The sequence below is a fragment of the Paenibacillus thailandensis genome (assembly GCF_042685365.1).
Classification (GTDB): domain Bacteria; phylum Bacillota; class Bacilli; order Paenibacillales; family Paenibacillaceae; genus Paenibacillus_AP; species Paenibacillus_AP thailandensis.
Genome location: NZ_JBHUMY010000043.1, coordinates 115,343 through 230,685, shown reverse-complemented (window position 1 = coordinate 230,685; position 115,343 = coordinate 115,343). Strand labels below are relative to the sequence as shown.

The window sequence follows — 115,343 nt, the reverse complement described above, 5'->3', positions numbered from 1 at the left end:
AAAACGGAGCTTCCTCCGGCAAGCCGGAGGCGGAAACGAAGCTGCCCGAGCAGCTGAAGCAGGCGATCGGCCAAGGCAGGCCGGACGAAGCCGCTTCGCTTGTCCGGTCGCTGCTCGAGACGTTGGAGCGGATGGGCTCGCCCGCCGAGATTCAGAGCGTCGTGCAGAACGCCATCGTGCTGCTCCACTCGGTAGGCATCGAAAGCTGCGGCCAAGCCTGCTTTTCCGTCGAGGAAGCGCTGGAAGCGGCGAAGCGGGCCGTCCGGCTTCAAGATTTGCGGGCGGTGCTGGAAGGGCTGATCGAAGCTTCGCTGCGCCAGATCGAGGCGAAGCGCGAGAAGAACAGCATGCTGCCGGTCGAGCAGGCCAAAGCTTTCATCGAAGAGCATCTGGCAGGAGACATTACGATTCGGCGTATCGCGGAGCATGTCTACATGAACCCGAATTATTTCTGCCAATATTTCAAGCTGCAGACCGGCGAGACGGTGCTCGATTACGTGACGCGCCGCCGCATGGAGCTCGCCGCGAAGCTGCTGGGCGACCCCGGAATCAAGCTGCAGGAGCTGAGCGAACGGGTCGGATACCAGAATCCGAAATATTTTGCCCGGCTGTTTAAAGCGTGGAGCGGCGTCACCCCGTCCAAGTTCCGGGAGCGTCTTCTGCAAGGAGAATGAACATTCTGAATATTGTGCCCCTCATCTGAGAATCGTAGCCTTTGTGGCGGTCCGGCGTTCCCTTATCATAAAGGTATGAAAGAGCTTACATTGGTTCTTTGACCAAGCGAGGGGGAAGCGCAAATGGCATTCGCACCAGGCAGCAAAAAGACGACCGGCATGAAAGCTACGGCGTCGGTCGCCATGTCGAACTATATCGAGGCCGGTTCCATCGTGGCCGGCGCAGGCGGATTGTCGTTATGGACGGAATATTTGAACTTAAACGATTTTTCGGTGGGACTGCTCGGCGCGGTCAGCGCCAACGCTCTCGGCGCCGCGATCGGCGCTTTGGTCGGCGGGCATCTGTGCGATAAATACGGGCGCAAATTCATCTACACGTACGATCTGCTCGTCTATATGCTCGGGATGCTGCTGATCGTCTTTTCCTTTAACTTCCCGATGCTGCTGATCGGCTACATTATCGTCGGTCTGGCGGTTGGCGCCGGGGTGCCGGCGTCCTGGACGTATATCGCCGAAGAAGCTCCCGCCGAGCAGCGGGCGAAGCATACGGGCGCGGCCCAGCTGGCATGGTCGATGGGTCCGGTTATCGCGCTGCTGCTGTCGGTGGCGCTCGCGCCGATGGGGCTGCTGGGCAGCCGGCTTATTTTCGCCCATCTGTTCGTCGTTGCGTTCATTACGTGGTACATTCGTCAAGGCTTGTCGGAGTCGAAGGCGTGGAAGGAAGACAAAGCGAAGCTTCAAGCGGGAAATGAGCAGGAGAGAGTCTCCCGCCAGTCGATCAAGGAGTTTTTCAAGCATAAGGCCAACCGGAGCTCGCTCCTTATATTGCTCGGCGTTTATCTGTTCTGGAACTTGACGGCGGGCGCGATGGGTTTTTTTATGCCGTACATTTACGAGACGGTCGGCGGCATTTCGGCCGATCACGCGAACCTGCTGCAGGCGGTGCTGTGGATCTTTACGGTATTGTCCAGCTACTTCGTCTTCATGAAGATGGGCGACAAGCATAACCGCCGGATGCTGTTCGCGGTGTCCGCCGTTATGGGCATCGTCGCGTGGCTGCTGCTTACCTATATCAACATGAGCATGCCGGTATTGTTCGCCTTCGTGCTGCTCTGGGGCCTTGCGGCCGGATTCGGGGCGCAGGCGTTCTACGGGCTGTGGGCCGGCGAGCTGTTCCCGACCCGGTATCGGGCCCGGGCGCAGGGCATCATGTTCTTTTTCGCCCGGCTTGCCGTGGCGGTCTGGAGCCTCATTATGCCGACGCTGATTACGAAGCTGGGCTTCGCGACGGCCGGCACGATCATGATCGTGTTCCTGCTCGTCTCCGCAGTCATCGGCATCGCGTTTGCGCCGAACACGCAAGGCAAAACGCTGGCGCAAATCGAACGCGAGCGTTACGGCGAGCTTGGGGCCGGAACGGGTTTCGGCGGAGCAGGCAAAGATACGGTTGCGACGGCGGCCGGACGGCCGGTTAACGGTTGAGGATAGCCGCCGGCCGCGTGCCGAACGAGAAGGCGCCCCGAATGGGGCGCTTTTTATTTTCGGGGCTTGTCCCGAGAGGTGCAGAAGTGCACCGCACGGCTGCGAATAAGGCGCCGAAGCGCCCCATGAGGTGCAGAAGTGCACCACACGGCCGCAGAAAAGGCGCCGAAGCGCCCCATGAGGTGCAGAAGTGCACCGCACGGCTGCGAAAAAGGCGCCGAAGCGCCCCATGAGGTGCAGAAGTGCACCACACGGCCGCAGAAAAGGCGCCGAAGCGCCCCATGAGGTGCAGAAGTGCACCACACGGCCGTGGAAAAGGCGCCGAAGCGCCTGATGAGGTGCAAAAGTGCACCTCATGTGCGCCTGCCCGCCGAGTGGCGGAAGCTAGGCGTTTTCCCGGTACTCGGTAGGCGTCATGCCCGTTATTTTTTTGAACACTTGCGTAAAATATTTCGGGTCCTGGTAGCCGACGAGAGGAGCCAGCTGATACACCTTAACGTCCGTATTTTTCAGGATATACTTGGCTTTCTCCATCCGGCAATGGGTGACGTATTCCAGAAACGTGTAGCCGGTTATCTGCTTAAACAGCGTGCAGAAATGGCCGGCGCTCAAGCCGACGAACTCCGACACCTCGTCGATGCCGAGGTCGTTATGGTACCGGTTGTCGATATAGTTGCGCGCTTTCTCGATTGCCGCGGCCGCGTCTTCATGCCGATTGCCCGCTACGACCTCTTCGATCCATCCGGCAAGCGCGCCGCCAAGCTCGCCAATGGCCATGCGGAATGTAGACGCATCCTCCAGGCGCTGCAGCAGGTCGTCGGCCGAATGCTCGATCTTCAAGTTCAGATGCTCGAATTCGCGGCGGGCGACGACCGCCATTTCGACGATAAACCGCCGGACCAGCTCTTTGGGGGCGGCCATCGCCTCCAGCTCGGTCCGCATCTCGTCCAGCACCGCATGCGTGCGCGGAATGTCCAGCGTCCGGATGCATTCGATCAGGCTTTGCTCGAACCGTTTCAGCCGCGGCCGGGAGCCGCCGTCTCCGTCTCCGTCATGTCCGGGCGTTGCCGGCCCTTCGTCCAGAAACGCGCCTTCCTGACCGGAATAAAACCGCTGATAAAACGCCGCGCATGCGCTCTGGTAGGCGTCGTTGAGCCGATCGATGCCTTGAACGCCGCGGCTGATGCCCACGGAGCAGGACAGCTTGGAGTACCGTTTAATCAAATAAACGATGTCTTCCCCCAGCTGCCGCTTGGCGGCCGCCGCCGCGTCCGGAAACAGGACGATCCACTCTCCGCTATGGAACGGGAAGGCGGCGAGGCCGTCGTGAGTGGCGGACCATTCCTCGAGAATGTTGCGGACGGCAAACAGCCACAACCGCTTCTCCTCCGGCGTCCATTGCTTGTTCATGGCGCTGTAGTGGTCGAGCCGCACGACCGCCATGTAATAGGGCTGCTCCAGCATGCCGCTTTCCAGCCAGCGCAAATGCTGCAGCGGCCGCTGGTTCCCTTCGATCAGCTCCGCGAACATCCGCTCGCGGGCGAGCAGCGACAGCGCCTGCACCGAATGCATCAGCTTCTCGGTTTCTTCCTTCGCTTGCCGATCCTTGTCCAGCCGCCGTACCGCCTTGCGGATCATCTCGGTCAGCTCGTCATGGTCGATCGGCTTGAGCAAATAATCGAACGCGCCCTGACGGATCGCCTCGCGGGCGTAATCGAATTCCCCGTACCCGCTTATGACGATAAAAATCAGGTTCGGCCGGGACTTCATCACTTCGCCCATGAGCGCTATCCCGTCAATAGACGGCATGCGGATATCGCTCACGACGATGTCCGGCTTCGCTTCGCGGAACAGCTTGAGCGCCTCCTCGCCGTTCCGCGCTTGGCCGGCGATGTCGATGCCCAGCTCCCGCCACGGAATGGCGGCCTCCAGGCTGCGGAGAATGATCGGCTCGTCGTCGACGAGGACCGCTTTATAGTTCGGACGGTTCATTCGTCCAATGCCTCCTTTAAGAGCTGCGCCTCAGCTTCCAATAAGCCTCCGAAGCTTTGTCGAGCTGCATTAACGCTTCCTCGCCGGATATTGCATTCGACAGCAGCTTGTCGAGCACGGACAGGAACGACTTTTTGACTTCCGGCGACAGCACGTTGTCGTAAGCGACGAAGCTTGATTCGCTTTCCTGCATGAACTTGGCGACTTGGTTGAAAACGGGGCCGGTCTTTACCGGATCGTAGTCGATCGTCATGGAAGGAATCCGCGCCGCTTCATAAACGAGGCGGGCTTGCGCTTCTTCCGTATAGACCGCCTTCAGAAACTCCAGCGCCGCCTCCCGCTGCGCTTCGGTCAGGTTGGAAGACAAGCCGATTCCGATGGTGTAGCCTCCGGCTATCGAACGGGCTTCTCCCGCCTCAAGCGACGGAAACGGCATGACCCCGATGTCGCGCTCGAAGCCGTCCGGCGCGCTGTCCGATCGGAACAGCGTAATGTCCCAGCTGCCGCCTACATACATCGCCGCTTCCCCGTGCGTAAACATCCGGATCGCTTCCTCCGTCGACGCGCTCCCCGGGCTGCCGCCGAGCGCGCCTTCCTTCGACCACTGCTGCAGCAGATCGAACGCTTTCAAATAGCCGCCGTTCCGGAAGGAGGCGCCTTCTTCGCCCCGGACGAGCTTCTCGATAAGCTCCGGTCCGGCAAAGCGGTCCATCAAATAATGGGCGTAAACGCCGGCGGGCCATTGCTCCTCGTTGCCGAGGGCAAACGGGGTATAGCCGCTTGCGCGCAGCTTGCGGACGGCCGCGTTCAGATCATCCAGCGTCTCCGGCGGCTCGATCCCAAGCTTGCCGAAGATGCGGCGGTTGTAATAGAGCGGCTCGGCATGTCCTTCGAACGGAAGCCCGTACACCCCCTGGCCGTCCTCGCCCTTCCACAGATGGAGATCCTGAAAGGACAGCTGATTCTGCTCGACGAAGCCGGACAGGTCCATCAGCCGGTTGGAGCGGATATACGGCTCCATCTCCGCTCCCGCGAACAGAACGAACATTTCGGGCGGCGTTCCCGTCACCATCTCGCTTTTCAGCTTCTGCTCGCGGTGCACCGTCTGGTCGATCCCTTCGAAATTTACCTTGACGTTCGGATGCGTCCGCTCATATTCGTTCACGATATCTTGAAAAATCCGCAATACGGGCAGGTCATGCTCCTTTGTCCAGAAATGCCGGAACGTCAGCGTTACCTTGTCCGGCTCCTGCGGCTTGACCGGCTCGCCCGTTCCTTTAAAGCTATAGATAATGACGGCCGACAAAGCGATGCCGTACAGGACGATCCATCCGTATCTTTTGTAATGGCCCATTGCGAGTGCTCCTTTCCGGCCTGTTAAGCAACATTGCGTTATGTGCGGGAGGTCGGCCGTCACGGGTCGATTCTGGGGACGCGGATCCGGATCGTCGAGCCGAGGCCGGGGGAGGAGCAGACCGTCATGCCGTACGGGCTGCCGAAGCGGATGCGCACCCGCTCGTGCACGTTGCGGAGCCCGACGCCGCTGTCCTTGTATTTCTTGCCGCTTGCGCCGCTTCTCGTCCACAGCTCCGCCAGGACGGCTTCGTCAAAGCCGGGGCCGTTGTCGGTGATGTCGATCCATATTTCCTGCACGCCGGCGGATGCCCGGACGTGAATCGTTCCTTGCCGCTGCATCGGCTCGATGGCATGGTAGAGCGCATTCTCGACGATCGGCTGGACGATCAGCTTCTGGGTCATGCAGCCGCGCAGCTCGTCCGGAAGCTCCAGCGAATATTCGAACTGATCCTCGAAGCGGAACTTTTGAATATTGAGGTAATGCTTGACGTGCTCGAATTCCATCCACAGCGGGATCAATTCCTGGTTTTCGCTGATGCTGATGCGCAGCAGCCGCCCGAGCGACACGACCATGCGGCTAATATCCTTGTTGCCCTGCAGTACCGCCATCGAATTGATCGATTCCAGCGAGTTGTATATAAAATGCGGATTGATCTGCGACACGAGCGCCTGCAGCTCGGCTTCCTTCTTCATCGCCTGCTCGGCTTCCACTTGCCGCAGCAAATCCTGGATCTGGCCGCTCATCCGGTTGAAGCCGTCCACCAGCATGCGGGATTCGTCGTTCGTGCGCTCGATTCCTTCCGGAATGCGCGTAAAGACGCGCCGCTCCACGCGCCGCATCCCGTTCACCGTGCTAATGATGCTGCGCACGAGCCGCGTGACGAAGAAACGGTCGAACAGCAGCGCGGAAATAAGGGAGAAAACCGCGAGCAGGACGGCCGTATTGCGCAGCGGGACGGATTCGGCCTGCAGCACGGTCGTCGGCGTAATCGCGGTTAAGTACCAGTCCGGATTATGCGACGGCAGGAAGGTGATAAGCGACTTCGCGCCGTTGTATTTGTCGATGTAGTAGCCTTTGTCGTTCCGGTAGTCCGGCGACAGAAACGGGAACGAAGCCTTCTCCCCGATATGCTCGCCCGACTTGCCGAACACGATCGAGCCTTCGCGGTTGACGAGCAGCATGTCGCCCTTCTCCAGCGTGGCGGCGTCCCAGAACACTTGATCGAGAATGTCGGGCTTGATGTAGAGCACGATGCAGCCGATGTCCTCCAGCGAGTAGTAATCTTTGACGACGCGGGCCTGGATCAGGACGGGGCGTCCCGCCGCGGCGGAGCCGTTCTCCCCCGGACCGGACCAGACGGGCCGGCCTTCGGCCGCGACCATATCGGCATACCAGGGCTGCGCCTTAAGCCCCGATGCCGGAATCGGGGAGTCGCCGCCGTAGATCAGTTTGTCTCTGGAATATAACGCGAACGAGACAATCATGGGATGGTTGACGAGCAGGTTGTTGAGTTCTTGCTTCGTATCGTAGCCGAGAACGGTGCTTGGCGGGTTTTTTAACGCTTGCTGAAGTACGGGCTGGGTAATGGCCGAATTGGAGATCGTCGTAATTTCGCCGAGCGCGAATTTCAGCTTCCGGTCGGTCTCGAGCAGGGAGATCCAGTAGAAGTTGCTGGATTTCGTCTCGATCGCGTTCGAGAAGCTGAAATAGGAGATTGCGCCCATCGCGATAACGGGTATAAAGACGAGCAGGACGTTGGCAAGCAAAATTTTGCGGCGCAGCTTCAGGCGGTTTCACCTCTTCTCGAAAGCGTCTTCTTAATCTGTTTACTCCAACGTCCGAAGGTTGTCAATAAGAAGTTCCGCGAAAGCTAAAAGCTAGCTTTTCACCGCGCCCGAAGTAAGCCCGGCGATGAACCAGCGGCTGAACAGCAGGAAGACGACGAGCAGCGGGATCGTCGCCATGCTCGTTGCGGACATGATCATGCCGTAGTCGAGGCCGTCGCGCGTCGTAAACAGCTGCTGCAGGGCGATTTGCACCGTATAGTGGCTTCGGTCCTTCAGCACGACGAACGGCCAGAAGAAGTCGTTCCATGTATTCATGAACGTAAAAATGCCGAGCGTGGCGATGGCCGGCGTAATGATCGGAACGACGATCGTCCCGAAAATGCGCAAATGGCCGGCGCCGTCGATCCGGCCCGCCTCGATCAGCTCCGCGTGGACCGCGCTCGCGATATATTGGCGCATCCAGAAGATGCCGAAGGCGTTCGCCATGGCGGGCACGATAAGCGCCTTGTACGAATCGATCCATTGCAGCTTCGCCATGATGACATACGTCGGCAGCACGCTCAGCTGCTGCGGGACGAACAGCGTGCACAGCACGAAGAAGAACAGAAAGTTTTTGTATTTGAATTCGTATTTCGCGAAAGCGTAGCCGGCCAGCGAGCAGAAGAACAGCACGGATACGGTCGTCATGGCCGAGACGAACAGCGAATTGCCGAGCGAGGTCCAGAATTCGGTTTTTTCCAGAGCGCGGTTAAAATTGGCCACGAACTGATCGCCGAACGTGACGAGAGGCGGAACGTGAAAGGCGCCGCCGCGGTCGTTCGTCGCCACGACGAACATCCAGTAGAACGGGAAGACGGAGACGAAAGCTCCGGCAATCAGAAAAATATAATAGATCGTCGTCGAAGCGAGGCCGGGACGATCGCCTTTGGCGAGGGTCGATCTCATACTGCACCTCCGTCCGTATCTCCGCCCATGCGGCGGGAAGCCCACATGTTGAACATCGAGAAAATGACGGTGAATAGAAGCAAAATAACGGCCGTCGCCGCGGCGGTTCCGAAGAAGCTGTTGCCGAACGCTTCGGAATAGAGGTAGTTCACCATCGTAATGCCCTCTTCGCGCAACGATCCGGTTCCGGTCTGGCCGAGGAAGACGTAAGGCTCGGTGAACAGCTGCAGCGAGCCGATCGTCGACATCAGCACCGTAAACACGATAAACGGCTGAAGGAGCGGGAGGGTGATTTGCGTCAGCTGCTGGAACCGGTTCGCCCCGTCGATGCGCGCGGCTTCGTAAATGTCCGTCGGAATGCTCTGCAGGCCGGACAAATAAATGATCGTGTTATAGCCCGTCCATCTCCACATGACCATAGTGGCGATAGCGATTTTGACGCCCCACCAGCCCGAGTTCCAGGCGACCGGATCGCCGCCGAACAGGCCGAGAAACCAGTTCGCCATGCCGTTATTGCCGAAGATCGCGCTGAATACGAGCGTCACGGCCACGATGGACGTAATGTTCGGCATGAAATAAAGGACGCGGAACGTCTTCTTGAACTTCGTGATGGACGAGTTCAGGAAGACGGCGATCAGCAGCGCCAGCATCAGCTGCGGCACGGTGCCGAGCACGCCGATCAGCAGCGTGTTCATGAACGAGGTCCAGAAGAGCGGGTCCTCGGTTACGAACTGAAAGTTCTCCATCCCGACGAATTCCATCGGGCCAAGCGCGTCCCATTTAAAGAACGACAGATAGAACGTGAACAGGATCGGGTATAGCCCGAATATGGCGAATAAAATAAAAAACGGCGATATAAACAGATAAGCCGTCAGGCTGCTCCGTCTGCGCTCCGTCAGCCAGCTTGCTTTGGTCCGGGCGCCGGCCGCCGTTTGCACGGTTTGCGGCATAATGCACCTCCATAAAAGTTCAATGCTTCGAGTTCGCTCAGGAAGCTCCCCGGCGAACTCGAAGGCTTGACGATTCGGTTGTAAGCGGCTGTTTAGCCCGTTAGCTGCGTTTCTCGAGCTGCTTCGTTTTCTCGATCGCCGCGTTCCACTCCGCCGTCGGGTCGGCGCCTTTCTCCTGCACGTTCTGCAGCGCTTCCTTCATGAAGGCGTCCGTCTGGTCGTGCAGCGGGCCGTAATAGACCGGCTTGACGCGTTCCGCCGATTTGCCGAATTCGACCGCGGACGCTTGCCCGCCGAGGAATTCGTCCTGGAAGCCGGTGAAAGCCGGATCCTCGTACAGCGCCGGAATGGAAGGCATAAGGCCGCTGACCTTGAACGATTCAAGCTGGTTCTCCTTGTTGACCAGCCATTTGGCGAATGCGAACGCTTCCTCCGGATGCTTGCCTTGCTTCGGCAGCGAAATGAACGAGCCGCCCCAGTTGCCGGCGCCTTCCGGAAGCTGCGCGATTTTCCACTTGCCGCTCGAATCCGGGCCGTTGCTCTTAATGTTGCCGAGCATCCATGCCGGGCCGAGCATAACGCCGAAGTCGCCGTTGTTCGTCGCTTGGCCCCACTCCGGAGACCACAAGGCGTAGTTGGCGACCCAGCCTTCCTGGATGCCCTTCACGGTGAAGTCGTACGCTTTTTTCACCTGCGGATTTTGGTCGCCGATGAACTTGCCGTCTTCCTTGTTGAAGTAGATTTGGCCGTCGGACTGGTCGCGCAGCGCGTTGTAGATCAAGTCGCGGGAGTCGACGAACGGCTTGCCGGTTTTTTCTTTGAACGCTTTAGCGACCTGCGCGAATTTGTCCCACGTGTCGATGGCCGCCGTGAAGCCTTCCGGATCGGTCGGCAGGCCGGCTTGCTCGGCAAGGTCGACGCGGTAATAAGCGACGGTAGGGCCGATGTCCGTCGGCAGGCCGATCTGGAACGAGCCGTCGACCGAGGAGGCTTGCTGCCATTTCCAGTCGAGGTAATCGCCTTTAACGTCCGCTGCGCCAAGGTCGTTCAAATTGTAGAACTTGTCTTGGGCATTGATGAACCGTTCCATGAAACCGATTTCCAATTGGAAAAGGTCGGGCGCCCCGGAGCCGGCGGATAACGCCGTCGTCAGGTTGTTATGGTGAGCGGTCTGGTCGCCGGTGTTTTGAATTTTGATCGAAATGTTCGGATGCTCGGCCATATATTGGTTGGCCAGATCCTCGTAGTTCAGGTTACCCAGCGTCCAGAAGGACAGCTCGATTTTTTCCCCGGTATCGGCCGAAGGCGCGGACGACTCCGTGCCGGTCCCGGCGCTTGGGCTCGGCGAATTGCCGCTCGTAGCGCCGTTGCCGCCCCCGCTGCAAGCCGACAGGGAGAACGCCGTAACTGCCGACAGCGCCAGCATGAGCAATGATTTCTTTTTAAACATGGATCTTAAAACCCCTCTCTTTCCTGGTATTGGTTGCTTCACGAATAACTGTAAAGGATTTCAAACGGAAAGATGAGGAGGCAATCTTGCGATTCATGGTTCAAATTCGTTCGGAGGGATGATAGGGGAAAGCGTTCGGGAACGCCGTGGCGGGGATAAACATCGGAAATCGATTTATGTGGCCGATGCAAGCAATAAGAAGATGAAACAAAAGGTCTTTTAAATCAAGGGGGGCCGGGATTGAAACCTAAGGATAAAGAAAAGCATAAGATCATGCAGGAAATAGAAAAAATAATCCAACCACTCCTCTCCAAGCGCTTGGTTCCCCCAGTAAGCCACCCGCAAAAAGCCCAATCGAACCGGCGCTTCTCGGTTCGATTGGGCTTTTTGCTTCGCGCCGTGGGCATCCGCAGCAGAGAGGAAGTATTCCCGCTCCCAGGCAACTCAGCCGCTGGACGGCATGCCTCAAGGTTCCCCCCGGCCGCCGGCTTCGCGGAACAGCTCGATGAAGCGCCTCGCGCCCCGGGACAAGTAGCGGTTCTTCAGCCATACGACGCCGACCTCCGACAGAAAGCTGGCATCGGATATTTCCAGCATCGCGATGGCCGACAGCGGGAACGAATCCATAACGGACTTCGGAAAGACGGTTACGCCGATCCCTTGCGCCACCATCGCCATGATGATGGCGACGCTGGAGCATTCGCATATAATGTGGGGAGTATGGCCGTGCTCGCGGAACTCTTTGACGACCCTTTCGTGCATGCCTGTCGTTTTGTCCGTCTTGAGCGTCAGAAACGGGAACGCCGCCAGCTCTCCCATCGTTATGGATTTTTGCTCCGCATCGGACTTCCACTGGCTTGGTATGACCGCCACGTACGGATCGGAGGGGAGTCGCAGCTCTTCGTACCGGCCTTCCTCGTCGGCGGCCTCGAACGGCAGCCGGGCGACGATCAGCTCGATGTTGCGCTTCTCCAGCTGGTCGCCGAGCAGGAAGTGGTCGCCTTCGGCGATCTTGAACGTCATGAGCGGATATTTCTCGCGGAAGCTTTTAATATGAGGAGGAAGCAGCGAGATGCAGGAGACGACGGAGCCGATCGCCAGCTCGCCCGTGATCCCTTCATTCACTTCTTTTACGGCTTGCACCGTTTCCCCGAGCTCGCGGAGCAGGCGCTCGGCGCGCTCCCGGAGCAGTTCTCCGGCGGACGTCAGCTGCAGCCGTTTGCCGTTGCGGTCGAACAGCGTGACGTTCAGCTCCTCCTCCATCAGCTTTAATTGACGGCTAAGAGGCGGCTGCTCCATGTTTAAATTTTTGGCGGCGCGCGTAATTTGCCCGGTTTGGGCGATCTCCAGAAAATACCTGAGCTGGCGAATGTCCATGCGGTATCTTCTCCTTATATAATAAAGGTATGATAATCTTATAAAACCGATATTTTAAATATATTACACGATATGATACGATTTAACTAGCAAATAAGCGGTGAAAAGATAAGCCCAATGCAGGCGTGAGGAGATGGATAGTCGATGTCGTTTGGAATCTCGATAGAAGCAAGCACGAACAAGAAACAGAAGCCGGATCCAAAAAATTTGGTTTTTGGCCATCATTTTACGGATCATATGTTCATTATGGATTACGATGCCGGCCAAGGCTGGCATAACCCGCGGATCGTGCCGTACCAGCCGATTGCGCTGGACCCGGCGGCCAAGGTGTTCCACTACGGGCAAACGATATTCGAAGGGCTGAAGGCGTTCAAAAAAGCCGACGGCACGGTCATTACCTTCCGCCCGGACAAAAACTTCGAGCGTCTCAACCGCTCCAACGAGCGTCTTAGCGTTCCGGCGATCGACGAGAAGCTTGGGCTGGAAGCGCTGCGTCAGCTGCTGCTGATCGATCAGGACTGGATTCCCGAGGAAGAAGGCACGTCGCTCTACATCCGCCCGTTCGTTATCGCGACGGAGGCGGCCCTGGGCGTCAACCCTTCGCAAAAATACTTGTTCATGATCATCATGTCGCCGGTCGGCTCCTATTACAAGGAAGGCATCAATCCGGTCAAAATTTTCGTGGAATCGCATTATGTACGCGCCGTAAGAGGCGGCGTGGGCGACGCAAAGACGGCGGGCAACTACGCGGCGAGCTTGAAAGCGCAGGAGGAAGCGCACGAACGGGGCTATTCGCAGGTGCTTTGGCTGGACGGCGTACACCGCAAATATATCGAGGAAGTCGGCAGCATGAACATCTTCTTCCGCATCGGCGGCAAAGTCGTGACGCCGGCGCTGAGCGGAAGCATTCTGGACGGCATTACCCGCCGTTCGATTATCGAGCTGCTGCGGCATTGGGGCGAGCCGGTCGAGGAGCGCCAAATCTCGATCGACGAGGTCATCGAGGCGCACCGGAACGGAACGCTGCAGGAGTGCTTCGGCACCGGCACCGCGGCCGTCATTTCGCCGGTCGGCGAGCTGTCGTTTAACGGGGAGAAATACACGATCCAGGACGGCAGCACGGGCGAATTGTCCAAAAAGCTGTACGACACGCTGACGGGCATTCAGCGCGGCATCGTCGAGGATTCGCTTGGCTGGATGATCGAAATCAAATAAGCGGACGGACTTTGGAAAATGCGGCTGAACAAGGCGAAAGCTTTTGTTCAGCCGTTTTTTTGTTTTCAATGACGGAAAGAACGGAGGAGCTCCGCGCTGCCGCTGAACAGCAGGAGGGCGATGACCGGGTGCAGCGCCGACAAAACCCCGATTCGTGAAGAAAGGATGGCGGTTAGAAACAGGCCGATGACCATCCCCAATAATCCGGCGCTTCTCCACAGCCATCTGGCCGGCAGCCGGCCGCTCCATGCCAGGATAAGCATGAGTAACGGCAACAACGCAACATATCTGGCAAAGCTGGCGTGGACCATCCAGCTGGCCGGATCGACAAACAAGGCTGCTCCCGCCAATAAAACCTGCAGCCCGACGAATAGGGTGAAGAGCCAAGCAAAGGCGATGAAAAAGATCCGCATTGTCCGATTGCAGGGCCGGTCATGCATAGCGACCGTACACTCCTCCGCCCGCCGGATTCATGTTTGGCGGATCGCCATGGACAATAGCATGGGAGATACGCAGCGGATCGGTTTCGTCAATGGCGTAGATTTGCGGCGGTTTAGGGAGGCGCAAGCGGGTATGGTCGTGAAAAATCCGGGTCACGAGCGTTCCGAGCGGCTTTTCGTTCGCCCCGTGAAGCACGCTCCAAAACCGCCGTTCCCGTTCTTCCCAAGGCCCCCAATGCTCTTCCGATTGCGGGAAGGTGCCCGGAAAAACAGGACGGGGAGTTAATCCTTCGCTGACCATTTCGGCCTCCAAAGGATGAAAAAGCTTCAGGCAAAAGAAGCCGTAAGCCGAATCCCCGCCTTTCTCGTAGATTCGCTCGATTTCCGGCAAGTTCTCTTCCCATACACGCTCCCATTCGCGATCGATATAATGTTGAGCGTAAGTTGTCAGTGCGTCCATCGTCGTTCTTCTGATCATTTCGTTTAATCCGCTCATTATCCGGCCTCCCATGACATGATTTTTATTAAACCCGTTCGTGATCGGCTCTCCATGACAAGATGGAGCGCTTGAGACTGTCGGGCGTTGCTTGTTCGTTCACCGCTTTCTCGCACAAAGACGGCAGCTCGTCATCCGAGGCGAATCGGAGCGCCGTAATTTGGCCCATGGTCAGACGGGGATCGAGCAGCCTGCCGGTTAATACGTAATGCCGCAAATTCTCCTCGGCGCGTATCGCGCGGTCTTGGACTTTGCATGCAAATCTTCTGACCATAAACAGGGTCATCGCGGAAATAAAGGACAAGGAAATAAATAGCGCCGAGGCCAATACGGATTCCGTCGTCCAATTGGCGACAAACAAATATACGATAGCGGCGCTTAACGCAATAAATCCGAGAGGCACCAGAAAAAAATGAAACGCGGGATTCCATCTTACGTGGTTCCTGTAATTTTGCTGCTTCAATAGGGAGCACCTCCTTTCCATTTTCTGAGTGAGTGCACACTCATATGACGGCATACACGCGACCCTGTTAAATGAATCGCTCCGCTCGACGATGACATGGCATTGTAAAGCTTGACATTGAGTGAGTGCACACTCATAATAAAAGCATAACGAGCCGATTCATTCATGTCAATAGGAGAGTGTGTAAAAAATTGGACTTAAAATCTAGAATCGCCGAAGCGGCTGAACGCGTGCTGTTGACGAACGGACTGGCGAAGACGACGACCAAGGAGATCGCCAAAGCCGCCGGCTGCTCTGAAGGATCGTTGTATAATCATTTCAAGAGCAAGGAAGATCTATTCCTTCACGTGCTGCGGAATCAATTGAAAAATTTAATGGCGGCTTTAACGTCGCTGCAGAGCCTTGCCGGCACAAGCCCGGTGCGGGACAACCTTAAGCGGGTAGCGCTTGCCGCGCTTGGGGATTTCAACGCGTCCATGTCTTTGATCTGCTCCATTTTTTCGGATCCGAATATATTGTACCGCCATCGGGAAGGATTTACGGAACGGAATGAAGGGCCGCACCGGGCGAACGAGGCGGTCGAGGCCTATTTGTTGAAGGAGAAGCAGCTCGGCCGAATCGGCGATCGGGTCGATGCAAGGGCGGCAGCCGATTTATTGCTGGGAAGCTGTTTTCAACATGCGTTTCAGCTGAATTTTTTGGGCCGAGAGGAGTCTTTGGAAGAACAGGCGCAATTTGCGGACCGTGTTTTGGACCTGTTATCGCCCGGACTCGAATAGCGCAGATCCGGCCGGCGAATAGGCTGAAGAGCGCTTTTCGACAAAAATCTTCGTTTTGAAAAAAATTCTTTTTTAATTTTGTGACCAAAAGGTGTACAATAGAACCAAAGGTTAGAAGAACGAATGAGTCATGTCCGCGAAACGGTGTCATTTCCTTGGAGGCGGGGAGCGTTCCGCTGCGGCTGCAGCAGCCTATTGACGACTCCTATGTGAAAAATGTTACAATGTCCGGGAAACGGCACGGTTTCGTGTGCTTGACTCGTTAGGGTTCAGGCAACCGAAACTACGCAAAGGAGGACTTTCTCTTATGTCACAAACATCTGCTCCTCAAGAAACGGCAGTTGTCGAGGAACAAAAAACGCTTGATGTGCTCGACCAGCTGATGAAGCCGGAAGTTCAACAATCTCTTACCGTATTGGTGGACGCGCTGCCCAAGCTCGCCGAAATCGTTACGCTGGCTACGAAAGCTTACGATTTCGCCCAGCTCGTTGCGACGGACAAAGTGCTGATTAACGATCTCTCGCACGGTCTCGCCGAGTTCGTTAAGCCTGTACAAGAGAAAGCCAAAGGAATCGCATCGGCGGCCATCGAAGCCGGCGAACGCGCGCAAGCGGACGCAGGCACGACGGTCGGCCTGTTCGGCCTGCTCAGAATGTTGAAAGATCCAGAAGTTCAAAAAACGCTTCGTTTCGCTCAAGCTTTCCTTGCCGTGATCGCAGAGCGCAAGCAACAACACTAGGACAGGAGGAGGACGGAAGATGACGAAACAAATTCTTATTCTCGGCGGCGGCTACGGCGGCGTTCTGTCGGCGCTGACCGCGCGCAAATATTTGTCGGCGGCGGAAGCCAACATCACCATCATTAACCGTTACCCGACGCACCAAATCATTACCGAGCTGCACCGTCTGGCGGGCGGCACGATCGACGAGAAAGCCGTTGCGCTTCCGCTCGGCAAGCTGGTCGGTTCGAAGGACGTCAACGTTGTCGTCGACACGGTTAAAGAAATCAAGCCGGACGACAAGCAGGTCGTGCTCGAAAGCGGCACGGTTTACAAATACGACGCGCTTGTCGTCGCCCTCGGCAGCGAAACGAACTACTTCGGCATCCCTGGTCTGGAAGAGAACAGCATGGTGCTGAAATCGGCGGCGGACGCGAACAAAATCCGCGCTCACGTCGAAGCTCGCCTGGACGCTTACAAGCAATCCGGCAACAAAGCCGACGCGACGATCGTCGTTGGCGGCGGCGGCCTGACCGGCGTCGAGCTGGTCGGCGAATTCGCGGACAAACTGCCTGAAATTTGCCGCGCGAAAGGCATCGACTTCAACGACATCACGATCTACTGCGTGGAAGCGGGTCCTTCGATCATCCCAATGTTCCCGAAAGTGCTGATCGAGCGCGCGGTCGAAAGCTTGACGAAACGCGGCGTTACGTTCCTGCAAGGCGTTGCCATCACGGAAGCGACCAAAAACACCGTTTCGCTCAAAAACGGCCAAACGATCGAATCGAACACGATCATCTGGACGGGCGGCGTCAAAGGCCATCCGATCGTCGGCTCGTGCGGCCTGGCCGAAGACCGCGGACGTTCGACGGTTACCCCGACGCTGCAATCGACTTCGCACCCGGACGTATTCGTGGCGGGCGACTGCGCCGTCGTATTCCCGGAAGGCGGCGAGCGTCCTTATCCTCCGACCGCTCAGCTCGCATGGCAAATGGGCGAAACGATCGGCTACAACCTGTCCGTGCTCGTTAAAGGCGGCGTCATGGACAAATTCACGCCGGTCTTCTCCGGTACGCTTGCAAGCCTTGGCCGCAAGGACGGCATCGGCTTCATCGGCGGCAACAACATCGAATTGAAAGGCTTGCCGGCATCGCTTATGAAGGAAGCGAGCAACATTCGCTACCTGTCGCATATTCAAGGCCTGTTCGCGCTGGCTTATTAATAGCCGCCAGCCGGCCCCGGCGAATAGCTTCAAGTCAAAGGACTGTCCCAATGGGACGGTCCTTTTTTTATGCCAATGGAAGCCGGTGCGGTTGTAGGTTTGCGTAGGTTGGCCATGCCTCCTTTACGCGATGTTAAAAATCGGCTTGTAGGATGGCATAGGATTTCGTAGGAGAGGTGGAAAATCGGCTTATCCGGATTTTTTAAAAATTCTGAAAACAGACGGGGTGATCCATTGATTGAGTTCCGGCAGGTGGAGAAGCACTACGGTGACTTTCACGTCCTCCAAGGCATCAATCTTCGCGTAGAGCAGGGAGAGGTCGTCGTGGTCGTCGGACCGTCCGGCTCGGGCAAAAGCACGCTTCTTCGCTGCATTAACCGGCTGGAGTCGATCACGAGCGGCGAACTGGTTGTAGGCGGGGCCAAAATTCACGATTCCCGGACGGACATCAACAAGGTCCGGCGCAAAATCGGCATGGTGTTCCAGCATTTCAATCTGTATCCGCACAAGAAAGTGATCGAAAACATTACCCTCGCGCCCATTAAAGCGCTTGGCGTATCCAAGCGGGAAGCCGAGGAGACGGCCATGTTGTATCTGGAGAAGGTCGGCATTGCCGACAAGGCGCACAGCTACCCGTCTCAGCTGTCCGGAGGCCAGCAGCAGCGCGTGGCGATCGCCCGAGGGCTCGCCATGAAGCCCGATATTATGCTGTTCGACGAGCCGACCTCCGCGCTTGACCCGGAGATGGTCGGCGAGGTGCTTGACGTCATGCGGGCGCTCGCGCGGGAAGGAATGACGATGGTCGTCGTGACGCATGAGATGGGTTTCGCCCGCGACGTGGCGGACCGCGTCGTCTTTATGGACAAAGGGCGGATCGTCGAGGAAAGCGTGCCGGAAGCGTTTTTTACCGAGCCGCGCGAGGAGAGGGCGAAGCTGTTTTTGCAGCGCGTCTTGAATCATTAAGAACGAATATACGGGGGAGGAACAAAGATGAGAAAGTGGACGAGTTTAAGCGTTGCGCTTGTATGTATGTTGATGCTGGTGCTGGCGGGCTGCGGAGCCGGCGGAAGCAATGGGGAGAGCGGGGCCAATGGCGGCGGAGCCAGCGGGACGCCAAGCGAAAGCCCTTCGGCCGAAGCGCCGGCGTCGGGGCTCGATAAGATCAAAAGCCGCGATAAGCTGATCGTGGGCGTCAAATACGATACGAAGCTGTTCGGGCTCAAAAACCCGACCACCGGCGAAGTCGAAGGCTTCGACGTCGACATCGCGAAGGCGCTCGCCAAGCATATTCTCGGCGACGAAACGAAGGTGGAGCTGGTCGAGGTGACGTCGAAGACGCGGATTCAAATGCTGGACAACGGCGATATCGACATGATCGTGGCTACGATGACGATAACCGAAGAGCGGAAGAACCAGGTGGAGTTTTCCGACGTGTATTTCAAGGCGGGCCAATCGCTTCTCGTGAAGAAAGGAAGCCCGATCAAAGGGCTTGAGGACGTGAAGAAGGGGACGAAGGTATTGGCCGTCAAAGGCTCGACCTCGGTCAACAACATTAAGGAGAAAGCGCCGGACGCGACCGTGCTCGAATTCGACAACTATCAGGATGCGTTCAGCGCCCTGAAGGCGGGCCAAGGCGATACATTGACGACGGACAACGCGATTTTGTACGGCATGGCGGCTCAGGACAGCAACTATGAGGTCGTGGGCGAGCCGTTCACCGACGAGCCTTACGGCATCGCCGTCAAGAAAGGCGACACGACGCTGGCCGCCGCCGTCAACGAAGGCTTGAAGGCGATGAAGGAAGACGGCAGCTACAATAAAATTTACGAGCAGTGGATCGGAGAACCGCCGGCTGAATAACGGACGGGGGCAGGGCCGTTGCCGTTCCTCCCCGGAACGGCAACGGCGCTATCGCCGGGAAAGGAGACAGCGTCATGGGGGATTGGGACATCGTCATCCGTTATTTCGACAGTTATATGCGCGGCTTGGGCTATACGGTTCTCGCCAGCGTCTTGGCGCTAGTCGGCAGCTTTGTCCTCGGCACGGTCATCGCGGTCTTCCGCATTACGCCAAGCCGGGCGCTGCGGGCGGCCGGCACCGCTTATGTCGAGTTTATCCGCAATATTCCGGTGCTGCTTGTCGTGTACGCGTTTTATTGGGGGCTGCCGCTGCTTGGCGTTACGCTGGACGGATTTACGTGCGGCACGATCGGACTAACGGTCTATACTGCGGCTTTTATCGCGGAGGCGATTCGCGCCGGCATCCTCTCCGTCCCGAAAGGGCAGCGGGAGGCGGCGGAAGCTTCCGGGCTGACCTACGTCCAGACGATGCGTTACGTCATCCTGCCGCAAGCGGTCCGCATCGTGATCCCGCCGCTAAGCAACCAATTTATCAACCTGGTCAAAAATTCGTCCATCCTTAGCGTCTTTGCCGGATTTGACCTGATGTATTTCGGCGATCAGATCGCATACGAGACGTATGCCACTGTAGAAACCTATATTTATGTCGCCGTGTTTTACCTGCTGCTGACGCTTCCGCTAAGCTATATGTCGAATCGGCTTGAGCGCAGGCTAAGCAAAGCGGGTTGACGCCGATGAAGGAGGGATGCCGTTTTGGACATCTGGGGCGCGTTCTCGGAGGCTAACGTCCGATTTATATTCGAAGGATTTTACGTCACTCTTCGAGTGGCGTTCTTCTCCATTATTTTCAGTTTTCTGATCGGCACGGTCGTAGGGGCCGTCCGTTACATGAAGCTTCCGGTCATCAAGCCGATTTTGGCTTCTTTAGTTGAACTCATTCGCAATTTGCCGCTATTATTAATTATACTTTTTACTTTCCTGGCGATGCCGGAACTGGGAATGAAGCTGGGAGCGGAGCGTTCGGCCATCTTGGCGCTCAGCCTGTTCGAGGGCGCCATGATCTCGGAAGTGGTGCGCGGCGGTCTTCTGTCCGTGGACAAAGGGCAGATCGAAGCGGCCCGCTCTTCGGGGCTTGGATACCTGCAGACTTTGTGGCATATCGTGCTGCCGCAAGGACTGCGCCGGATGGTGCCGCCGATCGTCAGCCAATTTATTTCGCTGTTGAAGGATACGTCGCTCGCGACCGTCATTACGCTGCCGGAGCTGATGCACCATGCCAAAATCGTCGTCGCCCAGAACCTGGGCTATACGATTCCGGTGCTCGTCTTCGTGGCGCTGCTCTACTTCTGCACGAATTATTTGCTGTCCCTGCTTTCGCGCCGCCTGGAACACAAATGGGTTTAACTAAAGGGGAATGTCGCCATTGGAGCAGCTTAGCCTGGAAATGTTAATGTTTGTATTGGCGGGGGGATTCTTCGCCGCGTACGTGGATGCGGTTGTCGGCGGAGGCGGCTTGATCGCCGTCCCGGTGCTGCTCGCGACGGGGATGCCGCCGGCGCTTGTGCTCGGCACGAACAAGCTGGCGGGCACGATGGGATCTTTGACCAGCACGATATCGTTTATCCGTTCGGGGCATGTGGAGCTGAAGACGGGACTCCGGCTGTTTCCGCTGTCGCTGATCGGAGCGGTAGCCGGAACGTTCGTGCTGCAGCAGATCCCTTCCGATTTTTTGCGGCCGCTTGTCGTTTTTATGCTGATCGGGATCACCGTCTATACGATATTCCGCCGCAGCTGGGGGAGCCGTTCCTCCTTTGCGGGCTTTACCCGCAAGTCCGCCGTTTTGATCGGCGCAGCCGCGCTGGCGCTTGGCTTTTACGACGGCTTTTTCGGTCCGGGAACGGGATCGTTCCTGCTGTTCGCCTTTTTGCTGCTCGGCTTTGATTTCGTCCGGGCGGCGGGCAATGCGAAGGTGCTGAACTTCGGCAGCAATCTGGCGAGCCTCGCCACGTTCATCGCGCTGGGCTCCGTTCATTACGGCATCGGCCTTTCGATGGGGGCGGCTATGATCCTGGGCTCGTGGCTTGGCTCGCGCATGGCGATCCGGAAGGGATCCGTTTATGTCCGGCCGCTCTTCTTGACGGTGTGCGCGCTGCTCATCGGCAAGCAGCTGTGGGAGCTGTTTCAATCGTTCGTGGGACCGTAAAAAATCGGGCAAGCTTTGCATATGATTTAACGGATAAGGTTATTCCGGCACTTCTATCTTAAGATCTTACAGCGCGGGAAACGGCGGCTGTAGGCACCGATTCCGCAGGCTAACGACAACGGAGGGGTGCGAAGATGGACAAATGGATGAGGGGGCAGCCGGCGCAGCTGCTGCTCTGCGCCCTTATTACGGCTTTAGCCGGACAGCTGCGGATCACGCCGTTCAGCGGAGAAGGCTTCCGCATCGGGCTTGGCACAAGCGCCTTTCTGCTCTGTCTGCTGCTGTTCCGGAAGCTTCCCTTTGTGCGGGCCGGCCTTGTGACCGGCCTGACCGTTTTATTGTTCCGTACCGCGCTTGATCTGGCCTTGGCGATGAGCTTGGAGAATGCGGGAGATCGTCTGCTTGCCCATTGCCCGGCCGGAGTGTACTATGTCGCGTTTGCTTTTATGATGAGCCGTATCCGGCATCGCTGGCGGGATTTCCCTCCGCTGCTCCTGGGCGCTTATATCGCCGGCGTCGATTTTATATCCAACGAAGCGGAGCTGCTCGCCCGCAGTTTCATTTACCGGATGCCGGTTATGTCCTGGCAGAAGGAGTGGCTGCTGCTTGCCGGTACGGCCGTCATCCGCAGCTATTTCGTCATCGGCGTATACAGCAGCATGACGATCAGCCGGATGAAGGTGCTTCACCAGGAGCAGCAGAAGCGGATGGAGCAGATGCTGAACATCGGGAGCGGGCTTTACGGGGAAGTTTTTTATTTGCGCAAGTCGATGAATACGATCGAATCGATCACCGCGAGAAGCCATGAGCTGTACACCCGGCTGACCGAAGCGGGCTTGCGCGACGTTAGCCGATCCGTGCTGGAGCTGACGCAGCAAATCCACGAGGTCAAGAAAGATTCGCAGCGCATCCTCGCCGGGCTGCTTAAGCTGTTCGACCGGGAGACGGCTTCGGAGATGCGGATGGACGAAATCGTCGATTTCGTCATCAAATCGAACTACGAATACATGATGATGCTGGGCAAAGCGATCGTCCTCGAGAAAGAAGTATGGGTGCATTACATAACGGAACGCTATATTCCTCTTATTACGGTGTTGAACAATCTGGTGTCCAATGCGGTGGAAGCGATTGAAGCGGCAGGCGTGATCAAGGTCGAAGTCGAGACCCGGGGAGGCCGTACGGTGTTGACCGTAACCGATAACGGGCCGGGCATTATGGATCAGGACCGGGAGATGATCTTCGAGCCGGGCTTTACGACCAAGTTCAGCCAGACCGGCTATGCCGCCACCGGCATCGGTCTTTCGCATGTGAGGGAGATCGTGGGGTCGCTTGGCGGCGGCATCCGCTTGTTCTCGGAGCCGGGACGCACAAGCTTTGTGGTGGAAATTCCGACGGAACGCCTGAAGGAGGGAGTGTAACTATGCCATCCTATTGTATTGTGGACGACGATGCGGTCAGCCGCAGAATGCTGCAGACGATCATCGAGCGCGGCGGGTTCGGCGAAGTGATCGGAATGGCGGGCGGCGGCTGCGAAGGCGAGCGGATGATTCTGCAGCGCAATCCGGACATTGTGCTGATCGATCTGCTGATGCCCGACCAGGACGGCATCGAGACGATCAACCGGCTGAAGAATCGGGTATACCAGGGCAAATACGTCATGATCTCCCAGATCGAGAACAAGGATATGATCGGTAAAGCGTATCAGGCGGGCATCGAGTTTTACATTCAGAAGCCGATCAACAAGGTGGAAGTGGAAGCCGTTCTCTCCCGAATCAACGAGCAGTGGTGGATTCGGCATTATTTGAAGGAAATTACCGATTCGTTGTCCAAAATCGGCACGAGAGTGCAGGAGCCCAGCGTCAAGAGCCAGAGTCCCACGACCGCTCAAATGACGCAAATGATTCTGATGGATCTCGGCATCGCCACCGAAAGCGGAAGCCGCGACATTGCCGTCATTATCGATTATTTGATGGAGCGGCAAGAGCGGGAGCTGCCGCCGCTGAAGCTGTTGTACGACGCGGCGGCCCGGGAGGCGAGGCCCGAGGATCCGGAGAAGGAGAGCAAGGCCGTCGAGCAGCGGATCCGCAGAGCGGTGCAGGCGGCGCTCACCCATATCGCCGGGCTTGGCCTCATGGATTACGGCCATCCGAAGTTCGAGCATTACGCGCCGCTTTATTTCGATTTTCAGGACATCCGGCTGAAGATGCAGGAGCTTGAGGACAAGCGGCTGACGGAGCGCTGCAAGGTGAATTGCAAGAAGTTTCTGCAAGTTCTTTATTTGGAGCTGCTGGAGAAAAAGATGAAAGCGTAAGTGGGGCGGGAGGGAAGTTTAAGCGGAACGCGCCTATTGGCCGTCAGGCAGCCGGGTGTCGTACTCATCGATAATCGGTTGCGTATAAATCGAACGTCCCGAATAAAGCGATAGAACCTTCGATCCATCGGAGACCGAAGGTTCTTTTGTGCATGCAATCGATCAGGAACGGGTAATCAACCTTAGCAGCATATCGACTTGACGGCAATATATAACGAATGTAAGATTAAAGCACACTAAATAGTTAAGTGATCTTAATTATCGATAGGTGAAACGGATGAATGAGCAGCTTTATCGGATCGTAAAGGAAATGAATGACGCTGAATACGCATGCAATCTCATGCTCCTTGAGGTTTACAAGGACTTGTTGGACAGTCCTCTTACTGCTTCCCAGACGATACTGCTGGAGTATTTGCACCAACAGCGTCAGCAAACGGTAAAGGAACTCGCTGAAAAATTGAAGATGACTTCAAGCGCAGTCAGCCAGCAAATTACCAAACTGGAGCAAGAAGGCTATGTCAAACGCCATATTAACCCGCAAAACAGACGAGAGATTCTTGTCGAGCTTGGAGAACAGGGACATCGCTATTTCATGCGGCAGGCAGAAGTGGAGAAAAGCATTGCAGAACGCTTTTACGCCAAACTTGAACCCGAAGAGCTGCTTGCTATGCGGGATCTTGTATTCAAGCTAAAGGGAATTGTCGAGGCGGAATTAACGAAGGAAAGCGGCATTTAAGAAGGTTTAAATGCCGCTATTTTCGGCCTTTAGTTAAGTATGCTTAAATGTTTAGAGCGATAAATTATCGTATCATGAAGGAGGAAGCCGGATATGAAAGAAGCGAAGCAAATGGAGGAGTTACTTGAGTCAGCTGCAGACAAAGGAATGTTCAATGGTGTCATGTTAATCGCGAGAGGCCGGCAAATACTGTACCAAGGAGCACATGGCTGGGCGGATTGCGATAGCGGCCGGATGCTTAATCCGGATACAGTCTTCGAGTTAGCCTCCCTTTCGAAGCCTTTCACGGCCGCCGGCATCATGCTGCTAGAGCAGCAAGGCCGTCTCGGCTATGACGACCCGATTGAGGACTGGCTTGAGGATATTCCGTATTCGGGGATGACGATTCGACACTTGCTTCATCATACATCCGGCCTACCGGATTACATGCTGCTTTTCCTCGAGCATTGGGACCGTAGCCGGATCGCCGTCAACGACGATGTGCTGTCGATGCTGAAGCGCTATCGGCCGCCAGTGTTGTTCGCACCGAATGAACGATGGATGTACAGTAATACCGGTTATGTGCTGTTAGCCATTTTGATTGAGCGCATATCCGGTCTCTCCTTTGCTGAATTTATGAAGCAAGAACTGTTTCACCCGCTTGGGATGCACCGGACATGCGTGTTCAACCGAAGGCTCGCGGGAAGGAAGCTGACCAACGATGCCATCGGTTATTCGTACGATTGGAAGCGCCATGATTATCGTCTGCCGGAAGAGCTGGAGGATCAGGATTTCGTCGTTTATTTGGACGGCATTCAAGGGGACGGCACGGTCCAGTCGACGATTGAAGACCTGTACCGCTTCGATCGGGCCATCGAAGCAGGGGAACTGATAACGAAGACAGCCTGGATGGAGGCCTTTACGCCCGGACGGCTTAATAATGGAGAAGCATTCGATTACGGATTCGGCTGGATCATTTCGGAAGACGATTCAAAGGGCAAGTCGGTCTCCCACAGCGGAGGCTGGCCAGGTTATTATACGATGATGACCCGATATCTGGATAACGATCAGACCCTCATCTATCTCAGCAATACGGACCGCGATATCGAGTCCCAGCAAGCGGTCATTCAAGCTGCCGAAAGTATCCTGTTTGGACAGCCTGTCCCTATTCCTGAGCCGAAGGCGCAGCCAGAGGCGATCCCGCTCGATCCGGCAGTTTATGCCGGCTATGAGGGCGATTACGTCTTGGAGGACGGTCAGCACCTGAAAGTTAAGATTGTTCAGGATTGCCTCGTACTCCTCTTGCCTGGACAGCCTTCATATGAGCTGTATCCGCTTAGCTCAACGCTATTTTTCATCATAGTACCCGAGGTGCGGGTTGAATTCGCTGCGGATGAATACGGGCGGGCCGAGGAGCTAATCATCCACCAGTTGGGTCAACATAGAGCCGTACGCGTTTAACGACTAAACGAACGGAAGACTTTGGCTCAACGCATAACGGAGCGGCTTGGGCTATACTCATCCCAATTTATGCAATACGATTTAATCTAAAGTAAAGCGCATATAGCCCAAGTAAAATGAACAGCCGGTAAACAATAACAAGGATGATCGGAAACAGCTGCATCATCAAAGTGGAACTATGCATGTTCTACCTCCTATAATCGGCCAAAGAGCGGTTTGCGACGCAAACCTTGTCTAAGGTTTGGCTGTTTCGTTACTTGCATACCAATCGGTTGCCCGTTTATCGATTTTTTCAACAAATTTTGCTTTACCTTTGATATACGCGGTTATGTCATGAGGGAATTGCGAGGCCAGCTTCGTTTTCAATTCGCCATATTCTCTCGCTGCGTCGGGATGGGCTCTCAGATAGTCCCGGAATGCAAGGTGCCTTTGGATTTGCGGATTTCCGGCATCATAAATATGGATATGATGAGATCGGTTATGGCCCCCCTTTACAAAGTATCGTCTTCCCGGGATGCCGTTCTCGCCTTTCGGTTCGTATCCGTTCGAAATCATGCATTCTTTGTACTGATCGATAAGATGAATATTCTGGACGATAGGCATAACGTCGATGATCGGCTTAGCGGCCAGTCCGGATACGGACGTACTTCCGATGTGATGAATCTCGACTAATTCCGGACCTAAAATTTGGCGAAGCCGATTCGCTTCCTCTTGGAATTGTTGAACCCACTGTTTGTTATAGGGTATAACTTCAACGATTCTCATTTTCTTTTCTCTCACCTTTCATCGCGAATCGCTCGTCACATCCCGAGTTCTTTTCCGTTTCTTTGGCCATAACCAAACGGAAGCCGGGCTTCCCGAATCCAAATATAAGCATGATAAGCGCCGCAGCTCTGCAGAAGGATGAAGACGGGAATCAAATCCAAACGGTAACGGGACTGAATCTCGATGAGCAAATGAGCCGCTGCGTATAGCAATAACACAACCAAGCCAAATACAGCTTCCGATTGCCTTCCGGATCTCCATAACATGATCATGCTCACCGTTCCGAAAGCGCACATCAGGACGTAGAACGGTTGTTCCCATTTGCTCAGCAGGCTTTCTAAATCTTGTCTGTTAATGCCCTGCAAGCTCCAATAAGGGGACGAATCCGGGGATCCCCACAGCAAAGTCAGTTTCCTGCCCATCAATGCGAGCAGCTCCGGCTTGTTCTCCAGCCGCTCCTTAATCTTGATCAGTTCAGCCCGATGACGTTCTTCTCCGAAAGCATACCGGTTCGCGTAACGGGAGTCCTCCATATTCCAGCTGCCGTTCGTTTCCGCATTCAGACCAACCATAAACTTCCAATATTTATCGCCTCCGGATAAGGGCTGCCCGGCAATCCCGGACGAAACAAGCAGAAAGCTGGCGGAAAGCTGTACAAGAACATACACCGCGATTGCTCCTGCCAGTTTTGCGGCATTAATCGCCGTTTGCCGTTTAAAGGCTGTCCGCCATAAGCGCCACGATACGGGAACGAAAAAAAATAGCATCCCGGCCAAATAAACAACCCCGATCGGACGCATCAAATTTCCGAGCCCCAAAGCCAGTCCGGCGAGCAGCCAGCGAACGGCCGAATCGCCGCGTTGAAGCAGCAGCAAGCAGCCGAGCAGAAACAGGAAAACGGAAATATGCTGATTCGTCAGCACGGAACACATCGTAATATTAGGCAGATAAAACAGATAGAACAGCATGGCGATCCTGCCGCTGGTCTCGTTAAACGCCTTTGAAGCGAACAGATAGACGACAAGCGCGGTACCTGTGCTAAATAAGACATTCAAGAGCTTGAGAACAAACAGATGATGATTTCCAAACAGCCCGATGATCAAAGCTTCGTACATGGTAAAGCCGAACTGATAAGGGAAGCTCGTATAATAAGGAGATTCGCCGAAGGAAAAGTCGCCGGCAGCCGCGTGAAGAGCGGCGTTGTACATAAATAGGAAATCGGATGCCGGAGGTGCCGGATTCCATAAGATCCAGGCGATCCGGAGACCGAACCCCAAAGACAGGATAAGGATAAGAAACTTTATCTTACTCATGCGGCTGCATGTCCAGTGGATGATAAGCAGCGCCGGGATGAAGGCTGCGACAAGCGCGGCAATCGCCAACCATGCGGATCCGAATTGGCCCACAGTATTCACAAAGGAAGAAATGAAAACGGTCAGAAAAAAACCTCCGCCTGTTACGCAGAGGATTCGGTTAATAAAAGACATATTTACTCCAATCCAGCGGTTAACTTGTATGATTTATATCTCTAACGTTTCCACTCGCTGGAAAGTTGCAGAAACCGACTATATAGCATTTTTTCGTTTCCATTCCTCGTGCAGCTTCCAAGCTTTTTTCCATAACTCATCGCGTTCCTGACCGCTGTAGCTAACCAAATGTTCATCGAAAACGTCGCCCAAGATTTCCAGCCATTGCGATTTCGATTGAATTTCCGATTTCACGATATCGCGCCCTTCCCGTTTAATCCAGACGCAGCCTCGAAGTTCGTTGCTTCCGGCTGCATGCCTGTGCCGAACCAGAAACAAGTTCATCCAGGGAGAATCCGCCGAACGGCTGTAAATTTCGTGTTTCGGTTTAAACTCCTCCAGATCATGGACCACATCCGGTGCATAATCGGCGCCGGCAAACGAAGCCTGAGGATCATGCTCCAACCGCCAACCGCCTTTCGTCACGCCGGACTCCATGACCTTATACATCAAGGGACCTTGTTGATAAATTCCCGGACGAAGAGGCAGCGGCTCATACGGCATATCGCCCAGACCGGCATCGACGATCCATCTCTCATCCGCTTCTTGTTCGTTCTTGAAGCAGACCGTCATTCCAAGATGAAAAGAATTGACGCGAGGCTCTTCACCAAGCGGCTGAACGCCGGCCCTGTGCCATGAAACCTGATAACCTAAGGCGCGCAATAACTCGCCGAATGCCCCGTTCAGATGGAAGCAATAGCCGCTTCTTCGGTTCACCATCAGTTGTACGGACGCTTTAATATCGATGGGGACCGGCTTTCCGGCAAAAATATCGACGGTTTCCCATGGAATCCGCTCTACATGGGCTTTATGGAGTTCAAATAAAAAGGATCGGGTCGGCGGCTGAATCTCGCGAATTCCGAGTCTGGCCAAATAGTTTATCATTTCCTCGTTCGTCAGCATAGACAAGTTCCCTCCGTTCAGAAAAATTCGTTCTTATTCTCCTCTTAACCCTCGCCGCTGCGGCTTCGGGCATCGTCGGCGGCTTTGCGTCCCCTGTAAAACAAGGCGCTCTCCGGCTGATCGTTTTCCTTGGCGGTTATCGTATGGGGGACGAGCTTCATGACGACCGTCCGGCTGCCGAGCGACGAGCGGTACTTGTCGAGATGGCTTGCCGCAAGCGGCTGGTTGAAGTAGCCCGGCACATATTTGTCCAGCATGGCCTGCATCGCCTCCACCGCTTCGTCCAGCCCTTCAACCGGCCGAACGGCGCCGAACAGCATGACGCTCATATACGCCGTGTCGGTATGGGCGGGGATCGGCGATGCGATCGTCCCCGGCGATTCGCAGACTGTAAAGCAAGCTTGGGCGTTACGGGCGATCATATCGTTTTTGCGGCCTTCGGCGGCCCCGTGAAAATAAACGGCTCCGTTCAGCCAAACGTAATTGAGCGGCACGACATAAGGCATATCGTCAACGGACAACCCGAGATAGCCGGCAGCGGCTTGCTGAAGGAACAAGTCGATTTTGTCCTGATCCCGGCACTCGCGTTTCGCGTATCGAATCGGCTGCATGCTCATGGAAATCTCTCCTTCTCGTACGAAAATCGTATGATACAATGATTGTAGGAAACATTTGACCTGTTCAAAATAGACAGTTTATAACAAAATCATAAGGACAGATGGGATGCGATCGATATGGATTTGACTCCCGCGCTTGATCGGGACGGCAGCGTCCCGTTGTACATGCAGCTGTACCGCTATATCCGGAAGCAGATTGAAGCGGGGGCGCTGGCCGATGGCGACAAGCTGCCGTCCATTCGCCGGCTGGCCTCGCATCTCGGGATCAGCAAGCAGACGGTGGAGACGGTATACCAGCAGCTGCTGGCGGAAGGGTATGCCGAGAGCCGGCCGCGGAGCGGCTTGTACATTATGCCGGCCTGGCAGCAGCCCGTTACCGGCGAGTCGCCTTCCGGCGCAATGGAAGCCGGGCGGGACCCGAGCGGGACGTCCGGCAGCGGGGCGGATCGAGGCGGGACGGCCGGTAACGGGCAAACTCGTCCCGTCCGGTACGATTTTAGATACGGCGACGTGGATGCCGGCATCTTCCCGGTCGGCATGCTGCGAAGATGCATGAACGAAGCGCTGCTGTCGTCCTCGGAGACGCTTGGCTACGGCGATCCGCAAGGCGAGCCGGAGCTGCGGGGGCAAATCGCCGCCTATCTGCGCCGCTCCCGCGGGGTAGACTGCGAGCCGGAGCAGCTGTTTCTGTTCGCGGGAACGCAGCAGGCCGTCGGGTTTCTATGCAGGCACCTGCCGCTGGCGGGCCGGCTTGTCGCGATGGAGGAGCCGGGTTATGACGGGGTGCGCGTTATGTTTCGGCTGCACGGCTGTCCGATTGCGCCCATACCGCTCGAGGAAGACGGCATCGACGTGAAGCGGCTCAGGGACAGCGGAGCGGGCGCCGTCTATGTGACGCCCTCGCACCAGTTCCCGATGGGGATGGTGCTTCCCGTGCAGAAGCGGATGCAGCTGCTGCAATGGGCCGCCGAGCGGGACGGCTATATTATCGAGGACGATTACGACAGCGAATTCCGCTATCAGGGGCAGCCGATTCCGGCTTTGAAGTCGCTGGACCGGAACGAACGCGTCATCTATGCCGGAACGTTCTCCAAATGCTTGTTCCCGGCGGCCCGTTTAAGCTATGCGGTCGTGCCGCCGCATCTGGCCGCCCGTTTCCGGGCAAACGCCGGCGGCGAAAGCCAGTCCGTCTCTCCGCTCATGCAGAAAGCGTTGTTTCTTTTTATGAAGGAAGGTTATTTCGACCGGCACATCCGCAGGATGCGCAGGCTGTACCAGCTGAAGCATCAGGCTGTGCTGCGGGCTGTCCGAAGGCATATGGGGGAGCGCGTCGAAGCGGCGGACTACAATGCGGGCTTGCATATGATCCTGCTCGTGAAAGACCGCGATTACGGCGAATTGGAGAAGCTGGCGGCTCATAACGGCGTTCGGATCTATTCGCCTTTAAAGCATTGGGCGGAGCCGGATCCTTCCGTCCGTTCGAGCGTCATGCTCGGATTCGGAGGGGTCAAGGAGCAAGACATCGAGCCCGGCATCAGGCTGCTGGCGGAAGCTTGGTTTGGAAGAAGGTGATGGAGAGGAGCCCCCGTCGGTTCCTTAGGTCCGAGACTTGATGCGTCGGGACCAAGTTTGATGTTGCTGCCGCGATGTGCGGGACAGGCATACCGTCCGTGCGGATGGTATAATAGCATTATTATCGAACGTTAGGGGATATTGGGCAGTGATTCACAGGAACAGCCCGTCGGGCGAAGTTGCGAAGCTATGCCTGCTTGCCGGCAAAATCATGCTGGAAAGCGGCGGGGAAACGTACAGAGTCGAAGACACCATGATTCGGATTGCGGCGGCTTGCGGGCTGGAGCATGCGCATAGCTACGTCACGCCGACGGGTATTATATTTGCGATCGACGGATCGGAGCCGGTCACCAGGCTGGTCCGCATATCGGAGCGTTCCACCGACCTGCAGAAGGTGACCGATGTGAACGATATTTCGCGCAAGCTTAGCCAAGGCCTGTTGACCGTAGAAGAAGCGCACCGGCTTCTCTGCGAGCTGGAAAAGAAGGAGGTCGGGTACCGGTTCCGGGTAAAATTGCTGAGCGCGGCAATCGCAAGCGGCTGCTTTATGATTATGTTCGGAGGCGAATGGAGCGACTTTCTGGCCGCATTCGTCATCGGCGGGACGGCGCTTTGCACCGTCACCTTCTTCCACCGGTTCGTGCGCGCCAAGCTGTTCGCCGAGCTGCTGGCCGCCATTGTGGTGGGCGTTCTCTCCTGCCTGACGGTGACGGCCGGCGTCGGGCGCAATTTGGATTCGATTATTTTGGGCTCGGTCATGCCGCTTGTGCCGGGCTTGCTCATTACGAACGCGGTGCGAGACCTGATTGCGGGGCATTTCGTCTCCGGCTTGTCCAAAGGAGCCGAAGCGCTGCTTACCGCCTTTGCCATCGGTTCCGGCATCGCGTTTGTCCTGTCGCTTTATAACGGAACGGGGATGATCGGATGAACATGGCGGAACAGCTTATTACCAGCTTTATCGGAACGGCGGGCTTCTCCGTCCTGTTTAACGTGCCGCGAAGGACGGTTATCCAGTGCGGCTTTGTCGGCATGCTCGGGTGGTTCCTGTATACCTCCTGCCTGCGGATTCCGGTCGATCCGATTATCGCCGCGCTTGTCGCAAGCTGCGTCGTGGCGGTCGTCAGCCAGATTTTCGCGAAGGTGTACAAGACGCCCATTATCGTGTTCAGCGTGGCGGGCATCATCCCGCTTGTGCCGGGCGGCACGGCGTACGACGCGATGCGCAGCTTCGTCGGATACGATTACGACACGGCGCTGCAGCTGGCGTCCAAAGCGTTCATGATCTCGGGCGCGATCGCGATGGGACTCGTCTTCTCCGAAGTGATCAATCAGGCGATCCGCAGATCGCGGATTTAAAACGGGCCGGACCGGGTATACATAAGCGAGGGCAAGCGTTGAAGGAGGTTGTCAGAATGGAACGATACGATTTGTGGATCGGCGGCGAATGGCGCAAGGCCAAACGTTATGAGCCGCTGTACGCGCCGTACGGCGGCCGGCTGCTGGCCGAGGTCGCGATGGCCGATGCCGAAGAGGCGGAAGTCGCCATCGTAAGCGCGCATGAGGCTTACCAGTCGTTCAAACATATGCCCGCCTACAAGCGGGCGGATATTTTGTACCGGGCGGCGGAGCTGCTGGCCGAGCGGAGCGAAGCATGCGTCCGCCTGCTCGTGCAGGAGGCGGCCAAGCCGATACGGGCGGCGCGCGGCGAGATCGCCCGGACGATCGAGACGTACCGCTTTGCCGCGGAAGCCGCCAAAGCGGTGGCGGGCGAGCAGGTGCCGATGGATGCCGCCGCCGGCGGAGCCGGCCGCCTCGGCTTTACGGTGAAGACGCCGATCGGCGTCGTGACGGCGATTACGCCGTTTAATTTCCCGTTCAATCTGGTGGCGCATAAAGTCGGACCGGCCATTGCCGCGGGCAATACGATCGTGCTGAAGCCGGCGGAGCAGACGCCGCTCAGCGCCTTATTCCTGGCGGAGCTGTTCCGGGAAGCGGGTCTGCCGGACGGCGTGCTGAACATCGTTCCCGGCTACGGCGCGGAGCTTAGCGAAATATTGACGACGGACCCGCGCGTGAAAGGCGTCACCTTCACCGGCAGCCCGGAGGTCGGCCGAATCATTCATCGGCAGGCGGGGCTCCGCAAGGTGACGCTGGAGCTGGGCTCCAACTCCGCTCTTATCGTAGACGAAGGCGCAGATGTCGCTTCGATCGTCGACCGCTGCGTCGAAGGAGCTTTCGTCTACAACGGCCAGGTGTGCATCTCGCTCCAGCGGATTTATGCGCACCGTTCGCTGTACGGGGAGTTCGTGGAGCGCTTCGTCGAACGGGCCGGTAAGCTCCAGTCGGGCGCTCCTGAGGAGGAGAGCACCGATATTACGCCGCTTATTTCACGAAAGGCATGGGAACGCGTGACGGGCTGGATCGACGAGGCGGTCCGGGAGGGGGCCGAGCTCAGGTGCGGCGGAGCCGAGCCGGAGCGGAACATCGCGCTGCCGACGGTGCTGACCGGGGCCAATCCGTCTTCGAAGGTTGTCGCCGAAGAAGTGTTTGGCCCGGTCGTGACGATCGCGCCTTACGATACGCTGGAAGAAGCGGTCGCCGCCGTAAACGATTCCCGGTACGGCCTGCACGCCGGCATCTTCACCCCGCGCATCGACCGGGCTTTCTGCGCCGCGCAGCATATCGACGCCGGGGGCGTTATCGTGAACGACATCCCGACGTTCCGCACCGACCAGATCCCTTACGGCGGCCGCAAGGACAGCGGCATCGGCAGGGAAGGCGTCCGCTATGCGGTGGAAGAGCAGATGGAGATCAAGTTTATTTCGTTTAAGCTGTAAATGTAAGACGAATCGTAATAAAATCTTTTAGCTGTAAGAAATAAAGCAGGGCCAGCATATTCGCTGGTCCTGCTTTTTTGCGAAGTTTGCTTAAAGCTTTATTTTTCAACCTTATTATTGGCTGCTTTTACAATTTTCTTGATAAAGCTGTTTATATCCTGGCCTTGTGTTGCGGCTTTATCCGCAGATTGCAATAATTCCGAAGCGGAATCCGATGTCACTTTTCCGTTCGCCACTTTCCAAATCCCGTCTTCAAAATTATAGGACCAGTACGCTCCGCTGGAGGTTTTTGTAAGGATTAGAATGACCTCCTTGCCCTTCTCTACAAACTTTTTACTTGCCTTTAAATCTTTGTCCGACCCATGTTGAAGAAATGTTATAGTGCTTTCATCCGTGTTACCATACAGTACTTTGTTAACTTGAATCGTTGCCGGAGTTACATCGAACGAAGAGTCTGCCTTCGTTGTAATGCCGGAAGCCTTTTTAAAAGTTTCGCCTTCGCTTATAACGATTCCCTGAACAATTAAGTCGACGTTCCAAAACTCTTCTTCTAGAGTATCGCTAGAAGAATTTATGCTTAAATCAGAATGAGCGGCTGATTGCTGTTCAAATCTACTCCAAGCAATGCCGGCAACCGAACCGACAACTAGTGAAATAGACAATGCAAGCGCTACAGAAATAACTCTCTTTTTTTTCATCTGTTCTATTTCTCCTTAGTTATATTTATTAGTTAATTCATTGATGTCATAATTCGAAGGTTTTAAGCCTCCTGCTAGTGATTGTGTCATAAGAGATGTATCTTTTTCAGACAGCATAATCAATAGTATCACTACTACCGCAACCACCACTACTTGTTGGATATTCTGCACAAATTAAACCATCATCTCTAACGGGTTGTGTCCATGCTGATCCATTTCCCCAGCCATTTTCATTCCATATGTCCTCTTCAACAGAAATTAAATCAGCATTTGACGTTGACCAGGCACTGTCTATGATATTTACGTTTGCACTGCTATCATTCCATAATGCTATGCCACCCGTATAGTTACTCCCACTATATGGCGAATCTAGACTATCATCATTCACTCTTACTGTTACTGTTCCTGAAGAACTAACATATTCCGGAGTCCCAACTAAACATCGTTGCGCTTGAAAAGGTTGCAAACGCTACAGTACCGACAACTGAACAAGATAGTATTAACATAGAGCGATTTAATCGTGTATTTTTCATTATTTTACCCTCCATAGTCCGAACTGAAATAAATTATATTAGTTTAGTCATATTAGTTACTCGATAAGCATCATTCCTTTTGAAAGTTGAACTTTCCCCCAATATTATACAAGAGCATTTTATTATTTTTATAATTATTGTAAATCATTTTGCGATAGTTAAGTTTCAGCTCTATTCATCCGCAACTTTTTAATCGAAAATTAACCCTAAAGAAGATAGAACATGGTATTTATCCAAATTGTAATTAGGCAGGTCACGCTAGGGCCTTCGACCGTCATGCGGGAAGGCTCGTTATCTTTCTGAAACAATTTGTAATGAGAAACGCCAAATTGCAACAGCGGGCGACAGTTTACACCTCTTGCCGCGTTTAGGAAAAAGGATAGAATGAATAGTAACCGGACAAGGGAGGTGAAACAAATGAGCCAAGAGGATCAAATCATCGACGGTGAAGACGAAGTTTTGGAAGCGGTTGCAGAAGAGGCGGCCGACGAAGTCGAAGCGGAAGCTGATGCTGAAGCGGAGGAAGCTGCGGAAGAAGCCGCTGAGGAAGAAGCGGACGACGATGCAGTAGAGGCATCCGCAGAGGAAGCGGAAGAAGCCGACGAGGAAGAAGCGGTACTTGAAGAGGAGGCTGCGGAAGCGGAAGCTGCCGCAAGCTCCGGCGACGATCAATCGGAAAGCGTGTTGGACTAATTCATGAGTACGGAAGACTGTAACGATAGGAACACCGAATAAGAGCTTGCTTTGGACCGGATTACGGGCAAAGACAAGCTCTTATTTGTTTTTCTCGTCAAGTCAAAAGGCTCATGCAGGCCGCTAGACCGGTTACGCTTGCATTTGCCATGTTTTCTGCCGGTATTGGCCCGGCGTTAAGCCCTCCTGCTTGCGGAACGAGCGGATAAAGTTCTGGGAATTGTTATAGCGCAGCCGGGCGGCGATGTCCTTGATCGGAATGTCCGTTTCGGCCAGCCATTTTTTCGCGACGTTGAACCGGTAAGCCGATAAATATTCGCTGAAAAAATAATTCGTTTCCTTGCGGAAAACGCTGCTTAAATAGTTGGCGTTGTAATGCAGCCGCGCGGCGCATTCCTCGAGCGTCAGGTCGGTATCGTAATATTGGTGGATCAGCTCGATCATTTTCTCGGAAATGTTATGGTATTGCGCGTCCTGGCGGTCGCGGAACACCTTGATCATCGGATGGACGACCGCCGTCCAGAACCAGTCCTCGATTTCCGCCGCAAGATGGCAATCGAGCAGCTCCTCGAACAACGTCCTCGTGCCGTAGTGAATTTGCTTCAGGCTGATGCCCGATTCCTGCATCATCGTCAGCAGATTGTTCAGCAGCCGCGACAGCGGAATCTGGTATTCCTGCGGCGACATCTCCGCGGCGAACACTTTGCGAAGCAGCTGTCCGAGCAGCTCCTTGGCTTTCTCCGCATTGGCCAGCTTGATCGCGTCCATCAGCTCGTTCTCCAGATGAGTCGGGTAATTGGGCTTCATATACGGCTTGCCGGAATTAATATTCTCGAATTGAATAATAATCCCGTCCCCCAGCGTCAACCGGTGCTTGAGCGCCTCCAAGCCTTCCTTGTACGCGATGGCGATCGTCTTGAGGTCATGGAACGGCAAGCTCATCCCGATGCTCACCTGCAGGCTTAAATAGCTTGTAATTTGCGCCATCAGCTGCTCGGTTGCGGCATAGATGCGGGCCTGAAATGCGGCCGGATCGCTTTCGGCGCTGCCGATCAGCGCGGCGACCGTATGGTCGATGACGACCGGGGCAAGCCGCTCTCCGTCGGGAATGAGCTCCTCTACGATGTTCTGAACCGCAAACAGCAGCAGCTCCAGGTCCTGCTTCTCGTATCGGGTCGAGTCCAGCGCGCCGATCTGCACGGCGAGGACCGACATCGTTTTCCATTCCCCCAGCTGCGGTCCGTAGCCGAACTGCTCCAGCTTGTCGTGCAGCTCCTTCGCTTTCACTTTGCCCTGGAAAGCCCGGATCAGGAAAAAAGTGCGCACCTGCTTCAGCTGCTTTCGCACCTCGTCCTCCAGCCGCGACTTCGATTGGAACAACGCATGCACCTGTTCGCCGATAAGCTGGAATTCGTCGCGCGTCCTCCGGTCTTTGCGCTGGCCGAACTGGCTCAGCAGCAGCTCGATCGGCGAATACATCCGCTTGGAGCCGAACCACGCGATCGCGATGCAGACCAGCAGCATGAACAAGCAGACGTAGAACGTATAGGCGCCGATTTTGTTCGATTCGCGGGTCATGTTTTGGATGGAATCGTAGCTGACGTATACCCATCCGTTGAACTCGGAGCGATAGTACGTAATGGAGAACGGCCGCTCGCCGATGCGCGTCTCGTATTGGCCGGAAGCGCCGTCAAGCCGAGCAGGGTCGGCAAGTCCGGCCTTCTCCGCGGCTTCTCCGATCAGCGTATTGTCCGAGTGCAGCACGACCCGGTTTTGTTCGTCCAGCACCAGAATGCCGCTCAGGTCGGAGCCGTTCGTATCGAGCAGCGCCTGCAGATCGCAAGCCGGAATGTTCGCGATGGCAAGTCCGTACGGTTCGAGCCCGGCAGCGGGCAGCTTCTTGATCAGACTGATGCTGTAGGAGCAGGCGGGGCTGTCGGCGTTTTCTTCGCTGTAGAACCATTTGGACGGGTGGATGGACCAGGAGGTCGAGTCCGGCAGGTTCAGCAGGGCGGCCAGCTGGTCGTAATAGGCGTATTGATCGAACTGATAAAGGCCGGAGTTTTTGATCATCCAGTTGTACCGGTTGTTGATCAGAACGACATCCTCAAGCTTCGTATCGAAAGATTGCATGTAGCGGATTTCGGCCCGCAGGTCGTTGTACATCATGAAATCGTTTTCAGTTATATTGATGTGAAGAGCTTTTTTCATGACCGAGGAGTTGATGACCTGGTTAAGCGTTTGGTTGACAGTCTTTAGTTTTTGCTCTAAATTGGAGTTAATTTGCATAATCAACTGCATTTTACCTTGGTTGACATTTTTCTGAATCTCGTTCGACGAGGTTAAATAAGAGAACGTGCCGATAAAAAGAACCGGAAGCGTGGCGAGCAGAAAGCCGAACAACGTCATTTTGGAAAGGTAACTTAATGAACGCACGTTTGCTTCACCTTCTCCTGGGAATGTAATGGTAATGGTATTGCTATTGTAGTGGATCGGTCATGGGCGGGCAATAATCATCTCGCTGCGCGATAATCATTAAGTCAGGTAACGGGAAAAGAAGCGGTCCGGAGCGATATCGCTCCCGATGCTCAAGAAAGGAGTTCGTTAAGGATGATCCGGTATCGGAACGCAAAGGCAGCTTGCATCACGTTGTTCGTTCTTCTCATTATACTGCTAAATGTAAGCGCATGCACGATGTTGTCCGCCGGCGACGAGCAGGAAGGCGCCGCGGAGCCGAACCCGATCTCCATCATGGTGCCGCTTCATTTTCCGACGCCGCCAAGCGACGAGATGATCGCCACGCTGGAGGAGATGACAGGCTATAAGCTGGATATCAATTGGGTGCCCGACGGCATTTACTCCGACAAGATGAATACGGCGCTGACGACCAATTCGCTGAAGAAAGCGACCTTCGTCAAAAGCACGGACTACCAATTCATGAAAAACACGATCCGGTCCGGCGCCTTTTGGGAGATCGGTCCCTATTTGGACCAATATCCGAACCTGAAGTATTTGGACGAGGACATTCTGATGCAGGCGGCGGTCGACGGCCGTATCTACGGCTTGTACACCGAACGTCCGTCGTCGCGGCAAGGCGCGATCATCCGGAAAGATTGGCTCGACAATCTCGGGCTCGGCATTCCCCGGACGCTCGACGAGCTTTACGAGGTCATCCGGCAATTTACGTTGAACGACCCCGACCGCAACGGAGCGCACGATACGATCGGTCTGGCGGACCGGAACGATCTCGTCTACGGGGCGTTCAAGACGGTCGCGTCGTATTTCGGCACGCCGAACAACTGGAAGTTCGAAGGGGGCAAGCTCATCCCTGAATTCGAGACGCAAGCGTATATGGATACGATGAATTTTTTTCGCAAGCTGTACGACGAAGGCTTGATCAACCGCGATTTTGCCGTGACGAGCAAGGAGAAGCAGCGGGACATGATCATTACGGGCAAAGCGGGCGTCTATATCGGCAGCATGACCGACGTGCAGCGGCTGTACGACGAGGCGAAGGTGCTCAATCCGACCGTATCGTTTACGCTCTCGAACCGGATTCAAGGGCCGGAAGGCTACCGCGTATGGTCGATTCCGAACTACAACGGTCTGTTTCTGTTCTCGAAAAAAGCTATCAAGACCGAAGAAGAGCTGAAGCGGATCTTGGCTTTTTTCGACCGGACGATGGATAAAGACGCGGCCAATCTGATGAAATACGGCATCGAAGGAAGGCATTACACGCTGGTGGACGGCAAGGTGCATTTGCCCGAAGAAACGTCGCAGCTTCGCGTCAAAGAGGTAAACGGGTTCTATACGCTGATGATCGCCGACCTGAGCAATCCGAACGTGATGGAGGTCGCCGAGAAGGAGACGCTGACGGCGCTGGCGGACCGTCTTAGCGCGGACAACGAGCATTTTCTCGTCAAGGACCCGACGGTGAATTTGGAGTCGATCACGTATGACGAGCGGAACGCCGAGCTCAGCAAAATCATTTCCGACGCGACGTACAATTACATTCTCGGCAACTTGACGGAGCAGGGCTTCCGGCACGAGACGAATCGCTGGCGCCAGAACGGCGGCAACGCGATTATTAAGGAATTTACCGAGGCGTACGAGAAGCAGTAGGACAAGCGGCCGTCACGGCAAGCCTGGCAAAAAGCAAAGGCGCCGCAGGTACAAGACCTGCAGCGCCTTTTATTGTGCCGCACAAATGCATTAGTGGCTCTCTTTAGGCTTTAATGCTGCGTCCGCGTTGGAGGATGCCGAAGCGTTTTTCATCCATGCGGTTTCGATTTCCTCCAGCGATTTGTTTTTCGTCTCCGGAACGACACGCAGCGTAAAGACGAAGGTGATCAGTCCCATCACGCCGAAAATCCAGAACGTCGGAGCGGGACCCGCGGTATCCAGGAGCGGCGGGAACGATTGCGATACGACATAGTCCGCCGCCCACAGCGCCATCGAAGCGATCGCGGTCGCGCGGCCGCGAATGCGGTTCGGGAAAATTTCGCTGAGCACAACCCATACGACCGGCCCAAGCGAAATCGCGAAAGCCGCCACATAGATCAAAATGATAATAAGCACAAGCGGTCCGGTTGTATGGCCGGTATAGAATGCCAGACCGATCGCCGCAAGGCAAAGGGTCATAATGGACGAGCCGATAAGGAGCAGCACCTTGCGGCCGACCTTATCGATAAGCCAGATGGCCAGGATCGTAAACAACACGTTGACGATACCGATAAATATCGTTTGGATAAGCGAGGCGTCCGTTCCGGCGCCCATCGACTTGAATATTTCTGGCGCGTAATAGAGAACGGCGTTGATTCCCGTTACTTGCTGCAGAACGGCAAGCACGACGCCGACGAGAAGAGCCGTGCGCAGTCCGGGGCTTAAGATCTGCTTCAGCGAACCGCTTTCCTGCTTAAACGATTCTTTAATGTCCAATACTTCCTGTTTCGCCGCTTCTTCGCCGTGGATGCGAAGCAAAATTTTCAATGCGTCGAGCGGTCTGTCCTGCTTGATCAGCCATCTTGGGCTTTCCGGAACGAAGAACAGCAAAATCAAGAACAGTGCGCCGGGAATCGCGCCGACGCCGAACATCCAGCGCCATGCGTTCTCTACATCCCAAGCGTCGTTGCCCCAGCCGGCAATGCCGGAGTTCACGAAATAAGTGAGCGAGATGCCGGTCACCGTCGCCAGCTGGTTCAGCGCGACAAGGCGTCCGCGGTACTTGGCCGGCGCAATCTCCGCATTATACAGCGGGCACAGCGTAGACGTTATGCCGATGCCAAGGCCGCCGATCATCCGGGCGATAATATAGAACGTAAACGTGTCCGGAATCGCGGTGCCGATGGAACTGAGCGTAAACAAGGCGGCTGCCCCGATCAGAACCTTTTTGCGGCCGAATCGGTCGCTTAATATCCCCGAAAAGCCCGCGCCGATCACGCAGCCTACGATAAGCGAAGATACCGCCCAGCCTTCCTGAACTTTATTGAGATCGAATTTTTCTCCCAAAAAACCGATTGCTCCCGAAACAACGGCTGTATCAAATCCAAAAAGCAGTCCGCCCAGAGCGGCGATGATGGAGACGAGCGTTACGAATCGCATTCCGGACTGCTTGACGTCGTCAAGAGAATTTATATCTTTGTTTCCCATTTTTAGCTCCTCCTATCCCGAAAGTGATGAAAACGCTTTAAGATATTTTCAAGTATACCATCGGGAAACAGGCTGTTTTGGGACGAAGTCCAGCATTCTTTTGTGCCAAATCAGCATGAATTGGAGGGGCCGGGCCGAGGCGGCTCGAACCGGACGGAAAAATAGCATTTTATTGGCTTGCGGCCGCAAAATAGTCCATCCGGAAGGCAATTTCTTCCGCTCTAATAACTGCAAATCCGCTTTTTGTCCGTCTTAGTATGTCCCGCCATGACAATTAGGTATCCCCATGGCGAAATTTCGCAGTCGGTAGCGCGGCAGTACCATGTCCTTTATTTAATAAGCCGGCATGAGAGCTTTGTCCGTGAGGACAATGCGGGGGTTGGCACGACGGATTGTCGAAGACGGCCGCGGGGCAGGGGCGCTTATTTGGGGTGTCCGGAGGGGCGAGCCCCTTGGAGCCCCCTCCTATGGAGGGGGGTTGGGGGAGGTTATCAATTAACTCGATAATCATTTCTTCAGACCTAGGCAATTCCGCCTGCATATGGACAAATGATTGTATACGAAACGTTGTTCCTCCGTTAATGTTCGAGTTGCAAGGCTGATTTCAACATTTCACCAAAATGACGGAGGTCTGAAAAGGAATGAGAAACAAGCCCTTATGTTTGGTTGTAAGCGTATTCGCCGCCATGGCGCTGCTTCTCGGCGCTTGCTCCGGCGGCAGCGGCGGCAGCGCGCCTTCCGCTCAGCCGAGCGATGCGGGAGCAAGCCCGAGCGCAGGAGCGGAAACGCCGAAAGAGGAGAAGCCGACGGAAATTACGATCATGCTGCCGCTGAATACGTCCGAGGCTCCGCCGGATACGATCAAAAACGAGCTGGAGAAGCTGACGAACACGAAGCTGAACTATCAGTTCTTCCCGGCGGATACGTACGAGGAGAAGCTGAACACCGCTTTCGCGACCGGTTCTTTGCCGCAAGTCACCTATCTGAAAAACTCGACGACGTTCCTGCTTATGCGCGAGGCGATCAAGGACGGCCAGTTCTGGGAAATCGGGCCTTACATGAGCGAATTTCCGAATTTGAGCAAGCTGAAGAAGGAAATTTTGGACAACACGCTGGTCGAAGGAAAGCTGTACTCGCTGTACATCGGCCGCCCGCTTGCCCGTCAAGGCATGATTTACCGCAAGGACTGGGCGGATAAGCTCGGCATTCAACCGCCGAAAAACGTCGACGAGCTGTTTACGATGGCGAAGGCGTTTACGGAGCAGGATCCCGACGGCAACGGGCAGAACGACACGATCGGCATCGCAGACCGCAACGAGCTCGTATACGGCGCCTTCAAGACGGTATCCTCCTGGTTCGGCACGCCGAACTATTGGGGCGAGAAGGACGGCCAGCTGCAGCCGGAGTTTACGTTCCAAGGCTACTACGACACGATGGATTTCTTCAAAAAGCTGCGCGAAGGCGGCTACATCAACCAGGACTTTGCGGCCACGAGCAAGACCGACGCGGTCAACCTGTTCACGAGCGGCAAGGCGGGCATGTACATCGGCGGCTCGATGCAGGATATCGATTCGCTGAACAAAGACCTGATCAAAAACGCGCCTGACGCGGTGCTGGACGTTCACAGCATGGTGGCCGGTCCGGACGGCAAGCTTCAGCAATGGATGATTCCGGGCTACAACAACATCGTCCTGTTCCCGAAATCGGCGGTGAAGGACGAGGCCGAGCTGAAGAAAATATTGGCTTTCTTCGACAAGATGATGACGCCGGAAGTGGCCAACCTGATGTATTGGGGCATTGAAGGCACGCACTATACGGTCGTAGACGGCCAAGCCAAAGTATCGGACGACAAGGAGCTTGTCGAGCGCGAAGTGAAGCCGTTCAAGGACAGCGTAATCGGCGAAGCCGAAACGAACGGCATGTATACGAGCTTAAACGAGCTGCCGGGCCGGATTCACGCGGAGCAGCTGATCGTGGAGAACGCCAAAATCGGGGTGAAGGACCCGACGGCCGCGCTGGATTCCCAGACTTACGCCGAGAAAGGCGTCGAGCTTCAGCAAATTATTACGGACGCGACTTACAAATACATTTACGGGCAAATCGACAAAGCCGGCTTCGAGAAGGAAGTCGACAACTGGAAGAAGCAAGGCGGCGATAAAATCATCGAGGAGTTTAATGCCGCTTATAAAAAATAATCCCGGATTCCGCGGCTAAGCGGCGGGAAAGCGAACGCGGCGCATAGGCGTTTCCAACGCGAAGGCGCCGCGTTCGTCCCCGGCTCGGGCGGCGCCGCCGCTTAAACCGCGCATCTGCAGGAGAACATCAACGGAAGGATGTGGATTCATGGAGGGAACGGCTGTGAGGCCGCAAGCGTCCGCAGCGCGTCCGGCGAGCGAGCTGCGCAGGCGCCTATGGCGGAACAAGTGGATTTATGTCATGATTTTGCCGGGTTTGCTTTATTTTCTTATCTTCAAATACATTCCGATGTTCGGGCTTGTCATCTCGTTCCAGGATTACAAGCCGTTTAAGGGTATATTCGGCAGCGAATGGGTCGGCTTCGAGCATTTCAGAAGATTGTTCACGGAGCCGGACTTCTGGATGATCCTGTCGAATACGCTCATCTTGTTCGGCATGAACCTGCTGTTTTATTTTCCGGTGCCGATTATATTGGCGCTTATGCTGAACGAGGTGCGGATTGCGTTCTTCAAACGTTTCTTTCAGACGCTGGTTTATTTGCCGCATTTCATGTCTTGGGTCATTATCGTTTCGATCAGCTACGTCATGCTGACGATGGACGGCGGCATCGTGAACGAGCTGCTGGTCTATCTCGGGATGGACAAAATCAATTTCCTGCTCAGTCCCGAATGGTTCCGCCCGATGTATATCGTTCAGGTCATATGGCGGGAGGCCGGCTGGGGCACGATCATTTATTTGGCGGCCATCGCTTCGGTCGACCCGCAGCTGTACGAAGCGGCGCGGATGGACGGGGCCGGACGCTTCCGGCAAATCTGGCATATTACGCTGCCGGCGATCCGGAGCGTCATTATCGTGCTATTAATTTTGAAAATCGGCGACGTGCTGGAGCTCGGCTTCGAGCATGTGTACCTGCTGCTCAATTCGATGAACCGGGATGTCGCAGAAATAATCGACACCTATGTATATACCGCGGGCTTGCGCCAGATGCAGTTCAGCTACAGCGCCGCCGTCGGCTTTTTCAAATCGCTGGTCGGCCTTGTGCTGGTCATGATCGCGAACAAGCTGTCCAAAAAATTCGGAGAAGAAGGCATCTACTAATGCTGCCGATGCAAGGGAGGTTGTCTTAATGGTAGAGGACCGCACGCTTGGCGGCAGGTTGTTCGCCCTGATCAATTATGCGCTGCTTGCCGTTATCGCGTTTATTACGGTAATTCCGTTCATCCATGTGGTGGCGGGCTCGTTTACGACCAATGCCGAAATCGCGGCCAAGAAGTTTATTCTGATCCCGACCGTCTGGAGCTGGGAAGCATATCAGTTTATTTTCTCGACGGATACGATCTTTAGAGCAATGGCCGTCTCGGTCGGCGTCACGGTGGCGGGAACGCTGTTCAGCATGTTCGTGACGTCGCTTATGGCGTACGGCTTGTCCCGCCGCGACCTCGACGGCCGCAGCGTCATCATGTTTCTGGTCGTCTTCACGATGCTGTTCAGCGGCGGGCTTATCCCGACCTTCCTCGTCGTGAAGGAGCTGGGCCTTATCGACAGCTACGCTGCGCTTATATTGCCGTCGGCCATTACCGCGTTCAATATGATTATTTTGCGGAATTTCTTCCAGAACATTCCCGAAGGGCTGGAGGAATCGGCCAAAATCGACGGCTGCAGCGACTTCGGCATCCTGTTCCGCATCGTGCTGCCGCTGTCCATGCCGGCAATCGCCACGATTTCCCTGTTCTATGCGGTAACGTACTGGAACACGTATCTAAGCGCCATTTTGTATTTGAACGACAGCAAAATGTGGCCGATCCAGGTGCTGCTCCGCCAGATCGTCGTGCTTGCCTCCGGCATGGACTACAGCTCGTCGCTCGATTCGGCGGTTCCGCCGCCCGACCAGTCGGTGAAGATGGCGGTTATCGTCGTTGCGACGCTGCCGATTCTGCTGGTCTATCCGTTCCTGCAGAAGCATTTCGCCAAAGGGGCGATGCTTGGCTCGATTAAAGGATAACGAAGCGCGATCGAAAGAGGGGAGAGATGGCAATGGAAACGATGTACGCGGCCCGAACGCCGATGGAGTGGGGGCAGGCGGCGGCCGATGCGCTGATGGCGGCTTTCAAGCCCGGGGAGCTTCCGCCGGCCCGCCGGTGGCATTATCATCAAGGCGTCTTCCTGTGCGGCGTCGAGATGCTCGCCGCTTCGCTCGGCGACAGCCGTTATGACGATTATATTCAAGGCTACGTGGACGATCTGGTCGACGAGGAAGGCAATTTCTATTTCGCGCGCGACGAGCTGGATTCCATCCAGGCGGGGCTGCTGCTGTTCCGGCTGTCCGAGCGGACGGGCAAAGCGAAATACCGGATTGCGGCAGACAAGCTCCGGCATTTGTTCCGGACGCTGAACCGGACTTCGGAGGGCGGCTATTGGCACAAGGACAAGTATCCGTACCAGATGTGGCTGGACGGGTTGTATATGGGCGGCGTATTCGCCTTGAAATACGCGAACGCCTACGGCGACGACGGGCTGCGGGACATGGCGCTGCACCAGGAGAGGCTCATGCGCAAGCATATGAAGGACGAGCGGACGGGGCTGCTGTATCATGCCTGGGACGAGAGCCGCAAGACGCCTTGGTCCGACCCGGTTACCGGCTGCTCGCCCGAGTTCTGGGGACGGTCGCTCGGCTGGTACGGGCTGGCGCTCGCCGAATTCGTCCGGCTGCTGCCGGCGGAGAACGCGGGGCGGGAAGAGCTGAAGGCGGAGCTGGGACGGTTCGCGCAGGCGCTGATCCGGTATCAGGACGAGGCGAGCGGATTGTGGTACCAAGTCGTGGACAAAGGGGAGAAGCCGGACAATTGGCTGGAGACGTCCTGCTCAAGCTTGTTCGTCTATACGATTGTCCGGGCCGTCCAATTCGGCGCCGCGGGCGAAGAGTGCCTCGACGCGGCGCGCAAAGGCTTCGCCGGACTGGCGGCGGCGATGGAAACGGACGCGGCAGACCGCTTCGTCATGCCGCATATATGCATCGGCACCTCGGCCGGCGATTACGACAATTACGTCACGCGTCCGACAAGCCGCAACGACCTGCACGGCGTCGGTGCGTTTATTATGGCGGCCGCCGCGATGGCCGAAATCGCCGAATAACGGCGTTAACTTCAAAACAGCGTTAGACGTTCGCGTCTAACGCTGTTTTTTCGTATTTCTATATGGATCTTTTTTTGCTGAACAGCACCAACGCCCCGACGATGATCAAGACGGCTGCGATAACCGTTTTGCCGCCGCCGACCATCTGGTTGAACAAGCTGCCGAGCGAGAACAAGGCAAAAAACAGCAGCGAAACGATGGTCAAAATGTTGATCGGGATAAGCAGCCATTTGTTCCTTCCGCCAAACCAATAAAATTCAAACAGCCCGACCGCCGGAGCCAATATAAATCCCGGCCAAAGGTACTCCCAGTTGCCGAACAGCATGCCGATCTGGCAGACGATGCCGGCGGTCAGAAGAATGCCGCCAGGAATGAGAACGCCGGGGGCTTTCGGCGCGAGCATAAAAAAGTACAGCCAATGGAAAAATATGCTGAGCGGGATGGCGAACAGCGACGGCCAGAAGAGACCGATCAGCTCGCCGGCATTGAGCGTCTCCCCTTTCATCAGCATCAGGCAGATGCCGAGCAGAATAAGAAAACATGCGATTAGCGTCCGTTTGTTCATAATGCGCGTTTGCTCCTTTACGATTAAATGATTTTTGCTTCGTTCCAATCCAATAGAAGGACTCATAAATGTTTCGGGCTTCGTACCGGTTAATTCGCTGTTATTACCTTAACACAGATGCGGGGAGACCGTCCTCCTGCCTTAAGCCGAGGGGTTACTGGACTTAGGTCCAGTACGGCGATCCCCGTCGAAAATGCCCGCCCTATATCGAGGACGCCTCCGGGCGTATCGGCCCTCTTAAACATGATAACGCTTTATTGGCCAACTATTTATGCGGATTTGGGAAGTGCTTGAAATACCTGATGCAAACGGCGATAAATTATGCTACGATACGGTCTGTTATAGATGAGAAATTACACATTTTCACACCATACCGGGCTCTTTTCGCGCTGCTGTGCGCCGCCGTTTCCGATCCGGGAGGGCGGCGAGGCCTTTAATGAAGATTCGTTCGGTATTTTACAGGATTGGAAGGGGACAACATGGAGGGGAATCTACAACATCAGAGCGGCGACGGCCGCTCGAAAGACATGAACTTGTTTTATCTGACCTGGCCGATCTTCCTGGAAATATTTTTGTTCATGCTGATGGGCATTGCGGATACGTTCATGCTTGCGGCCATCTCGGACGACGCCGTATCGGGCGTCGGGGCGGCGAACCAATTTATTCATATCGCCATTCTTATACTCGAGGTGATCGGCAACGGGGCGTCGATCGTCGTCGCGCAGTATCTCGGCTCCAAGAAGCTGATCGAAGCCGCCCGCATCTCGGCGCATGCGATTACGCTGAACTTGGTCGCGGGCTTGATTGTCAGCTCGGTCTTTCTGCTGTTTAACGGCCTGATGCTGCAAGCGTTGAACTTGCACGGCGAAATTTTGGATTATGCCACAAGCTATCTCGCGATCGTGGGCGGAGGCATCTTCCTGCAGGCGCTCATCAACTCGATGGCGGCCATTGTGCGGGTGAACGGCTTTACGAAGGAAGCGATGTTCGTATCGTTCGGCATGAACGTCGTGCATATCGCCTGCAACTACATTCTCATCTTTGGCAAGCTGGGCTTTCCGGCGCTTGGGGTCGAGGGGGCGGCCATTTCGTCCGTATTCAGCCGGTTCCTGGCGTTCCTTGTCTTCCTCTGGCTGCTGTACCGGGTAACCGAGGTCCGCATTCGGATTTCGTATTATTATAAGCTGTCCAAAGAATATGTCGGCAAAATTTTAAAAATCGGCATCCCGTCTGCCTTGGAGCAGGTGATGTATCAGTCCTGCCAAATCATCTTTTTGTTCTACGTCACGTTCCTCGGCGCGGAATCGATGGCCGCAAGACAATACGCCAACAATATTTCGCAGTTTATCTATATGTTCGCTTTTGCGATCGGGCTCGGGACGTGCATTATTATCGGAAGGCTCATCGGAGCCGGCCGGCAGGACGACGCTTACCGCCGGGTGCTGAAAAGCGCGAAATACGCCATCTCGGTGACGATGGTGATGGTCGTGCTGGTCATGCTGTTCCGCGAGCAGCTGATGAGCATGTTTACGGGCGATCCGGAAGTGATCCGGCTGGGCGCCCAAGTGCTGCTGATGAGCATCGTGCTGGAGACGGGGCGGACGTTCAACATTATATTCGTCAACTCGCTCCGCGCTTCGGGGGACGCCAAATATCCGCTCAAGGTCGGCGTATTTACGATGGTGCTGATGAGTCTGTCGCTCGGCTACCTGTTCGTCTTCGTGCTGGACATGGGGCTTGTGGGCGTCTGGCTGGCGATCGCCTCGGACGAATGGGCGCGCGCCGTCATTATGTATTTGCGCTGGCGGAGCCGCAAGTGGGAGCGGTATGCGCTCGTCAAACCGGACGCCGCTTCGGCATCAGCCGCGCATTAAGCCGGCACCGGCGGTTCGCCGAATGGGTCAATCGTAAGTGTAGGTAAAAAGTTAAGGAGCTTCGCCTTCCTGTCCGGGTACAGGGGCGAAGCTCCTTTTATTTCAGGAGAGCCGGTACGAAGCGAACGGCTCGCCGAGCCGGAAGCGGTCGCTGATCCGGTCCAGCTCGTCCGATAAGGCTTGATCGAGCGGCAAGGACAAGCCGGAAAGGTTGTCCTGCAGCTGCGACGGGCGCGTCGCGCCGACAATGACGGTGGAGACGGCGGGCCGGCTCATCAGCCAGCGAATCGAAAGCGCGCTTGCCGTGCAGCCCGCTTCGGCCGCCAGCGCCGCGACTTCCCGGCCAAGCTTCATGTTGTCTTCAAGGAGAAATCGCGTGAAGCTCGGATCGGTTTCGGCGCGCGAGCCTTCCGGCACGCCGCCGCCCGCACCCGCGTATTTGCCCGTCAGAATGCCGCCGGCGAGCGGGAAATAAGGAATGATGCCGACGCCTTGATCGAGCGCCAGCGGAACGAGCTCGCGCTCGGGCGTCCGGTCGGCCAGCGAATAGCTCGTCTGAATGGAGACATACCGGTTCAGCCCCAGCCGGTCGCTGATCCCGAGCGCTTTCATGAGCTCCCACGCGGCGTAATTGGACGCGCCGATGTAGCGCACTTTGCCGCTGCGGACCATATCGTCCAGCGTCCGGAGCGTTTCCTCCAGCGGCGTATAGGGATCGAACGTATGGATCTGGTACAGATCGACATAATCCGTTTGCAGCCGCTTCAAGCTGCCTTCCAGCTCCTGCTGCAGATGGAAGCGGGAGGAGCCGCGGCCGTTCGGCCCGTCCGAGCGGGGGAGACCGGCTTTCGTCGTCAGCACGGCCTCGTGCCTTCTGCCGGCCAGCGCCTTGCCGATGATGCGCTCCGATTCCGTTCCCGCATAAATGTTGGCGGTATCGATAAAGTTGACGCCGTTGTCCAGCGCCTCGTGAATGATGCGGACGGACGTCTCCTCGTCGGCCCGCTTGCCGAAGGCGTTCGTGCCGAGCCCAAGCAGCGAAACCTCAAGTCCGCTATTGCCCAAACGGCGGTATTCCATATGTATCTGCCTCCTTGTCGATATAAAGTTGAACCTTCGGGAAGAAATCGAATGTTCGGCCATCGAAGGCGCAAAGCCGATGGCCCGTTATTTCTATCATAGTGTTCTGCGGCCCGGAAGTCCATGATCCGGAAAGAGCCCGGTTTTGAATCGCGCCTTATTCCTGCCGCAAACGAAACCGGCGGCAAAGACGCGTTTGCCATGGACAAACCTTCCGGCTTTTGGGATAGTAAAGAATAAAAGCGGTTACATCCATGAATCGGAGGAGAGACGGCGATGTTGGAAAGAGTGATGATGCACGCTCAGTTGAAGAAGCAACATACCGAGCAAGGGAGGACGGCCGTACGGGAGGGCGTGCAGGCCAAAGAGCTGGTGGAGCGGGGCGTATTGCTGACGGCCGCGGCCTTCGGCTGGAACGACCATCTGTTCCTTTATTACGAATGCTTGCAGGGCAAGCCCGAACCCGAGCGGCTCGTCCCGGACATCGGAGAGCTGCTGGAGGATTGGCCCGGACAGAGCGCGAAGCGCAAATGGATTCCGATGATCGACGTATTCCACTTCAACGAGCCGGCCGGTTTAGAGCATTGGAAGCGCAAGGAGCCCGTCGAACGGCGCGTCGGACGCGTCGCCCATCTGAAGCCGGAGATGATGGCCAGCTATATTTACTACCATTATCAGCTGCAGGAGGAGCGGGCGTTCTACGGTCCGAAATACGAGATGATCGCGATGCACGAAAATTTGCTGTTCGGCTACCAGGAGTTCCCCGCCGTCGTAGAGAAGCCCGTCGTCCCGGGGCGGCTCGCCACATCCGGAACGCCGGCGAACTGGAACGATTCGCGGATGGATTTGCATTTTCAGCCATGGGAGGACGGGCATCTGTATTTTAAACCGGTGGACACGCTGTTTGCCTATTACGGAGGCGATCAGGTCTAAGCGCGAGCCGCCGGGGAAGCGCGTCGAATCGAAGCGCCGTTCGGGAGCCGCTTGAGCCGGCGGTCCAATGCAGGTCCGCCGCACAAGTTCCGGCAAGCGGCACAGGCGCTAACCGTTATTCCGGGTGATTGCCGGAAGCGTCGCCTACGGTAAACGGACTGGTGACGCCTTCGTACATGAGGTGCATCGTCATGCCGGCGGACGCATGCACGAGATTGTGGCAGTGATCCATCCATAAGCCCGGATTGTCGGCTCGGAAAGCCACTTCATAACGATCGCCGGGCATGACGCTTAACGTGTCCGACCACCACGGGCTGCCCGTAACGGCTTCGCCGTTCTTTGACAGCACCAGCATATGGTGGCCGTGCAGATGCATCGGATGCTCCACGGCGCTCCGGTTTGCGACGGTCACTTTGACGAGGTCGCCTTCGCCGACCATAAACATCGGCGTGTTCGGGAACACTTCGCCGTTAATCGTGTCGAAGGCCGCAAATTGGCCGTTATAAAAGCCGAACTCGTTGTCCAGCACCATCTCGAACTCGCGGTCGAAGCCGCTGTCCGCGTGAAAGGGCACGTCCGCCGGCTTTCCGTAGCTTGTCGGATCGAAATCGGCGTACGGGCCTTCCGCCTCCGGAATATCGCCCGTTCCGTCGGCGCTGAACAGGATGCCGGTCTGCTTGTCGCCGTCGACGCTTAAATAAACGGGACGGCTCGGCATCGTAAACGTCACGTCGTACCGGCCGCCGGTAGGCAGCGACAGCCGGACGCGGCTCAAGTCGCCGGGCGCGTTCAGGTCGGTGCCGTCGATGGCCGTTACTTTAAACGAAGCTCCGATCAGCCGGTAAGACTGGATCACCCAGTCGTCGGTATGAATGAGCCGAAGCTTCACCCGCTCGCCTTCGCGGGCGGCGATGCGCCGGACGCCGTCCGCGTCGCCGACGGCCAGCCCCGCTCCCTCCCAGCGATGGGACAGGACGGTGATGTCGCGGTCGGGCGGAGAAGCTTCCTGAGCCGGCTCGACGACGATGGCGCCGAACAGTCCTTTCGCAACCGATTCCTTCGACTGCTGATGCGTATGGTACCAGAACGTACCCGCCTGCTCCGCGCGAAAACGGTACGTATGCTCTTCGCCGGGCATGACCGCATCCTGCGTCGCTCCGGCGACGCCATCCTCCGCGTTCGGGATGTCAAGCCCGTGCCAGTGAAGCGTGACGCCTTCCGCGATGTCTTTGTTCTTCAGCGTAATTTCAACAAGCTGCCCTTGCTTGAGGCGGAGCTCGGGACCGGGGGCTTTGCCGTTATACGTCCAGGCGTCAACCGTTTTGCCGGACTGCAGGCGGACTTGCGCTTGCTGCGCAACGAGCGTAAAGCTGGCGTCGGCCTTCTCGCCGGTCGGCTCGGTTAAAGCCGTCACCGGTACAAGGGAGCGCTCGCCGGGCTGCGTTCCCGCCGTTGCGGCAACCGATCCGTGCGCGTGGCCGAGACCCGGCCGGGAGCCTTTCCCGTCCCCGTAATCGACGGGAGCGCTCGCCATGCTTAGCGAGGACGGCAGGCGGCTCGCGTCCATCGCGCTTATAAAGGGGGCGCTCCCAATCGCGGCCGCTGCGGCAAGCACGCCAAGCGCCTGCAGGCGGCTCAGCCACGGCCGGTAAACGGGCCGGGCGCCCGCCGCTCCGGCGCGCATCCGGCGGCCTGCAAGCGCAAACCATTGGATGCCGGCAGCGACAGCGTAGATAAGCAAGGGAAATACGGCCTCGTCCGCCTGTTTGGGCGGGGAAAGGGCGAAATAAAAAGCGGCGAGCGCCGACAGCATGGCAAGCCGCACCGGGAATACGAGGGCCGGATCGGCGGCCCGGTACCGCAGCCGGGGATCCGGCTCGTGATCCGATTTCCGGCCGGTTATCGTGCGCAACTTTTTGACCCGCGGCACCGTAATACTCCAAATAAGAACGGTCGGAAGGGCGAGCAGCGGTACGTGCAGCAGCAGACGGTCTAGCCAGAAGACCGGATGGTAGCCGCTCGCCATCAGCAGCACGGACGACACGGCAGCCGCCGCGAACGCGGATACCCAGACCGCCCAGTCGACAAGCTTTCGCGCTTTGCGGTGCAGCTTCTCCTCGGATTCGGCGTACAGGAGACGATAGCATTTATTCCCGGCAATCCATGCCAGAACGATAAGCATAACGATTGAACTTTGTTCCAAATAAACAAACAACGTATACAAGCGGAAATCCCCCCGATATAATGAACGGTACAACGGCAGTTTGCTGTTAACATTGTATCCGGCCGTTCGGGTCGCCGATAACCGCCTCGGGATGGGCCGGGCGCCCGTCTTAAGGCGGGGTTTTGCGAGGTCGTCCGTCCCCGAACAACTTCGACGGCTGTTTTTTCTTAGACTTTATTGCAGCGTGACCGATGGGAGGTGAGCGCATGCTGGTCGAATTGCACGATCTAATTCCGTATTTGTTTTCGATAAGCATTTTCGCTTCGTTCGCTTATGCCGCTTATTTCTTCCATCGGCAAGGCGAGGAGGGAGCGCTGTGGCTGTCCGAAACGGGACATTGCCGGGTGCTCAGCGCGCCGCGCCGCGTTGCCGGCATGCACGGCTCCCTCGGCCTTGCGCTCATTCGATGCGTGAAACGGAAAGAATCGCCGGACGGCGATTCAGCGGATTGCCGCTCCCTGTCGAGAAGGAATTCCATATCCGACAGGGAGGACGAATATGACAAACGATACGTTAAAGAAACGATTATTCAAACAACCGAAGCTGTACGCGGCTCTCGCCGGCTTGCTTCTGTTAAGCGGGTGCGGTACGAACGGAACGATAACCGCCGATACGCCGGGATTTTTTAACCATTACGTCATCTATCCGCTGTCTTGGCTCATTCAGCATATCGCCGATTTGTTCGGCGGCAGCTACGGAATCGCCATTATCGCGATGACGCTGCTGATCCGTCTGGCGCTGCTGCCGCTTATGATGCGGCAATACCGGAGCCAGCAAACGATGAAGCAGAAGATGAACGCAATGAAGCCGGAGCTCGATAAGCTGAACGACAAGTACAAAGGCAAAAACGACCGCGAATCGCTGGCCCAAAAGCAGCAGGAGATGATGCAGCTGTACGGCCGGCATCAATTCAATCCGTTTGCGATCGGCTGCCTGCCGATGCTCATTCAAATCCCGATTCTGTCGGGACTGTATTACGCCATCAAGCTGACGCCGGAGCTTGCGGAGCATTCGTTCCTCTGGTTCAGGCTAGGCTCGCCGGACATGGTATTGCCGTTCCTTGCGGCGGCCGTCTATTACGTGCAATTCCGGGTATCGCAAATCGGCATGGACCCCGCGCAGCAGAAGCAAATGGCGCTTATGGGTCTCTTGTCGCCGGTAATGATGCTTGTGTTCTCGTTTACCGCGCCGGCTGCGGTTCCTCTTTATTGGGTGACCGGCGGGTTGTTCGTCATCGGGCAAACGTGGCTGGCCAAAAAAATATACAAGGAGAAGGATTCTGCGATCGGGTTGCCGACCGTATAACCCCATCCACGCTCCGACGTCCCGGCGGTTCGGTTCCCCTAACCCGCCGGGGCTTTTTAATAAGGCGATTTATAAGTTTGCTCTTATAAATCGCCTTATATTTTTCGCCGAAGGCTCTGTCTTTCCATAAGGACTGGAAGATCGTTTCGGCTTGGCCTGCCGAATCTGACATGACAATGACGTTGGCTGGTGTTACAATGGGCTATACAGGGCTTACGATTCGGAACTTGACGGCGACGCCGGCTTCGCTTGTTTGGCCGCGACGTCCGGAATCGTTCCGCCGGTCAAGTCCTCGGTAAATAGTCCGAATTCGGGATCGATATCCCGTTCCGTCATTAAGCTTCGTTTGTTGTCTTCCGGTTTACTTCTCCCGTCATGCTGTCGTCGTTCCAAGTTGCTCCACCTTTCCGTTGTCTTTTTGTCCAAATATAGGAAAGTATCCGCTTGGGCGTATCCATTGCTGTTCCATTTTCCGTTTAGTGTACCCCGGCAAGCTTGAAGTATGAGATTGCCTGAAATGTTTAAACTTTGTCTATTCATTGGCTGTTGGTTTCAATCGTTAAACATAAGGTTGTTCCTTGGCAAAGGGGCGACAGAACCGTTTCGGTTTGGAAAAGGAGGAATTTCGATGATCCGAATCTACCCGGCACATTCCCGCTTTTCGGTCAAAAACGATTGGCTGGAAAGCTATCCGAGCTTTTCGTTCGGCGAATATTTCGATGCCAATAATACCTCCTTCGGCGTCATGCGCGTCTGCAACGACGATACGATCGCCCCGTCGAAAGGCTTCGGCGCCCATCCGCACGGCGATATGGAAATCGTCACTCTTGTCGTGCGCGGCCGGCTTAAGCATGAGGATAACCTCGGCAACGCCGTCGTATCGTCGGCGGGAGAGCTTCAGCGGATGACGGCCGGCACGGGCGTTATCCACGCGGAATACAATCCTTCCGACACCGAAGAAGGAAGGTTCCTGCAGCTATGGTTCACCCCCAAGGAAAAAGGGCTTGCTCCTTCCTACGAAGCGATATCGCCGGATCCGTCCGCGATGCAAAATGCGCTGCTTCCCGTCGTAACGCCCGACGGGCGGGAAGGCACGGCTCTTATTCATCAGGATATGAGCATTTATTTAAGCCGGATGGACGTTTCGCGGAAGGTGTATTTCAAGCAGGAGCCGGGCAGACGGATTTTCTTGTTCGTCATTGAAGGGGAGCTCGAAGTAAACGCCAAGCCGATGGGGGCGGGCGACACCGCGCGCATCGAATTCGAACCGGAGCTGCTTCTCGCGACCGGTCCGACGAGCGAAGCCTATGTAATGCTGATCGATTTGCCGTGAGCGGAGGTTGAACGAAGAATGAAACAAGACCGATTGCTGCTTAAACATGCGGTAGGCGGAAAGGTGCTGCTTGATACGGCAGCTGAGGAAGCGCCTTACGAGCTGTCGCGCGCCGAGAAGGGCGGGGAGTGGCGGCTTGCGATCGAGACGCCGCGGAAGGACTGGGTTCAGGCGCTGCTATACGGAAAGCTTGAGCTGAACGTGTTTCTGTTTCCGGCGCCCGTAGACGGCCAGCCGGTTCGAAAGCTATGGTTCTACCTCGGCGAGAAGGGAGCGGCGTACGATGCGGAAGCGCGCAAGCTCCTGTTGAGCGGCCCTTCCCATATCGAATACGAGCCGTCCTCCTTCGGATTCGTCAATTAAAGCGCGCAGCACCGCAGCTGGTATCGCCTCTCTCCCGGCATATAGCCGCGCGTTCAAGCGGCGCCATATTCCGGAAGAGGGGCGCCGCCTCCCGTTTCACAATGACCTATTCTGCCGGCAAGTTGATTGTACGATATTGTAAATCCGAAAAAAATAAGGCACTTTTTTGCGCTATAGGCACCAAACGGCAATATTAGCTCCATAGAGCGTCCCGGCTTCGGCGGGTACCTTTGAAACAGGGGTTCCAGTAAAGAAAAGGCTGTCTGAAAAGTTCCCGCTTCCTTCGGGGAGACTTTTCGGACAGCCTTGCTTGCGTTCAATAGGCTTGCTTGGCGGCAGACATGCTGCCGGCCCGATCCTTGTCCTCTTCTTTATCCTCTTCTTTATCCTCTTCGCGCATAGCCTCGCGCCAGCGCTCATACAGCTTCCAGGCCGCTCCCGAATCGATGTTCGCCTTGCAGGTATAGAAGCCTTCCTCCGCCGAATCGACCCTCTCGGACAGATGCAGCCTGACGGCCGCGTTGAGCAGCACCTGATTGGTAAAGGCGAGATCCGCCTCGCCGCGCAGCACCTGTTCCGTTACGCGCACCTGCTCGGCGGGCGTCCAATCGACGGCGGGCACGGGCGTGTCGAGACCGTACGTTTCCGGATCGATGACTTGCAGCCGCGCTTCTCCGTTCTCGACGATATAGGTTCTCGTCGGCCGGTCGATGAACAGGTCTTCCGAGCCTTCCGCGCCTTGAATAATGATGGACTTCCGGTAATTGAGCTTTGTCAGCAGCCGGGCCATCCGGTCGAACACCGTATTGTGATAGACGCCGAATGCCAAATATGGCGAATGCGAGTAATCGACCAGCTTCTCCGCCGTGTTCAGCACGGTCCGCATGCCCAGCTCTTGGCGGATGCCGCGCAGCTCCTTCAGCGGCGGGCACCACGTTTCGGACGGAACGAACAGGACGCCGGTCTCCTTGGCGGCCTGGACGGGGCGTTCGCGCCCAAGCCGCTCCGCGTCGATGCCAAGCTCCGCGAGCAGGTCGGTTAGCGTAATGCCCCATTTCGGCGGCAATGACGCCGAGCCGTGCAGCGTGACCGGCAGCCCCGAAGCGGCCAGTACGAAGGCCGAGGCGAACGTGGCATAGAAGGTCGACTTGCGTCCGTCGTACGGACCGGCGCAGTCGATTCCATCCTGCAGCGGTGCGCGATAAGCGCGCTTGCGGCAGGAAACGACGAAAGCTTCCAGCTCTTCGACGCTTTCCATCTTAATGCGTTCCGCAATGAAGAAAGCTCCGGTCTGGGCCGGCGTCGCCGTCCGGTCCAATATCGCTGCCGCGGCCTCCAGCGCTTCTTCGTATGTCAAATCCCGCGCGCCGCGCTTGCCGCGGCCCACCTCTTTCAGCAAACTGATCATCATCGTGCAGCCCTCCTTATTTTTGCGATTGCAGCAGCTGGTATACTTTGACGATGGAGGTCGCTACATCCACCATGCGCTTGCGCTCGTTCATCGCTTGCTTGCGAAGCAGCTCGTAGGCTTCGGCTTCCGATATATTTTTAATTTCGCACAAAATGCCCTTCGCCATGTCGATCCATTTCCGCTCCTCAAGCTTGGAGAGCAGCATCTGCTTTTCGTCCGCCCATTGCTTGCGCTCGAAGCATTGCTTCGTGCTGAAGTGAAGCACCCAGTGGATCTCGCTGCCGCTCATGGAAGGCGTAAGCACGCCATCGATTCTGACATCGTCTTCGCAGCTTTCCAAAGACTGCGACATCGTAAGGCTGCTGCACCACCAGACCAACGGGACGGTTTTCCGCTCCAGCAGCTTGGGGGCGATTCGGTTGATGTCGGCGATCGGCACGTGAAGGATGGCGGCTTCGCTCTCCATCAGCCATTCCCTCGCTTGTTCCTCCTTATTGGTATGCCGCACCTGATAGCCTTCGGATTGAAGGATATATTCGGGAAGCAGCTTCCTGGCCGAACGCTCCGTCCGACGCTCCGTTGCTGTCGATTCGTTGTGGATGATCAACAAAGAACGCATGGGCGAGCTCCTTTCTTGCCATATGCGAAAGTGTAAGTTTTCGAACGCGAAAACCCGCTTTCCGATTGGCGATTAAAACTGCCGCTGAACGCGGTCGTACATCCTCGAAGGATTTCGATAGAAGGTGTTCTCATTAAAATAGGATGCGAATCCATTCGCTTTACCCCATCGATGTTAGGTTATCGGCGGAAAAACCCGTCCAGTGAATCACATATCTTGTTATCATTTATAACATAAAAGGGGAATGGGTGTCGATATCCTGAAAATTAAAATTTGATGTCAACTATATTGACAGAAGAGGAATGGCGTTGTATATTACCTCTATAACTTAACATTAACCCGGATACAACGGCGTATCCTTCGGAAGCGGCAATGAAGCCTGCTCGACTGCCATGGAGAAAGAATGACTTTCCCGCGGCAGGAGGGCAGGCTTTTTTTTCAATAGATAAGTGCCTATAAGCCGGAACTCTTATAACGGGCTTATCGAGGCGAAGCGGCTTGAACTCACCGGACGGGGAGAACGGGGCGTTTCCGCTTAAATATAGAGGGGAGAGAACGATGATGAGTAACCGCAAAAAGCTGGTGTTGATCGGCAACGGCATGGCAGGCGTTCGCGCCGTCGAGCATTTGTTGAAGCTTGCTCCGGATGCCTACGACATAACGATATTCGGGGCGGAGCCGCATCCGAACTATAACCGGATCATGTTGTCCTCGGTTCTGGTGGGCGGAGCGGATATGAAGGAAATCGTGATCAACGATTGGGACTGGTACAAGGATAACGGAATCCGTCTTTATACGGGCCATACCGTTACGAAGATCGATATCGAAGGCAAGCGGGTGCGGTCGGACCGCGGCGCTGAAGCGTCCTACGACAAGCTCATTATCGCGACCGGCTCCAATCCGTTCATGCTGCCCCTTCCGGGAGCGGACAAGGAAGGCGTCATCGCTTTCCGCGACATGAAGGATTGCGAGACGATGATCGAGACGGCCAAAACGTACAAGAAGGCGGCCGTCATCGGCGGCGGCTTGCTCGGCTTGGAAGCGGCGAGAGGCTTGCTGCATCTCGGCATGGACGTTACCGTCGTGCATAAGCATCCTTATTTGATGGAGCGCCAGCTGGACGCGCCGGCAGCCGCCATGCTGCAGACGGAGCTGGAAGCGCAAGGCATGAAATTTCTGCTGAGCAAAAACACGGCGGCTATCACCGGCAAAAAACGGGTGAAGGGCCTGACCTTCTCCGACGGTTCGCAGCTCGAGACCGATCTGGTCGTGATGGCGGTCGGCATCCGGCCGAACGTCTCGCTGGCGAAAGCGCACGGCATTGATATCAATCTTGGCATCGTCGTCAACGATTATATGGAAACGAATATTCCCGACATCTATGCGGTCGGCGAATGCGTCGAGCACCGCGGCGTCGCATACGGTCTGGTCGCCCCGCTCTACGAGCAGGGCGACGTGCTGGCCAAGCGGCTGGCGGGCATCGAGACGAAGGGCTACGAAGGTTCGGTCACTTCGACGAAGCTGAAGGTTTCCGGGGTGAACGTGTTCTCCGCCGGACAGTTCCGGGACGTTCCGGGGACGCGCGCGCTGCGCATTCAGGACGAGGTGGAAGGCATTTATAAGAAAATCGTCATCCAGGACGGCAAGCTGATCGGCGCCGTGCTGTTCGGCGATACGGCCGACGGAGCATCGTTGTTCTCCATGATCCGCAAAGGCGAAAACATCGCCGGCAAGGAGAAGGAAATATTGCTTGGCTTTGCGCCGGGAGGAGCGGAGCAGTCGCCGGACGCCCGCATCGAAGCGATGCCGGACGACGAGATCGTGTGCGGCTGCAACGGCGTATCCAAGGCGGCGATCGTAGACGCGATCAAGACGAAAGGATGCGTCACCGCAAGCGCCGTAAAGGCGTGCACGAAAGCGTCGGCTTCGTGCGGCGGCTGCAAGGGGCTGGTAGAAGGGCTGGTTCGGGTCTATGCCGGAGACGCCGCCGGCGAAGCGGTGAAGGAAGGCATCTGCGGCTGCACGCCGCTCAGCCGCGACGAGATCGTTGCGGAAATCAAGCGGATGGGCCTGAAGTCGATCCGCGAAGTGATGAACGTGCTGGAATGGCGCGAGCCGGAAGGCTGCTCCAAATGCCGTCCGTCCTTGAACTACTATCTCGGCATGCTGTGGCCGACGGAATACAAGGACGAGAAGGAATCGCGGTTCACGAACGAGCGGTATCACGCGAACATTCAGAAGGACGGCACGTATTCGGTCGTTCCCCGCATTTACGGCGGCGTAACGTCGCCTGGCGAGCTGAAGAGAATCGCGACCGTCGCGGAGAAATACAATGTTCCGTTAGTGAAAATAACGGGCGGCCAGCGGATCGACCTGCTGGGCGTGAAGAAGGAAGATCTGCCGAGCATGTGGGAAGATCTCGACATGCCTTCGGGCCACGCGTACGGCAAGACGCTCCGTACGGTTAAGACGTGCGTCGGCTCCACCTTCTGCCGTTTCGGCACGCAGGATTCGATGGCCATGGGCATCAAGCTGGAGAAGGCGTTCGAGCGGCTTAACACGCCGGCCAAAGTGAAGCTTGCCGTATCCGGCTGCCCGCGCAACTGTGCGGAAGCGACGATCAAGGACTTCGGCGTCGTTGCGATCGACGGCGGCTGGGAGCTGCACGTAGGCGGCAACGGCGGCGTGCACGTGCGCGCGACCGATCTGCTTTGCGTCGTGAAGACGGAGGAGGAAGTGCTGGAATGGAGCTCCGCCTTCCTGCAATATTACCGGGAGAATGCGCAATGGAACGAGCGCACGTCGACGTGGATCGAGCGCGTCGGCCTCGACAGCGTGAAGAAGGCGCTGGAGAAACGCGAAGACCGGCTTGCGCTGGTTGAGCGCATCAATACGACGCTTAGCCAAATGAAGGATCCGTGGAAAGAAATTATCAATAACGAAGAGCTGCGCAAAAACTTCGAGCCGATTCGCGACGCGCAGCCGATCGGTTAAGGGAGGGACCCGAAATGGCAAAATGGCTTGTAGGCAAGCTGGAGGAAATCGACGTAAAAGGTTCCCGTACCTTGAAGGTCGACGAATTGGAAATCGCGGTATTCCGTCTCACAAACGGCGAGGTGCTCGCCGTGGAGAACCGCTGCCCGCATAAGAACGGCAAGCTGTCCGAGGGCATGGTGTGCGGCACCAAGGTGCATTGCCCGCTGCACGACTGGAAGATCGATCTTCGCAGCGGCAAGGTGCAGGAGCCGGACGAAGGCTGCATTACGACCTTCGAGACGGAAATCGACAGCGAAAGCGGCTTGTTGTACGTTACGGTGTAGGAGAACAACCCGTATTTGACGATAACCGAATCATTGACATGGCCTAGCCCCATGCGCAGCTGGAAAGGGAATTCCTCCGGCCGTGCATGGGGCCTATGAATAGACAAGCATGACGGATAGACAAGGGAGAGATAGAAGATGTCTTACGTGAAACCGGCGGAAGTACTGGAATCCATGATCGACAGCGGCCAGGCCAAAGCGGAAACGTCCGCGGTTCAGATGGTGACGAGAGGGTTCCTCGGCGGAGCCATTCTCGCCTTCGCGACGACGCTGGCGTATACGGCGACGCAGCAGACCGGCATCGGCCTTGCCGGGGCGCTCGTATTCCCCGTTGGTTTCGCCATTATCGTATTGCTGGGGCTGGAGCTTGTGACGGGCAGCTTTGCGCTGATCCCGCTGGCCGCCATGAAGCGCCGGACGACCTTCGGCCGCATGCTGGCGGCGTTCGGCTGGGCGATCGCCGGGCATTTGCTCGGCTGCGCTTTTTATGCGGCGCTTTATTGCTTGGTCATTACGAAGATGGGGACGGACATGAGCAATCCGCTTATCCAGACGATCGTTCAAGCGAGCGAATCGAAGACGGCAGCCTATCGGCAAATGGGCGGCGAAGGGATGGCGCTTGTCGTCCTTAAGGCCGTATTGTGCAATTGGATGGTGACGCTTGGCGCGGTCATGGCGATGACCTCCAAGTCGACCGGCGGCAAAATCGCCGCGATGTGGCTGCCGATTCTGATCTTTTTCGCCCAAGGGTTCGAGCACGCCGTCGTCAACATGTTCGTCATACCGGCGGGGATGATGCTGGGGGCGAACGTCGGCTTTGCGGACTGGTGGCTGTGGAACCAGCTCCCGGTATTGCTTGGCAACTTGCTCGGCGGTCTTGTTTTTACCGGCGTCATGCTCTATTTATCCCACGCGTCCAAGAGGGAGCCCGAGTACCTGACCGCGGTTTCGAAAGGCGTTAAAGCGTCGGAGGAGCCGGTATGAGCGGCGGCGGGCGGGTATCGATTGTCGGCGCGGGCCCGGGCGATCCGGAGCTGATAACGGTGAAGGCGATGCGGCGGCTGCAGGAGGCGGACGTTATCCTGTACGACCGGCTGGTGAGCGAGGAGCTGCTCGCTTACGCCAAATCCGGCGCGCTTCTCGTCTATTGCGGCAAAGCGCCCGGTCATCATGCGATGCCGCAGGAAGTCATAAACGAGCAGCTGATCAAATATGCTAAGGAAGGGAAAGCGGTCGTTCGCCTGAAGGGCGGAGACCCGTTCGTCTTCGGGCGAGGCGGCGAGGAGGCGCTGGCGCTGGCCGCGCACGGCATTGCGTGCGAGGTCATCCCCGGCATCACCTCGGCGATCGGCGCCGCGGCTGCGGCCGACATCCCGCTGACCCATCGCGGAATCGCCGCTTCGTTTGCCTGCGTCACGGGCAGCCGCTGCCACGGCGAGCAGGAGCCGGTACGCTGGGATTTGCTCGCCCATGGCGTCGATACGCTTGTTATTTATATGGGCGTCAGCCAATTGGGGAACATCGCGCGGGAGCTGATGGCGTCCGGCAAGGACGGAGCGACGCCCGTCGCGCTCGTGGAGAAGGGCACGACCGACCGGCAGCGCGTGCTGACCGGCACGCTGCGGGACATCGAGCGCATCGCCGCCGCGGCGGAGCTGGAAAATCCGGCGCTCATCGTGATCGGCGAAGCGGTAAAGGTCAGGGCGCAGCTGAACCGGCTTTTATCGTCTTCCGAGGCGCTGTTGGCTTAAGAAGCCGACATGGAGCCGCCGGGGGCTTAAGAAAAGCTTAACAAGCACAACTGGAAAAAAACGATTGACAGTATTTTCAACCGATGGTAAAGTGTCAAATAGATTTCATTATTTTGAGAGGAGGATTACGAATCATGAGTAACGTTGCTGCTGTACTTCACCCTATGATGAATGGAATGTTCGAAGCAAAACAAAAAATGAACGTAATCCATCCGAGCGTCTTTTCCCACTGATATGAAGGGGTTACCCGTCTGCAGAGGGCGCATGGCTACGTTCACCGTAATCATGCGCCCTCTTTTTGTCTTTTTGGACCGGCTCGACTGAGCAAACGGCCCGAAAGGCGGAAAGGAAGCGTATCGTTTGCGGCGATACGCTTCCTTTTTTTTGCAGCGGCTCGCTATGGGCAGTCCCGATGGAAGAGAAAGCAGGCGGCTCGGATGAAATACGGGAGGTGCAAGCAATCCGATGTTTGTAGTATTAAAGAAGTTGGACTGGTTTTTTGCATTAAACTGGAAAAGGTATACGGTTGCGATCGTTCTGCTGATTATCGCAGGCATTCTCGACATTATCCCGCCGAGGCTGATCGGGTATACGATCGACGGCATCTCGCAGGGGCGGCTGTCGGAGCCGGACTTTTATCTTATTCTGGGCGGCATGCTGGCGGTAACGGCCGTCGGCTACGTCGTATCTTACATTTGGCATTACCAGCTGTTCGGCGGGGCGTTTGCGCTCGAGCGCATTTTGCGCAACCGGCTGATGCGGCATCTGCTGAAGATGACGCCGATTTTTTACGAACGGAACCGGACCGGCGACCTGATGGCCCGCGCGACGAACGATTTGCGGGCGGTGTCGCTGACGGCGGGCTTCGGCATTTTGACCTTGATCGATTCCAGCGCTTTTATGCTGACGATTCTGATCATGATGGCCGGGGTGATCAGCTGGAAGCTGACGCTTGTGTCGCTGATTCCGCTGCCTTTCATCGCGCTGGTCATGACGAAGCTGGGCAAAAAAATCCACGAGCGCTTCATGGAAGCGCAAGATTCGTTCGGCGAGCTGAACGACCAGGTGCTGGAATCGATCGCCGGCGTTCGCGTCATCCGCGCTTTCGTGCGGGAGGAGGCGAGCAAGGCGCAATTCGCGGCGAAGACCGGGGAAGTGCTCCACAAAAACCTTGAGGTCGCCAAAATCGACTCGCTGTTTGAAGCGATTATTAAAGTGCTTGTCGGCATGAGCTATCTGATCGGGATTTCCTACGGCGCTTATCTGGTGTTCCGCAGCGAAATTACGCTCGGCGAGCTCGTCACGTTTAACGTCTTCCTCGGGATGCTTATCTGGCCGATGTTCGCCATCGGCGAGCTGATCAATATTATGCAGCGGGGGAACGCTTCGCTCGACCGCGTCAACGAGACGCTTGGCTACAAGCCGGAAGTGGAAGACGCGGAAGCGACGGAATCGGTCCGCACGCCGGAGGCGATCAAGTTCGACCGCGTCACGTTCCGCTATCCTTCTTCGGTGACGGACAATTTGTCCGATGTTTCGATTATGCTTCGCAAAGGGCAGACGCTTGGCATCGTCGGCCGAACGGGCAGCGGCAAGACGACGCTGCTGAAGCAGCTGCTGCGGGAATATCCGCTTGGCGAAGGCACGATCTCGATCTCTGGGGTGCCGATCGAGCGGCTGAAGATCGAGGAGCTGCTCGGCTGGATCGGTTACGTGCCGCAGCAGCCGATATTGTTCTCGAAGACGATCCGGGAGAATATATTTTTCGGCGTAAAGGGAGAGCGGCGCGAAGAGGATTTGCAAAGGGCGCTTGCCCGCGCCTCGTTCGCCAAGGACATCGCGTTTCTGCCGGACGGCCTCGACACGATGGTCGGGGAGAAGGGCGTCGCGCTGTCGGGCGGCCAGAAGCAGCGCGTCAGCATCGCGCGGGCGCTTATCGCCGATCCGGAGATTCTGATGCTGGACGACGCGCTGTCGGCGGTCGACGGCAAGACGGAAGCGGAAATTATCGAAGGCATCCGCACCGAGCGCAAAGGCAAGACGACGCTCATTACGACGCACAGGCTGTCGGCCGTGCAGCATGCCGATTTGATTATCGTGCTGGATAACGGGCGGATCGTCCAGCAAGGGACGCACGAGCAGCTTCTGCTGCAGGGCGGCTGGTACCGCGAGCAATACGAGCGCCAGCAGCTGGAGTCGGAGCTGGAGCAATAAACGCAACGATAGACGAAGCCGTTCCGCTCCAAGGGACGGCGCAAGGCAAGGGACGGAGGTGTCTTAAACCAGTGAGTTCAATGGAAGTGACGGAAGTTTCGCCCAAGACGGGCAAACGGTTGTTTCAATACGCAATGTTATATAAAAAGCCGATTCTGATGGCGATCGCGCTGCTTGTTTTGGCGGCGTGCACGGAGCTTGCGGGGCCTTTCATCGCCAAAAGAATGATTGACGTTCATATTCTCGGCATCGAGAAAAAGTGGCACGAGGTGCAAGGCGAGCAGCCTTACGCCGTCTCGTACCAAGGCAAGTGGTATAAGCGCGAGGACCACTTTGAGCCCGGAGAGGCGAAAGGCGCGGAGGTGCGCGTGCTCCAGGCGGGCGCAAGCTATTATTGGCTTGAAGGCTCGCTTGCGGGCGAGGAAGGTTCGCGGAAGGTGGAGGGCGGCCAAATGACAGTCACCGACCCGGATACGGGAAGTTCGTCTGTTTATCCGGTTACGCAGCTGACGAGGTCGGAGCTGTTCCGGTTCTACGAACCGGAAATTCCGGCCATCGTCAGGCTCGGGCTGCTGTATTTGGGCTTGCTGCTGCTGGTCGGCGCGTTTACGTACGGGCAGCAGCGGCTGCTGCAGTTCTCGGCGAACCGGATCGTGCAGCAGATGCGTCAGGACGTCTTCGCCCATACGCAGCGGCTGCCGGTCAAATATTACGACAATCTGGCCGCCGGCCAGGTCGTCTCCCGCATCACGAACGATACCGAGACGATTCGCGAGCTGTACGTGCAGGTGCTGGCTCAGTTCGTCAACGGGATCGTCTATATGGTCGCCGTCATCGGCGCTTTGTTTATGCTCAATACGACGCTTGCGCTTATTGCGCTGCCGATCGTTCCGATTTTGTTCCTGTGGGTCATTCTTTACCGCAAGTTCGCGGTGGGCTATAACCGGATCATCCGGACGAAGCTGAGCGAAATTAACGCGATGATCAACGAGTCGATTCAGGGCATGGCGATCATTCAGGCGTTCCGCCGCCAGAAGGAAACGATGCAGGAATTCGACGAAATGAACGACTACCATTATAAATACCAGAACAAGCTGCTGAACCTGAACTCCTTGACGTCGCACAACCTGGTCAATACGATCCGGAACTTGATATTCGCGCTGGTCGTATGGCTGTTCTGGGGCGACAATTTAGGCGCGGCGGTTACGGTCGGACTGCTGTACGCGTTCATCGATTATATGAACCGGATGTTCTCGCCGATCGTCGGCATCGTGAATCAGCTCTCCACGTTGGAAACGGCGCGCGTGTCGGCGGAGCGGGTGTTCCGGCTGATGGACGAAGAAGGCGTCGAAGTGGCCAAAGGCCGCATCGAGCGGTACAAGGGCGACGTGGAATTCAAGGACGTATCGTTCGCTTACAAAAAAGACGAATACGTGCTGAGGAAGATTTCCTTCCACGCTTCGCAAGGGGAAACGGTGGCGCTTGTCGGTCATACCGGCTCGGGCAAAAGCTCGATTCTGAACCTTCTGTTCCGGTTCTACGATACGAACGAGGGCGCGATTCTGGTGGACGGCAAGGACGTCCGGGATATGCCGAAGCAGCATTTGCGCCAGCATATGGGCATTGTGCTGCAGGATCCGTTCCTGTTCACGGGAACGATCGCCTCGAACGTCAGCCTGGACAATCCGGACATTAGCCGGGAGAAAATCGTCCAGGCGCTGAAGGACGTCGGCGCGTACGACATGTTCATGCAGCTGCCGAACGGCATCGACGAGCCGGTGATCGAGAAGGGCAGCACGCTGTCGGCCGGCCAGCGCCAGCTGATCTCGTTCGCCCGGGCGCTCGCCTACGATCCGGCGATCCTCATACTGGACGAGGCGACGGCGAGCATCGACACGGAGACGGAGGCCGTCATCCAGCAGGCGCTGGACGTACTGAAGCGCGGGCGCACGACGTTCGTCATCGCGCACCGCCTGTCGACGATTCGTGCGGCGGATCAGATTCTGGTGCTCGACCGCGGCGAGATCGTCGAGCGCGGCAACCACGACGAGCTGCTGGAGCAGCGCGGCAAATATTATGCGATGTACCAGCTGCAGCAAGGTACCATTCTAACGGCGTAGCCGTCGGGGCGGTCGCCTGGAAAATGGCGTTCGACCATAGTTTTTGTCCCAGAGCCTTTGCCGTTACCGCGGCAAAGGCTCTTTTTACGCTACGCCAGTTCAAGACGGCGAAGCCGTTTATGCTTATGTTGCATGAGCGGGAGATCCGGACCCGAAGGACCATAATTCGTCCCGCGTTCAAATCTTAACGGAACTCAGCGACCTTATTTCTGAAATTGAGGACGATCGTGGATGCTAACGGAACTGAGCGCCGTTATTCAACAATTTGAAGGCGATTTTTAATGATATATCGGTATTAACGCCGCTCAGTTCCGTTAGAATTTAAAAATGCTCAAAATCAAACGAATAACGTCTCTCAGTTCCGTAAGCTCTTGCCAACATTCAACTGATAGGAGCGATATCTCTTCTTTCCTCCCGACACCAGTAAATATTGTCCCTCAACCAATCCATGCAGCAATTGCCGAGCGTAACGATCCGTGACACGCAGATGCGATGCAAGCTCCTTTGGCGTAAACGGCCTGAGCAAGCGCCGTGCGAATCGAACCGCTTCTGCTTCAAGACAATTCAACCGGGAATCCACATCGAACGTAACAAACTTCCCCAGGAACGATAGAACCAACTGCCTGCAAAACTCCGGCTCATCCCGAATCGACAAATACGCAATCGGCAAGTAGATCCAATCATCAAGCGACAACAGGCTTTGTCTGCGACACAAGTCCTTGAAGCGATGCGTATCTAGATCTCTGGCATGCGACCGGTAATCTTGAACCTCTATATCGGCTTTAACATCTCCGGGCAGGAACGCTAAGTCCAGATACCGATATCCGCCGTTGTAATCCCGCACCTCCCACTCCGGATACAAATGGTCGAAGTTGCCAACGACCGGATACCAGATTAATCGCAATAGCTCTACTGTTCCGTGGCTGAGTCCTTTTTGCAGCAATTCTCTTCTTCTATGGTTTTTCTCAAGTTCGATTTGCTTCTGCATCCATATTTCATATTCTCTCTTGAACACGATATTCACCCCCTTCCAATCAAAATAAAAATGCCGCCTCGATACATAAAAGTATCAAAGCGGCATGTGCTTCATGTCCGTTACCATCAGTATAGCAGAGATTAGACCGGAATCAACAAGCCGCCGTGCAAGCTTCCGCTGCTTATTGAACGGATCTTGAGGTCCGCTGCACTAAAAACAAGGGTTTAGTTATAACGCACATGACCTGAGATCCGGCGGCCGCCGCCTGCGTTTACGGGCGGTACATTTATGCCGGCGGGGTCCAAAAATAGGATAACAGATATAATTGACAATGATTCTTATTATTATTTACTATTAATCGTACAGGATCATTACCGGAATAAATGCTCTATACAATTTCTGCAATGAGGAGAGAGCGTTCAAACGATGCAAGAGGGAAACGCGTTATATCGGGTGCAAGGCTGTCGATACGGCGCCGTTTCCATAAGCCAAAAAGGAGGTCAAGCGCATGGCACAAGCGGTCGACAAGCTTCGCCAATGGACTCTTGCCTATCGCCATAAGGAAGAAGTGGCGATTGCACCGGGAGCGTCCGTCACGCTGGGGCCTGCCCGGGATTATCGATTCGTATTCGTCGCTTCGCAGAAGCTGAACGTAACGATTGGATCCGGCGGCGAGGAGATGAAGGGCACCGCGTTCCAGGGCGAGTTGTTTCTCGTGCCTGCGGACGCGCCATGCACGCTAAGCAACGAGTCGCCGGGCCGCTGCGAGGCGGTGGCCGTTAGCTTCGCCTTTGCCGGAGCGAGCCGCCGTCAAGCAGACCCGGACGGCTTGTTCCCGCGGTCCGGCTTCCATGCTTTCCGCTTGCCGCAGGCGAGCGGCTGGATGCAGGATTTCCACTGCGACGACAGCGATCCGGATCCGGCGCTTTACTGCGAGCTGCAATCGCATCTGTACGCCATCGCTTCCGGTTATTTGCAGTCGCTTCGGAAGCCCGCGGGACCCGACTCCGCTCTTCGCTCGTACGTGGAGCAGGCGCAGCAGCTTATGCTCGAGCGTTATCCGAAGCCGATCGACATCGACGAGCTCGTCCGTTCGTCGGGCTTCGGCACCAGCCGGTTCTACCAGGCGTTCCGGGCGCTGACCGGGCTGAGCCCGCATAAATATTTGACGATGATTCGCCTGGACGCTTCGCTCCGGCTGCTGGCGAGCCGCTCCTCGACCGTAGTCGAATCGGCCCACGCGGTCGGATATCCCGACGAATATTATTTCAGCCGTTTGTTTAAAAAACAGATGGGCTTGTCGCCAACCGAATACGCCCGGCTCGCCGGCATTAAAATCGCCAATCTGGCGCCGGTCTTCTTAGGCGATTTGTCCGTGCTTGGCATTACGCCTTATTTGTCTTTTCAGCGCGGCTGGCAGGAGCGGCCGGAGGAGGCGCTGAGACAGCTGGCCGCCGCCAAGCCGGAGCTCATCCTGACCGGCCCGCTCGAGGAAGGGCTATACGAAGCATTGTCCGCGATCGCTCCGGTCATGATGCTGAACTGGAAGCAGTACTCCTGGAAGGAGCGGCTGCTTCGCATTGCGGCGCGGCTTGAGTTGACGGGGGTCGCGGAGCGATGGCTGGCGCAATACGAGAGCCGGGTACATAACGCCCGCGTTCAGGTGAAGAACAGCTTGGGACAGGAGCCGGTGCTGCTCGTTCAAGTGTACGACGAAGGATACCGGGTATTCGGGCTGAGGTGGAAGAAGATGACGGACTTTTTCTATCAGGATCTGCAAGTGTCGGCGCCCGATTGCATCCGGGATTTGCGGGACCTTGAGACGGCTTCGATTGCGGATATCGCGTCCATCGAGTGCGAGAATGTATTGTTCCTGGTGCCTTACGGCACCCGGGAGGAAGATTGCGCCAAGCTGGAAGCGTCCTGGCGCCGCCAGCGGCGCCACCGGCGGAAGAAGCGCTGCCTGTTCGTCCGCTACCCGCATGTGTTGAACTACAACGCTTCCGTGCACGGGGGGCTGGTCGACGAGACGGTTCAGCTCTTGCTGAAGCTGGATAAAGCTTGAGTTGCGCCCCCGGCTCAAGCTTCCGTTCCGGTCAGCCAATAAAAATGTCCATCCGGATTGCAAAAATGTCCATTCCCGCAAGGGGATGGTTCCTTTAATATTACCAATTGAGAATGATTATTACTCTTACATTTTAGGAATACGAGGACTCGATGACCGCATGAAAAAAACGTATTTGCTCGCGGCGCTTATCGCGTTGGCCGTCGCGTCGCTGTTTATCGGAGTGAAGCCGATCGCGCCGTCGGATCTGTTCAATATGAGCAACAGCCAGAGCCAAGTGTTCTGGTCGAGCCGCGTGCCCCGGCTGATCAGCATCGTCGTGTCCGGCGCGAGCCTTAGCATCATCGGACTCATCATGCAGCAGCTGACGCGCAACAAGTTCGTATCGCCGACCACGTCCGGCACGGACGATTCGGCAAGGCTCGGCATTCTCGTCGCGATGCTCGTTTTCGGATCGGCCGGCATGCTCGAGAAGACGGTAATCGCGTTTGTCTTTGCGCTGGCGGGGACGTTCGTCTTCATGAAAATATTGGACCGCGTCAAATACAAGGACGTTATTTTCATTCCGCTCGTCGGGCTGATGTTCGGCAACATCGTCAGCTCCGGCACGACGTTTTTCGCATACAAGTACGATCTGATCCAGAGCATCTCGACCTGGCTTCAAGGAGATTTCTCCGCGATTATGACCGGCCGTTACGAGCTGCTGTACGTCAGCGTCCCGCTCGTCGCCGTCGCTTACCTGTACGCGGATAAGTTTACGATTGCGGGCATGGGGGAAGATTTCGCCGTCAATCTGGGCCTTAACCACCGCCTGGTGATGAATATCGGGCTTGTGATCGTGGCGCTCGTGTCGGCGGTCGTCATGCTCACCGTAGGGACGATTCCGTTCCTGGGGCTGGTCGTGCCGAACATCGTGACGATGTTCCAAGGGGACAACTTGCGCAAAAGCCTTTCTTCCACGGCGATCATGGGCGCCATCTTCGTGCTGGCGTGCGACGTGATCGGCAGACTGATCATCTACCCGTACGAGATTCCGATCGGGCTTACCGTCGGGGTGATCGGAAGCGGCATTTTCCTGTATTTATTGTTGAGGAGAAAGGCTTATGACTTATAAGTGGAAAATAGGCGGGCTAACCGCCGCCGCGTTAGCGCTGGTCGCCGTCTTCCTGTTTACCGATATCGGCAACTGGGATTACGCCTTTCCGCGCCGCGTCGACAAAATGATTGCGGTCGTGCTGGTAGGCGGAGCGATTGCGCTGGCGACGGTGATCTTTCAGACGATCACGAACAACCGGATATTGACGCCAAGCATTATCGGCCTCGATTCCGTCTATATGCTTATTCAGACGGGGGCCATTTTTTTGGGCGGCTCCATGCATCTGACCATCGTCAACAAACATATCAATTTCTTCGTCTCGCTGGCGGGCATGACGCTGTTCGTGCTGCTGCTTTATAAGCTGCTGTTCAAGCGGGAAGGGCGTAACCTGTATTTTCTCATGCTTGTCGGCATCGTGATGGGCACGTTGTTCGGCAGCATGACGACGTTCATGGAAGTGCTTATCGATCCTAACGAGTTCCAGGTCGTTCAAGGCAAAATGTTCGCCAGCTTCAATAACATCGACAGCGATCTGCTCGCCGTGTCCTTGCTGATGGCGGCTGCCGCCGTGGCGTACGGCTGGCGGTTGTTCAAATATTTGAACGTGCTGTCGCTCGGAAGGGAGCACGCGGTGAATCTCGGCATCCCGTACGATTACGCCGTCCGCCGTCTGCTGATCGTCATCGCGGTGCTTATCGCGGTATCGACGGCGCTGGTCGGGCCGATCACGTTCCTCGGTCTGCTGGTGGCGAACGTGACGTATCAGTTCATGAACACGTACCGTCACGGCATTCTGATTCCTGCGGCGGTCCTCGTCAGCGTCATTGCGCTGGTCGGCGGCTTGCTGCTGGTGGAGCGGGTATTCACCTTTTCGACGACGCTCAGCGTCATTATCAATTTTATCGGCGGCGTTTATTTCCTCTATTTGCTCTTAAGGGAGAATAAATCATGATTGAAGTGAAAGGTTTATCCAAGCTGTACGGCGGCAAAAAAGTCGTCGACGGCGTGTCGCTGACGATACCCGACAACCGGATTACGTCGTTCATCGGACCGAACGGGGCCGGCAAGTCGACGCTTCTGTCGATGATCAGCCGGCTGATCGACAAGGACGCCGGGGAAGTGATCGTCGAAGGCAAGGAAATCGGCCAATGGAAAAGCGGCGAGCTGGCCAAAAAGCTGTCGATTCTGAAGCAATCGAATCATCTGAATGTCCGGCTTACGGTTCGGGAGCTGGTCAGCTTCGGGCGATTCCCTTATTCGCAAGGAAGGCTGACGGCCGAGGATTGGAAGCATGTCGACGAAGCGATCCGGTATATGGATTTGCAGGATATGCAGCACAAGTTTCTGGACCAGCTGAGCGGCGGGCAGAACCAGCGGGCGTTCATCGCGATGGTCATTGCCCAGAACACGGACTACATTCTGCTTGACGAGCCGCTCAACAATCTGGATATGAAGCATTCCGTCCAAATTATGAAGGTGCTTCGCAAGCTGGTCGACGAGCTGGGCAAAACGGTCGTGCTGGTCATTCACGACATCAACTTCGCGTCGTGCTACTCCGACCATATCGTCGCTTTGAAGGACGGGCGGGTCGAAGCGGAGGGAAGCGTCGAATCCATGATCGACAGCGACGTGCTGCGCGGCATTTACGATATGGACATTCCGATCGAAACGATCGGCGGCAACCGGATCGGCGTTTATTTCGCTTGAAGCCAGACGTTGCGGGAAATAGAGCAAAAGCTCCATCCGGCCGGCAATCCTTGAAAGGGGGGATGCTGTCAATTGCCTGGCCCAGAGGATGGAAAGCGGCCGCTCTTATATCCTGTGATCATTAAACATACTATACCAATTTTAATAAGGGGTGTTTTTTTGATGAAAAAGTTAAGTTTATTGCTCGTATTGATGGCGTTCGCCATCGTAACCGCCGCTTGCGGCGGCAACAGCGGCTCCGGCAATGGCGCGGGCAGCACCGCGTCGCCTTCTCCGACAGCCAGCAGCGAAGCGTCGCCTTCGCCTGCCGCGTCGGCAGCTCCGGCCGAACTGACGATTACCGACCGTTTCGGCGATCACAAGATCAAGACGAACCCGGAGAAAGTCGTCGTGTTCGATTTCGGCACGCTGGACACTTTGGATAAGCTGGGCGTAGAAGTAACGGGGGTTCCGTCCTCCAATCTGCCGGGCTACCTGTCCAAATACGAAGACGAGAAGTATGTCAACGTAGGCGGCTTGATGGAGCCGGACTTCGAGAAAATCGCGGAAATCCAGCCGGACCTGATCATCATTTCCGGCAGACAGGCGGACTCGTACGAAGAGTTCAACAAAATCGCGCCGACGATCTACATGGGCGTAGACACCGAGAAATACATGGAATCGTTTAAAGCAAACGTGACGACGCTTGGCCAAATTTTCGGCAAGGAAGCCGAAGCGGAGAAGGAACTGGCGGCCGTGGAAGCTTCGATCAAGGAGCTGAACGAGAAGGTGACGGCGGCAGGCAACAACGCGCTTGTTGTTCTAACCACGTCCGGCAAAGTCAGCGCGTTCGGCACCGGCTCGCGTTTCGGCATCATTCACGACGTATTTGGCTTCACTCCCGTTGACCCAAGCGTTAAAGTAACGACGCACGGCAACCAAGTGTCTTTCGAATACATCGCGGAGAAAAACCCGGATTACCTGTTTGTCGTCGACCGCGACGCCGTCGTCTCCAGCGACAAAGCCGCTCAGCCGGCCGCGCAGGTGATCGAAAACGATCTCGTGAAAAACACGAATGCCTATAAGAACGGGCGGATCGTTTACTTGAATCCGGACTACTGGTATTTGTCCGGCGGCGGCCTCGTGTCCGTCAGCGAAATGGTGAACGAAGTTTCGGCCGGCTTGAAATAGGCAATCCGGCGACTCAATTGCAAGGCCGGCTACCGACAACGCGTCGGGGCCGGCCTTGCTGCGTTATGGCACTACTCGGCCCGCAAGCAACGCGCGGTACGGGAAGCGGGAACGGCTGCCGCGTCTTCCGGCGTACCTCCCCCGGCAATGCGGGCGGCGGATGACGGTCCGCCGGCATCCGCATCGTCTTCGGCATGGTGGGCCCCTTCGGTATCCGAAGGACCGGCATTAAGCGGGTCCCGCAGCCCGTTGTTCCTCCACTGCATCTTTGATACCTTAATGTTGTGACGTTTATGCAAAGGACAAGGCCGAAGGAGGGGGCGGTTTGAGCGTTAGGCCGATCGATATCGCCAGAAAATTGCAGATCAGCACGAGCGCCTTGCGGCATTACGAAGAATGGGGCATTATTCCGCCGGTAGAGAGAGGGCCCAACGGGTATCGCCTCTATACCGAGACGCACGTCGCCTATTTCGAGTGCATCCGCGCCATGAGCGCCGGCTTCGGTATGGGCACGACGGCGGACGCATTGCGCCTGCTTCTGAAAGGGGAAGTCGACAGCGCCTTATGGATCGTGAACAAAGCGCAAGCGGACCTGCATAAAGAGAAGCTGCAGGCCGAGAAGACGATTCAGGCTCTCGATATGAAGGAACTGGACCATGTGGACGCTAGGGGAAGGAAACGCTGGATGACGATCGGGGAAGTGGCGAAAGAAGCGATGGTGCCGACATCCGCGATCCGCCATTGGGAGAAGATGGGCCTGCTGTCCGTATCGCGGAACGGGAGCAACGGGTACCGGACGTTCAGCCCGACGCAAATCCGGCAAATCCTCATTATCGCCACCTTGCGCACGGCCGTTTGGTCGCTGGACACGATCAAGGAAGTGATCCGGGAGCTCGATTACAACAATCTCGAACAGGCGCGCCGAATCGCCAAAGATTCGCTTGCGTATTTGAACGCCGTCAACCGCAGCCGGATGCGGGGGATCCGCTGCTTGTACCGCTTAATCGAGCTCGCCGAAGAAGCGGGAAGGAGCGAATCCGGGTTTCCTCAGGCCCATCAGGAGTAGAAATAAGGCCGTTCACGGGCGTTTCCGGCGGGAAATGCCTTTTTGTTTTTTGGGGCAAAATAGAGGTATTGACAACAAACCAAGATGTTAGTAATATTCGTATATTGCTTCATAATTCTCATTAATTCAGTCGGAATAGGGGATGTTCTGCAAAATGGACAACGTTCAAAATAATCTTCTGCATGCCATTCAAACGAACTGGATCAGCTTGCTCATATCCGTCGTTGTCATCGGCCTGCTCTATTACTTGGCGAAGAAGCGCCTGAACTTCGGCTACCGCGTCCTGCTGGCGCTTGGCATCGGTCTCGTCGTCGGGGTCGTGCTGAACAGCGCGGGCTTGGATGCGACAAGCATCGGAACGATCGGAAGCATTTACGTCAACTTGATCAAAATGCTCGTTATCCCGCTCGTGGCCGTGCTGGTCATTACGAGTATCACGTCGATTTCGAGCCTCGGCCAGCTTCGGAAAATCGGGACGAAGACGATCGCGTTGTTTTTCGTGACGACGGGTATCGCCGCGTTGATCGGTCTTCTGGTAGCGCTGGCGTTCAATCCGGGCCTCGGCTTTGTTCAGAGCCCGACCGAAGGGTATGAAGCGCGCGAAATTCCGACCTTCTCGGAGGTTATTCTGGATCTCGTTCCTTCCAACCCGATCGGCGATATGGCGGAAGGCAAGGTCGTACCGGTGCTCGTCTTTGCCATCTTCGTAGCGGTCGCGATCGTGCATTTGGGCTCGAAAAAGCCGGAAACCGTAGAACCGGTCAAAAAAGTGATCGATTCGTTCGCGCAAGTGATGCACCAAGTGACGAAATATATCATTCGCCTTACGCCGTACGGCGTATATGCGCTGATCGGCTCGATGGCCGCCAAATACGGCTTTGAGACGCTGAAGCCGCTTATCGCTCTTATTATTTGCACCTATGTGGCTTTGCTGATCCACTTTGTCGTGACGTTCGGCGGGCTTGTGGCGTTCGGTGCCAAAGTAAATCCGTTCAAATTTTTGCGCAAAGCTTACCCGACCGTCGCGGTCGCGTTTACGACCCGCAGCAGCTATGCGACGCTGCCGATTAATCTCGAGGTCATTACGAAAAGACTGCGCGTATCGCCTCGTATTGCAAGCTTTGTAGCGCCGCTTGGCGCAACGATGAACATGAACGGCTGCGGCGGCGTATGGCCGGCGGTAGTCGCGATCTTCGTCGCCAACGTGTACGGCGTCGAGCTTGGCATCTCGCAATATATTCTGATCGTGCTCGTCAGCATGATCTCCTCGATCGGCGTTGCCGGCGTGCCGGGACCGGCGTCCATCTCGACGACCGTCGTGCTGACGGCGCTTGGCTTGCCGCTTGAAGGACTCGGCCTGGTGCTCGCAATCGACGCGATCGTCGATATGGGCCGCACGGCCGTCAATGCGACGGGGACGACCGTATCTTCCTTGCTCGTAGCCGTTTCCGAAGGCGAATTCGACCGCGAGTCGTTCGATCGGGACGAGGAAGACCCGCTTGAACTGAACCAGGCGTCTTAATGAATCCTATTCCGGCAGCGCGAAAGGCGAAAATGCCGCGTGCCGCCGAACTCAAAAACCTGTTCCCCGGAACAGGTTTTTTTGGTGCCGCTAACCGGGCTGCGACTCCATGACAGGTGGCGGAAGCGGCGAAGCCGCTGCCGGTTGTGTATAATAGAGGAAGACGGAAGGAAGGAGATAGGCCGTGAAAAAAATAATGACCGTCTTTACCGGCGGAACGATCGGAAGCAAAAACAACGACGGAGCCATACAGGTGAACGAAGCAGGCTCCTATTATCTTATCGATAAATATAATGAAAGCCCGATGCGGAAAGAGGTGCGGATCGACACCGTTCAGCCGCTCAACATCTTGAGCGAAAATCTGGTGCCGGACGATTGGAATACGCTGATCGCCGCGCTTCGCGGCATCGATGTCCGGCAGTACGACGGCATTATCGTGACGCACGGCTCCGATACGCTCGCTTATTCGGCGGCGATGTTAAGCTATGCGTTCGCCCGGACGCCGATTCCCATCGTGCTCGTCGCCAGCGGCCATCCGCTCGACGACCCGAGAAGCAACGGCCTTGCCAATTATGCGGCCGCGGTCGACTACATAACGGGCGAGTACCCGCCGGGCGTATTCGTCATTTACCGCAATGACCGGCAGGAGACGGTCGTATACTTGGGAACCCGTCTTTATCAATGCCTGCCGTTTACGGATCAATTCGATTGCCCTTACGGCGTGCCTTACGGACGGATGGAGGACGGCCGATTCGTGCCGGATACGCACCGTTTGAACCCGACCGCGGAGCAGCTTCGCAGCCATGCCGCGGGGGCGGAGGCGGCTTGGAATGAAGGGCGGGATTGGAAGCTGGACTCCGGCGTTTTGTACATACGGCCTTATCCGGGCCTGGATTACTCGCTTTACGATTTTTCGAAGCGAGCCCCCAAGGCGGTGCTGCATGATTTGTACCATTCGGGAACGGCCAGCGTCAGCGGACAAGAGCGGCATTCGCTGCTTACGTTTGCGGCGTATTGCCGCGAGCACGGCGTAGATCTGTACCTATGCCCGCTGAAGGACGGCTCGGGCGCGCTGTACGCTTCTTCGGTCAAGCTGATCGAGGCGGGCGTCACCTTTATCGAGCGGATGTCCGTCGAAGCGGCGCTCATGAAGCTGACGCTTGCTTATTCGCTTTTTGGCGAAAGCGGGCAAATGCGGGATTTCGTGCTGAAGGAAACGGTGTTTTTCGAGCATATCGGGCCTTAATGGGTGATCAGGGGAGGAGCGTTCATAAAGGCGCGGCATGCTTGCTTATAACCTATAATGAATGAAGGAGATGGAATACGATGACGCAAGTGAAAGTGGGAGAGAAGGTCCCGGATTTTACGCTGCAGGCTTCGACCGGAGCGGCGATTTCGCTGCATGACTACGCGGGCCGCAAGCTGGTTATTTACTTCTATCCGAAGGATATGACGCCGGGCTGCACGACGGAATCTTGCGATTTCCGGGATTATAACGGCGAATTTAAAACGCACAATGCCGAAGTGATCGGCATTAGCCCGGACGATCTGGCTTCTCACGGCCAATTCGTCGAGACCTACGGGCTGCCGTTCCCGCTGTTGTCCGATACCGAGCATAAAGTATCCGAGCTGTTTGGCGTATGGAAGCTTCGCGAGTATAACGGCCAATCGTTTATGGGGATCGAGCGCTCGACGTTTCTGATCGGCGAGGACGGCAGGCTGGCCAAAGAATGGCGCAATGTCAGCGTAGAGGGCCATGTCCAAGAAGTGCTCGAGGCCGTCCGGGGGTTATAGGGCAGGCTTAGACGTAAAACACGCCCGCAGGGGCTCCGGATCGGAGCTTATCCTGCGGGTGTTGTGCGTTCGGCGGCTCCGGAGGCTTCGCGAAGCCGATTTCGGTTACTCCGGTAATTCGTTAAGCAGCAGCTCGAAATAATCGTCGTTCGGATAAACGTAAGGCGAATCCGGCGGGTCGATGACCGTTAATTCGCCGATGCGGAGATCCATTATTTCCATGCCCATATATTTCGTCAACGCAATTTCGCCCTTCACCCGGACCCACGTATCGTCGTCGAGCGCACTCGCTTTTTCCGACGACGCCAATATACCGTACGGCTCGGTGTCCGCCGAGCAGCACTGCATGGCCAGCCGGGAAACGACGAACTGGTCGGGCTTCATTCCTTCCTCGCGGTATACGTATCCGCTAATCGCAACCTCTTTGCCGACAAAAGCGTTTTTGTACAGGTCCAGCGTCGTTAACGCTTCCATGAATCCTATTTCCGGGATGTCGATGACGTCTTGCTTATACAGCCTTTTCGCCAGCCGGGCATGAAGCTCCGTATAGGAATCGTAGGGGAACAATGCGTCGAGATCGTCCGTTTCGCCTGCTCCGTTCGGCGCCGCCCCGTTTCCGGAGGATACGTCGCCGGATGGGGCGTTCGCAGCGGCTCCCGAAGGCGGCTTCAACCCGCCGGCCGCTTCCGCCGCTTGAGGCTGCGCAGCAAGCCCCGAGTCGTTAGCCTCTGCCGGTCTGACGGAAGCGCTGCTGCTTAAGTTTACGCCTTTGATTGCCGTCAGCCCGCTGCCTAACAGCGTGTCCGGCGTCAGGAAACCGAGCGCAAGCGGCAAAGCAAACAGGCCGTACAGCACCGCGTTTTTTCGTTTGGAAGCGGGTGGATGATGACCGCACTCGCAGCTTGGCAAGGCGGCCCGCTCCTTTCGGTCAAAGTAGGCTTGCAGCGCCAAGTAGGCTTGGAACACGGCCACGGCAAACAAGCCGAGTGCGGCCAGCTTCACGATCGTTTCCATGCGGGGAGCGATATAGTAATAAAGCTTGTCCGCCCGCACGAAACGGGCAATGAGGAACGAGAACGACGCCAGAATGGCGGCGCGCAGCAAATAGTGAATAACCGGAGAACGGCCCGGGCTCATCGGGTTATCCCTCGCTTTCACGTTTAGGATGGCGAAAACAGCAGCCAGCCGGCCAAATAAGCGCCTGCCAGCACGCATGCGGCGATCAGGACGGCGAGCAGAAAGACGAACCTCTTCTGGAATACGGCGAGCAGCATTAACGTGCTTTTAAAATCGAGCATCGGCCCGAAAACGAGAAAAGCGACCAAGGAAACCGGCGTAAACGTCGACGCGAAGGAAGAAGCGACAAAGGCGTCGGATGTCGAGCAGATCGACAGGATGTAGGCGAACCCCATCATAAACAGCGGCGCGCTAACGGCCCCTTGACCGATGCCGACAAGACTTTCCCGGGGCACATACGATTGAATGGCAGCCGTCAGAATCGAGCCGATCATGACGTATTTGCCCATGTCAAACAGCTCGCTGCCGGCATGATCCATCATCGACAGCCATTTGCTGCCGCCGAACGGACTTTGGCTATGCGGGTGCGAATGGCCGTGCGAATGACCGTGCGTTTCAGGGCCGGGGTCTGCGGCTGACGGTTGTTCCTCCCGCAGCGGGTTGTTGCGGACAAGAAGGTAGAGAGCCGCGCCGATGACGGCCCCGACGAGCAAAGCCAGTCCCATCCGGGCATAAAGAATGTCCGGCTGCCCCCGGAAAGCGGTATAGGTTGCCGCGAATACGACGGGGTTCACGACCGGGCCGACGAGGATGAACACGATGCCGATGTAAAGCGGCATTCCTTTCGCAAGCAGGCGGCGAACGATCGGGATAAGCCCGCATTCGCAAACCGGGAACATGATACCGAGCAGGCAGCCGAACAGAATGCCCGGCAGCGGGTGGCGCGGAATAAACCTGCGGATCGCGTTCTCCGACACGAACAGCTGCAGGAAGGACGATACGAGCACGCCCAGCAGCAGAAAAGGAAGCGTCTCGAGCACGATGCCGAGCAGCATCGTTTTAAACGTTTGCGCGCTTGCGGGAAGCTCGACTCGGAAATCAAACTGTTGAAAAAAACGGGGATGGACGATTAGCAAAACGGCCGACCCGATAAGCGACACAAAAATGAGATTAATGGAGTGCCTATAAAGAAACGCGCGCAAAACCGTCCTCCTTTCGAAGGGCCAAATCGGATGGTTACTTTATGCCGTTAATTTCGTAATCATTACGGTTAATTGAAGGATATAACGCGGCGCAGGCGGCTGTCAATGGAGCGGGAGGGCGAAATCAAAAAAAACGAAGCAAACGGTAACGAAGTTGAAGCTCGCGGCAAAAAAACTGCGCCCGCTCATGTTATTCGGCATGTCGGGCGCAGTCGGTTTTCTGTATAAAAATAAGTCCGGGTGATAAGAAACAATTATTGCTCGGTATCTGCATTCTGGTCTTCTTGCAGTTTCTTCGCGCCTTCGCGGTAAGGCAGTTGCTTCACGTAGCTGTCGGACAATCGCAGAAGCTCAAGCGCGTTGTTGAATTCGGCTTCCGTCGCCCGCTTTCCGGACATGCCGTTGCCGGCAAACGACAGGTGCGTGCCGTCTTCGTAGCCGCTGCCGGACAGGAACAGCTCCTCGCTGCTCAGAAACGAGCCGGTCGGCAGGTAATAACGCTGCGGCAAAATATTATAAGACGTATTGAACAGGTCTTGTCCGAAATGAATCTGGTTGTCGAGCGAAATGCCGAACAGATTGGCAACCGTCGGAAGAATATCGACTTCCCCGCCCAGCTGCGTATGAACCGCGCCTTCCATCCCCGGGACGGAGACGACCAGCGGGATGTTCATCATATCGTCGTAGCTGTATTCATGGCCGTAAATTTCGTTCATGAGCTCTTTTTCGTCATCGTCCAGCGAATATAGCGGCAGTCCCAGATGGTCGCCGTACAGCACGACTACGCTGTTGTCCCAAATGCCGCGCTGCTTCAGATCGTCGATGAATTGGCCAAGCGCGTAGTCCGCGTAATTTTGCGCCCGGATATAATCGCCGACAAGCGTGTCCTCAAACCTTTCCGGCAGTTCCATGCGGTATTTGCTTTCCGGAATGGTGAACGGATGGTGCGCCGACATGGAAATGACCTGCGTATAGAACGGCTGGCCGGTGCTGCTCATCCGCTGCAGCTCCTCGGCCGTCTTCTTGTACAGCACCTCGTCGGAGGCGCCGAAGAAGAACGCGTCCTCTTCGCCGAAAAACTCGTTGTCGTAGTAACGGTTCCAGCCAAGCGACTTGTACAGCTCGCCGCGGTTCCAGAATTCCACCGTATTCGTATGGAAGGTGGCGGTGTCGTAACCTTGCGATTGCATCAGCTTCGGCAGGCTTGGCAGCTCCCGGTCGACGTAGCGCATCGTCGCCGCGCCGTCCGGCGGAATGTAGAACGACGTGTTCACGACGAACTCCGCGTCGGATGTGTTGCCTTGGCCGACCATTTGGTAGAAATGGTTGAAATATTGGCTGTCCTTCACGAGCTTGTTCATGTTCGGCGTAATTTCCGTGCCGTCGATTTTAAGGCCGATCAGGAAGTTCTGGAACGATTCCATTTGAATGATAATCAAATTTTTGCCTTTGGCCGCGCCGAACAGCTTGGGCGATTCGACCGGCTGGACGTTTTTCAGCTCGTTGATTTTCTGCTGCGTAATTTCGGAGGACGAAACAAGGTCCTCGTCTTTGTTCTTGAAGATCGTATACGCCTCGTAGTTCAGAATGCCCATCTGCTCGGCTTTTACGATCTCGTTCATGCTGCCCCGGTTGGGCAAAATATTGAACAGGCAAAGCGCGATCGAAATGCCGAACAACGCGGCTACGACGCTTCTGCGAACCCGGCGTTCGCTGTTTTTCTTCCAGGTCAGCGCTTTGTTCCGGCGAAGCAGGAAATAACCGAAAATGATAATATCGATGAAGATCAGCAGGAAATACGGATCCATCAGCGAAAAGACGCTGTTTTTGACGGCCGTTACCTGGTTGACCTGCTCCAGGGCCAGATAAGTGGCGATAACGCCGTAATATTTATAGTACATAATGACGGCGAACAAGATGCCCGTCACGACCAGGTTGACAAGCAAATAATACATAAGCTTGCGCTTCGACGCGAACCATTCGACGGCGCAGAACAATATGAGCGCGAACGGCAGCTCCTTGAGAAGAGCGGTCCATGAGGGCTCGTCGAAAATGACCATCCAGGCTATGAAGCTCTTAATGAGAATAATAAGCGAAAAAACAAGAATCGGACTGCCGGAAACGAACAACCGTCTAGCAGATAAAGCTGACACTGCATATCGCCTTCCTTCCAAAACAAAAACAGGCTGTATCCCAAAAAGCAATCCAGCCCGTTCTCTTGTTGTATAACGTACGATAATGTCTAGAGTCCATTATGCAACTTTTCGCCCCCGGTGTCAAAAGGCAGAAGTCTCCTTGGAACAGCTTGCAATTAGACATCCCGATAGAAACTTTATATGATAGAGTTACCTCATACATACCGTATTCATTAGAGACTATAAGGAGACCTCCATTATGATGAGACCAAGAACCGACAGAAGAAAAAGAAAGCTTCGGGCAGCGCTGCTTTTTGCCTTGTTGTGCGTCGTGGCGATCGCGTCTTATTCCTGGATCACGAACGTTCGTACCGAAGCGGAACCGCCAAGTACAGCCGCCGGCGAAACGGCGGCTCCGCCTTCCGGCGATGAGCCCTCCGCGGCGCCGACTCCTTCGGCCGATTCGGAAGCGGACGAGCCTTCGGAGGAGCCTTCGGGCACGCCTGCTTCCTCGGAGCCGACTCCGTCCGAAGAAGCGAGAGAAGTGAATGCCGACGGCATTCCGGTCGCCGCCGAGCCCGACAGCATAACGGCTCTTATCAATAAAGAAAACTCGCTGCCGGACGAATACGACCCGACGGATCTCGTGTATCCGGACGTACGGTTTCTGTTTGAAGAAAAAATCGAAAAGCGCATGATGCGCAAGGAAGCGGCGGAAGCGCTCGAGAAGCTGTTCGCCGGAGCGGAGGAAGACGGCATATACCTGGCAGGCGTATCGGCGTACCGTTCGTATTCGACGCAAAAATCGCTGTTCGAGCGTTATGTCGAGCAGGACGGCTACGAGAAAGCCCGCACGTACAGCGCCGTGCCGGGAACAAGCGAGCATCAGACGGGACTTGCGATCGACGTGTCGGGCAGCGACGGCAAATGCGCGGCGGAAAGCTGCTTCGGCGGCACGCCGGAAGCGGAATGGCTGGAGGAGCATGCGCCGGAATACGGCTTTATTATCCGTTATCCGGAAGGGAAAGAAGACATTACCGGCTATAAATACGAGCCTTGGCATCTTCGTTATGTAGGCGAGGAGCTGGCTCAGGAGCTGGCGCAGGACGGGAAGACGCTGGAGGAGTATTACAACGCGGTTCCGGTCGCCCAATAACAAGCCCGGCAACCGGAACACACGCAAGCTTTAGGGGACAATAAGCGCAGGCTGGCGGATAAGAAGAAAGGATTAGTTGGCCGAACCTGCGCTTCCCGCCGGATTAAAGCTTTGGCTCGAATGTCTTGCAATCCGTTTCGCTGGAATGAGCGGCATGCTTATTATCGCGGTTGTTAACGACATAGATGGAAGAAGCATTGCACAAGTTGCCGGCTGCCCAATATTTGCAAGAATTGACTTCGCAAAGAACGTCTTTGGCCACAATGGTCACCTCCCGAACTAAGATAGGCTGCAAGGCGCGATCCGGGAATCCGGAGGCCAAATAGCCGCCGATATGCAGCCTTATCATTAGGATGGGCAAACGGGATACGGCTTTATACAACGGAAAAGGAAGGTTTCATATGGCAAAAAACGTATATTTTAATCACGATGCAGGGGTAGACGACCTGATTTCGCTATTTTTGCTGCTGCAGATGGAGGATGTCAAGCTGACCGGCGTATCCGTCATTCCGGCGGACGGCTACTTGGAGCCGGGCGTCAAAGCGAGCCGCAAAATCATCGACCGCTTCGGAGCGGAGAGCGAAGGGCTGGAGGTAGCCCGGTCGACGTCCAGAGGGGTTAACCCGTTCCCGGCGGAATGGCGCATGCATACTTTCTTTGTCGATGCGCTGCCGATATTGAACGAATCGGGCGTCATGCATGCCGCCGAAGCCGAGCTTCCCGCTCATAAGCATATGATCCGGCAAATCCGGAGCAACGACGAAAAGACGACGCTGCTGTTCACCGGTCCGCTAACCGATCTTGCCCGGGCGCTGGATGAAGCGCCGGACATCGAAGAGAAGATCGAGCGGCTCTATTGGATGGGCGGCACCTTCCTCGAGCGCGGCAACGTACAGGAGCCGGAGCATGACGGAACCGCGGAGTGGAACGCGTTCTGGGATCCGGAGGCGGTGGACCGCGTATGGGCGAGCGGCGTGCCGATTACGATGGTAGCGCTTGAAAGCACGAACAAGGTGCCGCTTACGATGCCGGTCCGGAATCGCTGGGCTTCCTTGCGCAAGCACGAAGGGCTTGATTTTATGGGCCAATGCTACGCCATGTGCCCGCCGCTTGTATATATGGAAACCAATTCGACTTATTACTTGTGGGATGTGCTGACGACGGCGATCGTCGGCAAGCCCGAGCTGGTCTCCGAGCGTACCGTAACGTGCAAGGTGCATCGTTCCGGCCCGAGCCAAGGCCGCACCTTCGAAGCGGCGGACGGCCGCCCGGTCAGCCTCGTTTACGACGTCGATCCCGACCGGTTCTTCGATTATATTACGGAGCTCGGACAATCGGCGGATTCCCGCCGGTCTTAGCGCAGCGGCTCGTTCCCGTATAGGGAGACGCGGCAGCTTTTTTTGACGGACTGCCGGAAGACGTCCCGACCTTCACGCCGATCGTGAGTACGAACATGGCGAGAGGGGCGGGACGTCTTTTTTTCATACCGGCGAGCACCTGGTTTTTTCGAATCAAACTTGACATAGAGCATTGAGAATTTGGCGCTCTTTTTATATCATGTTATGTTTTATTACATTTAATGATTGACCCCAACCGTTATTGCGCCTATAATACGATATAAATTGAGGCTTTCCCTCAAAAACCGCATTAATTTGTCATGAATACTTACATCATTGGGAGGAGTCATCTTTATGAAATTGAAAAAAATCGCACTTATTCCGTTAGTTGCGGGGGCGTTGTTCAGTTCAGCCGTACTGGCGCCGTCGACTGGGATTTTGAAGCCTGCCAAGGCGGCAGCTGCAACGGCGGCAACGACGGCGACGACCGCAGAGGCGAAGACGGAGCTTCCGAATATTAAAATTTTGGCGACCGGAGGAACGATCGCGGGATCGGCAGCCTCCAATACGGCCGTAACGGGATATACCGCCGGCGCTCTCGGCGTCGAGACGCTCATTAACGCCGTGCCGGAGTTGAAAGGGATCGCCAACGTCAGCGGGGAGCAGATCGTGAACGTCGGCAGTCCGGATATCGATAACGGCGTGCTGCTGAAGCTGGCCAAACGCATCAACGCGCTTCTCTCTTCCGATGACGTGGACGGCATTGTCGTCACGCACGGAACCGATACGCTGGAAGAGACGGCTTACTTCCTGAACCTGGTCGTCAAGAGCGACAAGCCCGTCGTCGTCGTAGGAGCGATGCGGCCGGCAACGGCAATCAGCGCCGACGGTCCGTTCAATCTGTACAACGCGGTCAAAGTGGCCGGAACGCCCGAAGCCAAAGGCAAAGGCGTTATGGTGATGCTGAACGACCGGATCGGCTCCGCCCGCTTCATAACGAAGACGAACACAACGGCGACCGATACCTTCAAATCGCCGGAGCAAGGCTATATGGGCGAGATCGTCGGCGGGAAGGTCTACTTCTACTACGAGCCGCTTCGCAAGCATACGACGAAGTCCGAGTTCGACGTTACGGAGCTGGATGCCCTCCCTCAAGTGGATATCCTTTATGAGTATCAGAATAACGGAGCTTATTTATACGACGCTGCGGTCGAAGCCGGAGCCAAAGGCATCGTTGTAGCGGGTTCGGGCGACGGTTCCTTGTCCTCCGCATCGGAGAAGGGAGCCGAGGCCGCCGCGGACAAAGGCGTCATCATCGCCCGTTCGACGCGCACGGGAAGCGGAACGGTTTCGCTGTCGGGGGGAGATGCGGAAAGGAACTTCGTCACCACCGATTCGCTCAATCCGCAGAAGGCGCGCATTCTTCTTATGCTGGCGCTGACGAAGACGTCGGATGCGGCGAAAATTCAACAGTACTTCAACGAATATTAATGACTCAGGCGGCCGAAAGGCGGCGAAACGACAAAGACACCCTCGCGGGTGTCTTTGTTTTTTTGCCGTCGATAAGAACGGCGGGCGTAATCGTCTGGGCCGGGCCGGCGGCTGAACAACGGGGAAGCGAAAGGCCTTTCGAGTCAAATACCGAAAGGCCTTTCGAGTCAAATCTAGTCCATTTCGTAAATGGAGCCGGTTTTGCTGGCGTACAGCTCGGAGTATACCTTTTCCGCGTAGGTGTCGGTCATCCCGGATATATAATCGGCCACAAAGCGCGGCCAGCTCCACTCGTTTTTGTGAAGCTCGTAATTTTCGATCCAATCCGGCGGTATGATGAGACGGCCGTGTTCCGGCACGATAAAGCTGTCCCACAGCTTGCTGATCATGATTTCGCTCCGCTTCTGCAGCCGCTGAACGCGGAAGTCTTTTACGAGCGTTACCCATGCGAGCTTTTTCAAAATTTCCATCGTCCGAAGCGCTTCGAGATCCTCTACGCCGCCGTCGACCAGCGTGACCTTCTTCCAGCCCTTCTCCGGATCGTCGATAATGCCGACTTTATTGGCGAAGACGCTTACCCATCGGGCCTTCATCTCTCTCCGGGTCCGGGACGGCTCCTGATCGTATTCGACATACAACGCTTCCCATTGGTCCAAGTACCGCTCCAGAACGCGGCGAACCATTGCGGGAATGTCCACCTGATCCCAACCGATGTCCATGTTGCCCTGATCCTCTTCGATTTCCTGCACCAGATGATGAATCAAACGGTTATCCTCGAAAAAGGTGCGGTTCATTTGGATTTTGCCGGCGCGTATGCCGTCTTCGATATCGTGGGTCGAATAGGCGATATCGTCGCATAGATCCATCAGCTGCGCTTCCAGCGTCAAAGCGCCTTCCGGCAGCTTCCAAAGATCGCGGATCGCTGCGATTTCCTGCCATTCCGAGCGGTAAAGCCCCTTCAGACGGCCGGGGTCGTCAAGACAATAAGGGTATTTATTGATCGCGAGCAAAACGGCTGCCGTCAAATCCATGCCGCTTCCGCTGCCCGCCCGTTTCTCCAGAAACATAAGAATACGGTAGTTTTGCGCATTGCCTTCGTAGGACATGCCGTACTGTTCGGACAACAGCCGGTTCAGTACCTCTTCCCCCTTGTGGCCGAACGGCGGATGGCCAAGATCGTGGGCCAGCGACGCGATTTCGACGACGGCGGGATCGAGGATAAGCCCCGGATGCTCTTTCGCGGCCAGAAACGGGTATTGCTTGCCGAGGCGTCTGGCAACTTCTCTCGCGATTTGCGACACCTCCAGCGAATGCGTCAGCCTGGTGCGGTAATAATCTCCGGAACCGGCTCCGAATACTTGCGACTTGCCTTGCAGCCTGCGGAAGGCCGGCGATTGGATCAAGCGGGCGTAGTCCCGTTCGTACTCGTCGCGCTCTTCGCTGAACGTACCGGGAGCCGGTTCGTCCAGCCGCATTTTTCTAAGGTCCATGGTGGCTGCCTCCTTCCGGTTATGTTAGAAATGATGACATATCCATTTGCAAAATTGTAGCACATTTTTTCACAATGTACCTACTTGAATCCGATACGAATCATAGAGTATGATTCCATTAACTTTTCTAATTTATTGTCGCCCCAAGGAGCTCGACCATGAATATTTGGCAAGATGTGTATACCGGAATTACGGTTTTAAACATTTTTTTGGCGATTGCCGTCATTTTTTTTGAGCGGCGCAATCCGGCTTCAAGCTGGGCTTGGCTCATGGTATTGTTTTTCATTCCGATTCTCGGCTTCGTTCTTTATTTGATCGTCGGCCAAAAATTTCGCAAGCGCAAGCTGTCCCGGCTTCTCGGCGACCGTCAGCGGATCATTGAGGATACGATCGACCAGCAGAGGCAGCTGCTGGCTCACCGCAGATTTGCGTTCCACGACAAAGCGATGAGCGCCTACCAGGACATGATCTATATGAACTTGGGCAGCGGCTTCGCTCTTTATACGGAAAATAACGAAATCGAGCTGTTTACCGACGGAAACAGCAAGTTCGACGCTTTAATACGCGACATCGAGTCCGCACAGCATCATATTCATCTTGTCTATTACATTGTGAGGGACGACGCGCTCGGCCATCGTCTCCTGGACGCGCTGGTCGCCAAGGCGAAGCAGGGCGTCCAGGTTCGTTTTTTGTACGATTATATCGGAAGCATCCGGGTGAAGAGGCGTTTCTTCAAGCCGCTCAGCGATGCGGGAGGGCTGGTTCGGGCGTTCTTCCCGACCCGCTTCCCGTTTATCAACTTCAAAATCAATTACCGCAACCACCGCAAGCTGGCGATTATCGACGGGCATACCGGCTATATCGGCGGCTTCAATATCGGGGACGAATATTTGGGGCTGAGCAAGCATTTCGGAGCATGGCGGGATACGCATATGCGCGTCGAAGGCAATGCCGTCCACCAGATGCAAGCTCAGTTTCTGATGGACTGGAACTTGGCTACTTCGGCCAAGGTGGAGCTTGCAAGCGAGTTGTTTCCCACCATTACATGGAGCAAGGGCAGGATCGGCATGCAGGTCGTCGCCAGCGGTCCGGATACGGAATATCAGGAAATTAAGGCGGCTTATATTAAAATGATCCACTCCGCAAAGAAGACCGTTTATTTGCAGACGCCTTATTTCGTGCCGGACGGCAGCTTGATGAACGCGCTGCGGATCGCTTCCCTATCGGGAGTCGAGGTTCGGATCATGCTGCCAAGCAAAAAAGATCATTTCTTCGTCTATTGGGCGACGCAGTCGTATATCGGCGAGCTGCTTTCCTTTGGGGCCAAAGTATATCGGTACAGGGAAGGCTTCCTTCATGCCAAGACGCTCGTGATCGACGGACAGGTCGCTTCCGTGGGAACGGCCAACATCGATATTCGCAGCTTTAAGCTTAATTTTGAAATGAACGCTTTCATCTACGACACCCGGACGGCCTCTCGGCTGCAGGGCATTTTCGAGCGAGACATGGAGCTTTGCGACGAGATGACCCTTGAGTTATACAACGGCAGGCCGTATTTCAACCGGTTCAAGGAATCGGTCAGCCGGCTGCTATCTCCGATTTTGTAAGGGGGATGCTTGCAGTTTATCCGGTTTGACAAGAGCGATCCGGCCAACTTACCGGATGATGATTTCTATTTCGCGACGGCTAGCCATCGTATTGGCATAGCCGTCTTTTTTCTGGCTGGCTTCGTGGGTTAGCTTCGTGGATTGTCGAACCGTCCGTTATGCGCGTCATTTGCAGGATGGGGTTTCCCGTTCTTTTCGTTATTATCCCCTCGGTTCAGGAGCCGGCTGCAGGATGGCTGGCAGCTGGCGTGTCTGAGCAAAGGGGATGCTATCTACAAGGGGCTATAAAGTAGGTTGGATTCTGGCGCTAACAAACTTACAGCGTGTCCCGCAGGGACAAAGCGCTCCTAGCACGAAAGGCTGGTCGAGCGTCTCGGAAGCAGACATTGTTTTTCCTTTTGGGGTGGCCTTCAGGGGCGAAGCCCCTTGGGGTCCCCCTTACGACAAGGGGGATTTAGGGGGGGAGCTCTTGATTTAGGGGGTTGGGAGCCCTTGGTTTAGGGGTTACGGGATTAATTCTCCCAATTCATCTCCAGCTTCGCCCGCGAAGCACCGCTTCCCGGCGGTTCGGGACGGCCTTGAGGAAGGATCGGCAACGCAATCTGGACGGACGTGCCGTACCCTTCCTCGCTGTCGATATGAACGCCGTAGCCGGGACCGAACAGCAGCTGGACGCGGGCGTCGACGTTATGGATGCCGATTCCCGACAAGTGATGCTTGGTCCGCTCGTCGCTGTGGTCCGGGGAAGGGACGATGCCCGTACCGTCGTCCATAATCTCGATGCGCAACAGGCCGTCCAGCCTCCGGACATAGATATGAATATTGCCGCTCGCGTTGCCCGGGAAAGCATGGAAAAAGGCGTTCTCCACAAAAGGCTGAACGATGAGCTTGGGCACCATAAGCCCGAGGCAATCGTCCGCAACCCCGTAATGAACCCGGATCCGGTCTCCGTACCGCACTTGATTGATCAGGACGTAATGTTTAAGCGTTTCGATTTCTTCTTCCACGGTCACGTGGTCCTCCGTCGAGCCCAGCGTGCTTTGCAGCATGGAGATCAGGCTGTTGATCGTCTGGTCGACCGTGTCGGTACGTCCCATGTTGGCCAAATGCTTGATCGAGCTTAACGTGTTGTACAAAAAATGCGGGTTGATCTGCATCTGAAGCGCGTTAAGATCGGCTTTCCTGCGCTCCTGCTGTTCGTAGAGCAGCCTCTCGGTATATTCGTCGATTTCTTTGATCATCCGGTTATAGGATTTCGTCAGCACGTTCGTCTCGTAGCTGCCTCCTTCCTGAAGCGGATGAAGCTTCAGGCTGTCCCCTCTGGACGTCTTCATCGTCTCGACCAGCTTGCTGAGCGGCGACGTGATCCGCTTGCTGACGAAATAAACGAACAGCATGCTTGCGGCCAACATGACGCTGACGACCTTTAATATTTCCGATGAGATCGAATACAGCGGGGCGAACGCCTTCCGTTGATCGATCTCTTCGATTAAGTAAGCGTCGAATTCAGGCAAGTAATAAGAAATCGAGGTCCGCTTGCTCCCCTTTTCCGTCCATATTCCGCCTTTCTGCTGGGCGGTGAGACGGGCATGGCCGAGCAGGGAATCGTCTTTGCTCCCGATCACCGTTTTGTCTGCGCTCGACAAGACGGTACCGTCGGCGGAAACGAGCGAGATGCGGATTCCTTCGGATAGATAAGCGCTGTACTTCTGGAAAATATTCAGCTCGTCCATCACGACGGCCGCATAGCCGTACATTCGCCCGGTGGACGTATCTACGAGCGGCTTGGTGGCGAACACGAAGTTGTCGTAGGGCACCGATTCCACGAATAAGTCCGGGCTCGCGTGGTACATGATGCGGTTCGGAACCTCTCCGTTCACCTTCATATATTTCGGAATGATGTCCTGCGGGATCTTGTCCCATTTCAAAGAGTTGCTCGAATAATGCCGCTCCCCTTCACCGGGCAGCCCGGATACGATAATATGCGAATGGTCGGGGCTCAAATAATCTTTGTACAAATCGATGTAACGGCCCAGCGAAATGACCAGGTCGATCTGCTGGAGCGGCGTGGTCGCGGGCCTCGTAATATACTTCTTGAACGCGTCGCTGCTGCTGATTTGCAGCATGGCGTTGGCGACCTGATCGTTATACCGGAGCAGCTCGTCTTTGGCCAAATTCATATTGGCGGAAGCGTTGCGAATGACCTGGCGCAGCAGAATCCGTTCCGAAATAGTGGAGGAAGCCGCCATCAGCACGAGCGAAACAAAGAGAATGCCCGACAGCATCAGAATAAGCATCTTGATGAAAATACTGTTTTTGCGCAGCATGCCTGACACCTGTCTTTACAAATGAATTTGGTTGCGGTATTCGACAGGAGTGAGCCCTGTATATTTTTTGAACACTTTTGAAAAATAATTGTGGTCGGAGAAGCCGGTCGAACGGCTGATTTCGGATATCGTCCGCTCGTGGCCGACGAGCAGCTTTTTCGCTTCGGCGACTCTAACCCGGTTAATGTACGAAGTTAAATTTTCGTTCGTGCGCTGCTTGAAGTAGGAGGACAAATAGCTGTAATTGACGTGCAGGCTTGCGGCCATGTCCGACAGCGAAATGTCGTTCGCGTAATGATGTTCTACATAATCGTAGATTTGCTGAAGAAGAGCGGACTGCGAATGGTCGCCGCGCCGGTCGAGCCGCTTCAGGCTCTCCAGAAACTCCGTTGCGATGCTCTCCAGCTCCCGGATGTCGAAAGCGAGATCGATCGTCTTAAACAGCTTGAGCTTGGACGAGTGCAGCTCCTTCGTCGGCATTTTCATCTGCTCGAGCGTGCTTAAGGCGGAGTAGATCAGATTTTGCATAAAACGTTTCAGGCTGTATTCGTCGCATGTCTGGTTCTGCCGCACCTCCGAAATAAGCGCTTTCAACATTCCGATAGCTTCATCGAACGACAATAGCTGCAGTTTTTCGAGAAATCCGGCTTGATCGAACGACAGATCCCCGTTTCCTTCAACAATGCGCTCCTCCGGCACGATCGCGCTTCCCGCAAAATAAAGCAGCTTGCCCAGGCAGTCCGTCAACCGGTCCTGCTTCGCTTTAACCGCTTCGAGCCCGTCGCAGCGGCCGGAAACGACGAAGGAGATATACGAGAGCTCATTCTGAGCTTCGACCGCAAACCGCATTAAAGCGTTCTCAATCTCATCCGATTGTTCGATCCCGTAATTGACGATGAGAAGCATCTCGTTTTTCAAAAAAACGCAGCGATGCCTAAGTTCCGCCAACCGGTCCGCCGCTATCCGGATTAACGTTTGCTCCAGCTGGCTTTGGGTCCATTTGGTTCTGGACGTGACAATTCCGGTCCCCGCCTTCGCAACGCGATAGAAAGGGGCGGGAAAAAGCGCTTCCAGCCGGCCGTGCAGCCCGTCCTGCTCTTCCGTCGGCAGGTCGTCCTCAAGCCAACGGGCCAGCAGCAAGGAGGCGTCTTGGCTCTCGGATTGGCGGCCTCCGGCCGCCGGGTCGATGTCGCCGCATAAATCGCGAATCAAGGCGATCAGCTCGGGCGCGGAAACTTTAGGCTTCAATAAATAATCCGTTACTCCGTATTTAAATACCTCGCGAACATATTCGAATTCGCTGTAGCTGCTAAGGACGACGACTTTCATGTCCGGGTAGCGGGAGCGAATCGTTTTGGTCAATTCCACGCCGTCCATAATCGGCATGACGATATCCGTCAGGACGACGTGCGGAGAAGCGTTTTCAATGCACTCAAGCGCTTCCCGGCCGTTGGACGCCTGACCGACGATTTCGATGCCGTATTCGCTCCAATCGCATAGATGCAGCAGGCCCGTCCGTTGGATGGCCTCGTCGTCGACGATCAATACCCGGTAGTTGGCGGAGCGTAATTCCATCGTGACACCTCGATTATATGCCTTCTATATGCTTCGATTTCTCCATCATATCTCAATCGGAAAAATTACGGTATGGTTAATCCATTCCAGATGAAAAATTGCAATAAAAATTACCCATTCCATAATTTTTACTATCGTGAGACGGAAGGCCTACCCGAGGGTGCCATAATAACTACTCATTTTGACCGAATATGTATTATACTCGTCCCGTCCGTTTCTCTAAAATGTATATCATGAAGCGCTTACAATATATCGAAGGGGTTGTATGGTTTTGAAAAAGCTGCTTTCCGTATTACTGTTCGTATTGCTGACGGCATCGCTGCTCGCCGCATGCGGTGCCGGTTCCAAAGCAGGAGCGGGCAACGAAGGAGGCTCCTCCTCCAATAAAGTCATCGCATGGGCGTGGGATCCGTCCTTCAACGGAGCCGCGCTGAAAATTGCGGAAGAGATTTATCAGAAAGAACATCCGGAATTCGACCTGGAGGTCGTCGATATGGCGAAGGCCGACCTGGAGCAAAAGCTGAACACGAATTTGGCGGCGGGCGTTCAGGACGGGCTTCCGGACATTATTTTGGTGAACGATCCGAACATTCAGAAGTACGTCACCGCATTCCCGGGCACGTTCGCGGACTTTACCGACAAAGTTGATTACAGCCAGTTCTCTCCATATAAGGTCGATGCGCTTACCGTCGACGGCAAAAAATACGGCGTTCCGTTCGACGTCGGCGTAGCGGGCTTGTTCTACCGCACCGATTACCTCGAGCAAGCCGGCTTTACGAAGGCAGATCTGGAAAACATCACTTGGGACGAGTTTATCGAAATCGGCAAAGTGGTGAAGGAAAAAACGGGCAAATACATGACGACGATCAATCCGAACGACGAAGCGCTCACGTCGATTCTGCTTCAATCGGCGGGGTCCTGGTACATTACCGAGGACAACAAAGGCAACTTCGTGGACAATCCGGTCATGGCCGAAACGCTCCGCGTGTACAAAGCGCTGGCCGATTCCGGCATTGCCAAGCCGGTAACGGGCTGGAGCGAATTCGTCGGAAGCTTCAATGCAGGCGACGTGGCGACGGTAACGTCGGGCGTATGGCAAGTTTCGTCCATTATGGACGCGAAAGACCAGAGCGGCAAATGGGGCGTGGCTCCGATTCCGAGACTGAACATCGAAGGCGGCGTCAACGCATCCAACGAAGGCGGCTCCAGCTGGTTCGTGCTGGACAAGTCGAAAAACAAAGACTTGGCCATTGACTTCCTGGCGAAGACGATCGGCGGAAGCACCGAATTTTACGAGCGTTTCCTGCTGGAGAACGGCGGCGTAGGCTCTTACATTCCGGCTTTCTCGAGCGAGGCGTACGCCAAGCCGTCCGAGTTTTTCGGCGGACAAGCGATCTACAGCGACTTCACGAAATGGTCGACGGAAGTTCCGGGCATCTCCCTCGGCATGTATACGCAAGAAGCGAAGGACGCGCTCAAAAACGAGCTGCCTAACATTTTGGCCGGATCCGATCTGACGCAAAGCTTGAAAAATATCCAGCAATTGTTCGAGCAGCAGGTGCAATAAAAGCAAAGTGCAGGTGGCAGGCCATGAGCAATAAATGGAAATCTTCCGCAATGGGTTGGCAGTTCGTATGGCTGCCTTCCCTCCTTATCTTGATCTTCAGCTTTTACCCGATGGTTCAGTCGCTGCTGTTGTCGTTTCAATCGGGCAAGGGCAACGTTTACAGCTATTCGGGGCTCGACAACTACGTCCGGCTGTTCCAAGACCCGATGTTCAAGCAGGCGGTTCTCAACACGCTGTTGTACCTGATCATTCAGGTGCCGATCATGCTGTTTCTGGGACTTGTCATCGCTTATTTCCTGAACATGCCGAATCTTCGGTTCAAAGGCGTTTACCGGACGCTTATCTTTCTTCCTTGCGTGACGTCGCTTGTTTCTTATGCGGTGCTGTTCAAAAGCATTTTCGCCGTCGACGGCGTGCTGAACAAAATGCTGATGTCCATTCATCTGATCGACGAGCCGATCGCGTGGCTGATGGATCCGGTATGGGCCCGCGTCGTCATTATCGCGGCGATTACGTGGCGCTGGACCGGCTATAATATGATTTTTTATTTGTCGGCGATGCAAAACATCGATCCAAGCGTATACGAAGCGGCTTCCATTGACGGCGCTTCGAAGACGCGCCAATTTTTCACCATTACCGTCCCGCTGCTCAAGCCGATTATTCTGTTTACGACGATCATCTCGACCAACGGCACGCTGCAGCTGTTCGACGAAGTCGTGAACATTACGAACGGCGGACCGGGCAACTCGACGATGACGATTTCGCAATACATATATAACCTGTCGTTCCTGTATACGCCTAACTTCGGCTACGCGGCGACGGTATCGTACGCAATCGTCATTATGGTCGCTGTCCTCGCGTTTCTCCAAATGAAGGTCGGGGGTGAGAAAAAGCAATGAAAAAGCTGAGTGCGGCAGGCATACACGTTTTCCTTATCATCGTTTCGGCGATTTCGTTGTTCCCGTTTATTTGGATGGTCATCGGGATGACCAACTCATCCTCCGATATCGTAAAGGGCAAGCTCAGCTTCGGTTCGATGCTCGGCGAGAACCTCACGAATCTGGTATCGACCACGACGCTCGGCAGCGCATTCGTCAATTCCGCGCTGATCGCGATCGTGGGCACGATTTTGACGCTTCTGCTCTGCTCGATGGCGGGATACGGCTTTGAAATTTACCGCTCCAAGGGCAAGGACCGGTTGTTCGGCCTCCTGATGCTGTCCATGATGATGCCGTTTGCGGCTATCATGATTCCGCTCTTCCGCATGTTCAGCAACCTGGGCTTGCTGAACACGCCGACGGCGGTCATTCTGCCGACGATGACGACGGCATTCATGATTTTCTTCTTCATGCAGAACACGAAATCGTTCGCGCGGGAGCTGCTGCAGGCGGGCCGGGTCGACGGCCTCGGCGAATGGGGACTGTTCTCGCGGGTATACATGCCGGCGATGCGCCCGACGTTCGCGGCCGCGGCGATCATCACGTTCATGAACTATTGGAACAACTTCCTGTGGCCGCTTATCGCCCTGCAGACCCAGGAGAAAAAGACGCTGCCGCTGATCGTATCGTCGCTGGCGTCGTCGTACAACCCGGACTACGGCATGATTATGGTCGCGATCGTCATTACGACGCTGCCGACCGTCCTGATCTTCTTCCTGCTTCAGAAGCAGTTCGTGGAAGGCATGCTCGGTTCGGTGAAATAAGGAAGAGGAAAGAGGTTCCGCGCATGAAGGCGCGGAGCCTTTTTTTATTGACGATAGCGAAAGAAACAGGCTATTTCAGCGAAAAACAACTTGTCGCCTGCGGGGCGAGTTGCGGTGCAAACGTTGATTTTGCATCGTTGACAGGACGTTCATTTTGCTGGTATCGATTGAACCATCTTCTGGTTGACAGAAAAGAAACTACGTGCTACATTTATTTTAAATTTAAGATAGTTTACTTTAGGATATTTATTCGGCGAACGATTCGTGCAAAGGATGGGTGGCTGTCATGGAATTCAGCGAACTGGTGAAGGAAAGAAGATCGGCTAGCAAGTTTTTGACGGACGTATCGATTACGGAAGACGAGCTGAACGAAATTTTCAATGAGGTGAAATATGCTCCGTCCGCTTTTAATCTGCAGCATGCGCATTATTTGGTCGTTCAGGACCCGGAGCTGAAGGCGGAGGTGTTCGAGGCGGCGGGCAAGCAGTACAAGGTGAAGTCGGCTTCTGCGGCCATTCTTGTGCTCGGCGATACGGAAGCTTACAAGAGCGCGCCGGAAATTAACGAAGGGCTGCTGCATCTCGGGATCATGAGCAAGCAGGAGTACGACCATGCGAATCTGGACGTGAAGGCTTTTTACGAAAGCAGGGGCGACGTTTTCAAGCGGGAAGAGGCGATCCGGAACGCCAGTCTGTCGGCCATGTTATTCATGCTCGTGGCCAAGGACAGAGGCTGGGATACTTGCCCGATGATCGGCTTCGATCCGCGCCGGATCGTGGAATCGCTCGAGATTCCGGACCGTTACGTGCCCGCGCTTCTTGTGACGATCGGCAAGGAGGACCGCGGCAGCAGAAGGCCGAGAGGCTATCGGAAGCCGGTCAGCGAATTTGTCAGCTACAATCGTATTCGGCGGTAAACCGGTAAGGAATACTGATCTAGCGGGGAGGGTTCGGAAGATGAAAATTGCGGGCCATCATCATCTATCCATGCTGACGGGCAATGCGCAGCGAATCGCCGATTTTTACCGAGCGACGCTGGGACTTCGCATGGTGAAGAAAAGCGTCAATCAGGACGACCCGTCGATGTACCATTTGTTTTTCGGCGATAAAGCCGGGAGTCCCGGGACGGAGCTGACCTTCTTCGAGCTGGCGCATGCGGCGCAAACCCGGCGAGGCTCCGGCGCGATATCGAAAATTTCGCTGTTGGTCCGGGGGAAGGCTGCGCTGGATTATTGGAACCAACGGTTTGAAGCGATGGACGTCGATCACGGAGAGTATACGACATACGGAGGACGACAAGCGCTGCCGTTCGAAGACCCGGACGGGCTGCCGCTCCAGCTGGTCGATCTAGGCGAAGGGAAGACGCCGGCATTCTGGGAAGAATGGGCGGATTCCCCGGTACCGGCCGAGTACCGGATACTCGGCATCGGACCGGTGGAATTCGCCGTCCGGAAGCCGGAGGAAACGGAGCGTCTCTTGATGCGATTGTTCGGATTCCATCACGCCTTCTCTAACGGGGAGGAGAGGATTTATCAGTCCGCGGAAGGCGAGGCGTTCGGCGAGATCGTGATCAAGAGGTCGGCTTCGGAGAAGGAAAGGCCGGGCAGAGGAAGCGTTCATCATCTGGCCGTTCGCGTCTCCGACGAGGAGGAGCTCCGCGAATGGGACCGCCGGATACGGGAGCAAGGCTTGCATACGACGGGCGTGGTGGACCGTTATTATTTTCAAAGCCTTTATTTCCGCGAGCCGAACGGCATCCTGGTCGAGCTGGCCACGGACGGCCCCGGCTTCGCCGCCGACGAGTCGCCCGACGCGCTTGGCGAGCGGCTGGCTCTGCCGCCGTTCCTGAAGGAGCGGCGGGCGGAAATCGAAGCGAAGCTCAAGCCGATTCGTTAACGGCACACAAACAGCCAGCGGGCATGCCCGCTGGCTGTTTTTTCTCGGCAGTTGGAATGAATTTTTAAAGTGGGGAATATTAAGCCGATCAAATATTCACTAGTGCAGCTTACCCCACAGAAGAAGCGGCCGCCGCTCATGTGTAGCATCGAAGACGCCGGAGCGGCAGGGTTCGGCACGAAGTAGAGCTTTGTCCGTTAGGACAAGCGGCTCCCGCTCATACGTAACTTCGCAGAGGGTAGAGCGGCAGGCAGCACCTCAAGGCACAACGTGTCGTAAGGAGCGGGAAAGAAAGCTTTGTCCGTGAGGACAACGCGAGGGTTTGCACATGGGATTGTCGAAGACGGTCGCGCGGCAGGGACGCTCTTTGGGGTGTCCAGAGGGTGCATACCCTTGGAGCCCCTCCTCTGGAGGGGTGGGGGTGGAGGAGTAGTTGAGGGGGTGGGGGGAGGTATATATAAAGTTGACTTTTATCGCAATTGAATTTATACTTAGTCTAAATTACTACTCAACATGAAGGTGGAAGTACAATGGGCAAACTGAATTTAACCGTACAACGCAAAGCGGTGCTCGACGTTCTTCTGGCCTCGCATGATCATCCGACCGCGGCCGACGTGATCGAACGGCTTCGCGAGCAGGGGTTTCAGTTCGCATACGGAACCGTCTATAACTCGCTTCGCTATTTGGTCGACTCGGGTCTGATCCGGGAGTTGAAGCTCGGGGAAGCCGTGAGCCGGTACGATGCGCGGATGGAGGATCACCAGCACATCATCTGCGTCGAATGCGGCAAGGTCGACGAAGTGATGGATGAACTGCCCGAAGATTGGGTGAAGAAGGTGGCGAGCCAAACCGGCTATACGATAAAAGAAGCTCATGTCGTATTGGAAGGAGTGTGTGAAGCATGCGCCAATTCGAAACCGTAATGCCAGCAGCTTACCCTAATCCCGCAGGAGCATGGAAGCCGGAAAACCCGGGAGCCGACAGGTCCCGTCCGGAAATGGAGGAGGAGCGGCAAGACTTCATGGGAATGGAGGCTTGCCCGATCACAAAGCGGGTGATGATCGTCAGCCCGTTTCCGGCAAGCGTGCAAAGCTTGATCCATTCGCTATCCGCCGCTTGCTACGATCTGTTTACGCTGCACGACTATGACGCAAGCATGGTAAGAAGCTTGCAGCCGGAACTGCTCATTTACGACGCGAATCCGTATGCCTACAGCCATCAAACCGCCGACGAGGCGCTGCGCGAAGCCATCGAGCAGACGTCGCACGTGCCGAGCGTTCCCGTCCTGTATCTGGTTGACGAACGGGCGAGCCTCTCGCTGTCCGGTTTGCCGGACAGCTCGGAGCTGCTGCTGTGGCCGGCGCGTCCGCAGGAGGCCATGTACCGCATCAACAAGCTGATCATGAAGCAGCAGGCGGCCGGTCTCGTTCCGGAAATGACGTTCAAGGATTTGAAGATCGATCCCCGGAAGATGGCCGTTTACCGCGCCGGCGTCCGGGTGGATTTGACCAAAACGGAATACGAGCTGCTCATGCTGTTCGTGAAGTCCGACGGCTCGGTCCTATCGCGCGAAGCGATATTCGACGGGCTGTGGGGCAGCCAGTTTTTCGGCAACAGCAACGTAGTCGACGCTCATATTAAAAGCTTGCGCAAAAAGCTAAAAGATAGCGCCGTTTCGCCGAAATATATTGTAACCGTGCGGGGGGCAGGCTACCGCTTGGCTGACGAGCGGAAAGAATAACGGAGCCGGCGGCTCCGAAACGCCTTCCCTTTCATTTTTTTCGCTTGGCATGGTCTATTCGCCGGGATCGTCATCTATATTTCATAATAGATTCATCTAACGATCATGAAAGACTTCGAAACGCCTGTTAATATAGTTTTTAGAGATTTAGATCAAGTCTAAATATATCTAAAAATTTTCGATGAGGTGATATTCGAATGACGGCAAACCAGAACCATCTGACGACTAGCTGGGGCGCGCCGGTAGGCGACAACCAGAACTCCATGACCGCCGGCAGACGCGGTCCGACGCTCATTCAGGACGTGCATCTGCTGGAGAAGCTCGCGCATTTCAACCGGGAACGCGTGCCGGAGCGCGTCGTGCATGCCAAGGGAGCGGGCGCGCACGGGTATTTTGAAGTGACGAACGACGTATCGAAATATACGAAAGCAAACTTTTTGTCCGAAGTAGGCAAACGCACGCCGATGTTCATTCGTTTCTCCACCGTTGCCGGCGAGCTCGGCTCGGCCGATACGGTGCGCGATCCGCGCGGCTTCGCCGTGAAGTTCTACACCGAAGAAGGCAACTACGATCTGGTCGGCAACAATACGCCGGTGTTTTTCATTCGAGACGCCATTAAATTCCCGGACTTTATTCATACGCAGAAGCGCCATCCGCAAACCCATCTGAAAAACCCGAACGCCGTATGGGATTTCTGGTCGCTGTCGCCCGAATCGCTTCATCAGGTAACGATCCTGATGTCCGACCGCGGCATTCCGGCAACGTACCGCCATATGCACGGCTTCGGCAGCCATACGTTCAAGTGGGTGAACGCCGAAGGCGAAGCGGTATGGGTGAAATACCACTTCAAGACGGATCAAGGCATCAAGAACCTGGACGTCGATCTGGCGGCGAAGCTGGCCGGCGAGAATCCGGACTACCATACCGAAGACCTGTTCAACGCGATCGAAGCCGGCGACTTCCCGTCGTGGACGCTGTACGTGCAAATTATGCCGCTTGAAGACGCCGACACGTACCGGTTCGATCCGTTCGACGTAACGAAAGTATGGTCGCAGAAGGATTACCCGCTGATCGAGGTGGGCCGCATGACGCTCAACCGCAATCCGGAGAACTATTTCGCCGAAGTGGAGCAGGCAACGTTCTCCCCGGGCAACTTCGTCCCCGGCATTGAAGCGTCCCCGGACAAAATGCTGCAAGGCCGCCTGTTCGCCTATGCGGACGCGCATCGCTACCGCGTCGGCGTCAACCATAACCAGCTGCCGATCAACCGTCCGCAATGCCCGGTTCACAACAATCAGCGCGACGGCTTCATGCGAGCCGACGGCAACGGCGGTTCGGGCATGTATTACGAGCCGAACAGCTTCGGCGGCCCGACGGAAGCGCCGCAGCACCGGACGACTCCGTTCGAGGTATCGGGCGAGGCGAACGCCGTCGCATACGACCATGACGATCATTATACGCAAGCCGGCGACCTGTACCGACTGATGAGCGAAGACGAGAGGGCCCGCCTTGTCCGCAACATCGTCAACGCGATGAAGCCGGTCGAGAAGGACGAAATCAAGCTTCGCCAAATCGGACACTTCTACAAAGCGGATCCGGAATACGGCCAGCGCATTGCCGAAGGTCTCGGCTTGTCCGTGCCGCAAGGCGTTTAATATATATTCCAGAAGGACCTCTCTTTCGGCGCACGCCGCCTGAAAGAGAGGTCCTTCTGCTTTTTCGACCCGCCCTTGGCTGACATGAAACGGCCCAAATAGTCAACGTTGACTAAACGACCAGAGAGGCGCTACAATGAGATTGTAATAGTCAACGTTGACTATATAAGGAGGGATTGCGGAATGAGTTGGTTGAAAGGAACGACCCCGCCCTATGCGACTGCGGAAGGGATAACCGAGCTTCGGAAAGTGCGGATCGGGGGAGTCGACCAGTGGATTCTGATCCGCGGCAGCAAACGCTCCAATCCGGTGCTGCTGTTCGTCCACGGCGGGCCGGGACAAAGCAATATGTATTTGTCCCATTTGCTTGACGGAGAGCTGGAGAAGCATTATACCGTCGTCAATTGGGATCAGCGCGGCGCGGGCAAGTCGTACGTATCGGGCAAAAGAAATCCTTCCGGAATGAATCTGGAGCAGCTTGTGCAAGATGCCGGCGAAGTAATATCCTATATAAAGGATAAGCTGGGCGCCGAGAAGCTGTTTGTGATGGGCCACTCGTTCGGCACGATTCTCGGCATGCTGATTGCGCACCGTTATCCGGCGCATGTGCGCGCTTATATCGGGATATGCCAGGCCGTTGGGCTGCTTGATTCATTGACGGCCTCGTACGACTGGCTTCTGGAGCAGGCGGAAAAGCAAGGCGACGTGAAATCGGCCCGGGAGTTGAAGGCGGTCGGACCGCCTCCGTTCCGTCATTTCGCGAAAGGGTTGTGGAAGTATTCCGTTATTCTGCAGAAGTACGGGGGCAAAGTTTACAGCAAGAAGGGCTGGGATTTATTCAAAGCGATCTGGTCCGCTCCGGAGTATACGCTGCCGGATAAGCTGCGGTATGTGCGCGGCGTGACGTTCAGCGTCAAGCATTTGCATCGGGAGCTGCTGAATCACAGCTTGCTGCAAGCGGTGACGAAGGTCGAGGTTCCCGTCGTATTCATGCTCGGGGCGCACGACCAAGCGACGCCGTCCGAGCTGGCCGTCCGCTATTTGGAGCGGCTGCAAGCGCCGTCCAAAGAAACGGTCTGGTTCCGTCAGTCGGCCCATGTGCCGCATTACGAGGAACCGGATAAATTTTTGCAAGAGATGATTCGCCTTCGGGACCGGAGCGAACGACGATAAGGAGAAGTGCCGCATGACCCGTCTAATGGTGCTGGGCTTGTTGAAGAAGAAGCCGATGAGCGGCTATGAAATGCAGCAATTATTGCATCAGGCGCATGTCGAGCATTGGGCCGGCATATTGCCGGGCTCGATCTACCACGCGCTCAAGAAGCTGGAGAAGGAAGGATTCGCGGCGATTGAAGCGGTGGCGAATACGGGCAACCGCGCCAAAGCGATTTATGCCATCACCCCGCAGGGGGAACGGGAGTACGCCCGATTGATCGAGGAGGCGTTGTCCGCGCCGCTTATTTCTTTTCCTACCGGACTGTATACGGGCCTGCTGTTCCACGGAGACATCTCTAAGGAGAAGAAGATGCAGGCGCTTGATCTGCAGATCCGGGAACTGGAGATGAAATTCGAGCAGGCGAAAGCGGGGCAAGCGCTCAAACGCGGTTCTCTTCCGCAGGAATCCGAGCTGGTATTCGAGAATATGTTTGAAATATATCGCGCTCATCTTAAGTTTTTGTATAAGGTCAAAAAATTGCTCTCCGGCGATAGCCCGCACCGGCAGGACGGAGACGGGGGAGGCGAGCGGCATGATCATTTGGATTAACGGCCCGTTCGGCGCAGGCAAGACGCAAACGGCGTATGAATTGCACAGAAGGCTTCCGGGTTCGGCCGTTTTTGATCCCGAGAATGCCGGTTACTATATTCGAAAGAACGTTCCCCGCGAATTGTCCAAAGGCGATTTTCAAGATTATCCGATGTGGCGCGAAATCAATTATACGATGCTGAAATGGGAAGATGGGCGAAGTGGAAAGACCGGATGGCGGCGCAGCTCAAGCACATCCGTTTTTTTGGATGAAGAACGGTTGGGGACATCTTACAGCATTAGAAAAAGTGAACTTGCCCGCCATACCTGATATACTTACAGAGACGACTTATTTATACCAACAAGTATGCCGAGGTGTTATATGACAAATCAATCCCCCGTAAAGTTAAAGACGCATTTTAAAAAAGACGCGCTTCGCTGCGTGGAGCTGCTGAGAAAAAGCATCGCCGCCGCCTCCATTTCGGACGATGCGAAGAAGGTCATCAACGAGTTTCTGAAGGTTTCGTACGGTGAGATCGAAGATAAGCTGAAGATCATTATTATGAGCACTTATTTTACATTCTTGGGCAAAATGGACCTGGAAAACAAAGAAGCTCCGAAAAACGCAGAGCTTCAGGAGAAGCTGCTTAAAGATCTGGACATGGTCAAAAAAGCGCTTGCGCCGGGCAAAGCCTAATATAAGCGGGAACGGAAGACCGAACGGTCCGGCCATAAAACGGAAAACGCCAAACAAGCCGCGGGGGCATAACGCTCCGGCGGCTTGTTTGACGCAATGGGGCGATTGCGGTCAAGCGGAACGGTCCCTATCCGTCCGGCGGGCTTCAACCGCCGGGTTCGCGGCGTGGAGCCGGTTCTTCCCCCTAGAACGGACCGTGCTTGATCAAATATTGCAGCCCGAAATAAACGATGAGGACGCCAACGACGCATATGCCGATGACGGTGTAAACCAATTTTTTTCCGTCCATGCCCACGCACCTGCTTCTCTACGATTGATCCGATTCTATTGTACGTTACTTTCGCCGGAATACCAAATGGACAAACTATGACCGTTTCGGCCGAAACGGGACGAACCGGCTGGTGAAGTCAGCCGGATTTCACGAACTGGCTGTTGTACAGGTTATAGTAGAAGCCGCGAGCCTTAAGCAGCTCCTCGTGCGTGCCCTGCTCTTCGATGCCGCCGCCGTTGATGACCAGAATTTGATCCGCTTCGCGAATGGTGCCGAGACGATGCGCGATGACGAAGCTGGTTCGCCCCTCCATCAACTTGCGCATCGCCGCTTGAATATGCATCTCCGTACGGGTGTCGATGCTGCTTGTCGCCTCGTCCAGAATAAGAATGGCGGGGTTCGCAAGCACGGCGCGCGCGATCGTGAGCAGCTGGCGCTGCCCCTGGCTCAAGTTGCTTCCGCCGGTTAGGAGAGGCGTGTCGTAGCCTTGCGGCAGCTTCCGGATGAAGCTGTGGACGCCCACCAGCCTGGCCGCCTCCTCGATCTCCTCGTCGGTGGCGTCGAGCCGGCCGTAACGGATATTTTCGCGGATCGTGTCCGCAAATACGTAAGCGTCCTGGAGCACGATGCCCAGCTTGGCGCGCAAGCCGTCCTTGTCCATCGTGCGAATATCCACGCCGTCGATCGTAATGCGCCCGCCATCGATTTCATAAAAGCGGGTCAGCAGGTTGATGATCGTCGTCTTGCCCGCACCCGTCGGTCCGACCAAGGCGATCGTTTGCCCCGGTTTCGCCGTCAGCGACACGTCCCGCAGCACCGGAATGTCCGGCTTATAGCCGAAGGTTACCCGGTCGAACTTCACTTCGCCTTGCATCTGTCGCATATGAACGAGATTCCGGTTGTCCTCGTACTCCGACTTCGTATCGAGCATCTCAAACACCCGCTCGGCCCCCGCTATCGCCGATTGCAGCAAGTTGAACTGGTTGGCCAGATCGTTCAGCGGCCGCTGAAACTGCTTGGAATAGTTAAGAAAGGCAACCACGACGCCTACGCTGGTCCAATCCCGGAACGCCATCCAGCCGCCGACTGCGGCAATCAGGGCAAACCCGGCGTTGCCGAGCACGTTCATGACCGGCCCGACCATGCCGGCGTAAATTTGCGCCTGAATGCCGGCTTTCGTCAGTTCGCCGTTAATGCCGTCGAATTGCTCGGCGGCAAGCCGCTCCCTTCGGTATACTTGAACGACTTTTTGCCCCGATACGGTTTCCTCGATAAAGCCGTTCAGCTCCCCCAGATGCTCCTGCTGTTTGGCGAAATGATGACGCGTCCGCGATGCGACCGTCTTCGTAAACAGCATGACGAGCGGAATGGTCGCCATGCTCAGCAGCGTCAGCCATACGTTCAGGTACAGCATGACGGCCAGCGATCCGGCAAGCGACAGAACGCCGGCGATCAGCCCGGTAAAGCTTTGGTTCAGCGTGCCGGATACGTTCTCGATGTCGTTCGTCGCGCGGCTCATCAGCTCGCCGTGCGTTTTGCCGTCGAAGAAGCGGAGCGGGAGCGCCTGCAGCTTCGCGAACAGATCCCTCCGCAGCTGCTGCACGGTGCGTTGCGATACGATCACCATCAGATGCTGCTGCAGCCATGAGGCCAGCGCCGACAATGCGTAAACCGCCAGCAGCAGGGCGCATAAGCCGGCCAGCCCATGCAGGTCGCCGGGAATAATGAACCGATCCACCGCGCTGCCGAGCAGATAAGGAGCCGCCAAGGAGAACAACGTGCCGACCAGCGTAAACAGAAGGACGCCGGTCAGTCCGCGTTTATATACGCGGAGATACGTCCAGATGCGCCGCAGCGTTCGCAGCGCGTTTTTTGGCTTCGCTTTTTTCATGGGACCCTGAGGCTGGCCGCCGCGCATCCCGAGATCGGGCACGGGCCCCCGGGGAGCTTCGGACGATCTATGAGATTCGGCCATAGCTTGTTTCCTCCTTTCCGAGCTGCGAGCAGTAGATTTCCCGGTACGGCTCGCAAGAAGCCATAAGCGCGTCATGCGTTCCCGCGCCGACGATTCGCCCTTCGTCAAGGACGAGAATATGATCGGCGTCCATGACGGAGGAGATGCGCTGCGCGATCAGGAATGTGGTGGCGCCTTTCATCAGCTTGGCGAGCGCCGCACGGATGCGCGATTCGGTCCCCATGTCGACGGCGCTGGTGCTGTCGTCCAGTATGAGGATGGACGGCTGTAGCAGCAGGGCGCGCGCGATGGCAATCCGCTGCTTCTGCCCGCCGGACAGATTGACGCCCCGTTGCCCCAGCTTCGTCTCGTAACCGTCCGGCATAGCGGCGATGAAGGAATGGGCTTCCGCCGCTTTCGCCGCGGCGATGACTTCCTCGTCGCCGGCGTCCGGTCTGCCGTAACGGATATTGTCCCGAATGGTACCCGTGAACAAAATCGTCTCCTGCAGCACGATGCCGATTCGCCGCCGAAGCGAATCCAGCTCGTAATCGCGCACGTCGGTGCCGTCGATCAGCACCCGGCCCGCCGTGACGTCGTACAGGCGCGGAATTAAGCCGACGAGCGAAGATTTGCCCGAGCCCGTCGCGCCGATAATGGCGACCGTTTGTCCGGGCCGCGCCGTGAAACGAATGTCGGAGAGGACGGCGTCTCTCGGGTCGCCGCTGTACGAGAACGTCACGCGGTCGAACGTTACTTCGCCGGCGCGGTAGGCGTCGGTCCGGGCTTCCGGCGAATCGGCGATCTCCGGCTCCGTATGCATAACCTCGAGAATGCGGTCGGCGGACACTTTGGCCGTGGAGAAGCGCACCAGCAGCATGGCGACGGAGGAGACGGAGAACAAAACCTGCGTCACGTAGTTGATAAACGCCACGAGGCTGCCGATCTCAAAGGAGCCTTGGACGGCGTCCTTGCCGCCGAACCAAAGGACGGCGACGATGCTGGCGTTCAAAATAAGCGTCAGCACGGGCATATTGATCGCGACAATGCGCTGGGCCTTGACCGAAACTTGCGTGTAATCTTCGTTGGCTTTGCCGAACCGGTTGTTTTCGTAGGCGGCCCGGACGAACGCTTTGGAAACGCGGATGCCCGCAAAATTTTCCTGCAGCACGGTGTTTACTTTATCCAGCTTGCGCTGCACGGTCGAAAAAAGCGGCAAAGTGGCGCGGATGAGCACATACATGACGGCGAACAGCAGCGGCACGGCAATGGCAAGCACGAAGGCCAGCTTGGGGCTGATGACGATGGCCATAACGATGCTGCCGACCGCGAGGAACGGCGAGCGGATGAAGACGCGCAGCAGCATCTGCACCATCGTCTGCAGCTGGACGATATCGTTTGTCAATCGCGTGATGAGCGAGCCTGTTCGGAGCTCGTCGAGGTTGCGGAACGAGAACTTCTGCACCTTGCGGAACAGGTCGCGCCGCAAGTCCGCGCCGAACCGCTGGGAAGCGACCGACGAGAAAATTGCGCAGCCGATGCCGCCGGCAAGTCCGGCCGCAGCGGCTCCGAGCATGAGAAGCCCGGTATTCCGGATATGGGCCAGATCGCTCTTCATGACGCCGTCGTCGACGATGCTGGCCATCAGGATCGGCTGCAGCAGGTCCATTGCGACTTCAACCAGCATCAGCAGCGGCGCGAGGACGGCCGCAACCCAATGCGGGCGTAAATAGCGGGTTAGTCTGATCAAGAGCACACCTCATCTTCAGGTTGAATAGCGGAATATTTTGCAAGCGGAAGAAGCCGCCCTGCAGCGGCGCGGCTTTACATCTGCTTGAAATATTCGGAGTCCCGGATCCCGTGGATCCGGAATGTTTTCATTTTATAATTGCAAACGATATATAGACTTTCGTGGATAATTTTTTCGTTCTCGTTTCCCGATACGTCGTAGGATAATTGATACAAGGTCTTGCCGACAATGGTATGAATGATGTCCGCGATCCGGCTTTTTTCTTCGGTCAATCGAAAATTCGCGGCCGAGCAGCCCATCAAGGCCAAATCTGCTTGAATGGCCCGTTTCACTTCCGGGAAATCGAAGCCTTCCTGTTTAAAAATGCCGACTATGACTTTTATAATTGTCGCCTCCCATGAATCGCGGAATGAACGCCGCCGGCGGCGCGCCATGCTCGCCCCGACGCCGCCGCGGCGAGCGCCAGGCGGCCTACGCCAGCTCGGCGAGGTGCGCCGGAAGCTCCCGCTCGGATATGACCTTGAAGCCGTTGCGGCGCAGCAGCGCCGTCGTGACGCCGCCCCCGTCGACCTTCCGGCCGCTGAACGTCCCGTCATAGACGGACGCGCTGCCGCACGAAGGACTGTCCTCCTTCAGGACGATCAGCGTGGCGTTCAGACGCCGCGCCGTCTCCAGCGCTTCATAGGCGCCTTTGACGTAAAGCTCCGTAACATCGTTCCCCAAGCGGTCCATCACCTTCGCCGTTCCGTCCAGCACATCCTCGCCGCCTCCGCCGACGATTTCGGCCGCCTCCCGCGGCGTCGGCAAGCCCCCCATCAATTCGGGACAAACGGCCGCCGCTTTCCCTTCTTCAAGCAGCTTGCGCACCGTGCGGTCGAGCCGGTGAGAGCCGTTGTATCGGACTTCGAATCCTGCCAGGCAGGAGCTGACGATAATCATCGTATTCCTCCCATTTCCGGTCGTTCATCCATATATGATGCAGACCTAACAAGCATATAACAAGCACGTCCATAAAACAACGGACTACAGGACCTTGCCGGCAGCCGTCCGTGCCGCGCGGAAGCGGCGCAGCCGGCAATTTGCGGCCGATTTCATTTTGCAGTACGATAATCTTATTAGAACTGAAATGGGGATAGGCAGCTATGCAATTGTCTGACGGCTTGTTACAGATTCTTTCCATCGCGGGCACTTTGGTTCTCGGCTCGGCGATCATCTTTTTAAGGGTTAGAGGAACAAGAAGGCCTACGTCGTTGCGCAAAATCATCATCCCGCCGCTCGGCATGTCCACGGGCGCGCTTATGTTCGTCTTTCCGTTCACCCGCGTTCCGTGGAGCTGGGCGCTGACCGCGTTTGTGCTGGGGCTTGCCGTCTTCTCGCTTCCGCTTATACTCACGACGAAGCTGGAGCGGGTAGGGGATGCCATTTACGTCCGGCGCTCGAAAGTGTTCGCCTATATTATCGCGGGCTTGCTGCTCGTCCGGCTGGCGCTTCATCCGTTGGTCGAAGAATATGTCAGCGTCCCGCAATCGGCGGGCCTGTTTTTTCTGCTCGCTTTCGGGATGATTCTTTCGTGGCGGGTCGCAATGCTGTTCAGTTACATGAAGCTGGACAAAAAACACCCCGCCGCCGGCTAGGCGGGCTTTCGCCCGCCCTAGTCACGATTGCCGGTTTGACAAAGAGCGGGCAAGCGTGCTATTTTAACATAAATTGCATGCAATTGAATTTCCTAAAATGAATTTCCGGAGGCATGCCATGGAACGTTCCGAGCAACTCCAGCTGGACCGGCAAGTATGCTTCTCGCTGTACGCCTGCTCGCGGGAAGTGACGAAGGTATATCGGCCTTTTCTGGATAAGATGGGCCTTACGTATACGCAATACATTACGATGCTGGCGCTGTGGGAAGAAGACAATGTGCCGGTCAAGACGCTGGGCGAACGGTTATATCTCGATTCGGGGACGCTTACGCCGCTGCTCAAAAAGCTTGAAGCGGCCGGCCTGATCGTCCGGGAGCGCGACGCGAAAGACGAACGCAGCGTGCTTGTCCGCTTGACCGGACAAGGCAAAGCTCTGCGGGAGCAGGCGCTTGATTTGCCTTATGAGCTGTTTTGCCGCACGGGGCTTGCCCCCGAACAGCTCGAAGAGCTGCGGAAGACGCTGCAAACGCTGACCAGAACGATCCATTCCCGATTGCAGGAAGAGGAGCGCGGGTGAGGCGTTCGAGAGGCGAGCCGATCTGCGGCGGGGGAAGCCCGCAAGGTCGGCGTTGATGCCTCGCTATGCCGACTTATATGCTTAAGAAGCCGCCTATTGGCGGCTTTTTTTTGACCGCAAAAGTATAAGTTTTCGAACTCGAAACTCGCTTTTTGATTGGCGATAAAAACTACCCCTAAAACTCGGACTAGCATCCTCGAAGTTCTTCGAAAACTTCACGCGCCTCGCCCGGTACATAAGACAGATGGAGAACGTCATCAAACAATTGCTTCTTTATGGGAATTGAACATTTTTTCAAAGTCGATGTAGCCAGTGTTCAACATGATTTGTTACAATATTGCTTATACTAACTTAGATATTTACAGAAGAAAGGACGTCTGGGCACATCATGAACAATCGTCATCACGAGCCCGCCAAGCAAGACCAAGCATCATCCGGGGACAATTTCTCGCGGGGCGGCTTTATTCTGGCGGCGATCGGCAGCGCGGTCGGGCTGGGCAATCTGTGGAAATTCCCCTACATTACCGGCATGTACGGAGGAGCGGCATTTTTCCTTCTTTTTATTATATGTTTGCTTCTAGTAGGTTTACCGATCCTGCTCGGGGAACTGGTCATCGGCCGGGGAGGACGCGGAAGCGCGGCCAGCTCGCTTGTACGGCTAAGCGGCAAGAAGGCATGGGGCGGCTTTGGCGTTATTTCCATAGCGGGTTCGTTTTTTATTTTGTCGTTTTACGGGGTTGTGGCCGGATGGGCCATGCATTATATGATCTTGTCGTTCAGCGGCGAGCTGTTTTCCAATTCGGATTTCGCGGGACAGTTCGCCGGCTTTAACGCGAGCTGGCTTCCGGTGTTATGGCAGTTCGTCGCCATGTTTCTAACCGCGTTCGTCATTTACAAAGGCGTATCGTCCGGCATCGAAAAATTCAACAAAATTTTTCTTCCGGCGCTTGTCGTTCTGCTCGTGCTGCTGATGATTCGGGCTTTAACGATGGATGGAGCGGCGGAAGGCGTTTCTTTCTTTTTAAGACCCGATTTCAGCAAGCTGACGGGCGAATCCGTGCTCGTTGCGCTTGGACATGCTTTCTTCTCGCTGTCGCTCGGCATGGGTACCATGATCACTTACGGCGCGTACGTGGATAAGCGGCAGTCGCTGGGAACGGCAACACTTGCGATCGGCGGGGGCGATCTTCTTTATGCGCTGATGGCGGGATTGATTATTTTCCCGATCACGTTCTCGTTTGGCATCGAGCCGGGCCAAGGACCAAGTCTTGTCTTTATCGCGCTCCCCGCCGCGTTTGAAGCGATGCCGGCCGGCTGGCTGTTCGGCGGCTTGTTTTTCATGATGCTGACGTTTGCGGCGCTTACTTCGACCGTTTCCTTGCTGGAGGTGCCGGTTGCCTATATCCAGGAGAAGCTGGGCTGGGGGCGCAAGCTGACGACCGTTGTCGTCGGTACGCTATGCTTCCTCATCGGGGTGCCGTCCGCGTTGTCGATCGGCCAATACGACTGGCTGACCTTTGGCGGCAAAGCGTTTTTCGATTGGATGGATTTTATCGCTTCCAATATTATTTTGCCGGTCGGCGGCTTTATCGTAACGATCTTCGTCGGTTATGTGTGGCAGCAAGCGGGCGAAGAAGCGGGTCTGACCGCTGCCTGGTTCAAGCTTTGGATCTTCATGGTCCGTTACGTGGCGCCGGTTCTGGTGCTCGCCGTGTTCCTGTATACAAGCGGCCTTCTGGAACTTTTCTATTGAGTATCTTTATAAAACGAGCCCGTTCGGATTGTTCCGAACGGGCTCGTTTGCTTATTGGCGCTGCCCTTGCCGCCGTATGGTCGGCGCGGCGGCGAGAGAGCTCGTCATGGCGAGCGGGCCAGGCCGCACTTGCGGCACAGCACGCCGCCATCGCCATGGCTAGGGGCGGCGCCGCAGCGCATGGCGCGACGAGCGGAGCGGCATGACGCCGAATCGGCGACGCATGACGCGGCGAGTACGATGCGGCGGTCATGCGGCGCCGCGCAGCCGTGCTGCTCATCGTGCAGCGCGTCATGGCGCGCCAGCCGCGCCGTGAACGGCACGCCGCTTTACGCGCTGCAGCTAAATGGCGGGCTCGAGCGGATTGGCGCGCAGCCAGCGGTCGATCCGCTCGAGCGCTTCCGTCAGCTTGGCGGCGGAGGCGGCGTACGAGCAGCGGATGAAGCCTTCGCCGCCGGGGCCGAACACATGGCCGGGGACGGCCGCGACTTTCGCTTCGCGGAGCAGCCGTTCGGCGAACGTTTGCGAGGCAAGTCCCGTGCCGGCGACCGAAGGGAAGGCGTAGAACGCCCCCTGCGGCTCGCGGCACGGCAGTCCGATCTGCTCCAGCCCCCGTACGAACATCCGTCTGCGTCTGCCGAACTCCTCCTTCATATATTGCATATCCTCGAGTCCGTGGCGCAGGCAGGCGATGGCCGCAACCTGGCCGAGCGTAGGCGCGCACAGCGCGGTATATTGATGCACCTTCATCATCGAGCCGATCAGCTCGCGGTTTCCGCAGGCATAGCCGACCCGCCAGCCGGTCATGGAGAACGCTTTGGAGAAACCGCTGATGACGACGGTTCGGTCCCGCATGCCGGGCACGGAAGCGGGGCTTGCATGTTTTTGACCGTAAGTAAGCTCGGCGTACATTTCGTCGGACAACACGATGAGATCGTGCTCGATGACAAGCTTTGCCACCGGGAGCCAGTCCTCGTAGGTCATGACCGCCCCGGTCGGATTGCTCGGGAAGTTGACGATCAGCATTTTGGAGCGCGGCGTAATGGCTTTCTTAAGCGCCTCGGCCGTCAGCTTGAAGGAATGCTCCTCATCCGTCTCCACGTGAACGATGCTGCCTCCGGCCATCCGGGCAAGCGGCTCGTAGGCGACGTAAGCCGGAACGGGGACGATGATTTCGTCGCCGGGATTGATAAGCGCCCGCAGGGCCAGATCGATCGCTTCGCTGCCGCCGACCGTGACCAGCACTTCGCCGGCCGGTTCATAATGCAGTCCGAAGCCGTTCGCCAAATAACCGGCGATCTCTTCCCTGAGCTCATACAACCCTTCGTTGGGCGTATACATCGTGCTCCCGTGCTCCAGCAGCCGGATGCACGCTTCCCGCGCGCATTTCGGAGATTGAAAATCCGGCTCCCCTACGCCAAGCGATATGACGTCCTTGCTGGCTTCCGCGGCGTTAAAAAACTGCCGGATGCCGGAAGGCGGCATATCCCGTACTGCCGTCGAGAGGTATTCCTTCGTCGTGTTCATGCCGATCTACTCCT

Annotated in this window: 102 protein-coding genes and 1 pseudogene (1 of these 103 cut by a window edge); 65 read left to right on the top strand and 38 right to left on the bottom strand. The window is 56.0% G+C overall.

Annotated features, from left to right (window positions below; genetic code table 11):
* Together ACFSW5_RS25285 and ACFSW5_RS25280 are read left to right on the top strand one after the other, a co-directional pair.
* Positions 1–674, top strand: partial view of a response regulator transcription factor gene (locus tag ACFSW5_RS25285; protein WP_379279804.1) — the 3' portion only. Its footprint begins 1,171 nt before the window's first position; only the last 674 of its 1,845 coding nucleotides appear in the window; its start codon lies beyond the left edge, outside the window; the stop codon is at positions 672–674.
* A gap of 123 nt (positions 675–797) precedes the next feature.
* The gene (locus tag ACFSW5_RS25280; protein ID WP_379279801.1) at positions 798–2,156 is read left to right on the top strand and encodes an MFS transporter; all 1,359 of its coding nucleotides are present in this window, start codon (positions 798–800) and stop codon (positions 2,154–2,156) included.
* Positions 2,157–2,540: 384 nt separating this feature from the next.
* Here ACFSW5_RS25280 and ACFSW5_RS25275 read toward each other — a convergent pair whose 3' ends face one another.
* The 7 genes from ACFSW5_RS25275 to ACFSW5_RS25245 form a co-directional block, all read right to left on the bottom strand.
* Complete coding sequence (locus tag ACFSW5_RS25275) at positions 2,541–4,148, bottom strand: response regulator (protein ID WP_379279798.1); 1,608 nt, start codon at positions 4,146–4,148, stop codon at positions 2,541–2,543.
* 16 nt (positions 4,149–4,164) lie between these two features.
* Entirely contained in the window at positions 4,165–5,502 is a 1,338-nt protein-coding gene (locus ACFSW5_RS25270) for an ABC transporter substrate-binding protein (protein ID WP_379279796.1), read from the bottom strand.
* A 59-nt stretch (positions 5,503–5,561) separates the two neighbouring features.
* Positions 5,562–7,292, bottom strand: a complete 1,731-nt coding sequence (locus ACFSW5_RS25265) for a sensor histidine kinase (protein ID WP_379280249.1) — start codon at positions 7,290–7,292, stop codon at positions 5,562–5,564.
* Between the two features lie 90 nt (positions 7,293–7,382).
* Complete coding sequence (locus tag ACFSW5_RS25260; protein WP_379279794.1) at positions 7,383–8,237, bottom strand: carbohydrate ABC transporter permease; 855 nt, start codon at positions 8,235–8,237, stop codon at positions 7,383–7,385.
* A complete protein-coding gene (locus ACFSW5_RS25255) occupies positions 8,234–9,187 on the bottom strand; it encodes a carbohydrate ABC transporter permease (RefSeq protein ID WP_379279791.1) in 954 nt (317 codons plus the stop codon). Before ACFSW5_RS25255 ends, ACFSW5_RS25260 begins: the two co-directional genes overlap by 4 nt.
* A 100-nt stretch (positions 9,188–9,287) precedes the next feature.
* The gene (locus ACFSW5_RS25250) at positions 9,288–10,637 is read right to left on the bottom strand and encodes an ABC transporter substrate-binding protein (protein WP_379279789.1); all 1,350 of its coding nucleotides are present in this window, start codon (positions 10,635–10,637) and stop codon (positions 9,288–9,290) included.
* A 465-nt stretch (positions 10,638–11,102) separates the two neighbouring features.
* Positions 11,103–12,014, bottom strand: coding sequence for a LysR family transcriptional regulator (locus ACFSW5_RS25245; protein ID WP_379279785.1), 912 nt, complete (start codon positions 12,012–12,014; stop codon positions 11,103–11,105).
* 144 nt (positions 12,015–12,158) lie between these two features.
* Between ACFSW5_RS25245 and ACFSW5_RS25240 the strand changes: the two genes are divergently transcribed.
* A complete protein-coding gene (locus ACFSW5_RS25240; protein ID WP_379279783.1) occupies positions 12,159–13,229 on the top strand; it encodes a branched-chain amino acid aminotransferase in 1,071 nt (356 codons plus the stop codon).
* Positions 13,230–13,294: 65 nt separating this feature from the next.
* Here ACFSW5_RS25240 and ACFSW5_RS25235 read toward each other — a convergent pair whose 3' ends face one another.
* The 3 genes from ACFSW5_RS25235 to ACFSW5_RS25225 are packed head-to-tail and all read right to left on the bottom strand — an operon-like array spanning position 13,295 to position 14,628.
* Positions 13,295–13,669 (bottom strand): DUF6220 domain-containing protein, encoded by a 375-nt coding sequence (locus ACFSW5_RS25235; RefSeq protein WP_379279780.1) that lies wholly within the window; start codon positions 13,667–13,669, stop codon positions 13,295–13,297.
* The gene (locus ACFSW5_RS25230) at positions 13,662–14,165 is read right to left on the bottom strand and encodes a DUF6022 family protein (protein WP_379279778.1); all 504 of its coding nucleotides are present in this window, start codon (positions 14,163–14,165) and stop codon (positions 13,662–13,664) included. The genes ACFSW5_RS25235 and ACFSW5_RS25230 overlap by 8 nt, the downstream gene beginning before the upstream one ends.
* A 28-nt stretch (positions 14,166–14,193) precedes the next feature.
* A complete protein-coding gene (locus tag ACFSW5_RS25225) occupies positions 14,194–14,628 on the bottom strand; it encodes a DUF6526 family protein (RefSeq protein WP_379279775.1) in 435 nt (144 codons plus the stop codon).
* A gap of 191 nt (positions 14,629–14,819) precedes the next feature.
* Between ACFSW5_RS25225 and ACFSW5_RS25220 the strand changes: the two genes are divergently transcribed.
* The 12 genes from ACFSW5_RS25220 to ACFSW5_RS25165 all read left to right on the top strand — a co-directional run bounded on the left by ACFSW5_RS25220 (position 14,820) and on the right by ACFSW5_RS25165 (position 25,896).
* Positions 14,820–15,407, top strand: coding sequence for a TetR/AcrR family transcriptional regulator (locus ACFSW5_RS25220; RefSeq protein ID WP_379279773.1), 588 nt, complete (start codon positions 14,820–14,822; stop codon positions 15,405–15,407).
* A 307-nt stretch (positions 15,408–15,714) separates the two neighbouring features.
* The gene (locus tag ACFSW5_RS25215; RefSeq protein WP_379279770.1) at positions 15,715–16,146 is read left to right on the top strand and encodes a DUF1641 domain-containing protein; all 432 of its coding nucleotides are present in this window, start codon (positions 15,715–15,717) and stop codon (positions 16,144–16,146) included.
* A gap of 19 nt (positions 16,147–16,165) precedes the next feature.
* On the top strand, positions 16,166–17,347 hold the full coding sequence (locus ACFSW5_RS25210; RefSeq protein ID WP_379279767.1) for an NAD(P)/FAD-dependent oxidoreductase: 1,182 nt from the start codon (positions 16,166–16,168) through the stop codon (positions 17,345–17,347).
* Positions 17,348–17,581: 234 nt separating this feature from the next.
* Positions 17,582–18,310: an amino acid ABC transporter ATP-binding protein gene (locus tag ACFSW5_RS25205; RefSeq protein WP_379279765.1), complete on the top strand. Its 729-nt coding sequence runs from the start codon at positions 17,582–17,584 to the stop codon at positions 18,308–18,310.
* A 27-nt stretch (positions 18,311–18,337) separates the two neighbouring features.
* The gene (locus tag ACFSW5_RS25200) at positions 18,338–19,207 is read left to right on the top strand and encodes a glutamate ABC transporter substrate-binding protein (RefSeq protein WP_379279762.1); all 870 of its coding nucleotides are present in this window, start codon (positions 18,338–18,340) and stop codon (positions 19,205–19,207) included.
* Between the two features lie 74 nt (positions 19,208–19,281).
* Positions 19,282–19,935: an amino acid ABC transporter permease gene (locus ACFSW5_RS25195; RefSeq protein ID WP_379279759.1), complete on the top strand. Its 654-nt coding sequence runs from the start codon at positions 19,282–19,284 to the stop codon at positions 19,933–19,935.
* Between the two features lie 24 nt (positions 19,936–19,959).
* Positions 19,960–20,610 (top strand): amino acid ABC transporter permease, encoded by a 651-nt coding sequence (locus tag ACFSW5_RS25190; protein ID WP_379279729.1) that lies wholly within the window; start codon positions 19,960–19,962, stop codon positions 20,608–20,610.
* Positions 20,611–20,629: 19 nt separating this feature from the next.
* The gene (locus ACFSW5_RS25185) at positions 20,630–21,409 is read left to right on the top strand and encodes a TSUP family transporter (RefSeq protein WP_379279727.1); all 780 of its coding nucleotides are present in this window, start codon (positions 20,630–20,632) and stop codon (positions 21,407–21,409) included.
* A 134-nt stretch (positions 21,410–21,543) separates the two neighbouring features.
* Positions 21,544–22,827, top strand: coding sequence for a sensor histidine kinase (locus ACFSW5_RS25180; protein ID WP_379279724.1), 1,284 nt, complete (start codon positions 21,544–21,546; stop codon positions 22,825–22,827).
* A 2-nt stretch (positions 22,828–22,829) separates the two neighbouring features.
* Positions 22,830–23,720: a response regulator gene (locus ACFSW5_RS25175; RefSeq protein ID WP_379279722.1), complete on the top strand. Its 891-nt coding sequence runs from the start codon at positions 22,830–22,832 to the stop codon at positions 23,718–23,720.
* Between the two features lie 277 nt (positions 23,721–23,997).
* Positions 23,998–24,456: a MarR family winged helix-turn-helix transcriptional regulator gene (locus tag ACFSW5_RS25170; protein ID WP_379279720.1), complete on the top strand. Its 459-nt coding sequence runs from the start codon at positions 23,998–24,000 to the stop codon at positions 24,454–24,456.
* Positions 24,457–24,549: 93 nt separating this feature from the next.
* Positions 24,550–25,896, top strand: a complete 1,347-nt coding sequence (locus tag ACFSW5_RS25165) for a serine hydrolase domain-containing protein (protein ID WP_379279718.1) — start codon at positions 24,550–24,552, stop codon at positions 25,894–25,896.
* 234 nt (positions 25,897–26,130) lie between these two features.
* On the opposite strand, the gene ACFSW5_RS25160 is transcribed toward ACFSW5_RS25165, so the two are convergent.
* From ACFSW5_RS25160 to ACFSW5_RS25145, 4 genes are all read right to left on the bottom strand, one after another.
* Entirely contained in the window at positions 26,131–26,661 is a 531-nt protein-coding gene (locus ACFSW5_RS25160; protein ID WP_379279716.1) for a GrpB family protein, read from the bottom strand.
* 35 nt (positions 26,662–26,696) lie between these two features.
* Entirely contained in the window at positions 26,697–27,974 is a 1,278-nt protein-coding gene (locus ACFSW5_RS25155; protein WP_379279713.1) for a glycosyltransferase family 39 protein, read from the bottom strand.
* Between the two features lie 252 nt (positions 27,975–28,226).
* A complete protein-coding gene (locus ACFSW5_RS25150; protein WP_379279711.1) occupies positions 28,227–29,090 on the bottom strand; it encodes an arylamine N-acetyltransferase family protein in 864 nt (287 codons plus the stop codon).
* A gap of 44 nt (positions 29,091–29,134) precedes the next feature.
* Positions 29,135–29,701, bottom strand: coding sequence for a pyridoxamine 5'-phosphate oxidase family protein (locus ACFSW5_RS25145; RefSeq protein ID WP_379280246.1), 567 nt, complete (start codon positions 29,699–29,701; stop codon positions 29,135–29,137).
* 123 nt (positions 29,702–29,824) lie between these two features.
* Between ACFSW5_RS25145 and pdxR the strand changes: the two genes are divergently transcribed.
* From pdxR to ACFSW5_RS25125, 4 genes are all read left to right on the top strand, one after another.
* Positions 29,825–31,279, top strand: a complete 1,455-nt coding sequence (gene pdxR, locus ACFSW5_RS25140; RefSeq protein WP_379279709.1) for a MocR-like pyridoxine biosynthesis transcription factor PdxR — start codon at positions 29,825–29,827, stop codon at positions 31,277–31,279.
* A 151-nt stretch (positions 31,280–31,430) separates the two neighbouring features.
* Complete coding sequence (locus ACFSW5_RS25135) at positions 31,431–32,207, top strand: threonine/serine exporter family protein (RefSeq protein WP_379280243.1); 777 nt, start codon at positions 31,431–31,433, stop codon at positions 32,205–32,207.
* Positions 32,204–32,635, top strand: coding sequence for a threonine/serine exporter family protein (locus ACFSW5_RS25130; RefSeq protein ID WP_379279706.1), 432 nt, complete (start codon positions 32,204–32,206; stop codon positions 32,633–32,635). Before ACFSW5_RS25135 ends, ACFSW5_RS25130 begins: the two co-directional genes overlap by 4 nt.
* Before the next feature lie 56 nt (positions 32,636–32,691).
* On the top strand, positions 32,692–34,116 hold the full coding sequence (locus tag ACFSW5_RS25125; protein ID WP_379279704.1) for an aldehyde dehydrogenase family protein: 1,425 nt from the start codon (positions 32,692–32,694) through the stop codon (positions 34,114–34,116).
* Between the two features lie 98 nt (positions 34,117–34,214).
* On the opposite strand, the gene ACFSW5_RS25120 is transcribed toward ACFSW5_RS25125, so the two are convergent.
* A complete protein-coding gene (locus tag ACFSW5_RS25120; RefSeq protein ID WP_379279702.1) occupies positions 34,215–34,814 on the bottom strand; it encodes a hypothetical protein in 600 nt (199 codons plus the stop codon).
* Positions 34,815–34,920: 106 nt separating this feature from the next.
* Positions 34,921–35,202 carry a hypothetical protein gene (locus ACFSW5_RS25115; RefSeq protein WP_379279699.1) on the bottom strand — a complete coding sequence of 94 codons (282 nt, stop codon included), beginning with the start codon at positions 35,200–35,202 and terminating at the stop codon, positions 34,921–34,923.
* A gap of 562 nt (positions 35,203–35,764) precedes the next feature.
* On the opposite strand from ACFSW5_RS25115, the gene ACFSW5_RS25110 reads away from it, so the two are divergent.
* Positions 35,765–36,040, top strand: a complete 276-nt coding sequence (locus ACFSW5_RS25110) for a hypothetical protein (protein ID WP_379279697.1) — start codon at positions 35,765–35,767, stop codon at positions 36,038–36,040.
* Between the two features lie 132 nt (positions 36,041–36,172).
* On the opposite strand, the gene ACFSW5_RS25105 is transcribed toward ACFSW5_RS25110, so the two are convergent.
* Entirely contained in the window at positions 36,173–38,476 is a 2,304-nt protein-coding gene (locus ACFSW5_RS25105) for a helix-turn-helix domain-containing protein (protein WP_379279694.1), read from the bottom strand.
* A 174-nt stretch (positions 38,477–38,650) separates the two neighbouring features.
* Here ACFSW5_RS25105 and ACFSW5_RS25100 point away from each other — a divergent pair, with 174 nt between their 5' ends.
* The gene (locus ACFSW5_RS25100) at positions 38,651–40,162 is read left to right on the top strand and encodes an extracellular solute-binding protein (protein ID WP_379279692.1); all 1,512 of its coding nucleotides are present in this window, start codon (positions 38,651–38,653) and stop codon (positions 40,160–40,162) included.
* A 90-nt stretch (positions 40,163–40,252) separates the two neighbouring features.
* Here ACFSW5_RS25100 and ACFSW5_RS25095 read toward each other — a convergent pair whose 3' ends face one another.
* Positions 40,253–41,689 carry a sugar porter family MFS transporter gene (locus ACFSW5_RS25095; RefSeq protein ID WP_379279689.1) on the bottom strand — a complete coding sequence of 479 codons (1,437 nt, stop codon included), beginning with the start codon at positions 41,687–41,689 and terminating at the stop codon, positions 40,253–40,255.
* 641 nt (positions 41,690–42,330) lie between these two features.
* Between ACFSW5_RS25095 and ACFSW5_RS25090 the strand changes: the two genes are divergently transcribed.
* From ACFSW5_RS25090 to ACFSW5_RS25075, 4 genes are all read left to right on the top strand, one after another.
* Positions 42,331–43,884, top strand: a complete 1,554-nt coding sequence (locus tag ACFSW5_RS25090; protein ID WP_379279687.1) for an extracellular solute-binding protein — start codon at positions 42,331–42,333, stop codon at positions 43,882–43,884.
* Positions 43,885–44,032: 148 nt separating this feature from the next.
* Positions 44,033–44,983, top strand: a complete 951-nt coding sequence (locus tag ACFSW5_RS25085; RefSeq protein ID WP_379279684.1) for an ABC transporter permease — start codon at positions 44,033–44,035, stop codon at positions 44,981–44,983.
* Positions 44,984–45,011: 28 nt separating this feature from the next.
* Entirely contained in the window at positions 45,012–45,887 is an 876-nt protein-coding gene (locus tag ACFSW5_RS25080; RefSeq protein WP_379279682.1) for a carbohydrate ABC transporter permease, read from the top strand.
* Positions 45,888–45,919: 32 nt separating this feature from the next.
* Positions 45,920–47,017 (top strand): glycoside hydrolase family 88/105 protein, encoded by a 1,098-nt coding sequence (locus ACFSW5_RS25075; protein WP_379279679.1) that lies wholly within the window; start codon positions 45,920–45,922, stop codon positions 47,015–47,017.
* A gap of 58 nt (positions 47,018–47,075) precedes the next feature.
* Here ACFSW5_RS25075 and ACFSW5_RS25070 read toward each other — a convergent pair whose 3' ends face one another.
* A complete protein-coding gene (locus tag ACFSW5_RS25070; RefSeq protein WP_379279677.1) occupies positions 47,076–47,582 on the bottom strand; it encodes a hypothetical protein in 507 nt (168 codons plus the stop codon).
* A 479-nt stretch (positions 47,583–48,061) separates the two neighbouring features.
* On the opposite strand from ACFSW5_RS25070, the gene ACFSW5_RS25065 reads away from it, so the two are divergent.
* On the top strand, positions 48,062–49,456 hold the full coding sequence (locus ACFSW5_RS25065) for an MATE family efflux transporter (protein ID WP_379279675.1): 1,395 nt from the start codon (positions 48,062–48,064) through the stop codon (positions 49,454–49,456).
* A gap of 102 nt (positions 49,457–49,558) precedes the next feature.
* Here the strand turns inward: ACFSW5_RS25065 and ACFSW5_RS25060 are convergent, their stop codons facing one another.
* Entirely contained in the window at positions 49,559–50,536 is a 978-nt protein-coding gene (locus tag ACFSW5_RS25060; RefSeq protein WP_379279672.1) for an aldo/keto reductase, read from the bottom strand.
* Between the two features lie 276 nt (positions 50,537–50,812).
* On the opposite strand from ACFSW5_RS25060, the gene ACFSW5_RS25055 reads away from it, so the two are divergent.
* Positions 50,813–51,469, top strand: coding sequence for a hypothetical protein (locus ACFSW5_RS25055; protein WP_379279669.1), 657 nt, complete (start codon positions 50,813–50,815; stop codon positions 51,467–51,469).
* A gap of 115 nt (positions 51,470–51,584) precedes the next feature.
* Here the strand turns inward: ACFSW5_RS25055 and ACFSW5_RS25050 are convergent, their stop codons facing one another.
* The gene (locus ACFSW5_RS25050; protein ID WP_379279667.1) at positions 51,585–53,693 is read right to left on the bottom strand and encodes a multicopper oxidase family protein; all 2,109 of its coding nucleotides are present in this window, start codon (positions 53,691–53,693) and stop codon (positions 51,585–51,587) included.
* Positions 53,694–53,899: 206 nt separating this feature from the next.
* Here ACFSW5_RS25050 and ACFSW5_RS25045 point away from each other — a divergent pair, with 206 nt between their 5' ends.
* Positions 53,900–54,322 (top strand): hypothetical protein, encoded by a 423-nt coding sequence (locus tag ACFSW5_RS25045; RefSeq protein WP_379279664.1) that lies wholly within the window; start codon positions 53,900–53,902, stop codon positions 54,320–54,322.
* On the top strand, positions 54,258–54,998 hold the full coding sequence (gene yidC, locus ACFSW5_RS25040) for a membrane protein insertase YidC (RefSeq protein ID WP_379280240.1): 741 nt from the start codon (positions 54,258–54,260) through the stop codon (positions 54,996–54,998). Before ACFSW5_RS25045 ends, yidC begins: the two co-directional genes overlap by 65 nt.
* 213 nt (positions 54,999–55,211) lie before the next feature.
* Here the strand turns inward: yidC and ACFSW5_RS25035 are convergent, their stop codons facing one another.
* Entirely contained in the window at positions 55,212–55,391 is a 180-nt protein-coding gene (locus ACFSW5_RS25035) for a hypothetical protein (RefSeq protein WP_379279660.1), read from the bottom strand.
* Positions 55,392–55,626: 235 nt separating this feature from the next.
* Here ACFSW5_RS25035 and ACFSW5_RS25030 point away from each other — a divergent pair, with 235 nt between their 5' ends.
* Together ACFSW5_RS25030 and ACFSW5_RS25025 are read left to right on the top strand one after the other, a co-directional pair.
* Positions 55,627–56,331 carry a pirin family protein gene (locus ACFSW5_RS25030; protein ID WP_379279657.1) on the top strand — a complete coding sequence of 235 codons (705 nt, stop codon included), beginning with the start codon at positions 55,627–55,629 and terminating at the stop codon, positions 56,329–56,331.
* An 18-nt stretch (positions 56,332–56,349) separates the two neighbouring features.
* Positions 56,350–56,694, top strand: coding sequence for a hypothetical protein (locus ACFSW5_RS25025; protein ID WP_379279655.1), 345 nt, complete (start codon positions 56,350–56,352; stop codon positions 56,692–56,694).
* A 316-nt stretch (positions 56,695–57,010) separates the two neighbouring features.
* Here ACFSW5_RS25025 and ACFSW5_RS25020 read toward each other — a convergent pair whose 3' ends face one another.
* Positions 57,011–58,102, bottom strand: coding sequence for an anthranilate phosphoribosyltransferase (locus tag ACFSW5_RS25020; RefSeq protein WP_379280237.1), 1,092 nt, complete (start codon positions 58,100–58,102; stop codon positions 57,011–57,013).
* Between the two features lie 16 nt (positions 58,103–58,118).
* On the bottom strand, positions 58,119–58,724 hold the full coding sequence (locus ACFSW5_RS25015) for an ANTAR domain-containing response regulator (RefSeq protein WP_379279653.1): 606 nt from the start codon (positions 58,722–58,724) through the stop codon (positions 58,119–58,121).
* A 561-nt stretch (positions 58,725–59,285) separates the two neighbouring features.
* Here ACFSW5_RS25015 and nirB point away from each other — a divergent pair.
* The 6 genes from nirB (at position 59,286) to ACFSW5_RS24985 (ending at position 68,129) form a co-directional block, all read left to right on the top strand.
* Positions 59,286–61,718, top strand: a complete 2,433-nt coding sequence (nirB, locus tag ACFSW5_RS25010; protein ID WP_379279650.1) for a nitrite reductase large subunit NirB — start codon at positions 59,286–59,288, stop codon at positions 61,716–61,718.
* A gap of 14 nt (positions 61,719–61,732) precedes the next feature.
* Positions 61,733–62,044, top strand: a complete 312-nt coding sequence (nirD, locus tag ACFSW5_RS25005) for a nitrite reductase small subunit NirD (protein ID WP_379279646.1) — start codon at positions 61,733–61,735, stop codon at positions 62,042–62,044.
* 138 nt (positions 62,045–62,182) lie between these two features.
* Entirely contained in the window at positions 62,183–63,028 is an 846-nt protein-coding gene (locus ACFSW5_RS25000; protein WP_379279644.1) for a formate/nitrite transporter family protein, read from the top strand.
* Positions 63,025–63,795 (top strand): uroporphyrinogen-III C-methyltransferase, encoded by a 771-nt coding sequence (gene cobA, locus ACFSW5_RS24995; protein WP_379279640.1) that lies wholly within the window; start codon positions 63,025–63,027, stop codon positions 63,793–63,795. Before ACFSW5_RS25000 ends, cobA begins: the two co-directional genes overlap by 4 nt.
* A 465-nt stretch (positions 63,796–64,260) precedes the next feature.
* Positions 64,261–66,009, top strand: a complete 1,749-nt coding sequence (locus ACFSW5_RS24990; RefSeq protein ID WP_379279638.1) for an ABC transporter ATP-binding protein — start codon at positions 64,261–64,263, stop codon at positions 66,007–66,009.
* Between the two features lie 80 nt (positions 66,010–66,089).
* On the top strand, positions 66,090–68,129 hold the full coding sequence (locus ACFSW5_RS24985; RefSeq protein ID WP_379280234.1) for an ABC transporter ATP-binding protein: 2,040 nt from the start codon (positions 66,090–66,092) through the stop codon (positions 68,127–68,129).
* Positions 68,130–68,484: 355 nt separating this feature from the next.
* Here the strand turns inward: ACFSW5_RS24985 and ACFSW5_RS24980 are convergent, their stop codons facing one another.
* On the bottom strand, positions 68,485–69,117 hold the full coding sequence (locus ACFSW5_RS24980) for a transcriptional regulator (protein ID WP_379280230.1): 633 nt from the start codon (positions 69,115–69,117) through the stop codon (positions 68,485–68,487).
* A gap of 496 nt (positions 69,118–69,613) precedes the next feature.
* On the opposite strand from ACFSW5_RS24980, the gene ACFSW5_RS24975 reads away from it, so the two are divergent.
* From ACFSW5_RS24975 to ACFSW5_RS24955, 5 genes are all read left to right on the top strand, one after another.
* Positions 69,614–71,170 carry a helix-turn-helix domain-containing protein gene (locus ACFSW5_RS24975; RefSeq protein WP_379279635.1) on the top strand — a complete coding sequence of 519 codons (1,557 nt, stop codon included), beginning with the start codon at positions 69,614–69,616 and terminating at the stop codon, positions 71,168–71,170.
* Positions 71,171–71,330: 160 nt separating this feature from the next.
* Positions 71,331–72,284, top strand: a complete 954-nt coding sequence (locus ACFSW5_RS24970; RefSeq protein WP_379279632.1) for an ABC transporter permease — start codon at positions 71,331–71,333, stop codon at positions 72,282–72,284.
* Positions 72,274–73,218, top strand: a complete 945-nt coding sequence (locus tag ACFSW5_RS24965; protein WP_379279630.1) for an iron chelate uptake ABC transporter family permease subunit — start codon at positions 72,274–72,276, stop codon at positions 73,216–73,218. The genes ACFSW5_RS24970 and ACFSW5_RS24965 overlap by 11 nt, the downstream gene beginning before the upstream one ends.
* The gene (locus tag ACFSW5_RS24960; protein ID WP_379279627.1) at positions 73,215–73,973 is read left to right on the top strand and encodes an iron ABC transporter ATP-binding protein; all 759 of its coding nucleotides are present in this window, start codon (positions 73,215–73,217) and stop codon (positions 73,971–73,973) included. The genes ACFSW5_RS24965 and ACFSW5_RS24960 overlap by 4 nt, the downstream gene beginning before the upstream one ends.
* A gap of 162 nt (positions 73,974–74,135) precedes the next feature.
* A complete protein-coding gene (locus ACFSW5_RS24955; RefSeq protein ID WP_379279624.1) occupies positions 74,136–75,143 on the top strand; it encodes a siderophore ABC transporter substrate-binding protein in 1,008 nt (335 codons plus the stop codon).
* A 71-nt stretch (positions 75,144–75,214) separates the two neighbouring features.
* On the opposite strand, the gene ACFSW5_RS24950 is transcribed toward ACFSW5_RS24955, so the two are convergent.
* Positions 75,215–75,409, bottom strand: a complete 195-nt coding sequence (locus tag ACFSW5_RS24950) for a hypothetical protein (protein WP_379279621.1) — start codon at positions 75,407–75,409, stop codon at positions 75,215–75,217.
* Between the two features lie 59 nt (positions 75,410–75,468).
* Between ACFSW5_RS24950 and ACFSW5_RS24945 the strand changes: the two genes are divergently transcribed.
* From ACFSW5_RS24945 to bcp, 4 genes are all read left to right on the top strand, one after another.
* On the top strand, positions 75,469–76,209 hold the full coding sequence (locus tag ACFSW5_RS24945) for a MerR family transcriptional regulator (RefSeq protein ID WP_379279619.1): 741 nt from the start codon (positions 75,469–75,471) through the stop codon (positions 76,207–76,209).
* Positions 76,210–76,363: 154 nt separating this feature from the next.
* Positions 76,364–77,731 (top strand): cation:dicarboxylate symporter family transporter, encoded by a 1,368-nt coding sequence (locus ACFSW5_RS24940; protein ID WP_379279616.1) that lies wholly within the window; start codon positions 76,364–76,366, stop codon positions 77,729–77,731.
* Between the two features lie 184 nt (positions 77,732–77,915).
* Positions 77,916–78,977, top strand: coding sequence for an asparaginase (locus ACFSW5_RS24935; RefSeq protein WP_379279613.1), 1,062 nt, complete (start codon positions 77,916–77,918; stop codon positions 78,975–78,977).
* Positions 78,978–79,057: 80 nt separating this feature from the next.
* Positions 79,058–79,525, top strand: coding sequence for a thioredoxin-dependent thiol peroxidase (bcp, locus tag ACFSW5_RS24930; protein WP_379279611.1), 468 nt, complete (start codon positions 79,058–79,060; stop codon positions 79,523–79,525).
* Positions 79,526–79,630: 105 nt separating this feature from the next.
* On the opposite strand, the gene ACFSW5_RS24925 is transcribed toward bcp, so the two are convergent.
* From ACFSW5_RS24925 to ACFSW5_RS24915, 3 genes are all read right to left on the bottom strand, one after another.
* Complete coding sequence (locus tag ACFSW5_RS24925; protein ID WP_379279609.1) at positions 79,631–80,662, bottom strand: TIGR03943 family putative permease subunit; 1,032 nt, start codon at positions 80,660–80,662, stop codon at positions 79,631–79,633.
* Positions 80,663–80,685: 23 nt separating this feature from the next.
* Entirely contained in the window at positions 80,686–81,744 is a 1,059-nt protein-coding gene (locus tag ACFSW5_RS24920; RefSeq protein ID WP_379279607.1) for a permease, read from the bottom strand.
* A gap of 254 nt (positions 81,745–81,998) precedes the next feature.
* Positions 81,999–83,897, bottom strand: coding sequence for an LTA synthase family protein (locus ACFSW5_RS24915; RefSeq protein WP_379279603.1), 1,899 nt, complete (start codon positions 83,895–83,897; stop codon positions 81,999–82,001).
* Between the two features lie 244 nt (positions 83,898–84,141).
* Between ACFSW5_RS24915 and ACFSW5_RS24910 the strand changes: the two genes are divergently transcribed.
* A complete protein-coding gene (locus ACFSW5_RS24910) occupies positions 84,142–85,035 on the top strand; it encodes a M15 family metallopeptidase (protein ID WP_379280220.1) in 894 nt (297 codons plus the stop codon).
* Positions 85,036–85,138: 103 nt separating this feature from the next.
* Here the strand turns inward: ACFSW5_RS24910 and ACFSW5_RS24905 are convergent, their stop codons facing one another.
* Positions 85,139–85,297, bottom strand: coding sequence for a DUF1540 domain-containing protein (locus ACFSW5_RS24905; protein WP_379279592.1), 159 nt, complete (start codon positions 85,295–85,297; stop codon positions 85,139–85,141).
* 139 nt (positions 85,298–85,436) lie between these two features.
* On the opposite strand from ACFSW5_RS24905, the gene ACFSW5_RS24900 reads away from it, so the two are divergent.
* Entirely contained in the window at positions 85,437–86,393 is a 957-nt protein-coding gene (locus ACFSW5_RS24900) for a nucleoside hydrolase (protein ID WP_379279589.1), read from the top strand.
* 333 nt (positions 86,394–86,726) lie between these two features.
* On the top strand, positions 86,727–87,863 hold the full coding sequence (locus tag ACFSW5_RS24895; RefSeq protein ID WP_379279587.1) for a type II asparaginase: 1,137 nt from the start codon (positions 86,727–86,729) through the stop codon (positions 87,861–87,863).
* A gap of 173 nt (positions 87,864–88,036) precedes the next feature.
* Here ACFSW5_RS24895 and ACFSW5_RS24890 read toward each other — a convergent pair whose 3' ends face one another.
* The gene (locus ACFSW5_RS24890) at positions 88,037–89,353 is read right to left on the bottom strand and encodes a deoxyguanosinetriphosphate triphosphohydrolase family protein (protein WP_379279584.1); all 1,317 of its coding nucleotides are present in this window, start codon (positions 89,351–89,353) and stop codon (positions 88,037–88,039) included.
* Between the two features lie 158 nt (positions 89,354–89,511).
* Between ACFSW5_RS24890 and cls the strand changes: the two genes are divergently transcribed.
* Positions 89,512–90,960: a cardiolipin synthase gene (gene cls / locus ACFSW5_RS24885; RefSeq protein WP_379279582.1), complete on the top strand. Its 1,449-nt coding sequence runs from the start codon at positions 89,512–89,514 to the stop codon at positions 90,958–90,960.
* 512 nt (positions 90,961–91,472) lie between these two features.
* On the opposite strand, the gene ACFSW5_RS24880 is transcribed toward cls, so the two are convergent.
* Entirely contained in the window at positions 91,473–93,287 is a 1,815-nt protein-coding gene (locus tag ACFSW5_RS24880; RefSeq protein ID WP_379279579.1) for a sensor histidine kinase, read from the bottom strand.
* A 15-nt stretch (positions 93,288–93,302) separates the two neighbouring features.
* A complete protein-coding gene (locus tag ACFSW5_RS24875) occupies positions 93,303–94,862 on the bottom strand; it encodes a response regulator transcription factor (protein ID WP_379279577.1) in 1,560 nt (519 codons plus the stop codon).
* Positions 94,863–95,133: 271 nt separating this feature from the next.
* Between ACFSW5_RS24875 and ACFSW5_RS24870 the strand changes: the two genes are divergently transcribed.
* From ACFSW5_RS24870 to ACFSW5_RS24815, 12 genes and pseudogenes are all read left to right on the top strand, one after another.
* Entirely contained in the window at positions 95,134–96,429 is a 1,296-nt protein-coding gene (locus ACFSW5_RS24870) for an ABC transporter substrate-binding protein (RefSeq protein WP_379279574.1), read from the top strand.
* A gap of 23 nt (positions 96,430–96,452) precedes the next feature.
* Positions 96,453–97,328: a carbohydrate ABC transporter permease gene (locus tag ACFSW5_RS24865; protein WP_379279571.1), complete on the top strand. Its 876-nt coding sequence runs from the start codon at positions 96,453–96,455 to the stop codon at positions 97,326–97,328.
* On the top strand, positions 97,325–98,131 hold the full coding sequence (locus tag ACFSW5_RS24860; RefSeq protein ID WP_379279567.1) for a carbohydrate ABC transporter permease: 807 nt from the start codon (positions 97,325–97,327) through the stop codon (positions 98,129–98,131). The genes ACFSW5_RS24865 and ACFSW5_RS24860 overlap by 4 nt, the downstream gene beginning before the upstream one ends.
* 286 nt (positions 98,132–98,417) lie before the next feature.
* The gene (locus tag ACFSW5_RS24855) at positions 98,418–99,047 is read left to right on the top strand and encodes a nitroreductase family protein (protein WP_379279565.1); all 630 of its coding nucleotides are present in this window, start codon (positions 98,418–98,420) and stop codon (positions 99,045–99,047) included.
* A 40-nt stretch (positions 99,048–99,087) separates the two neighbouring features.
* The gene (locus tag ACFSW5_RS24850; protein ID WP_379279563.1) at positions 99,088–100,026 is read left to right on the top strand and encodes a ring-cleaving dioxygenase; all 939 of its coding nucleotides are present in this window, start codon (positions 99,088–99,090) and stop codon (positions 100,024–100,026) included.
* A gap of 530 nt (positions 100,027–100,556) precedes the next feature.
* Positions 100,557–100,949 carry a Fur family transcriptional regulator gene (locus ACFSW5_RS24845; protein ID WP_379279560.1) on the top strand — a complete coding sequence of 131 codons (393 nt, stop codon included), beginning with the start codon at positions 100,557–100,559 and terminating at the stop codon, positions 100,947–100,949.
* Positions 100,928–101,767: a winged helix-turn-helix transcriptional regulator gene (locus ACFSW5_RS24840; protein WP_379279558.1), complete on the top strand. Its 840-nt coding sequence runs from the start codon at positions 100,928–100,930 to the stop codon at positions 101,765–101,767. The genes ACFSW5_RS24845 and ACFSW5_RS24840 overlap by 22 nt, the downstream gene beginning before the upstream one ends.
* A gap of 197 nt (positions 101,768–101,964) precedes the next feature.
* Positions 101,965–103,422 (top strand): catalase KatA, encoded by a 1,458-nt coding sequence (gene katA, locus ACFSW5_RS24835; RefSeq protein ID WP_379279555.1) that lies wholly within the window; start codon positions 101,965–101,967, stop codon positions 103,420–103,422.
* Between the two features lie 183 nt (positions 103,423–103,605).
* Positions 103,606–104,595: an alpha/beta fold hydrolase gene (locus tag ACFSW5_RS24830; protein WP_379279552.1), complete on the top strand. Its 990-nt coding sequence runs from the start codon at positions 103,606–103,608 to the stop codon at positions 104,593–104,595.
* A 13-nt stretch (positions 104,596–104,608) separates the two neighbouring features.
* Complete coding sequence (locus ACFSW5_RS24825) at positions 104,609–105,187, top strand: PadR family transcriptional regulator (RefSeq protein WP_379279550.1); 579 nt, start codon at positions 104,609–104,611, stop codon at positions 105,185–105,187.
* Positions 105,171–105,386, top strand: a pseudogene (locus ACFSW5_RS24820) (tunicamycin resistance protein); the annotation flags it as partial. The gene ACFSW5_RS24825 and the pseudogene ACFSW5_RS24820, both read left to right, overlap by 17 nt.
* Before the next feature lie 162 nt (positions 105,387–105,548).
* Entirely contained in the window at positions 105,549–105,863 is a 315-nt protein-coding gene (locus tag ACFSW5_RS24815) for a hypothetical protein (protein ID WP_379279547.1), read from the top strand.
* A 407-nt stretch (positions 105,864–106,270) separates the two neighbouring features.
* On the opposite strand, the gene ACFSW5_RS24810 is transcribed toward ACFSW5_RS24815, so the two are convergent.
* From ACFSW5_RS24810 to ACFSW5_RS24795, 4 genes are all read right to left on the bottom strand, one after another.
* Positions 106,271–108,109 carry an ABC transporter ATP-binding protein gene (locus ACFSW5_RS24810; protein WP_379279545.1) on the bottom strand — a complete coding sequence of 613 codons (1,839 nt, stop codon included), beginning with the start codon at positions 108,107–108,109 and terminating at the stop codon, positions 106,271–106,273.
* Positions 108,093–109,838 carry an ABC transporter ATP-binding protein gene (locus tag ACFSW5_RS24805; RefSeq protein ID WP_379279541.1) on the bottom strand — a complete coding sequence of 582 codons (1,746 nt, stop codon included), beginning with the start codon at positions 109,836–109,838 and terminating at the stop codon, positions 108,093–108,095. Before ACFSW5_RS24805 ends, ACFSW5_RS24810 begins: the two co-directional genes overlap by 17 nt.
* 74 nt (positions 109,839–109,912) lie before the next feature.
* On the bottom strand, positions 109,913–110,272 hold the full coding sequence (locus tag ACFSW5_RS24800; protein ID WP_379279537.1) for a hypothetical protein: 360 nt from the start codon (positions 110,270–110,272) through the stop codon (positions 109,913–109,915).
* Between the two features lie 37 nt (positions 110,273–110,309).
* Positions 110,310–110,777 (bottom strand): DUF523 domain-containing protein, encoded by a 468-nt coding sequence (locus tag ACFSW5_RS24795; RefSeq protein ID WP_379279536.1) that lies wholly within the window; start codon positions 110,775–110,777, stop codon positions 110,310–110,312.
* Positions 110,778–110,980: 203 nt separating this feature from the next.
* Here ACFSW5_RS24795 and ACFSW5_RS24790 point away from each other — a divergent pair, with 203 nt between their 5' ends.
* The 3 genes from ACFSW5_RS24790 to ACFSW5_RS24780 all read left to right on the top strand — a co-directional run bounded on the left by ACFSW5_RS24790 (position 110,981) and on the right by ACFSW5_RS24780 (position 113,802).
* Positions 110,981–111,472, top strand: coding sequence for a CcdC family protein (locus ACFSW5_RS24790; RefSeq protein WP_379279534.1), 492 nt, complete (start codon positions 110,981–110,983; stop codon positions 111,470–111,472).
* A 118-nt stretch (positions 111,473–111,590) separates the two neighbouring features.
* On the top strand, positions 111,591–112,049 hold the full coding sequence (locus ACFSW5_RS24785; protein WP_379279530.1) for a MarR family winged helix-turn-helix transcriptional regulator: 459 nt from the start codon (positions 111,591–111,593) through the stop codon (positions 112,047–112,049).
* Between the two features lie 388 nt (positions 112,050–112,437).
* Positions 112,438–113,802, top strand: a complete 1,365-nt coding sequence (locus ACFSW5_RS24780) for a sodium-dependent transporter (protein WP_379279528.1) — start codon at positions 112,438–112,440, stop codon at positions 113,800–113,802.
* A 342-nt stretch (positions 113,803–114,144) separates the two neighbouring features.
* Here ACFSW5_RS24780 and ACFSW5_RS24775 read toward each other — a convergent pair whose 3' ends face one another.
* A complete protein-coding gene (locus ACFSW5_RS24775; protein WP_379279525.1) occupies positions 114,145–115,329 on the bottom strand; it encodes a pyridoxal phosphate-dependent aminotransferase in 1,185 nt (394 codons plus the stop codon).
* Between the last annotated feature and the right edge of the window lie 14 nt (positions 115,330–115,343).

Coding starts and splice junctions, on each gene's coding strand:
- ACFSW5_RS24855 (WP_379279565.1), top strand. CDS start 98,418: ATGGAATTCAGCGAACTGGTGAAGGAAAGAAGATCGGCTAGCAAGTTT.
- ACFSW5_RS25175 (WP_379279722.1), top strand. CDS start 22,830: ATGCCATCCTATTGTATTGTGGACGACGATGCGGTCAGCCGCAGAATG.
- ACFSW5_RS24880 (WP_379279579.1), bottom strand. CDS start 93,287: ATGCTGCGCAAAAACAGTATTTTCATCAAGATGCTTATTCTGATGCTG.
- ACFSW5_RS24950 (WP_379279621.1), bottom strand. CDS start 75,409: ATGCAGTGGAGGAACAACGGGCTGCGGGACCCGCTTAATGCCGGTCCT.
- ACFSW5_RS24825 (WP_379279550.1), top strand. CDS start 104,609: ATGACCCGTCTAATGGTGCTGGGCTTGTTGAAGAAGAAGCCGATGAGC.
- ACFSW5_RS25085 (WP_379279684.1), top strand. CDS start 44,033: ATGGAGGGAACGGCTGTGAGGCCGCAAGCGTCCGCAGCGCGTCCGGCG.
- ACFSW5_RS25055 (WP_379279669.1), top strand. CDS start 50,813: ATGTTGGAAAGAGTGATGATGCACGCTCAGTTGAAGAAGCAACATACC.
- ACFSW5_RS25150 (WP_379279711.1), bottom strand. CDS start 29,090: ATGCTGACGAACGAGGAAATGATAAACTATTTGGCCAGACTCGGAATT.
- ACFSW5_RS25145 (WP_379280246.1), bottom strand. CDS start 29,701: ATGCAGCCGATTCGATACGCGAAACGCGAGTGCCGGGATCAGGACAAA.
- ACFSW5_RS24955 (WP_379279624.1), top strand. CDS start 74,136: ATGAAAAAGTTAAGTTTATTGCTCGTATTGATGGCGTTCGCCATCGTA.
- ACFSW5_RS25250 (WP_379279789.1), bottom strand. CDS start 10,637: ATGTTTAAAAAGAAATCATTGCTCATGCTGGCGCTGTCGGCAGTTACG.
- ACFSW5_RS24795 (WP_379279536.1), bottom strand. CDS start 110,777: ATGATTATCGTCAGCTCCTGCCTGGCAGGATTCGAAGTCCGATACAAC.
- bcp (WP_379279611.1), top strand. CDS start 79,058: ATGACGCAAGTGAAAGTGGGAGAGAAGGTCCCGGATTTTACGCTGCAG.
- ACFSW5_RS24900 (WP_379279589.1), top strand. CDS start 85,437: ATGGCAAAAAACGTATATTTTAATCACGATGCAGGGGTAGACGACCTG.
- ACFSW5_RS25170 (WP_379279720.1), top strand. CDS start 23,998: ATGAATGAGCAGCTTTATCGGATCGTAAAGGAAATGAATGACGCTGAA.
- ACFSW5_RS25090 (WP_379279687.1), top strand. CDS start 42,331: ATGAGAAACAAGCCCTTATGTTTGGTTGTAAGCGTATTCGCCGCCATG.
- ACFSW5_RS25155 (WP_379279713.1), bottom strand. CDS start 27,974: ATGAGTAAGATAAAGTTTCTTATCCTTATCCTGTCTTTGGGGTTCGGT.
- ACFSW5_RS25080 (WP_379279682.1), top strand. CDS start 45,012: ATGGTAGAGGACCGCACGCTTGGCGGCAGGTTGTTCGCCCTGATCAAT.
- ACFSW5_RS24960 (WP_379279627.1), top strand. CDS start 73,215: ATGATTGAAGTGAAAGGTTTATCCAAGCTGTACGGCGGCAAAAAAGTC.
- ACFSW5_RS24985 (WP_379280234.1), top strand. CDS start 66,090: ATGGAAGTGACGGAAGTTTCGCCCAAGACGGGCAAACGGTTGTTTCAA.
- ACFSW5_RS25045 (WP_379279664.1), top strand. CDS start 53,900: ATGCTGGTCGAATTGCACGATCTAATTCCGTATTTGTTTTCGATAAGC.
- ACFSW5_RS24970 (WP_379279632.1), top strand. CDS start 71,331: ATGAAAAAAACGTATTTGCTCGCGGCGCTTATCGCGTTGGCCGTCGCG.
- ACFSW5_RS24940 (WP_379279616.1), top strand. CDS start 76,364: ATGGACAACGTTCAAAATAATCTTCTGCATGCCATTCAAACGAACTGG.
- ACFSW5_RS24845 (WP_379279560.1), top strand. CDS start 100,557: ATGGGCAAACTGAATTTAACCGTACAACGCAAAGCGGTGCTCGACGTT.
- ACFSW5_RS25235 (WP_379279780.1), bottom strand. CDS start 13,669: ATGCATGACCGGCCCTGCAATCGGACAATGCGGATCTTTTTCATCGCC.
- ACFSW5_RS24975 (WP_379279635.1), top strand. CDS start 69,614: ATGGCACAAGCGGTCGACAAGCTTCGCCAATGGACTCTTGCCTATCGC.
- ACFSW5_RS24815 (WP_379279547.1), top strand. CDS start 105,549: ATGACAAATCAATCCCCCGTAAAGTTAAAGACGCATTTTAAAAAAGAC.
- ACFSW5_RS24785 (WP_379279530.1), top strand. CDS start 111,591: ATGGAACGTTCCGAGCAACTCCAGCTGGACCGGCAAGTATGCTTCTCG.
- ACFSW5_RS25015 (WP_379279653.1), bottom strand. CDS start 58,724: ATGCGTTCTTTGTTGATCATCCACAACGAATCGACAGCAACGGAGCGT.
- ACFSW5_RS25210 (WP_379279767.1), top strand. CDS start 16,166: ATGACGAAACAAATTCTTATTCTCGGCGGCGGCTACGGCGGCGTTCTG.
- ACFSW5_RS25280 (WP_379279801.1), top strand. CDS start 798: ATGGCATTCGCACCAGGCAGCAAAAAGACGACCGGCATGAAAGCTACG.
- ACFSW5_RS25075 (WP_379279679.1), top strand. CDS start 45,920: ATGGAAACGATGTACGCGGCCCGAACGCCGATGGAGTGGGGGCAGGCG.
- ACFSW5_RS25255 (WP_379279791.1), bottom strand. CDS start 9,187: ATGCCGCAAACCGTGCAAACGGCGGCCGGCGCCCGGACCAAAGCAAGC.
- ACFSW5_RS24980 (WP_379280230.1), bottom strand. CDS start 69,117: ATGCAGAAGCAAATCGAACTTGAGAAAAACCATAGAAGAAGAGAATTG.
- nirD (WP_379279646.1), top strand. CDS start 61,733: ATGGCAAAATGGCTTGTAGGCAAGCTGGAGGAAATCGACGTAAAAGGT.
- ACFSW5_RS25240 (WP_379279783.1), top strand. CDS start 12,159: ATGTCGTTTGGAATCTCGATAGAAGCAAGCACGAACAAGAAACAGAAG.
- ACFSW5_RS24780 (WP_379279528.1), top strand. CDS start 112,438: ATGAACAATCGTCATCACGAGCCCGCCAAGCAAGACCAAGCATCATCC.
- ACFSW5_RS25200 (WP_379279762.1), top strand. CDS start 18,338: ATGAGAAAGTGGACGAGTTTAAGCGTTGCGCTTGTATGTATGTTGATG.
- ACFSW5_RS25125 (WP_379279704.1), top strand. CDS start 32,692: ATGGAACGATACGATTTGTGGATCGGCGGCGAATGGCGCAAGGCCAAA.
- ACFSW5_RS24990 (WP_379279638.1), top strand. CDS start 64,261: ATGTTTGTAGTATTAAAGAAGTTGGACTGGTTTTTTGCATTAAACTGG.
- ACFSW5_RS25260 (WP_379279794.1), bottom strand. CDS start 8,237: ATGAGATCGACCCTCGCCAAAGGCGATCGTCCCGGCCTCGCTTCGACG.
- ACFSW5_RS25100 (WP_379279692.1), top strand. CDS start 38,651: ATGATCCGGTATCGGAACGCAAAGGCAGCTTGCATCACGTTGTTCGTT.
- ACFSW5_RS24925 (WP_379279609.1), bottom strand. CDS start 80,662: ATGAGCCCGGGCCGTTCTCCGGTTATTCACTATTTGCTGCGCGCCGCC.
- pdxR (WP_379279709.1), top strand. CDS start 29,825: ATGGATTTGACTCCCGCGCTTGATCGGGACGGCAGCGTCCCGTTGTAC.
- ACFSW5_RS25230 (WP_379279778.1), bottom strand. CDS start 14,165: ATGAGCGGATTAAACGAAATGATCAGAAGAACGACGATGGACGCACTG.
- ACFSW5_RS25130 (WP_379279706.1), top strand. CDS start 32,204: ATGAACATGGCGGAACAGCTTATTACCAGCTTTATCGGAACGGCGGGC.
- ACFSW5_RS24875 (WP_379279577.1), bottom strand. CDS start 94,862: ATGGAATTACGCTCCGCCAACTACCGGGTATTGATCGTCGACGACGAG.
- katA (WP_379279555.1), top strand. CDS start 101,965: ATGACGGCAAACCAGAACCATCTGACGACTAGCTGGGGCGCGCCGGTA.
- ACFSW5_RS25030 (WP_379279657.1), top strand. CDS start 55,627: ATGATCCGAATCTACCCGGCACATTCCCGCTTTTCGGTCAAAAACGAT.
- ACFSW5_RS24850 (WP_379279563.1), top strand. CDS start 99,088: ATGAAAATTGCGGGCCATCATCATCTATCCATGCTGACGGGCAATGCG.
- ACFSW5_RS24965 (WP_379279630.1), top strand. CDS start 72,274: ATGACTTATAAGTGGAAAATAGGCGGGCTAACCGCCGCCGCGTTAGCG.
- ACFSW5_RS25270 (WP_379279796.1), bottom strand. CDS start 5,502: ATGGGCCATTACAAAAGATACGGATGGATCGTCCTGTACGGCATCGCT.
- ACFSW5_RS24860 (WP_379279567.1), top strand. CDS start 97,325: ATGAAAAAGCTGAGTGCGGCAGGCATACACGTTTTCCTTATCATCGTT.
- ACFSW5_RS24810 (WP_379279545.1), bottom strand. CDS start 108,109: ATGGCCGAATCTCATAGATCGTCCGAAGCTCCCCGGGGGCCCGTGCCC.
- ACFSW5_RS25120 (WP_379279702.1), bottom strand. CDS start 34,814: ATGAAAAAAAAGAGAGTTATTTCTGTAGCGCTTGCATTGTCTATTTCA.
- ACFSW5_RS24840 (WP_379279558.1), top strand. CDS start 100,928: ATGCGCCAATTCGAAACCGTAATGCCAGCAGCTTACCCTAATCCCGCA.
- ACFSW5_RS25160 (WP_379279716.1), bottom strand. CDS start 26,661: ATGAGAATCGTTGAAGTTATACCCTATAACAAACAGTGGGTTCAACAA.
- ACFSW5_RS25065 (WP_379279675.1), top strand. CDS start 48,062: ATGGAGGGGAATCTACAACATCAGAGCGGCGACGGCCGCTCGAAAGAC.
- ACFSW5_RS25215 (WP_379279770.1), top strand. CDS start 15,715: ATGTCACAAACATCTGCTCCTCAAGAAACGGCAGTTGTCGAGGAACAA.
- ACFSW5_RS24790 (WP_379279534.1), top strand. CDS start 110,981: ATGCAATTGTCTGACGGCTTGTTACAGATTCTTTCCATCGCGGGCACT.
- ACFSW5_RS24890 (WP_379279584.1), bottom strand. CDS start 89,353: ATGGACCTTAGAAAAATGCGGCTGGACGAACCGGCTCCCGGTACGTTC.
- ACFSW5_RS24775 (WP_379279525.1), bottom strand. CDS start 115,329: ATGAACACGACGAAGGAATACCTCTCGACGGCAGTACGGGATATGCCG.
- cls (WP_379279582.1), top strand. CDS start 89,512: ATGAATATTTGGCAAGATGTGTATACCGGAATTACGGTTTTAAACATT.
- ACFSW5_RS25025 (WP_379279655.1), top strand. CDS start 56,350: ATGAAACAAGACCGATTGCTGCTTAAACATGCGGTAGGCGGAAAGGTG.
- ACFSW5_RS25165 (WP_379279718.1), top strand. CDS start 24,550: ATGAAAGAAGCGAAGCAAATGGAGGAGTTACTTGAGTCAGCTGCAGAC.
- ACFSW5_RS24830 (WP_379279552.1), top strand. CDS start 103,606: ATGAGTTGGTTGAAAGGAACGACCCCGCCCTATGCGACTGCGGAAGGG.
- ACFSW5_RS25180 (WP_379279724.1), top strand. CDS start 21,544: ATGGACAAATGGATGAGGGGGCAGCCGGCGCAGCTGCTGCTCTGCGCC.
- ACFSW5_RS25020 (WP_379280237.1), bottom strand. CDS start 58,102: ATGATCAGTTTGCTGAAAGAGGTGGGCCGCGGCAAGCGCGGCGCGCGG.
- cobA (WP_379279640.1), top strand. CDS start 63,025: ATGAGCGGCGGCGGGCGGGTATCGATTGTCGGCGCGGGCCCGGGCGAT.
- ACFSW5_RS25245 (WP_379279785.1), bottom strand. CDS start 12,014: ATGGACATTCGCCAGCTCAGGTATTTTCTGGAGATCGCCCAAACCGGG.
- ACFSW5_RS25195 (WP_379279759.1), top strand. CDS start 19,282: ATGGGGGATTGGGACATCGTCATCCGTTATTTCGACAGTTATATGCGC.
- ACFSW5_RS24800 (WP_379279537.1), bottom strand. CDS start 110,272: ATGGCGCGCCGCCGGCGGCGTTCATTCCGCGATTCATGGGAGGCGACA.
- nirB (WP_379279650.1), top strand. CDS start 59,286: ATGAGTAACCGCAAAAAGCTGGTGTTGATCGGCAACGGCATGGCAGGC.
- ACFSW5_RS25275 (WP_379279798.1), bottom strand. CDS start 4,148: ATGAACCGTCCGAACTATAAAGCGGTCCTCGTCGACGACGAGCCGATC.
- ACFSW5_RS24895 (WP_379279587.1), top strand. CDS start 86,727: ATGAAATTGAAAAAAATCGCACTTATTCCGTTAGTTGCGGGGGCGTTG.
- ACFSW5_RS25070 (WP_379279677.1), bottom strand. CDS start 47,582: ATGAACAAACGGACGCTAATCGCATGTTTTCTTATTCTGCTCGGCATC.
- ACFSW5_RS25000 (WP_379279644.1), top strand. CDS start 62,183: ATGTCTTACGTGAAACCGGCGGAAGTACTGGAATCCATGATCGACAGC.
- ACFSW5_RS25095 (WP_379279689.1), bottom strand. CDS start 41,689: ATGGGAAACAAAGATATAAATTCTCTTGACGACGTCAAGCAGTCCGGA.
- ACFSW5_RS25060 (WP_379279672.1), bottom strand. CDS start 50,536: ATGGAATACCGCCGTTTGGGCAATAGCGGACTTGAGGTTTCGCTGCTT.
- ACFSW5_RS24910 (WP_379280220.1), top strand. CDS start 84,142: ATGAGACCAAGAACCGACAGAAGAAAAAGAAAGCTTCGGGCAGCGCTG.
- ACFSW5_RS24865 (WP_379279571.1), top strand. CDS start 96,453: ATGAGCAATAAATGGAAATCTTCCGCAATGGGTTGGCAGTTCGTATGG.
- ACFSW5_RS25110 (WP_379279697.1), top strand. CDS start 35,765: ATGAGCCAAGAGGATCAAATCATCGACGGTGAAGACGAAGTTTTGGAA.